We start from the raw sequence: 115,343 nt of genomic DNA, 5'->3' as shown, positions 1-115,343 counted from the left end.
GCCGGTTCGACCAGGGCCGGCCCTCGGGCACCGTCGCGGCGCCGGCTTCACGCGTGTGTCCTTGCGCGTGGCAAGGACACACGCCCGGTCGCGTTCAGGAAACGGTCGGCGCCGCGTTCAGCGGTTCGCGGTGGCACAGCGTGTCGAGCAGGGCCGCGAAGCGGCGCGCCTCCGGCACGTGCACCGACATGCCGGTGCGCGCGAGCAGCGCCCGGAACGGCAGCAGCAGCGCGCGCGCCTGGTCGGCGGCGCCGCCCAGGCGCAACGATTCGGCCAGGTCGAGCGCGGCGCGCAGCTCGAACAAGGGCGCGCCCTGCTCGCGCGCCAGCGCGAGCGCCTCGCGCAGATAGCGCCGGCCGGTCTCGATGCCGGTCGATACGCGGTAACGGCGTGCGTGCCCCAGCTCCATCACGCCGCGCACGCGCAGCAGTTCGGCCGCGAAAGCATGATCGCCATGCAGTTCGCCATGGCGGCTGGCCTGATCGAGCCAGCCGCGCGCCACGTCGAAGCGCGAGGCATTGGCCAGCGCCTCGGCGCAGACCGTCACCAGTGGCGCGATCATGCGCCTCAGGCCGCGCGCGGCCAGTTGCGCGAGTCCCGTCTCCAGTCGAGCCAGGCCCGATTGCGGGTGGCCGGTCTGGATCTCGAGCTGGCCGGCCAGGCATTCGCCGTAATCGCGCCAGCCGTCGAAACGATTCAGGGCCGCCTGCGAGCGCAGCAGCGCTAGATGGCGCGAGGCCGCTGCGGTCTCGCCGCAGGCCAGCGCGAGCGGCACCACCACCGCCGCCAGCAGATGACACAGCGAAGGCTCGGGCAGATCGGCCCGAACGTGGTGCAGCGCGCGTTCGGCCAGCCGCCAGGCCAGCGCGGTCTCGCCTTGCATCCAGGCGATCCGCGCCAGCGTGCCGGTGCCGAAGATGCGGGGATCGACCGCGAGGTCGGCCGACGTTCGCTCCAGCGGGCCCAGCGCGTCGAGCGCCGCCAGCGTGCGCTCGAGCCGCTCGCGCGCCTGCTGGTGCTCGCCGAAGCAATGCAGCGACGCGGCCAGCGTGGTGCTCGCGCACAAGGCCTGCCAGCGCGAGCCGCTGGCCTGCGCGCGCGACTCGAAGCGCGTGGCGAAGCGCAGCGCTGCATGGATCTCGCCGGTCGCCATCGCGGCATTCCACATCCCCCACAACGCACGCGTGGCGAAACCCTCGTCGGCGCAAGCCTCGGCACGCACCAGCACACGGCGCCACAGGGCGGCGGCCTGCCTGGACTCGCCGCCCGTCAGCAGGAGCGTGGCCGCGTAGGCCGAGCACACGCGCATCTCGCAGGCCGGATCGACACTGCCCTCGGGCAGCGCGTCGAGGCTGGCGAGGGCGCGGCCGGCGCGTTCGCGGCACTCGGCGACCAGCGAGGCATCGCAGAGCGTGCCCACCAGCGAGCCGGTCAGCAACACGCCCAGCGCCGGATCGCCTTCGGCGGAAAAGGCCCATTCCCAGACGCTGCGCGCTGCCTCGAGCGGCGCCGCCGGCCGGGCGGCGTGCAGGCACGGCGCCAGCGCATCGCGTTCGTCGATATGGCGTTGCAGGTAGCGCAGATGCCGACGCGCGACGCGTTGCACCTCGCCTTCGTCGCGCAGTTTTTCCATCGCGTAGGCGCGCGTCGATTCGGATAACCGATAGAACGCGATCGCGCCGTGGAAATCGACCGAGAGCAGCGACTTGGTGCTCAACTCCGCCAGCGAGTCGATCGCGCTGGCCACCGGCACGCCCGGCTCGGCCGCTACCGCGCACACCGCGTCGAAGCTGAAATGGCCCACGAAGAAGGCCAGGCTGCGGAACAAGGCGCGCGCGGCGGGATCGAGCAGCGCGTAGCTCCAGTCGAAGGTCGCGCGCAGCGTCTGGTGGCGCGGCAGCGCGAGCCGCAGACCGCCGCCGAGCAGGTCGAGACGATCGTCGAGACGCAGGGCCACGCCCGCCACGCCGAGTGTGGCGACGCGCGCGGCCGCCAGCTCGATGGCCAGCGGCAGCCCGTCCAGCCGGCGGCAGATCTCGGCCACCTGGCGCAGGCTGGGCTCGTCGCCCGCGCAGTCGGGCGCGATGCGCCGCGCGCGCTCCAGGAACAGCGACACCGCGCCATAGGTGCTCAAGGCCTGGTGGCTCGCCTCGGGCGGCGGCACCGCGAGTGGCTCGACGCGATGCACGGCTTCGGCGCGGATCGCCAGCGGTTCGCGGCTGGTCACCAGGATTCGCAACGTGGCCGAGACCGCCAGCAGCATCTCGACCAGCCGCGCCACCACGTCGACCACCTGCTCGGCATTGTCGAGCACCAGCAGGCCGCCATCGGCGGGCAGGCCCGCGAGCAGTTGCAGGGGATCGTGCATCACCGGCTCGGGCGCGAGCCGCAGCGCCACCGCGAGCGTGGCGAGCACGGCGTCGCGCGAATCGGCCGAGGCGAGTTCGACGAACACCACCTGCCGCGCCTCGCGCTCGCGCAGGTGTCGCGCGATGCCGAGCGCCAGTGCGGTCTTGCCGATGCCGCCCGCTCCCACCAGGGTGACCGCGGCCGATTCGCCCAGCCGCGCCAGCACCTCGGTCAGGTCCCGGTCGCGCCCGATCAGGGGAACGGCCGCCTGCGAGGCGTCGCCGGGCGCGATGGCCCTGCCCGCCTGCCGCGCGTCGTCCCGGCCATCGACGGCCGACGCGTCCATCGCCAGCAGGTAGCCGCGGCCGGTAATGGTGCGGATTCGTTCGCGATCCGCGCCGAGCAGCTTGCGCAAGGCGGCCACGTGCACCTGCAGGCGATTTTCCTCGACGATCTGCCTGGGCCAGACCGCATCGAGGATCGCGTCCTTCGAGACGATCGCCCCGTTGGCGCGCCACAGCACCTCGAGCACGTCGAAGGCACGTGCGCTCACGCGCAGCGAGGCGCCGTGCCGCCGGAGCTCACGCCGTTCGAAATCGACCTGCAGCGCGCCGATGCATATCATGACCGCCTCCGGGTGGCGCCTGGCAAGGCGCGGGATGAAGCCGCGAGGCAGGCGGCGCGCCGCCCACGCTCACGGGGGAAAGCGCGGATGGTAAGCGAATCGTAACGATCGGGTCTTGAAGAAAAATGCGCCGTCGCACGGGCGGCAATTCGCTGCCACCGCGTTTTTTGAACAAAAGAGTTCAATTTTTCATCCGGCAAATCCGGGCGCTGGAAAAATTCGAATGAAGATTCGAATTCACACCACTCGCCAGTGTCATTCCGCATTCATATCTGAATCGACAAGACGCGCGATTCCATGCGTGTTCCGCCAATCACGGCGCGATTCGCGCATTGCGTGACATTTTCATTTCGGCCGGCGGCCAATGCGTTTTTGCCATGCTTGAAGCGTGATTTGCCCGATGGTATAAACCCGGTCCATGGCCATTGCGATTCGCCGTGGCTCGCCGAGCCCGCTCGAATGGCGCTTTCAATATCTTGTCGATTCGCGTCACACACCCCGGGCGGCGCGCATGGCGTGTTTTTCGTGCGAGGAATCACCCGATGTCACTTGCCCCCGATGCGATATCCGCCGACGGCGCCGCCTCCGCGCCACGTGATACGCTCGGCTGCCTGTCGAGCAAGCTGCGCAAGAACCGGCAATGGCTCGGCGAGGCCATCGAGATCCATCACAAATGCATGGACGAAACGCAACTCCACCGAGTCGCGATGCCGGCTTGCGAGCGTGGTTTCCTGTTGGGCATTTCGTTGAAACCGGGCCATCGGCGCAGGATTTTTCGCGGTGCTCGAGTGGAGGATCGGCACTTCGAACAGCACTCGATTTATCTACGCGATTTTTCGGACGATTATCTGGCCGATCTTCATGGCCAATTCGATTTTCTGCTGGTCGAGGTATCGCCGCGCTACCTCGCCTGCCTGGCCGAGGAGCACGAGGCACCGGCCATCGACGGCCTGAGCTGCGCCGCCGGGCAGCAGGACCCGGTGCTCAGCCATCTCGGCGCCGCCTTCGCGGCCAGCCTGGACACGCCGAACGGCCCCGACGCGCTGTTCGCCGAGCAGTTGAGCCTGGCGATCGGCATGCATCTGGCGCGCCAGTACGGCAGCCTGCGCAAGCGCGGCGAACCCGCCAAGGGGCGGCTCAGCGCCCGCCAGGAAACGCTGGCCAAGGAACTGCTCCTGCTGCGCACGCACGCGGGCTCGTCGATCGCCGATATCGCGCGCGAATGCAATCTGTCGCGCAGCTATTTCATCCGCGCGTTCGCCCGCACCACCGGCCGCACGCCGCATCAATGGCTGCTCGAACAGCGCACCGCGCAGGCGCGCGGCATGATCGAGGGCACCCGCATGACGCTGGCCGAGATCGCGCTGGCGTGCGGCTTCGCCGACCAGAGCCACCTGAGCCGCGTGTTCGCAAAGACGCTCGGCATGACGCCCGGCGCATGGCGGCGCGGCGCCGACAACTGAGCCCGCTGCGCTGTCAGCCGGCCATCCCGGCGGGGCTCGGCAGCCGCGCTTTCATCCAGGCCTGCAGCCCCGTCACCGCGATGCCCTGCTCCGCGTTGAAGGTTTGCCGCTTGTCCCAGGCCACGCCGCGCCCCTGCGCGAATACCACGCGATACTTGCGCAGCGCGTCGCCGGGCGCCTCGGCCAGTTGCCGCTGCAGCTCGGGCACGCTCCAGGTCTCGCGCCTGACGCGCCGGCCGCTCCAGCGTTCAAGCGCATCGGCCAGCTCGCGATAGGTGACGGTGTCGCCCGCCACGTGGACCACCTGGTCGGCGATGCGCGGCTCGGCGAACAGCACCTCGGCCGTCAGCGCGCCGATGTCGTCGGCCGTGGTGAGGGTCACTGCGGTGTCCTCGCTGCCCAGCGCATGCACGGTGTGCGTCGCCAGGTCGACCACGCCGAACGCGGGCTCGAACAGGAAGCTCGTGAACATCCCCGTCGAGACGATCACCCATTCGGTGGCTCGTTGCGCGCGCAACATCTCGCGCACGTCCAGTTGTTCGTCGAACAGGTCCTGGGCGCTGCCGCGGCCGATCACGTCGTAGTCGACGCCGAACTGCCAGGGGAAATAGCGCTGCACGCCGGCATCGAGCGCGGCGCCGGCCAGCTTGCGCTGCACGCCCGGCCCGCCGACGAAGCCGGTGCAGGAGACCACCGTGTGGTAAGGCCGGAACAGCACCGCGAGCTGCTCGCGCGACTGGCTGGCCAGGTCGCCGGTCACGATCGCGATGCCGAGCGCGCGCAGTTCGGCCAGGTCGTGCTGTTTGGCGGGATCGGTCGAGGCCAGGGTGGCCGCCCGCAGCAGCACGCTCAGGCGCGTACCACCGCCGCTCGCCGCTGCCCGCCGCGCCAGCGCGCGCAGCATGGCCATGCCGAGTTCGCCCGCGCCCAGGACCAGGATCGTTTCGTCATGCTGGATATTGCCGGTATTCGCCATCTTCGTTCTCCATTCGCAAAGCCCGTGTCGGGACAGGAGCGAAGCTTAGCGGCGGGCGGGCCGGCCATTGTTCGGCCGGCTTGAACACAGAACGCGTGGGCGAGCAACCGCGGGGCGGCGCGATTCGCGTGGCGGCCATCTTCGGCTAGAGTGGCGGAACCTCCCCGTCTGCCCGGCTCCCATGGACAAACTTCACGCGATGACGACCTTCGTGCGCGTCGTCGAGGCGCGCAGCTTCAGCAAGGCCGCCGAAACGCTGTCGCTGCCGCGCTCCTCGGTCACCACCACGGTCAAGCAGCTCGAGGCCTACCTCGGCACGCCGCTGCTCAGGCGCAGCACCCGCAGCCTGAGCCTGACCGAGGCCGGCGAACGTTACCTGGCCTCGTGCCGTGCGATCCTCGGCGAGATCGCCAGCGCCGAGCGCGCCCTGCTGAGCGAGGCGCACGCGCCGCGCGGGCGCGTGCGCGTCGACCTGCCCGGCGTGATCGGCCGTGCCTGCGTGCTGCCGCGGCTGGCGGCGTTCGAGGCGCGCTACCCCGGGATCGAACTGGTGCTGGGCCTGAGCGACCGGCCGGCCGACCTGATCCACGAGGGCATCGATTGCGTGATCCGTACCGGCGAACTGGCCGATTCCTCGCTGGTGGCGCGCCGGCTCGGCGAGCTGGCGTGGATCACCTGCGCCTCGCCGCGTTACCTGGAGCGCGAAGGCGAGCCGGCTTCGATCGATGCGCTGGGCGAGCACCGCATCGTCAACTACCTGTCGAACGCGACCGGGCGGCCGCTCGACTGGCGTTTCCGGGTGGACGGCGAGGCGCGCGCGATAACGCTGTCGAGCCGCTATGCCGTCAACGAAACCGAAGCGTATCTGCAATGCGCGCTGGAGGGATTGGGCCTGATCCAGATCTCGGCCTTCGCGGCCGCTGCCTACCTGCGCAGCGGGCGGCTCAGGGAAGTGCTGGCCGAGCTGCGCTGCGCGAGCGTGCCGGTCTCGATCGTCTATCCGCAGGCGCGCGTGAACGCGGCGGTGCGCACCTTCATCGACTGGGTGTCGTCAGCCGTGACGGCCGACCTGGCGGCCTAGCCGCCGGCGCGTTCCTCCTGGCCGCCACCGGGCCTGCCGAGACGCGCGGCTCAGGCGCGCGTGGGGTCGAGATAGCGCTCGACCAGCCGCGACCAGTACGCGGCGCCCACCACCAGGTTGTCGTCGTTGAAATCGTAGGTCGGGCTGTGCAGCACACGGCCGCCCGTCGCGGGGCCGTTGCCGATGCGCAGGAAGCAGCCGGGCCGGGCCTGCAACAGGTAGGCGAAATCCTCGCTGCCCATCAGCGGCTCCATGTTGGCCTCGACATTCCCCTCGCCCACCACCTCCCTCGCCACCTCGATCGCGAAGGCGGTCTCTGCCGCGTGGTTGTGGACCACCGGGTAGCCCTCGACATAGTCGATCTTCGCCTCCACATCGAAGCTGGCCGCCTGCATCGAAACCAGGGTCTCGATGCGTCGGCGCAGCAGCGCGCGCGTGTCGGCATCGAAGGAGCGCACGCTCAGGCTCATCTGCACGCGATGCGGGATCACGTTCGGCGCGTGGCCGCCATTGAGCATGCCCACCGTGACCACCGCCGCGCGCGAGGGATCGACGTTGCGCGCCACCACCGTCTGCAAGGCGGTGACGATGGCGGCGGCGGCCACCACCGGATCGTGCGTCTGGTGCGGGCGCGCGGCGTGGCCGCCCTCGCCCTCGATGGTGATGAAGACGCGATCGCCGGCCGCCATGAAGTCGCCGGCGCGGAACATCAGCCGGCCTTGCGGCTGGCCCGGGTGATTGTGCATGCCGAACACCGCATCGCAAGGGAAGCGCTCGAACAGCCCCGCCTCGACCATGCGCTTCGCGCCGCTGTCGTAGCCGCGTTCCTCGGCCGGCTGGAAGATCAGGTTCAGCGTGCCGTCGAAGCGGCGCGTTCGCGCCAGATGCCGGGCCGCGCCCATCAGCATCGCGGTATGGCCGTCGTGGCCGCAGGCGTGCATGCGCCCCGGCACGCAGCTCGCGTGCGCGAAGCCGTTTTCCTCGGTGATCGGCAAGGCATCGAGGTCGGCGCGCAGGCCGATCGAGCGCGTGCCCCCGCCTGCGCGCAATACCCCCACCACGCCGGTGCCGGCGATTCCGGTATGCACCTCGTAGCCGTAGTCACGCAGGCGCGCGGCCACCTCGCGCGCCGTTTCCTGCTCGGCGAAGGCCAGCTCGGGCTGGCGGTGCAGCGCGTGGCGCAGGTAGCGCATGTCCTCGTCGAGCGGTTCGAGTTCGGTCAGGCTGGAGAACAGTCGGTTCATGAGCGGCCTCTTGCGGGCGGAAAATGATGGCCTTGTCGGCGGTACGCGCCGCGATTATGCGCGCGGCCTCGCCTTGAAGGCGGTGCCGTCACATGCGAATATGTTGCTTTTCCTGCAACAGACGGAACCGCCTTGCTCGACGACGATCCGCTCATCAGCGAACGCACCCTCGCCTATCTCGAGGCCGTCGCCACCCACGGCAGCATGCGCGGCGCGGCCGACTCGCTCGACGTCAACGTCTCCACGGTCAGCCGCCAGATCGCGCTGCTGCAGCGCCAACTGCGCCTGCCGCTGGTATCGCGCAAGGGCCGCTCGGTGGCGCTGACCGAGGTCGGCCTGGCGATGGTCGACTACCATCGCGAGCGCGAACGCAATGCGCGGCGCTTCCGGCAACAGTTGCAGGACTATCGCGCGCTGCGGCGCGGGCGCTTGACGATCGGCATCGCCGAGGGCTTCGTGGCCGAATTCGTCGGCGGCGTGCTCAAGCCCTTCAGCCAGCGCTTCCCCGACATCACGCTGGAATTGCGCAGCGCGCCACTCTCGGAGTTGATCCGCCTGGTGCGCGAGGACCAGGTCGACATCTGCCTCGCGGTCGGCCTGCAGCGCGATCCGGCCTTGCAGATGCGGCGCATCCAGAGCGATCCGCTGTGCGCGATCGTGCCGCGCGGGCATCGCCTGGCGCGGCGCAACACGATCTCGATCGGCGATCTGGCGGACCAGGACCTGGTGTTCCTGGAGCCGCAGTTCGCGGTGCAACAGCATCTCGACGCGATGCTCGATGCCGAGCGGCTGGTGCTGACGCCCAGGTTCCGCTGCGATCGTTTCTCCACCACCCTGCTGCTGGCCGCCGAGGGGCTCGGCATCGCCTTCATGACGCGGCGCGCCGCCAGCCGCGAAATCGCGCGCGGCGAAGTGCGCGCGATTGCCCTCAACCACCCGATCGCGCGTGGCTTCGACCGCTACGTGATCACACGAGCGGGCCGGCGGCTGCCGCCCGCCGGCAATCATCTGTGGAAGGAGATCGTGCGCGTGCTGTCGGCGGCCTGAGCGGCACGCGGCGATCGTCATCGTTTCGCTATATGATGGAACGATCGATCCATCTAGCGGATGCGCCAAGCGGCGCCTTCCCCATCACGAAAAAGAAGCTCATGAGCGGCAAGCCCCAATACGACGAGGCGGTGGTCATCGACGCGGCGATCCAGGTGTTCTGGCGCCATGGTTACGCGGCGGCCTCGATCAGCGACCTGACCGAGGCGACGGGCCTGTCGCGCTCGAGTCTCTACCAGCGCTTTCGCGACAAGGACGGCCTGTTCCAGGTCGCGCTGGCCACCTACACCGAGCGCGTGCTGCGCCGCATGAATTCGGCCGAGGGAAGCACGGCGCGCGAGAAGCTGCAGACGCTGCTGCGCGGCATGCTGCCGGTGGCATCCCCGCAGCGCCCGCCGGGCTGCCTGCTGACGCGCAGCTGCGCCGAGCGCGTGGACCTGCCGCCGGCCGGGCAGGAAGCCGCGCTCGACGGCGCGCGGCGGCAGCGCGAGGTGCTGGTGGCTTTGCTGAACGAGGCGGTGGCCGGCGGCGAACTGCCGGCCGATGCCGACGTGGAGGCGCTGGCCTGGCACTTCCTCGGCGTGTTCCAGGCGGTACTGGGCTTGCCCCAGGCGGGGGCCGGGCGCGAGGTGCTGGAGCGGATGATCGAGGTGGCGATGGGGGTCTGGCCGGTGGCGGCCCGGCATGGCGGCCACGCCTGAGATGCCCCGCAATGATCGAATTATCAAAGGCTCGATAATAAATTAATGAATTGATGTCGATTTTTACGAAGAATTACATTCACGATATCCCGTGATAGATTGCGCTCGCCAATCCCATTGGCGAAGTCTTCGCAATTATCAATTCGGAGAATTTATTGTGAATATTTCCAGGCTCACACTGGCAACCCTGGGTTTTCTCTCGCTTTCCCAGGCGCAGGCAATTGTCATCAGCGACGACGTATTTACCGCGAACGGCGGCAACCTGAAGGATATTCCGGGCACCATCGCCACGGCGCTGGAACCCCAGCGCGTACAGAGCTATGCGCCGCAGTTCCTTTCCGCCGGGCACCTGGACACGCCCGGGGGCGCCTGCACGGCCACCTGGCTCGGCGATTCCGCGGACGGCAAGTCGGTATTCCTGCTCACGGCCGCGCATTGCACCGAGGGGACCCAGCAAACGGGCAAGGGCAATTTCAAGTTCACCGACTGGAAAGAGCGAACCATCGCTTCGGGTCAAGGCTCATATACCACCGGGCCATATCGTTTTTCCAATACGCCGGGTTTCGGCGGCGCTTCCACCGACATTGCATTGATTCAATTGCCCAAGATCGCGGATATTCTCGATCAAAACGGCAGCAAGGTGGCACGCCCGGTTCTTTACGACCTGTCGGATAACGAAGGCGAATTGAACAAGGAAGTCTGGTTTGCCGGTTATGGCTCCTGGGGAACCGGCACCGGCGGCTCGAACGGCGGTTATTTCCCGAAGTCGGGCCCGCGCCGCGCCGCCGGGGCGGCGACGATTTCGTCGATCTTCGAAAACGATCACGGGATCGGCGCAGCGTTCAAGACATCGGTCGGCCGGGATCCGTCCAAGGGCATCGACGCCTGGACCCGGACCGCGTCGGGCGACAGCGGATCGGCGTGGTGGCAATTGCATAGCGGTATCTGGACCATCATCGCCGACACCAACGGCGGCAGCGATAGCCTGTCCACCGGCGCGCGGACCTCGCAGTATGTCGACTTCATCAAGTCGGTTTACCCGCAAGCGCTGTTTCTCTCGCAAGTCCTGAGCGAACGCCGTTCGACCGCCGCGTCGAGCCTGGTCTCGCCGTTCTCTCGGCCGTCCGCGGCCGGCAGGTAACGGCGGCAGCGATCGGGCCTGCGCCGGGAAGCATGGCGCAGGCCAATCGCAAGCCTAGCGCGCAACCAGCCGCAAGGCCTGCCCCGCCTGCGGCCAGACCGGGATCGATGCGCCGGCGGCGGCATCCCAGCTGCGGATCGGCACCGTGGTCACGCCGGCCAGGTCCGATGTCAGCGCCGTGCCCGACACGTTCAGCGCCAGGCCGCTGTAGCGATTGACGATGCGATAGCCGCCCGAGCCGCCGCTGCCGATCTTCTGGAAGTACCACTGCTGCTGCACGCCGCCCGCCGAGGACGACCAGACCGGTGCCGCGCCCCAGGCTCTTCCCGCATTGCCGCTCCCCACCCCGAGATAGCGGCCGCCCAGTTGCAGTGTGAAGAAACCGTCGCCGAGCGCGCCCAAGGTCCAGGCGCCCGAGGCTGCGGCGGGCAGATTGGTGCCGCCGTTGCCGGGATGCACGATGTAGGCCTGCACCGGGGCCGACTTGACGGCGAGGTGCATGCCGCCCGCATCGGCGTAAGCGAGCGACGCCGCATCGCGGCTCGCATCAGGCGTGATCGTCACGTCGGCATATTCCGCGCCGTAGGTCTGGCATTTTCCGTACACGCAATACGTGCGGAAGCGATTGCCCAGCGTGTCGGAGGCGGTCTTCGAGACGCTGTCGGTGAACCAGCGATACCAGGAGGCGGTCTGGTACGGCACGCTGCCGGCGAAGCGCCACTGCTGCGTCGCCAGGTCGTCGGAGACGTAGAACTTCAGGGTCGATGCGGGGCCGTTGTAGTCGAAATCGCGCGTGCCGGGCTTCGTGATCGCGCGATCCTCGGCCACGGCGACGTACTTCTGCAGATACAGGTTCCATGCCACGTTCATGACGCGCATCGTGCCGTTCGTGTAGCCGGCGGACAGCAGGTCGCCCGCCCCTTGCGCCGGCGGCACGAAGCGCTCGCTGCCGGTCCCGTCGGCGGCCGGCCCACCTTGCGCGCCGAGATCGCTGGTCGGTCCCGCGATGTTGGATTCGAGCGAACTGGACACCGGCGCCGTCGTGCAGGGCGTGGCGGCGGCCGTGGCGGCATCGCAGGTCCAGTTCGTGCCGGGCACCTGCTGCCACTTTCCGGCGTAGAACTTCTGCCACGACGCGGGCTTCATCTTGTCCTTGATCGGCGCGCGCGCCGCGTGTGCCCACATGTAGTTGTCGAAGCCGCCCGGATTGCCGTTCTGCCCCTGGATGCGACTCGTGTAGAAGATGTAGAAATAGCCGCCCACGTTGTCCACGTAGAGGCGCGGGTCGCCGTCGCCGTAGTAGTAATACGGCGTCTTTGGGTCGCCGCGCCCGTAGGGTGAGGTCAGGATCGGATCCTGGAGCGTCCAGTTCGCGCCCTGGTCGGTGGAAATCGCGTACGAGATGGCGTCGACGCGGGGATCGTTGCCGAACAGTTCGTTATGGACCACGCCGTACCAATTGCCCGAATCGGGATCCACCCACACGCCGACCAGGTCGCAATAGTCGGCCTGCGTATACCCGGTGCGCGATGTCACGGGCTGCCCGAACAGCGCGATCGCGACCGGGTTCCGGTCGTTGCAGAGCACGCGCGTGTCGTACTGCGAATGGGCCCTGGCCTCGCTCAGATTGTCGACATCGGCGCCGCTGTAGAACTTCCAGTAATGGTTGTCGGGATTGTCGTCGTATTGCGAGAGCGCGTTCTGCGCATAGAAGCTGCCGTCGCGATCGATGAACAGCGAGTTCGGACTATCCGACACCGGACTCGCGGCCACCGACGGGCCTACGCTGAAACTCGCCGTCTGGGCGCTCGCGGCCATGCACAACAGGCTGGTGCCGGCGATCGTCGCGAGCCGGCCTTGCATCGATTTCATGATTGATTTCCCTCCCGGGTGGAAACGGATCGAACCAGCGCCGGCCGCAGCCGGCAGCCGGGTGCTCAGGCCAGCGTGGCGGCAAACGCGATCGGCTGGCTGTCGGTCTGGTGCAGGTCGAACACCAGCACCTCGTTGCTGCCCTGGCGCAGCCAGGGCGCCGGGCAATAGAGCCGGTGCTGCGGCCCGATCGCCCAGTAGCGCCCCAGATGGCGGCCGTTGACCCAGACATGGCCCTTGGTCCAGCGGCTCATGTCGAGATAGGTATCGGCGCTCGCGTCGAGCTGGAACGTCGTCCTGAAGAACAGGCCGCCGCGGCGCGGGTCGCTGACGACGGGCCGCAAGCCGGCCAGGAACCCGGCGTCGAGCGGCAGCAGGCGAACCTCCCAGCCCAGCAGTTCCTGGCTGCCGCCGCCGGATTGCAGCGAGACCGACTCGAGGATGCCCTTGCGATCGACCATCGCATGGCCGTAGTTCACCCGGCCCATGCCCTCGACCAGCAGGTCGAGGACCGGCGCCGGCGAGTTCGCCGGGCCGGCCGGCAGGCTCAGCGGCTGGTGATGCGTGAGATTGAAGCTGCGCGCGTAGTCGGCCGGCAGCGCCGCGCGGGAGATGCCGCCGGCATACTGCCCGCCGATGAAGACCGTCGCGTAGTCGTGCACCTCGCTGACCGTCAGCACGCCGCCGGCGTAGGCCGGCAAGGTCTTGCGGTAGAGCGCCAGGCCGAATGCCTGGCCGTACATCTCGAAGGGCTGGGGCCGCTCGGTGGAGGCCGCCGGCAAGGCGGCCGGCAGGTTGTCCCACAAGGAGGCGAACGGCGCAGGCGTGATCGTGTCGGTGCGCGCCAGGGTCGGCACCGGATCGGGCACGGCGGGCAGCGGCGCGCGAAGATAGCCGCCGATCAGCTTGCGGTAGCGCGTGTAGTGCTCGGTGGCCACGCCCTGCTCGCTGATCGGCGCGGCGTAGTCGTAGCTGGTGATGTCCGGCTGATACTCGCCGCTGCCCGTATCGGTGTTCGCCCCGGAGAAGAAACCGAAGCTGGTGCCGCCGTGGATCACGTACAGGTTGAAGGACAGCTTCCGGCTCATCAGGGCGTCCAGTGTGGCCGAGATGTCGGTGGCGGTGCCCTGCAGCACCGGATCGCCCCAGTGCGTGAGCCAGCCGGGGTACACCTCGCCCGCCATCGCCGGCACGTCGGGATAACGCGCGCGGGCCGCGGCGATGCCGTCGGCGGTGCCGTCGCTGAGCGCGATCGCGCCGCCCTTCACGTTGGACTGGTTCTGCTCGAGTTGCGTCAGGCCATCCTCGGTATAGAACGGCCCGTTGATCCCGCCTTGCACCCAGAGCTGGCGAACCTCCTCCATGTAGGCCGGATCGCTCGCGTAGGAGCCGAACTCGTTCTCGATCTGGATCATCAGGATCGGGCCGCCGCTGGACACCAGCAGCGGCGCGATCATCGGCACGAGGCGCGCGATGTAGCGCGAGACGGCCGCCATGTAGCGCGCGTCGGTGGCCGAATCGACCCGCAGCTGGATATCGGCATGGCGCAGCAGGTAGGACGGCAGGCCGCCGAGGTCCCACTCGCCGCAGACATAGGGCCCCGGGCGCAGCAGCACCCACATGTCCTCGTCCTGGCAGAGCCGGATGAAGGCGACGATATCGCGGTTGTCGGTCTGGAAGTCGAATACTCCGGGTTCCGACTCGTGGTAATTCCACATGATGTAGAGCGCGATGGTGTTCATCCCCATCGCCTTGGCCATGCGGATGCGATGACGCCAGTATTCGACCGGGATGCGCGCGGGATGCATCTCGCCGCTGCGGATCTGGAATGCCTGCTTGTCCAGCAGGAATTGCGCGCCGTCGCTGCTGAACGAGAAGGTGTGCCGTGCGCGCACGCTCGGCCGCGGCTCGATCGCGGCGGCCGATGACGACGCGCTTCCCGTCGATCCGGCCGATAGCGGCGTCGCGCCGCCGTCGTTTCCATCATCGCCGCCACCGCATGCGGCCAGCACCGGCATCAAGCTCGTCAATGCCAGGAAGTTCCTTCGACTCGTAGCCATACCTGCCCTCGTGATATCGGCGGCGATGTGGTTGCCGCCAGTCTTGTTATTCAAGGCCGTGACGCGATCGGCCCGGGATCCAGCCCATCCGATTCGTTATTTTTTATTAGCAAAACTAAGTGAAAAGGCGAAAAAATCTACCCGGACGACACGAACGCGAAACCCGCCGGCCTGCCGATCGTGACCTTGCCGGGTTCGGGATCGAGCCGCCCCGATTCCTGGTCGCGGCGAAAGACGCGCAACGCGTCGCTTCCCTGGTTGCCGACGATCAGCCAGCCGCCGCCCGGATCGATCGCGAACTCCCGGGGCGTCCTGCCGAGGCAGGATTGGCGCCCTGCCTCCTTCAGCATTCCGCTGGCACGATCGACCGCGTAGACGAGGATCTGGTCGGCATCGCCGCGGTTGCTGGCATACAGGAAGCGCCGGTCCGGCGAGAAGTGCAGCGCCGAGCCGGCCACGCCGCCGCCGAAGCCGGGCTCCGTCATCGGCACATGCTGGGCCAGGCTCAGCAGGCCGTCGTGATGGCGATAGACATCGATGCTCGCGTCCAGCTCGTTCATCACGTACGCAAAACGCCCCTCCGGGCCGAAGCGCAGATGCCGCGGCCCGGAACCGGGCCGGACCTGCAGCCAGACGGGATCGACCAGCTGCGCGGGCTTGTCCGGCGCCTCGCCCTGGAAGCGCCAGCGCAGGATCCGGTCGGCGCCGAGATCGAGCGCGAACAGATGACGGCCGTCCGGCGCGAACACCACCGAATGCGCGTGCGCGCTGTCCTGGCGCCCGCTTACGGGGCCGCTGCCCTTGAGGCGCACGCTCGCCGCGCCGGCACCGAACCGGCCGTCGGCGGCGATCGGCAGGACCGTCACGCTGCCGCCCGGATCGGCGGCGACCGAGTAATTGGCGAGCGCCAGGTGGCGACCGTCCGGCGACAGGCTCAGGTGGCACGGATCCTGGCCGTGCGAGGACACGCGATCGAGCAGCGTGAGCGTGCCGCTCGTTGCGTCGAACGCGTAGGCGCTGACCATCCCCGTCACGGTGGCGATGCCGGGCGAGGCGCCGCCGCCCGGCAGTTCGTTGACCGCATAGACATGGCGGCCGTCGCGGCTCGCAACCAGGTAGGACGAATTCGCCGCGGGGATCGCGAAGACGCGCTCGAGCGCGCCCGATGCCGTATCGAACCGGTAGACGTGGATCCCGTCGTCGCCACCCTCGGCATAGCTGCCGACCAGCAGCATCGGCCTGGCGCCGGGCTTCGGGGCGCGCCGGCGGCTTTCCGCCGGGCCCGTCATTTCACGGCCCCCATCGCCAGGCCCTTGACCATGAAGCGCTGCAGCCAGGCGAACACGATCGACACCGGCAGCGTGGCGCACAACGTCGCCGCCATCACCAGTTGCCACTCGACCACGTACTTGCCGGCCACCATGTCGGTCACCTGCACGGTCAGCGTCTTGTTCTCAGGCGAGCGGATCAGCGTGTAGACCACGGCGAACTCGTTCCAGGCATTGATGAAGGTGAAGATCGCGGCCACCACCATCGCCGGCACGGTCAGGGGAAGGAACACCTTGAGCACCGCCGCGCCGCGCCCGCAACCCTCCAACCAGGCCGATTCCTCGAGATCGCGCGGCACCGTCTCGAAGTACGAGGACAGCATCCAGACCGCGAAGGCGATGTTGAACGCCGCGTACGAGACGATCACGCCGATCTTCGAATCGACCAGGTTGCCGTCGCCGTAGGGAATCATCGCGGCGAGCCGGAACAGCCCGACCACCAGCAGGATCGGCGAGAGCATCTGGGTGAGCAGCAGGAACTGCCGATAGGCGCCGCGTCCGCGAAACGGCAGGCGCGCCAGCGCGTAGGCGGCGGGCAGGCTGACCGCGAGCGCCAGCGCGGTGGACAGGAAGCTGATCACCAGGCTGTTGCGCAGCGCCACGCCGAAGTTGGCGGCCTGCCACATGTCGACGAAGTTCTGCCAGCGCCAGTGGTTCGGCAGCCAGCGCGCCGGGTAGACGAACACCTCGTCGGCCGGCTTGAGCGCGGTAAACAGCATCACCGCGAACGGGAACAGGATCACGATCACCAGCGGCGACAGGACCAGCCAGCACCACAGCGTGCGCTTGCCCTTGGCGTTCATGCGGCCTCCTCGTGCTTCGGCTGGATGCACAGGTAGATCATCGAGAACAGCAACAGGATCGCCAGCATGATCAGCGACACCGCCGCCGCCTGCCCCGGGTGGCCGAGGCGGAAGCCCAACTCGTAGAGGTAGGTGACCAGGATATGGGTGCTCTCGTCGGGGCCGCCCTGCGTCATCACCCAGATGATCGGGAAGGAATTGAACACGTAGATCACGTTCAGCAGGATCGCCATGTTGATGAACGGCCGCAGCAGCGGCAGCGTCAGGCGCCGGAAACGCTGCCAGGCGCCGGCGCCGTCGATCTGCGCGGCCTCGTAGATGTCGGCCGGGATGGAGGACAGCCCGCCGAGCAGGATCGTCACCGTAAACGGGATCGAGACCAGGATGCCGACCAGGATTTCCGCGGTGAAGGCCAGCCCGGGCGTGGCGAGCCAGTGCAGCGGCGCGCCGATCAGGTGCAGGCGCTGCAGCGTGACGTTGACCATGCCGTAGTCGTCGTTGAAGGCCCAGCGCCAAACCACCGCGGTCATGGTCAGCGAGACCGACCACGGCAGCATCACGATGGTGCGCGCCAGGCCGCGCCCGTGGAAATCCTGGTTCAGCACCAGCGCCACCGGCACCGAGATCAGCACGGTCCCGCCGACCACGCAGGCGGTCCAGTACACGGTGCGCCACAGCGAGCCGATGAAGACCGGATCGGCGAACACGGCGCGGAAATTGTCGAGCCCGCTGAAGCCGCGAACCGTGCCGAAGCGCGAGACCTCATGCAGCGACTGGTAGATGATGTTGAAGACCGGATAGGAGATGATCAGCAGCGCCAGCAACAGACTCGGCACGATCAGCAGCCAGGGCAGCGTGGAGCGCGGCATGGCCCTGCCGCCTCGGCGCCTCACCGGCGCGCGGCGCGTGAGCACCGCCTCGCCCGAAGCCAGCCCCGCGGCGCGCGCATCAGTGTCCGAGCGCATGGTTCGCCTCGCTGGCCGCGGCGTTCAGCGCGGCGGCCGGTTGCGCGCGTCCCAGGTAGATCGCCTGCACCGCGTTCGTGACCGCCCGGGCGGTGTCTTCCCAGCCGGAAATGGTGGGCGCGAAATGCGCGCTCGGCAGCAGCGCGACGAAGGCCCGGGTATCCGCATCGCCCAGCGCGGGGTCGGCCGCCTCGGCCTTGGTGGTGGGCAGGAAACCCTCGGTGCGCGTGAACTCCACGCGCGGGCCCTTGGTGAACAGGTAGTCGAGGAACTTCCACGCGCTCTTCTTCACCTTCGAATTGCGGAACATCACGATCGAGTCCGTCACTGCATAGGTCGCGTGCACGGTGCCGACGGGGATCCCGGTGATGCCGTATTTCAGGTTCGGCACCTCCTTGTTCAGTTGCCTGGCGAGAAAAGGCGCCGAGATCACCATCGCGACGCGCCCCTGCTTGAACAGATTCTGCACGTCCTCGCGGTTGTAGCCGGTCACGCCCGGCTCGGTCAGGCCGGCATCGATCATCGAGCGGTAGAGCTGGGCGGCCTTGATGCCGGCGGGGCCGTTGAAGGCCGCCTTGCCGTCCTTGCCGACTACCTCGCCGCCGTACGACCAGAGCGCGTAATAGAAATACACGTCGGTCTCGATCTCCTTGCCCTGCAGGCCGAAGCCCGAGATGCCCTGGGCCTTCAGCTTCCTCGCGGCGGCCACCACGTCGTCCCAGCTGGCCGGTCCGTTCGGATAACCGACTTTCGCGAGCAGGGTCTTGTTGTAGTACAGCGCGCGCGCCGATCCCGCGATCGGCAGCCCGTACAGCTTGCCACCCACTTCGCCGGGCGCGAGCAGCGAGCCGATGAAGCGGTCGCGGAACGCCGCGTTCATGTAGCCGTCGAGCGGCTCGGTCAGCTCGTCGCGCACGAAGTCCGGCAGCCAGCGCGTGCCGACGATCGCCAGGTCGGCATTGGCGCCGCCGGAAATATCGGTCTGCAGCTTCTGCTGCAGGGTGTCCCAGTTGACGTCCTCGATCTTGATGGTGGTGCCCGGGTTGGCCTGCTCGAAGCCGCGCGCCATCTTCTCGAAGTACGGCGCGGTGGCGTCGCTGTAGTGCGCGACCGTGACTCGCACGGTGTCGGCCCGCACCGCCTGGCTCGCCAGGCAGACGGCCAGCGCGCCGGCGGCGAACCCGCAGAGTCTCGTGATGGTCGACCGGGAAAATCGCATGGGGCACCCCTCGTCATGATGTGATGGACGGCTCTCGATGTCCGTCCTTGTAAAAATCCTACAGAGCAAAAATAAAAATGTCACGAGCCCGTTGAGATTTTTTTCCCAGCGTTTTCCGCTTATATTCTGCTCATCCAGGCAAACCTGGGGCAATCCATAAGCAACGGCGCCGATGCTCGTGTATATAATTTTCACGAACTGCGAAGCATCGGGACGAGATCGGGGCGCAGCGCCCATGCATTCCAAACCTCGGAGAAACAATCCCATGAATCATGTCGTTCTGGTCACCGGCGCCTGCGGCGGAATCGGTCGCGTGCTGTGTCGCCGCTTCGTCGAGCAAGGCGATACCGTGCTCGCGCTCGATCGCGATGGCGCCGCGCTGGCCGCCCTCCCCGGCGTGCGCCCGGTGGTCGCCGATCTCACCGACGGCGAAGCCGTGCGTGCCGCCGTCGACGCGGCGGTGCGCGAGGCGGGCCCGGTCGGGATCCTGGTCGCCAACGCGGGAGCGGCCGTCGCCGGCTCGCTCGCCAGCACGCGCGATGCCGACTGGCGCCGCGATATCGATCTCAACCTGAACGGCACCTACTACTCGGTGGAAGCCGTGCGCGCCTCGATGATCGAGCGCCGGCGCGGCAACATCGTGGTGATCGGCTCCGTGAACGGCGCCACCAGCCTCGGGCACCCCGCCTACAGCGCGGCGAAGGCCGGGCTCGTCAGCTATACCCGGGCGCTCGCGACCGAGTTCGGCCAGTTCGGCATCCGCGCCAATATCGTCTGCCCGGGCACCGTCAAGACGCAGGCCTGGGAGGCGCGCATCGCCAAGGATCCGGCCGTGCTCGAGAAGCTGCGCAAGTGGTATCCGCTGGGCGACTTCCCGAACCCGGACGATATCGCCGATGCCGTGCTGTTCCTCGCCTCGGAGCAGGCGAGGATGATCACCGGCGTGATGCTGCCGGTCGACGGCGGCCTGCTCGCCGGCAACCGGCTGATGGCGGCCGAACTCACGCTTGAATCGTTCTGACACCCCACCCGGGCCAGGGCTCGAAAGGAAAAGACATGGCGGAAGTCCAGTTGCAAGGCCTCTCCAAGCGCTACGGCGCGGCGCAGGTGGTGCACGGCATCGACCTGCATATCGACGATGGCGAATTCGTGGTCCTGGTCGGGCCGTCCGGCTGCGGCAAGAGCACCCTGATGCGGATGATCGCCGGCCTCGAGGACATCAGCGACGGCGAGCTGCGGATCGGCGGCACGCGTGCCAACGAGTTGTCGCCCCAGCGGCGCAACGTGTCGATGGTGTTCCAGAGCTACGCGCTGTATCCCCACCTGAGCGTGCACGAGAACATCGCGTTCGGCCCGAGGATCCGCAAGGAGGCCCGGCAGGACTACGAACCGAGGATCCGAGCGGCGGCCAGGATGCTGAACCTGTCCGACTATCTCGATCGCCTGCCGCGCGCGCTGTCGGGCGGGCAACGGCAGCGCGTGGCGATGGGGCGCGCGATCGTGCGCGAACCCGCGCTGTTCCTGTTCGACGAGCCGCTGTCGAATCTCGACGCCAAGCTGCGCGTGCAGATGCGCACCGAGATCAAGGCGCTGCACCAGCGGCTGCGCAACACGGTGGTCTATGTCACGCACGACCAGGTCGAGGCGATGACCATGGCCGACCGCATCGTGGTGATGAATGCCGGACGCATCGAGCAGATCGGCGCGCCGCTGGCACTCTACGATCGCCCCGCCAACCGCTTCGTCGCCGGCTTCCTCGGTTCGCCGGCGATGAATTTCGTGGACGGCACGGTCGAGGCTTCGCGGGATCTCCCCACGCTGCGGCTCGCCGACGGCACGCGCGTGCCGCTGCCCGCCGATCTGCCGGGCGCGCTCGCGGGCAGGCGCGTCACGCTCGGCGTGCGCCCGGAGGAGATCGCCTGGTCGAACGGCGAGCGCGCGCTGCGCCTGTCGGTCGACGTGGTGGAGCCGACCGGGGCGGAAACCCATGTGTACGGCAAGCTGGCCGATGCGACCTGGTGCCTGACCACCCGCGACCGGACGATCGACAGGCCCGGCATCGAGCTGGGCCTCGAATTGCCGCCCGAGCACATGCACCTGTTCGACGCGGACAGCGGGCAGCGCCTCAATTGACAGGTTCGGGCCGCCGATTCCCAGGCGGCGGCCCGACCCGGAGCACGGATCCCGCTTCGGCATCGATTGATTAGGAATCCACATCCATCCCGGGGGAAGCCGCAATTCGGCAACAGCTTGCCCCTTCGTTCCGCTGTGCAACCGGAGCGCGTCACGGCCAAATCTGGCGCCGGCCTCGCTCCGTTCCCGAGGAGAATCGCATGCGTACCCGCTTACCGCGCCTCGCATCGAGCGCGCTGCTCGCCCTGCCGCTCTGCCTGAACCTGCCGGCCCATGCCGATACCGTGGCTGCCAATACCAGCACGCCGCTGGCGGCGACCCCGCCGATGGGCTTCAACAACTGGGCCCGCTTCCAGTGCACGGCCCAGGCGCCCACCGACGGCAGCGCGCGCGCCAATTATTCGTTCCAGCATTTCATGCTCGACCAGGCCGAGGCGATGCGCGCGACGGGGCTGGTCGCGTCGGGCTATACCCTGCTGTGGGTCGACGATTGCTGGATGTCGCGCATCGGCAGCGGGCAGATCCAGGGCGCCGCGCGCTGGGGCGGCTCCCAGCAGCCCGGCTTCGATCCCGACCTGGGGGCCTACGTGAGCGCGGTCCATGCCAAGGGCATGCTCGCCGCCCTGTACAACACCTCCGGCGCGAAGACCTGCCAGGGCGTGGCGGCCGGCGAACAGGGCCATCAGCTGCAGGACGCGCAGACCTACGTGGCCTGGGGCGTGGATGCCCTGAAGCTCGACAATTGCGGCGCGATCGACAATGCCACGCCGCAGCAGCTCTTCAAGCAGATGGCCGATGCGCTGGGCCAGGCCAGCGCCGGTTCGGCGCGCAAGATCCTGTTCAACGAATCCGCGCCGGCCGGCTACGGGCCCACCGGGTCCGCCAAGTACGCCACGCTGGACTGGGTGCGGCCGCTCGGCCAGATGTGGCGCACCGGCCCGGACATCCGGACCACCTCGATGACCGCGGGCGGCCAGGCGGCCAGCGATCCATGGGACTACTACAACGCCAATGCCTACCAGGAAGGCGTCTATCAGAGCTACAACGAGACGATCGCGCTGTCGCGCTACGTGTCGCCGGGCAACTGGAACGATCCCGACCAGCTCCTGATCGGCGACAACGGGCTCACGCCGGCCGAGGAGCGCAGCCAGATGGCGCTCTGGTCGGCGATGGCCGCGCCGCTCATCCTCAGCACCGACGTTCGCAAGTTCGCGGCCAATCCGGCCGATCCCCGCTGGCAGCAGTCGCTCGCCACGCTGAACAACGCCGAGGTCGTCGCGGTCGACCAGGACCGGCTCGGCATCGGCGGCTACCGCGTCTCGCGCGACGATCCCTCGAGCAGCGCCGGCATCGAGGTGGTGGCGAAACCGCTCGCCGACCATGCGCTGGCCGTGGTGGTGCTGAACAAGGGCGCCGCGTCGGCCAGCCCGACGCTGTCGTTCGCGAACCTGGGCTACCGCAACGGCGCGGACGGCACGCCCTGCACGCTGGCGGTGCGCGATCTGTGGGCGCATTCGGGCTCGCAGCTCGCCGCGCAGGTGCCCCTGACGATCGGCGCCCATGACAACGCGATGCTGAAACTGAGCGGCACATGCGGCGGCTGGGCGCCGACCGGCGAGATCGAGACGGTCGGCGACTGGGGCGCGACGCCGTTGTGCATCGCCGCCGGCAGCGCGGCGCCCGGCGCGGCGCTTGCCCTCGCCAACTGCGACGCGGGACCGAAGCAGCGCTGGAGCCGCAAGGCCGATCGCACCGTGGAGCTGGCGGGCACCGGTCTGTGCCTGAGTTCGACGGCGCCCGGCGCCACGCTCGGCGGCGCCGCCGGCCAGTGGGCCACGCTCGCCAGCTGCAATGCGCAGGACACGAAGCAGCAATTCAGCTACCGGCGCAATGGCCAGCTCGCGGCGGCCGCCGACGGGACCTGCCTCGACATCTATCGCGGCGTGGTGGACGGCACGCTCGGCAAACCCGGCACGCCGCTCGACCTGTATGCCTGCACGGCCAACCAGGTCAACCAGATCTGGGCCGCGCCGCATGCCGATGTCCTGAACGACTAGCCCGGCAGCCCAGCCATGGTTTCGACCCGCTACCGGCCCGGCGGCCTGCCCGCCGCCGCCCGGTGGAGCAGGCGGCGGGCCGGGACTTGAACTGGGTTTAGAATTGCCGCTTCAGCCCATCCATCGGTTCGATGCGCAAGGCGGCGGGCCGCTCGATCCTCACCTCGGGCCCGCCGCTTCCCGCCGTTCCGTAACGAACCGCGCCCAGCGAACACCGTGTCACAACTCAACCTGATTCCGCACATCCGCAAACTGCTCGGCGAGCTGCGCCCGGCCGAGCAAAAGGTCGCCGAGCTGGTGCTGGACGATGTCGATTTCGCGCTGCATGCCAGCATCACCGAATTGGCCCAGCGCGCCAACGTATCGGAGCCGTCGGTCACGCGCTTCTGCCGCGCGGTCGGCACCGACGGGCTGCGCGATTTCAAGGTGAAGCTGGCGCAGAGCCTGTCGGGCGGCCTGTCCTATTCGCAGGCCTCGATCGAGCGCGACGACACCACCGCCACCCTGGTCGAGAAGATCTTCCACACCACCATCTCGGGCATCCAGCAGGCCTGCGACACGATCCAGACCGTCGAGCTGGAGGCCGCGATCCGGGCCATCTCCAGCGCGCGGCGGCTGATCTTCCTCGGCGTGGGCTCGGGTTCCGGGCTGGCGATCCAGGACGCCATGCTGCGCTTCCTGCGCCTGGACATCCCGACCAGCGCCTTCGCCGACGGCCATCTGCAGCGCCTGCACGCGGGGCTGGCCGAGCCGGGCGACGTGGTGTTCGCGATCTCGCATGCGGGGCGCAGCCCCGAAGTCAACGACAGCATCAAGATCGCCCGCAAGCGCGGCGCCACCACCATCGCCCTCACCAATGCGGGCGCCCCGCTGGTCGCGCTGGTCGACATCCCGGTGATCCTGCACATGCCCGGCACGGTCGACCCGAACACGCCGGGCGTGTCGCGGATCGTGCAGCTGTGCGTGATCGACGCCATCTCGATCGGCGTGTCGCTGCGCCAGGACTCGGTGATGCTGGAGAAGCTCCGGCGCGCCAAGGCCGCGCTGCACGCGAGCCCCTCGCCGAAGGAAGCCTGAGGCGGCGCGATCGCGGCGCACGGGAAACCGTCGCGCCCGCCCTGCGCGTGCCGCGTCGTGATCCCAGCCTGCCCCATCCATGAACTTCGACCTCTCCGACCTTCGCGCCTTCGTCGCCTCCGCCGATTTCGGCAGCTTCCGCGCCGCGGCCGATTCGCTGCACCTCTCGCCTTCCGCCCTGTCGCGGCGCGTCGAGAAGCTCGAATCGGCGCTCGGCGTGAAGCTGTTGGAGCGCACCACGCGCCGGATGGAGCTGACCGTGGCGGGGCGCGCCTTCATCGACAAGGCGCGCAACGTGCTGACCGAGCTCGAGAGCTCGCTGTTCGGCATGGAGGACCTGGGGCGGCGCCTGACGGGCCTGGTCACCATCGCCTGCGTGCCGTCCGCGGTCAGCTTCTTCCTGCCCGACACGGTCAAGCGCTATCACCACGCCTACCCCGGCATCCGCGTGCGGCTGATCGACGAGAACTCCTCGGTGGTGTTTCTCTCGGTGGCGCGCGGCGAGGCCGATTTCGGGCTCACCTACATCGGCACCCAGGAGCCCGATATCGAGTTCACGCCGATCCTGCAGGACCCGTTCGTGCTGGCCTGCCAGCGCGATCATCCGCTGGCGCGCAAGCGCTCGGTGAGCTGGGCCGAGCTGGCCGAGCAGCCGGACTACATGCTGCTCGCGCAAGGCAGCGGCAACCGCACCCTGATCGACCACGCCCTGGCCAGCTCGGTGCGCCAGCCCAACTGGTTCTGCGAGGTGCAGCACGTGCCGGCGCTGGTGAGCATGATCGAGGCGGGGCTCGGCATCGGCATCGTGCCCAGGCTGGCGCTGCCGGGCGACCGTCATCGCGCGCTGGTCAGCGTGCCGGTGACCGAGCCGGCCGTGGTTCGCACGCTCGGCGTGATCCGCCGCAAGAACCGGCCGCTGGGGGTGGCCGCGCAGCACTTCTTCGACATGCTGGTGCATCCGCGCGAAGCGCCGCGTCGCCGCGCCGAACCCCGCCCGGCAGCCTGAAACGAGCGCCGCGCGGGCCGGCGCGGCGGGCTTCGATTCGCGCGTTTCTCGCATCAATCGAACGAAAAAATGCGTTTGTCACGGTAATCGCCTCGGCCACATCATGAACGGAACAGGAGCGGCCCATCGCGGCGCCGCCCGACATTCCGATTCGCGATCCAGGAGACGACGCATTCCATGACCCAAGCCACCACTTCCAGCGGCATCCTCGGCAAGGCCGAACTGACCGACCTGACGATCGAGGCGCTGTGCGCGCTCGGCCTGGCGCGCGACGATGCCGCCGAGGCCGCCACCATCCTGGTGCTGGCCGACCTGTTCGGGCTGCGCACCCACGGCACCGGCCGCATCGAATCCTATGGCGCGCGCCTGCGCATCGGCGGCATCAAGGCCCGGCCCGAGATTCGCGCCGAGCAGCTCGGCCCGGCGCTGCACCGGCTCGACGGCGACAACGGCGTGGGCCCGCTGGTCGGCTATCGCGCGCTGCAGCTCGGCATGAAGGCGGCGCGCGAACAGGGCATCGCCTGCGTGCTGGTGCGCGGCAGCAATCATTTCGGCCCGGTCTCGCCCTACAGCTACCTGGCCGCCGAGCAGGGTTTCGCCAGCATCATCGGCAGCAATGCCACCACCACCATCGCCCCCTGGGGCGGCACCGACGCCCGGCTCGGCAACAGCCCGGTGGGCTTCGGCGTGCCCAATCCGGGCGGCCGCCCCTTCATGCTGGACATGGCGATCAGCGTCGCGGCGCGCGCCAAGATCCGCAACGCGCTCAAGCGCGGCGAGTCGATCCCCGGCGACTGGGCCACCGACGCGCAAGGCCGCCCGACCACCGACCCGAAGGCGGCGCTCGACGGCTTCCTGCTGCCGATCGGCGGCCACAAGGGCTACGGCCTGGCGCTGGTGGTCGACCTGCTCGCCGGGCTGTTGTCGGGCGCGGCCTACCTCACGCACGTGAAGTCCTGGGAGGACGAGCCCGACCAGCCGCAGGACCTCGGCCACTTCTTCATCCTGATCGACACGCGCAGGCTGGGCAGCGGTGCCTGGCTGGCGCAGCGCATGGGCGACCACGCCGCGATCCTGCACGGCTCGGCGGCGGCCGACCCGGCCGCGCCGGTGGTGGTGCCGGGCGAGATCGAGCTGGCGCGCCTCGAGCGGCAGATGCGCGACGGCATCGATATCGGCGAGGCGCAGCGCGCGATGCTGGAAGCCGCCGCCGGCATCCGCCGCGAGGCCTGAGCCGGCCGCGGCACCTCGAGGGGAGACAGGCGGCGCAGCCGGCATCGAGCCCGGCCCGCGCCTCCATGACAAGCTAAGGAGCGGCATGTGACCAAGATCCGATGGCGTATCGTTTTGCTGCTGTTCATCGCGGGCTTCATCAACTACCTGGACCGCTCGGCGCTGTCCGTCGCGGCGCCCGCCGTCGCGCAGGAGCTGCATATCTCGCCGGCGCATCTCGGGCTGGTGTTCTCGACCTTCTTCATCGGCTACGCGGCCTTCAACTTCATCGGCGGCTGGGCGGCCGACCGCTGGGGGGGCAAGAACGTGTTCTCGGGTGCGATCCTGCTGTGGTCGCTGCTGTGCGGCGCCACCGGCCTGGCAAGCGGATTCGGCTCGCTGCTGGCGGTGCGCACCCTGTTCGGCATGGCCGAGGGGCCGCTGGCCACCACCATCAACAAGATCGTCAACAACTGGTTTCCGCACAGGGAATCGGCCACCGCCTTCGGCTTCGCCAACTGCGGGCTGCCGCTGGGCGGCGCGGTGGCGGGGCCGGTGGTCGGGCTGATGACCGCCGCCTATGGATGGCGCGTCGCGTTCGCCGGCATCGCCTGCTTCGGGCTGGTCTGGCTGCTGTTCTGGCATCGGCTGGCGACCGACCGGCCGCGGCAGCATCCGCGCGTCTCGATGCAGGAGCGCGAGCTGATCGAATCGGATCGCAGCGTGCCGGAGACGCCGGCCGACGTGCAGCGGCTCGGCACCTACCTGCGGCAGCCGGCGATCCTCGCGGCGATGATCTCCTACTTCGGCTACAGCTACATCCTGTTCTTCTTCCTCACCTGGTTCCCGAGCTTCCTGACCATGGACCGGCACCTGAGCCTGAAGAGCATGAGCCTGGCCACGGTGCTGCCCTGGCTGCTCGGCTTCATCGGCTACGGCCTGAGCGGGCTGCTGTCGGACTGGATCTTCCGGCGCACCGGCAATGCGCTGCGCGCGCGCAAGTGGGTGCTGATCGTCTGCCTCGGCACGGCCGGCATCTGCGTGGCGCTGGCCGGCGCGGTGACCACCACGCTCGGCGCGCTGCTGCTGATGGCGCTCGGCGTGTTCGCGCTGTATCTGAGCGGCAGCACCTACTGGGCGCTGATCCAGGACACCATTCCCGGCCCGAAGCTCGGCAGCGTCGGCGGCTGCGTGCATTCGATCGCGAATTGCGCGGGTATCGTCGGCCCGGCCGTGACGGGTTTGCTGGTGCAGGAAAGCCATACCTTCTTCAGCGCCTTCGTGCTGGCGGGAGCGATCGCCCTGGCCAGCGTGCTCGCGGTGGCCGTCCTGCTGCGCCCGGGCGCAGCGGCCGGGATCGAGGCGAATGCGGCGCGCGCGGCAGGCTGAGCTTCGATGATGCGATCATCCATGTCACTGCCGCCGATGCCCGGCGAAGGCTTCGCGCCGGATTTCGTCGCCGCGCTGCCGGCACGGCGGCTGGCCGCCGGGGGGGCACTGTACGTGGCCGATGCGGGCGACGTGGGCGAGCCGCGCCTGTTGTTCGTGCATGGCGCATTCCACGGCGCCTGGTGCTTCGGGGCATGGATGCAATGCCTGGACGAGATCGGCATCGCCTCGGCGGCCCTCGACCTGGCCGGGCATGGTTTCCTCGCGAACGAGGCCCTGCCGCTAACCACGACCCTCGACGATTACGCGGAAGCGATCGTCGAAGCCGCCTCGCTGCCGCGCCGTGGCCTCACCGTGGTCGGCCATAGCCTGGGCGCGCTGGCGGTGGCGCGGGCGGCGGCACGCATCGAGTTCGCCGGCATCGTGCTGCTCGCGCCCTCGCCGCCCGGCAACCTGCCCGGCGCGGCTCGCGTGGCCGGCGTGGCGCCGGGTGAACCGGTGGCGCCGCCTGCGTACGAGCTCGCGCTGCAACGCTATCTCGGCGGCCAGGCCCGGGCATGGAGCGAGCACTGGTATCGCCTGCTGGGCCGGGAAAGCCCCGCCGCGCTGAACGATCGCTACACGCTTGGCCTGGCCGTCGATCCGGCGCCGCTCGCGCGCAAGACGCACGTCGTGTCGGCCGGCCTCGACGATCCGGCGCGCCACCCCGAAGGCCAGGACGCCGCGATCGCGCGCTTCTACGGCGCCTCGTATCGCCTGCTCGCCGACGCGCCGCATTGCCTGATGCTCGGCCCGCATTCGGCGCTCGCGCTCGCCGAGGTGCTGGACTGGCATCGGCGTCCCGGCGGCGGCGTCACGCCTCGATAGACGACATCCCCCTTCCACTCTCGACTTGATTCCATCGCCATGACACTCGATCCGTCCTTGCTTCAGGCCTTCGCCCCCGAAGGCAGGCTGCGTGCCTCCATCAACCTCGGCAACCCGATCCTCGCCGGCAAGGACGCCGCGGGCGAGCCGGCCGGCGTGTCGGTCGACCTCGCGCGCGCCCTCGCCGAGCGCCTCGGCGTCGAACTGGAACTGGTGGTGTTCGATGCGGCGGGCAAGTCGGTGCAGGCCGTCGGCGAGGAGCGCGCCGATTTCGGTTTCTTCGCCATCGATCCGCTGCGCGGCGAAACCATCGCCTTCACCGAGCCCTATGTCCTGATCGAAGGTTATTACCTGGTGCGCGATGCCTCGCCGATACGCGGCAACCAGGACGTGGATGCCGCCGGGCATCGCGTGGTGGTCGGCCAGGGCAGCGCCTACGACCTGTTCCTGACGCGCAGCCTGAAGCATGCGCGAATCGTGCGCGCGCCCACCTCGCCGACGGTCGTCGAGACCTTCCTCGAACAGGGGCTGGAGGTGGCGGCGGGTGTCAGGCAGCAACTGCAAGCCGATGCCAGCACCACGCCCGGCCTGCGCCTGCTCGACGAGCGCTTCATGGTGATCCGGCAGGCGATGGGCTTGCCCAAGCGCCGCGGCCCCGCCGCGGCGCGGGCCCTGCATGACTTCGTCGAGGCGATGAAGGCCTCGGGCTTCGTCGCCGAGGCGCTGGCGCGGCACGGCATCGTCGGCGCGTCGGTGGCGCCGGCGGCGTGAAGCTTGGCGCGAGGCGGGGTCACGATCGTGCAATTCCGCAGCTATGCGCAGTTCGACGATTTTTGCGCTCGTATCGGGGCACAAGTCCAGCGGCTGGTGTTGCACCGCCTGCTCCCTTTCAATGAAGTCGCTCAAACCTCCGGGCTGTGGCACACCATCTCGATGTTGTGCCCGTCCGGGCCGATCACGAAGGCCGCGTAGTAGTTCGCGTGGTAATGCGCTCGCAGCCCGGGCGCGCCGTTGTCCTTGCCGCCGGCCGCCAGCGCCGCGCGATGGAAGGCATCGACCTGCTCGCGATGATCCGCCGTGAAGGCCAGGTGCAGGTGCGCGGGCCTCTCGTCGGTCTGGTACAGGCACAGGGAGGCCTTGCCCTTGGGACTCATTTCGATGCCGTAGGTCGGCACGCCCTCGCCGAGCACCGCGACGCCGATCGGCTCGAGTGCCTTGAGGAAGAAATGTCTACTTGCCGCGTAATCGCTGACGCCGAATTTGACATGGTCGAACATGAATGGCTCCTGGCAAGGGGATGCGAGACGATGACACAAGCGCGCGATGTCTTCAATCCTCGTTTCGAGCAGGATGCGCCTGCCCGCCATCGTATCGACGGACTCGCCCGAATAGCTCGATATCCTCACCATCGACCACGATGCCCGCGCCGTCGGGGCAAGCATGCAGGTTCGGCAGGGTCGACGACAGGCTGCGCTGCCAGGCCATCAGGTTCGCCGGATCGAAATGCGGCCAGAAGCGGAAGTCGACCAAGGCGAGCCCGGCATCGTCGGTCGATTCCGGATCCCGGATGTCCCCGCACAACAGCGCCGATTCGATGCTCGGCGTCATCAGGATCGCGCCCGCGCTGACGCCGATCAGCACGCCGCCCTCGGCCGCGTAGCGGGCCAGGCGTGAAAGCCCATCGCCGCGCCGCAGCCAGGACAGGAAGGAAAAAGTGTTGCCGCCCGACAGGTGGATCGCATCGCACGACAGCACCGCCGACCATGCCGCCTCGGACGCGGGATCGCGCGGATCCACCCGCGCGTCCAGTTCCGCGCCGATCGAGCGATAGTAATCGGCCTGACGATGGAAATAGAGAAGCCGTGGGTCGGGCTCGGCGGGAACATGGCCGATCCGTGGGCGCTCGCGACCGATCAGCTGCAGCAGGCGCGCGTTCATGGCCTCGTTGCCTGGCGCTTCCTGATCGCTGTACAAGGCCAGTCTTCGGTGAATCGGCATGATGCCTCCGGTCGGTTTCGCGTTGGCGGGATTGTCCCGTGACTGGCGCCGGCGCTCAAGCCAGCGTCGCCTGCTCCCGGAGCATGCCGTACAGCGCCTGCGCCGCGGGCAGCCGATCGACGTGGTCAATCCCGAGGTGCTGGCACGCGCGCGAACGCCGGGCGACGACGCCGTCGAAGCCCTGATTCTCGACCTGCTGGAATGGATCGGCTCTGGCGCGGGGCCTACAGCGAGGTGATGGAGGCCTGGCGCGCCTCGTGCCCGCGCCTGCCGGTCTGGGAGAAAGCCGGCGCGCGCGGTTACCTGGAGCGCAGTCACGCGCCGGTTGGCGTCGCCGAGGTGAGCGGCAGCGAGGCCGGCGCGGCTTGTCCGAGGGCGCGCCGCAAGACGCCAGGGTGAGATCCGCTGGATTCACGGCGGCTCGCCAGCGTGACGAGCCGAATACGTCGATGCCCCTGCCTTCCTCGTTCAGGCCCCGCTGCTGGCCTGCTGAGCGGCGGCGTTGCCACCACGACGCGACGCCAGTCCGGCGCCGCCGTAGCGTTCGGCAGCCGGCTGCGGCCTGATCTGCGGCGCGGTGGCTGCCGGGCGCGCACGCGCCGGCTGCACCGCCTTGCGTTCCTCGCGCAGGGCCGGCAGGTCGACCAGCGAGCGGTACAACTCGAGATAGCGCTTGGTTGGCCCGGCCCAGCTCGAATCGCGCTGCATCGCATTGCGTTGCAGGACCCGCCACGCCTGCGGCTGGCCGAACAGATCGAAGGCGCGCTCGAGCGCCTGCACGATGTCCTCCGCGCGCTCGCCGTCGAACAGGAAGCCGGTGGCGCCCTGCTCCGGCGTGGCGCGCTCGTGCTCGTGCGGTGCCGCGTCGGCCGCGCGGTGATCGACGATCGTATCGGCCAGCCCGCCCACGCGCGAGGCGACCGGGATCGTGCCGTAGCGCATCGCGTAGAGCTGGGTGAGCCCGCAGGGCTCGAAGCGGCTCGCGTGCAGCAGGATGTCGGCGCCGGCATGCAGCCGGTGCGCACGCGGCTCGTCGTAGCCGATATGCACGCCGAGCCGCCCCGGCCAGCGCGCCGCGAGCTGGCGCAGCTCGTATTCGATGCTGGCCTCGCCCTGCCCCAGCACGGCGAACTGCGCGCGCGGCCAGCGCGCCAGCGCGGCCGGAATCGCCTCGCACAGCCGGTCGGCCAGCTTCTGCGTGGTCAGGCGGCTGCCGATCGCCACCAGCGGCGCGAACGGATCGGTCGGCAGTCCGTAGCTCTGCTGCAGCGCACGCTTGCAGGCATGCTTGCCGACCAGGTCGTCGACGCCGTAGCCCTGCGCGATCAGGCTGTCGTGGCGCGGGTCCCAGAGCGTGTCGTCGATGCCGTTGACGATCCCCGAGAGCTTGTCGCGATGCGCTTCCAGCACGCCTTCCATGCGATTGCCGAAGCGCGGCGTGAGGATCTCGCGCGCATAACGCTCGCTGACGGCCGACAGGCGGTCGGCATAGACGATCGCCGCCTTCATGCAGCTCAGCGCGCCGTAGAACTCGATGCTGTGCGGCTCGTGCGGCGCGGCGGCCAGCAGCTCGGACGGAATCCCCGCGTAGGGCGCGAGGCCCGGCGGATAGTTGCCCTGGAAGGCCAGGTTGTGGATCGTGAACACGCTGCGCGCCGGCGCGCCCGCCAGCTTCATCAGGAGCGGCGTGAGGCCGGTGTGCCAGTCGTGCGCGTGGACGATGTGCGGGCGCTTCACGCCGCGCACGCCCGAGGCGATCCGCGCGGCGGCCGCCGACAGCGAGGCGAAGCGCACGAAGTTGTCGAGGTAGTCGCGGCCGCCCTCGTCCTGGTAGAGGCCGCTGCCGCGATGGCCATACAGGTGATTCATTTCCAGCAGCAGCACCGGCACGCCGGTGTCGGGCATCGCGGCGCGCCACAATCGCGCGTCGCCGCCGGGCAAATCGCGCAGGTAGCCGAGCGGCGTGGGCGCGAGCGCCTGGTCGAAGGCACTTTCATAGCCGGGCAGCAGGATCGACACGTCGATTCCGCGTTGACGCAGCGCGCTCGCGCAGGCGCTGACCATATCGCCGAGACCGCCGCTCTTGGCAAGCGGCGCCGCTTCGGCGGCGACCATCAGGACATTTGGCGCCAAGGTAACTCCCAGTTCGGACAGGTGATGGACGGGCTTTCGTTGGCATGTCGTGGCATGCCGCCCCCTGGCTTTAGCAAGCTCCAAGCCAGGTCTGTCGAATGGTGGAAAAAAACGCGCGGGGCCGCGTCGCGTCATGCGGCGGTGCGGCATGGATTCGCCGGCGCTCGGGAGCCGGCTTGCCTGGCCCTTGTAGTTTTGACATCGCCGCGACAGCGACTTGTACTTTTGGCCGCCGGGCTTGCGTGGCACGGCATACCGGCGGGAATCCGGATACTCGCGAGCGGCTTTCCGGCGCTCGCCCGGCCCGCCGCCAGGCAAGCCGGCGCTACCAGCGCAGCACGCGCGGCCCGAGCAGCCCGCCCGCCAGCGCCGGCACCCCCATCCCCACCAGGTACCAGAGCGCCCAGAACGGCACGGCCGTCTCGGGGCAGCGCAGGCAATACACCAGGGTGCCGATCGCGCCGGCCAGCAGCCCGGCCACGCGGCCGGCCGCGACGGGCCGGGTGGCGGCCAGGCCGCGCATCGCGTGCAGCAGCACCGCCAGGGCCGGCATCGACAGCCCCGCGATATAGAGCGAGCAGGTGCGCCAGGTATGACCCAGCAGCAGGCCCGCGCGCGCGCCGGGCGGCGCGGTGGCCAGCACCAGCGCCGCCGCGACCGCCACCAGCGCCACCGGCAGGCCGAGCGCGAGCCACGCCCGCCCGACCTTCACGCCGGGCTGCGAGAGCCGCGCGGCGGTCCACAAGGCCGCCAGCGTCATCGAGGCCGGCAGCATCACCTTGGCCCAGAACATCGGCCGCAGGATCGCCGCCTCGATGCGGCCGGTATTGCCCCAGATCAGCGGCAGCAACAGCAGCGCCGCCGCCAGGCCGGCCGCCACGGCCCAGCCGAGCCGCCGGGCCACGGCCGCGCGTCCCGGCGCGCGCGGCGCCTCCACCAGGTTCGCGATCAGTTCCTCGGTGTTCATGGTTCGTTCCCCGCGCTTTCCGCGTTTTTCGCGTTTTCCGTCCCCTTGCCCCGGATTCGCGCGGCCAGCGCCTTCAGCCCGCGATGCACGCCCACCTTCACGGCCGATTCCGAAAGCCCCGTGGCCGAGGCCGTTTCCGCCACCGACATGCCGAGCAGGCGCGTGTGCTCGATCGGCACGCGCTGGCCCTTCGGCAGCGTCGCCAGCAGTTGCCGCAAGTCGCGCCGGGCGTCGACGGCCTCGTCGGCCGCCTCGACGAACAGCTCGCCATCGTCGTCGAGCGGCGTGTGCAGCGCGTCCCAGCGATAGCGCGCGCGATGGTGGTCGGCCACCTTGTAGCGCACGATCGCGCTGATCCAGGCCGTCAGCGGCACCTCGGGCCGGAAGGTGGAGAGCCCGTGATGGACCGCGATCAGCACCTCCTGCAGCAGGTCCTCGAGATCCTCGTCGCTGCGGCGCAGCTTGGCGCGCAGGCGCACGCGCAGCAACCGCGTCAGCTCGACCAGGAAGTCGCGATAGGCGGCCTTGTCGCCCTCGATCGAGCGCAGCAGCAGCGCGGTCAGCCGCTGCTCGGCGTCGCCCGGCTGGGGTGCCGCGCGCCCCCCGGCGGCGCGGGCCGGCGCGGCATCGGGCGACCGATCCGGCTCGCCTGCCAGGCTCAGGAACGGGCTTGCCATCGGCGAAAGCACGAGGATGGCCCGCTCAAGCCGTCACGCGCCGCGCCGCGCCGGCGAGCCGCGCGTACCAGGGCGCGAGCCGGCGATCGAGGGCGAACGGCCCCGAGCCGCCGAAGGCCAGCGTCAGCAGGCCGGCGACATAGAGCAGATCGGTCTCGACGCCGGGCGGCCCGAATGTCGGCACGCCGTCGACCACGTCCATCAGCTTGATCGAGGTGAAGCCGTAGGGCAGGTGCACGCCCAGCATCGCCACCAGCAGCACCGCCAGCATCGGCCAGGCCACCAGCGGCACGAAGGCGCCGGCCAGCACCGCCAGGCCGCCGCCGAGCTCGATCGCGATGGTCGCCCAGGCCATCAGGTGCGGCGCCGGTACGCCGATCCCGTGCAGGATCGCCGCGAAATGTTCGGGCTGCTTGAGGATCTTGGCGTAGCCGTGCGCGAGAAAGCCGTAGCCGACGATCGCGCGCACCGGCAGCGGCGCGTAGGCCTGCAGCCGCGCGGCCAGCCAGGCGGGGTCGAACAGCCGGAGCAGCGTGCGGGGCGAGGAGGAGCTTGGCGTCATGTCGGGATCCTGTGGTGAACCGGCGCCCGGCGGGCGCCGGGCCGTCGTGCCGCGCTGCGGGAGTGCAGGCGCGGCGTCTGTCTTCACCAGATCGCTCGACAGGCGCGTTCGGTTACAGCACGCGCGGAATTTCCCGGGCGGGGCCGCCCCGCCCTCGCCGAACCTCGCTTGACGAATGACTTTGCAAGGCAGCGCGCGGGCCGCCCCCGGCTTCGAGGCAGGGGCGAATCGAGAGCATCAGCCGGCGCGCGGCGTCTCCAGCTCGAACAAGGGCGGCAAGTCGTCGAAGTCGGGATCGCGCCGGGTTTGCCAGGCCTGCACCGCCGCGAGCAGGTCGGCCGGATCGAAGATCGCGCTCTGCAGCACCGCCATCTGGCGCAGCGATTCGTCGGTGCCGTGGTCGCGCGCGAAGTTCATCGCGAGCTTGGTGCCGGCCACCGCCAGCGGCGATTTCGCGGCGATCTCGCGCGCGAGCTCCATGGCCCGCTGCAGCAGCGCCCCGGCATCGGGCAGCACCGCATTGACGAGGCCCAGCGCCAAGGCGCGCTCCGCGCCCACGCGCTCGCTGGTATAGGCCATTTGCCGAGCGGCGCCCGCGGGGATCAGCCGGCCCAGGCGCTGCAGCACGCCCAGGTCCGCCGTCATGCCGATCTGGGTTTCCTGCAGGCAGAAGAAGGCGTCGGTCGAGCACAGGCGGATATCGCAGGCGGCGGCCAGGTCGAGCCCGCCGCCGATGCAGCCGCCCTGCACCGCGCAGATCACCGGGAAGCGCGCCTTGTCGAGCACGTCGAAACAGTTCATCAGGCCCGCCAGCGCGTGCTGGAAACCGAGCCGCCGGCGCGGGCTGCCGGTATCGAAGTCGCCCATCATCCTGGCGAACTCCTGGAAATCCATGCCGGCGGAAAAATGCTTGCCGGTCGAGCTGATCACCAGCGCGCGGACCTCGCCGCCCTGGTCCAGCGCGCGCACGTGATCGCGCAGGCCGGTGAAGAAGGCGCGATCCATGACGTTGAATTGATCCGGGCGGCTCAGTTGCAGATGCGCGACGCCCTTGTCGATATCGAGCTGGAAATGATCGCTGCTCATCGGAACACTCTCTGCTCTGGAAGGTGGATGAGGTCAGACACCGGCCTTGAAGCCGGGCAGTACGGCGCCGAGACGGGCGCCCATTTCCGCGCCCAGCAACTGCAGCGCGTTGAGCGGGCGGATCATCACCTCGAACTCGACGATCCGCCCCTGGTCGTCGAAGCGGATCATGTCGATGCCCTTGAGCTGCCTGCCCTGCACCGTGGCGCTGAACTCGAGCACGACGTCGAGCCCGCCGGCGCCGGCGAACTCGCGGTGGTAGCTGAAGTCCTCGAGGATCGTGATCACCGTGCGCAGCGCCATCAGCAGGGCCGGCGCGGGGCCATAGGGATGGAAGGCCATCGGCGAGCGAAAGCGCGCTTCGGGATGGACGAGGGCGTCCAGGCCGTCGAGATCGCGGCGGGCCACCATCTCGTGCCAGCTCGCCAGCGAGCGCGCCACGGCGGGGTTCAGGTTCAGGCTTGCGTGGTCCATGGCGGCTCCGCTTGCTGGGTTCGGTGAAGGAGAAAGGGCGCGGGCTCAGAGCCTCGCGGCGAGCGTGGTGCCCTGGTGGATCGCGCGCTTGGCGTCGAGCTCGCCGGCCTCGGCCGCGCCGCCGATCACATGCACGCGCACGCCCGCCGCCTCGAGCTGGTCGGCCAGCTCGCGCAAGGGCTCCTGCCCCGCGCAGATCACCACGTTGTCCACCGGCAGCACCTGCGGCTCGCCATCGATGCTCAGGTGCAGGCCCTCGTCGTCGATGCGCCGGTATTCCACCGCCGGCACCATCTTCACGCCGCGCGCCTTGAGCGCCGCGCGATGGATCCAGCCGGTGGTCTTGCCGAGCCCGTCGCCGACCTTCGACGCCTTGCGCTGCAGCAGGTAGACCTGGCGCGCGGCCCGGGCCGGCTGCGGCAGGCGCAGGCCGCCGCGCTCGGCATAGGCGGTGTCCACGCCCCATTCGGCGAAGAACTTCGCGGCGTCCAGGCTGGCCGATTCGCCTTCGTGCACCAGGTACTCGGCCACGTCGAAGCCGATCCCGCCCGCGCCGACGATGGCCACCTTGCGACCCACCGGCTTGTCGTCGCGCAGCACGTCGAGATAGGCGAGCGCCTTGGGATGGTCCAGGCCCTCGATCGGCGGCCGGCGCGGCACGATGCCGGTGGCCACCACCACCTCGTCGAACTGCTCCCGCAACAGTGCCTCACCGCTGGCGCGCTCGCCCAGGCGCAGCGTCACGCCGGTCGATTCGATGCGGCGGCGGAAGTAGCGCAGCGTCTCGTGGAATTCCTCCTTGCCCGGCACCTTCTTGGCGAGATTGAACTGGCCGCCGATCTCGGCGGCCGCCTCGATCAGCGTGACCTCGTGGCCGCGCTCGGCCGCCGTGACCGCGCATGCCAGCCCCGCCGGCCCCGCGCCGACCACGGCGATGCGCTTGCGTTGCCCGGCCGGCGCGATCACGATCTCGGTCTCGTGGCAGGCGCGCGGATTGACCAGGCAGGAGGTGACCTTGCCGGCGAAGGTGTGATCGAGGCAGGCCTGGTTGCAGCCGATGCAGGTGTTGATCTCGTCGCCGCGTCCTTCGCGGGCCTTGCGCACGAAATCCGCATCGGCCAGGAACGGGCGCGCCATCGACACCATGTCGCAAGCGCCATCGGCCAGCAGGCTTTCCGCCGTCTCGGGCGTGTTGATGCGGTTGGTGGCCACCAATGGCACGCTCACCTGCCCCATCAGCGCCTGGGTCACCCAGGCATAGGCCGCGCGCGGCACCTTGGTGGCGATGGTGGGCACCCGCGCCTCGTGCCAGCCGATGCCGGTGTTGATGATGGTGGCGCCGGCCTGCTCGATCGCGCGGGCCAGCTGGATCACCTCGTCGAGCGTCGAGCCGCCTTCCACCAGGTCGAGCATCGACAGGCGGTAGATCAGGATGAAACGGGGCCCGACGCGCTCGCGCACGCGGCGCACGATCTCGACCGGGAAGCGGATGCGCTGCGTGTAGTCCCCGCCCCAGCGATCTTTGCGGTGATTGGTGCGCGCCGCGATGAATTCGTTGATGAGGTAGCCCTCGGAACCCATGATCTCCACGCCGTCGTAGCCGGCATGCTGGGCCAGTGCCGCGCAGCGCACGAAGTCGTCGATGGTCTGCTCGACTTCCTCGTCGCCGAGTTCGTGCGGTACGAAGGAATTGATCGGCGCCTGGATCGCGCTCGGCGCCACCAGGTTCGGTTGATAGGAATAGCGCCCGAAATGCAGGATCTGCATCGCGATCTTGCCGCCTTCGGCATGCACCGCATCGGTCACGCGGCGATGCGGTTCCGCCTCGGCCTCGTTGCTCAGCATCGCGCCGCCGCGCATCGGCCGCCCGCGTTCGTTCGGTGCGATGCCGCCCGTCACGATCAGCCCCACCTCGCCGCGCGCGCGCTCGGCGTAGAAGGCGGCCATGCGCTCGAAGCCGTTGGGCGCCTCTTCGAGGCCGATATGCATCGAGCCCATCAGGACGCGATTTCTCAGGGTGGTGAAGCCAAGGTCGAGCGGGCGCAGCAGGTTCGGATAGGGGATCATGGTTTTTATGCAACCAGTTGCATTCGGGTTTCGGGCATACTGCAACCAGTTGCATTAACAGTCAAGCGCGGGCGCTGGATGCTTTCCACTAGGCGCCCCCGCCCTCTTTCCGGTTCGAGATCCGATGTCCCTGCCTCATGCCCTGCTCACCGCGCTGGTCGAACGATCCTGCTCCGGATCGGAGCTGGCCGCGCGTTTCGATCGATCGATCGGCCATTTCTGGCATGCCACCCACCAGCAGATCTATCGCGAGCTGGCGCGCCTGGAGGAAGCCGGCTTCATCGAGGCGCTGCCCGAAACCTCCACGCGCGGCCGCAAGCGCGGCTACCGCATCCTGGCGGCGGGACGCGGCGAGTTGCGGCGCTGGATCACCGAGGAGGAGGAGCCGCCCGCGCTGCGCGACGAGTTCATGGTGCGCCTGCGTGCCGAGGCGGCGGTCGGGCCCACCGGACTGGAAAAGGAGATCGCGCGCCGCATGGCGCGGCACCGCGAGAAGCTCGCGCTGTATCGCGAGATCGAGAAGAAGGACTTCCCCGACGAGCCGCGGGATCGCGGCACGGCCTTGCAACGGCTGGTGCTGCAGGTCGGCATCCGTTACGAGGAAAACTGGCTGGTGGTGCTGGAGGAGGCGCTTGCCGCCTTGCAAAAACCGGCACTGGATGGCGATTCTATGCCGGCCACGGCGCGCCGCGGCGCCTCCCCATCCCGGGTCCGCAAACGCGTTATCGGAAAATCCTGAAAACCCGCCGACGCGGATTCGCAAATATTAACGACTTCGTTTAGTGCCATTCCTCGCTGGCCGGCGGCAAGCGAGATTCTCGCGTGCAATGCGCGAGATCGATCAGAAAAGCGAAATAAAATCACCTGCGCCCAGGCCTCCCGGTCACGCCGGAATGGCCTGGATCGTGCCGCCGCCCCATATCAAAAACATCTTGATCAATAATCTGATTTCGCGATTCATTTATCGATCCAATTATTGAATATCCAATAATAAAATTATCTCCAGATTCCAAAGCGTGACGCGAGCCATTACCATCCAATGGCGCTTCGGGTGACTTATTAAAAAGACGTTTCGTAACGGCAACCAAAACCCATTCATTCCGAGAGGATGTTCCATGAACAAGAATCCCAGCCGGTCACGCGTCCTGCCCTATCCACTCTGGCGTCTGCTGTCCGCCTGCCTGCTGCTGACGGCCTTCGCGCCGGCCGCGCATGCCGACGAGGCCGCCGCCGCCGCGCCGCGCCAGTTGACCACGGTTGCCTCGCTGGACCGGGCCGCGCGCCCGGCCAACGTGCCGCTCGACTACGTGGTGACGCCCAACGGTTATTTCTCACCCGCTTGCGTGCAGGTCATCCACCAGAACGAAACCCTGCGCACCGACGGCAGCATCCTGCAGAAGAACGGCGCGGTGCGCTCGGCGGCCAAGTGCGATCGTCCGCACTTCGACCGCGCCGGGCATAGCATCGCGGCCACGGCCAACGGCCCGGTGCAGGCGCAATCCGCATCCGGCACGGTGGAGCCGACCTATACCGGCTGGATCGAAAGCGCCAACTACAACAACGGCAGCAACGTGGGCCGCCTGCGCGCCACCTGGAAGGTACCTTCGGTGCCGGGCGATGCGCAGAACCAGACGGTGTTCTTCTTCCCCGGCCTGGAGCAACTGCCGACGGTGCAATCGATCCTGCAACCGGTGCTGGGCTGGAACGGTTTCGGCGACCATACCTGGACCATCGCGAGCTGGAACTGCTGCACGGCGGGCACCACCACCCACACCGATCCCGTGAACGTCGCGCCCGGCGACGAGATCGTCGGCGATACCTATTCGTTGTGCGGCGTGGGCGTCTACAACTGCGGCTCCTGGGCGATCGTCACGCAGGACACCACCAGCGGCCGCAGCGTCACGCTCAACACCTCGCCGCAAGGCAACCTGCAATGGGTGTTCGGCGGCGTGCTCGAGGTGTATGGCATCAGCAACTGCAACCAGTTGCCGCCACAGGCGATGACGCAGTTCTACGGCGTGACCGTGTGGGATACCAATGGCAACGTGCTGTCGCCGCCGTGGCAGGCCGGCCGTGCCGGTTCGTCCATCTCGCCGCAATGCAACTACAACGTGGCGACCAGCCCGGGGAATGTGTATCTGTATTACTGAGCGCCTGGGGTTCGGGATGCCGGCCAGCCCGGCATCCCGCCGCGCCGTCTCAGAAGCGGTGACGCACGCCGAGGTTGAGCAGGGTCTGCACGCTCGTGCCCGCATAACCATACGAGCCGATCGAGGCCTGCGCCTTCGGCTTGCTCCCGGCGTCGTCACCGGTTCGGCCGCGTGCATGCTGATAGGCCGCGGTGACATACAGGTCGGTGCGCTTCGAGAGCATGTAGTCCGAGCCGAGCGACAACTGTCGATAGCTCGCCGAACTGTCTCCGCCCGATTTCGTGTAGCTGTAACCCGCGCCGATCAGCCAGGCCGCGTTTGCCTGGTAGGTCAGGAAACCCTGGCCGGTGTCGAATCGCTCGTCGGCCCGGAATGACGAACTGCCGTCCCGGCCGTAGCGCGCGTGGCTATACCCCGCGCCGAAGGTGAATGCGCCCAGCACGTATCGGGCCGCCACGCGCGTGATGCCGATCGAGCGCGCGCTGGCATACGCGGTGTTGACCGGGCCGTTGAAGGTGCCGTCCGAGGTGCCGGCCCAGTCCTCGCGCCAACGCGCCTTCGCCGGCGTGTTGGCGGCCTGGAAATAGCCGCCGGCCAGGCTGAGCGGGCCCAGCTCGTAGGCCAGGCCAGCCGAATACGATTGCCCGGCGCCCACCCGGCCCGCGACGCCGCCGAACGCGTACATCGCCTCGAAGCGCAAGCCGGATAAGGCCGGCGAAGCATATTTCACCGCGTTGTTCACGCGAAAGCTGTTGTCGTAATTGTCGACATCGCCCGCCGTCGCGAATGCGCTGCCGAAATCATTGCCGGCGGTGATGCCCTGCACGAGATCGACCAGCGGATCGTACTGGCGGCCGAGCGTGAGCGTGCCATATCGCTCGCTGGCGAGGCCGACGAAGGCCTGGTTGCCGAACAGGCGGCCGCCGGCAAGCTGGCCGTTGCCGGGATCGAAGCCGTTTTCGAGCTGGAAGATCGCCTTCAGCCCGCCGCCCAGGTCCTCGCTGCCCTTCAAGCCCCAGCTGCTGCCGGTCAGGTTGCCCATGCTGCTGTTGCCGAGCAGCCAGAGATTGTCCTTGCCCCTGGCATGGCCGACATGGCTCAGCGATATGTCGATGGTGCCGTATAGCGTGATGCTCGATTGAGCATGAACGGACACCGATGTCAGCAGGGCGAGGCCGCCCAGCGCGCGGGTAGCGTGCTTGATGGTGTTCAGGGCTTGCAAGGTCCGGCACATGAGACTGTCTCCGCGTGAAATCCCGATTCGATGGCAAGAAAGCATGGCAAGCGTGACTTGCCATGCCGATTCCAATCTTCGATTGGGTATTGCGGGAGCGTCGATTTCCGGGCCATGTCCTCGGCAAGCGGTTCGGCTGCACGACATGGCCTGGGTGAGATATCGGATCCATCATGGCCGGCCGACCGGCCCCTTGCTGCGTGGGCCGGCGTGATCCATGGGCGGGTCGATGGACGACCCCTTTGCGTCCGATCTTCCATCGATCCGCCGGCTCGATCTATCGGACGTTTCCGACTCGATCCGCCAGTTCCCCCCGCCGCTCCACCACGCGTGCCACCAGCCCATATCGCAGCGCCTCCTGCGCCGGCATCCACCGATCGCGCTCGATATCCTCCAGCACGCGCGCCAGCGGCTGCCCGCATTCGCGGGCGATCACCGCGGCGATGCGCTCGCGCGCCTTGACGATCTCCTGCGCCTGGATCGCGATATCGCTGGCCTGGCCGCTGGCGCCGCCGCTCGGCTGGTGGATCAGGAAGCGCGTCTGCGGCAGGCAGAAGCGCCGCTCGCGCGCGGCGCCCAGGTACAGGTGGGTGGCGGCGCTGCCCACCCAGCCGGTGCCGATCATGTTGACCGGCGCGTCGATGAAGCGGACCACGTCGTGGATCGCGTCGCCCGACTCGAGATGGCCGCCCGGCGAGGACACGATCATGTCGATCGGCGCGGCGGATTCGGCATCGAGCGCCAGCAGCCGACGCACGGTTTCCGAGGCGAGCGCGTCGGTGATGGTGCCGAACACCAGCACGGCGCGCGCGCGAAAGGCCTTCTCCTCCAGGAAGGCGCCGGGCTGTCCCGGCGCGGGCTGGGCCGCGCCGTCCTGTTCCTTGTCGTTGGCAAGCATGGTTGAAAACTCCTGGTCGTGTTAGTTTCAACGCGGTATACGAACGAGCCGCCATGAACGTGACATCCCCCCACGCATCCCATCCCCTGGCCGAGGACCGCGCCCTGCGCCGGCGCTTGCTGGCCCTGGCGCGCCGCTGGCTGGCCGACGGCAGCGAAGCCGAGGACCTGGTCCAGGACACCTACCTGCGAACCGCCACGGGCGACCTGCCGCCCACCGCGGCCGGCCACGAGGCCTGGCTCGTCACCGTGCTGCGCCATCTGTGCATCGACGTGCTGCGTCGCCGCGAACGTTACCGGGGCATCCTGGCGCGCGAGGCCGAGACCGGCAGCCCCGGGCTCGACGCGGCGCATCCCGAGCAACTGGTCGAGCAGGCACGGCGCCTGGAAGCCGCCTTGCAGCATCTCGCGCATGCGCTGCCCGCCGTGGACGGCGCCGTGGTGCTGCTGCACGAGGTATTCGGCTTCGATCACGCGGAACTGGGGCCGCTGACGGGGCGCAGCGAGGCGGCCTCGCGCCAGCACCTGCGCCGCCTGCTGGGCCGCCTGCGCGAGCGCCCCGTGGCGCCCGGCGAATCCGTCCCGCAGGATGACGAGCGTGCCGACTGGCTCGCCCTGTGCCGTCTTGCGGTCGGCCAGCGCGATCCGGCCGGGCTGGTCGCCGCGCTGCGGGCCGCCCGCCCGCAAAGCCTGGCCGCGGGTGCCGCCCGCGTCGCGTCGCGAGCCGCCCTGCCCGGCGCCGTCCAGGCCGGCAGCAGCCTGCTGCAGATCCACGGTCAACTGGGGCTGGCCTTCCATGTGAACGGCATCCAGGTCGCCTGGCTGCCGTTGACGTCCGCCGTCGAGGAAGCCTGATGACGCGCCTGTCGAACATGCCCGGCTCGTCGCCCGGAATCCGCTTGCCGATCCATCACCCGCGCCACGGAGCCCTCGCATGAGCCAGGCTGCCTATCCGATCGAAGTCGAGTTCCCCGATATCGGCGTGCATGCCGAGGGCAACACCGGCATCGCCCATGTCCACAGCTTCGATTCCGGCGCGCCGGGGCCGCACGTGATGGTGAACGCGCTCACGCATGGCAACGAGGTCTGCGGCGCGATCGTGGTGGACGCGCTGCTGCGCGCCGGCCTGCGCCCGCGCCGAGGACGCCTGACGCTGGCCTTCGCCAACGTCGCGGCCTACGCGCGCTTCGATCCCGCGCAGCCCGACCGCGCGCGCTTCGTCGACCAGGACTTCAACCGCGTCTGGACGGCGGCCCTGCTCGACGACCTCACGCGCCGCTCGTCCGAGCTCGATCGCGCCCGCGCGATGCGCCCCGTGATCGACACGGTCGACCTGCTGCTGGACCTGCATTCGATGCACGAGAAAAGCGCGCCGCTGATCGTGGCCGGACCGCTCGACAAGGGCATCGAACTGGCCGTCCAGCTCGGCGCGCCGGCCACGGTGATCGGCGACGAAGGCCATCCCGAAGGCCGTCGCATGCGCGACTACGCGGGGTTCGGCGATCCGGCCAGCGCGCGCAACGCGTTGCTGATCGAATGCGGCCAGCACTGGGAGGCGAGCGCCGTCGAGGTCGCGCGAGACAGCACCGCTCGTTTCCTACTCGGCGCCGGCGTGATCGAGCCGGCCGATTTGCCGGCCGGCTGGCTGCGACCCTTGCCGGCGCGGATGACGGTGGTTCGGGTGACCGAGCCGGTGGTGGCGAGCAGCATGGATTTCCGTTTCGCCGGGCCCTACACGGGGCTGGAGCGCTTCGAGACGGCCGGCACCACGATCGGCTGGTCGAATGGCGAAGCGGTTCGCACGCCTTACGACGACTGCATGCTGGTGATGCCCTCGCTGCGCCAGTTGCGCCCCGGCGTGACCGTGGTGCGCCTCGGCCGCATCGAACGGCGTTTCGATCATGCGAACCGGCAATACGAATATCTGCGCTAGGCGCTTCACGCGGAATTGTCCCGGGCCTTGAAATTCCGCGTCGCCGATAAATATCGACGCTCGTCGACTCTCGATTAACGCATTGTTTAAATCGACGATCGGGATTCGAATGCGGCCTATGAACCGTCGAATCCCGCTTTCTCCTGCCCTTCATCTCTCCCCGAAACGGTTCGCTTTTCCGACGTAATGCATGGCGCACCGGCGAGGCCGGCAGGGCCATGCGCCGCCGCCAGCCTGGCCACTGGTTTACCCTTTGGCGGCGACACGCCTCGGCGCAAATCGACTCATTGTTTCATCATCACCATTACATTGCTTTCGATTGATGCGAATTCGCATTCATTCGGCAATACTTCGCGCCATCTTGAACCAATCGAGCGCCTGTCAATTACGACAGTTATGTTTATATTAAATTCTGGTTAATTTATGACGCGAAGAGATAAGCGATGCATGGCGAATGACTCGAGGCATTCTCGCCCGGCATCCATTCTTCGTGGTTGGCAATAATCAATAAAACCAAGCAGTCCCCATCTACCCAGTCGAACTTCATTTCCTGACGTGGAGTATGGGCGCCATGCAATTCCGGCGTCGGTACACCCATGTCAAATCGCGATTCTATGAATGGAGTGGTGATTTCATGAAAGCATTTGATTCCGTGCTCGACGCCGTCGGCCATACTCCGCTGGTCAGAATCAGGCGAGTCGTCGAGGCCGGGCAGACCGCCCGGCTGTTCGCCAAGCTGGAGTTCATGAACCCCGGCGGCAGCATCAAGGACCGCCTGGTGCGGCACCTGATCCGCCATATGGAGGCCAGCGGCGAACTGAGCGCTCGCTCGGTGCTGGTGGAGAATTCCTCCGGCAATACCGGCGCGGCGCTCAGCATGGCGGCCGCGGCCCACGGCCTGCGCTGCATCGTGACGATTCCTGACAAGATGAGCCGCGAGAAGATCTCGCGCATGCGCGCCTACGGCACCGAGGTGGTGGTCGCGCCCACCGCCGTCGCCGCCGAGGATCCGCGCAGCTATTACAGCGTCGCGCGGCAGTTGGCCGACACGACCCCCGATGCGATCTACCCGGACCAATACAACAATCCGCTGAACGCCGAGGCGCACTATGCCAGCACCGGCCCCGAGATCTGGGAGCAGACCGAGGGCGAGATCGACGTGCTGGTGGCCGGCATCGGCACCGGCGGCACGATCAGCGGCATCGGGCGCTACCTGAAGGAGCGCAAGCCCGAGGTGCAGGTGATCGGCGTCGATCCGATCGGCAGCATCTTCCACGACTATTTCCACCACCGCCGCATGAGCACGCCGCACACCTACCAGGTGGAGGGGATCGGCGAGGACTACCTGGTCAAGGCGGTCGATTTCGACGTGATCGACGACATCGTCCAGGTCGACGATCGGGAATCCTTCCTGATGGCGCGCCGGCTGGTGCGCGAGGAAGGCATTCTGTGCGGCGGTTCGAGCGGCAGCGCGATGTCGGTCGCGAGCCGGATCAGCGCGCGTTTCCCGGGCCGCAACATCGTCGTGATCCTGCCCGATTCCGGCAACATGTACCTGAGCAAGTTCCTCGACGACGACTGGATGCGCGCCAACGGCTACCCGGTCGAGGCATTGCGCCACGCGAGCGACGAGGTGCCGGCATGAGCGCGGCGCCCGGCATCGCCGCGCAGGTCCTGCCCGATCGCTGCTACCGCTTTCGCCCCGACATCGACCTGATGGACGAATCGCTGCGCGAGGGCGCGGAACGCGCGACCGTGCCGCCCACGCTCGAGGCGAAATGCGACCTGGCCGAGGCGATCGCCGCCTGCGGCGTGCGCTCGATCGTGGTCGGCATGTTCCCGGACGTGCCGCACAACATCGCGCTGCTCGCCGAGCTGGTGCGGCGTCAGCAGGCCGGCCGGATTCCCGCCGAGGTCCGCTTCATGGTGATCTCGCACGTGGGCATCACCATGGAGCAGTCGTTCGCCGCCCTCGACGAACTGGCGCGCCAGGGCACGCCGCTCGGCTCGGTCTGGCTGATCGCGATCCACTCCGTCTCGGACCAGCAGATCCAGCATCTGTTTCCGGTGATCCTGCGCAAGGACAAGCAGGTCGATTTCGATCCGGCCCGCTGGGACGCGGACAGCGTGGACGGCCGTCGCGCGGCGAACCTCGAATGGTTCGACGCCTTCCTGCCGACCCTCGAGCGCTACCGCGGCGGCGGCGTGATGGTGGGCCTGCTCGACGCGTTCCGCGCCGACCACGGCCACCTGCGCGACGCGGTCGACCTGGTGGCGCGCCACGGCATCGCCCAGGTGCGCCTGGTCGACACGGCCGGCACCTGCCTGCCCCACCAGCTCGAGCAGACCGTCGGTGAACTGGTGACGCGCCATCCGACGCTGCGCTTCTACGGGCACTTCCACGACGACTTCGGGATGGCCACCAGCAATGCGGTGGTGGGCCTCTCGCTGGGCCTGCAGGGGGTCGACGTGTCGGTCGGCGGCTTCGCCAACCGCGCCGGCCACCCGGCGCTCGCCGAGGTCGCAATGGCGCTGCGCAAGCTGTACGGCGTCGAGCTGCGCGACTTCGACTACCACGGCCTGTATGCGCTGAGCCGGCTCGGCGAGCGCCTGTACGGCCTGTTGGAGAACCCCGCGCAGGCCGTCACCGGCGTGATCACGCACGGCATCCAGAGCGGGATCCGCACCGAGCTGCTGAACCGCGCGCCGACCATCTTCGACATCCTCGATCCGCGCGAGATCGGTTCGAGCCTGGTGCGCATGTTCGGCGTGCGCAGCGGGCGCGACGGCCTGCTGCGCTTCCTGCGCGAGACGCGCCTGCTCGACGCGCACGGCCTGGAGCCGAGCGAGGCGCTCGCCGACCGGCTGTATCCGCTGCTCGAGACCGAATGGCGACGGCGCAGCGCGGGCGCGCACGACGAGCTGCGGCGCTGCATCGGCGACTATCACCGCGCGCTGAACCAGTCGCTGTTCACGGAAGACGAAGTGGCCACCTGGCTGCATACCCAACTGACGCAAGACACCACGAGCCCCACCCTCTCATCATGACAACAATGAACCTTTCCACCCAGTCGAATTCCGCCCACGGCCTGTGGCCCCTGTTCCTGGCGATCGAGGCGAACGCCGGCGACGCGGCCTGGCAACACCTGCTCAACGAGGCCGGCACGGCCGCGGCGGCGGCCTTCGGCGCCGCCGGCGGCGAGCAGGCGCAGGCCGAGCTGGCGCTGCACCGCGTGCTGTACGCCCTTTACGCGGGGCGCATCGCCACTCCCTGGACACCCGGCTGGCGCGATCTCGACCACCATCGTTTCGACCAGTTGCGCCAGGTCCTCGAGCAGGCCTGGAGCGACAGCGAGACGGCGCGCCACGGCGAGCTGTTCGGCACACCGCCGACGCCGGAGCAGTTCGAGCAATGGGCCAGCGCGCATTGCCGCTCGCATCGCTCCAACGTCGGCCATCCGCTGTTCGCCTTCCTGCGCGACGCCGCGAGCCATGAGCAACTGCGCGAGTTCCTGGTCCAGGAAACGCCGTTCGACATCCACTTCGGCGACATCCTCGCGAAGATGCTGCCCGGCGTCTATGGCGCGGCCAAGGCGGAGTTCTCGAAGAACTTCTGGGACGAGATGGGCCGCGGCGAGACCGCGCTGATGCACCGCCAACTGCGTCTGGACATGACGAATGCGCTGGGCGAGGCCGACGACGTCTACCTGAACGACATCGAGCGTTTCTGCGTGGAGGAACTGCGCCTGGCCAACATGTATTTCCATGCGGTGTTCAATCGCGCCCTGCTGCCCCAGGCGATCGGCATGATGCTGGCCACCGAGCTGATGGTGCCGGGCCGGCTCGACCAGCAGATCATGGGCTGGCGGCGCGTGGGCTGGCCCGAGGAGCGGATGCGCTACCTGCTGGAGCACACCGTGGTCGACGTCGAGCATGCGCATGGCTGGATGCACGAGGTGGTGATGCCGATGATCCAGGCGCGTCCCGACCTGATGGCGCCGATCGCGTTCGGCATGGCGCGTCGCCTGGAGCACGCCGCCGCCGTGTGCGACCGGATGATGGAGCTGCTGCCCAGCGTGGCGGCGACGCCGGTTGCCGCCTGACGGCCCTTGCGCCCGCGCCGGCCTGCCCGGCGCGGGCGCTTTCCAGCGAATCCCATGACGCACGATCCAGAGCTCGACCTGTTACTGGTGGGATGCGGCCTGCGCGGCACCGGGCTGCTGAGCGCCAATCCCGACCTGCTCGCCTATCGCATCGGCGTGATCGATGCCGGCGAGCAACTGGGGCCCGGCAACTTCCCGTTCTATCGGATCGATTCGAATTCCTACGGATCGGATTTCTTCGGCTGGGTCGATCCGCAGCGCGTCTACGGCGCCGCCTTGCGCGATGCCGACGTGATCGCGCTGCGCGAATCGGTCGGCAGCTTCCCGCTGGCGCGCCTGGCGCAAGCGCTGCGCCCGTTCGGCGCGATCATCCGGCGCGAACTGGGCGCCGGGCGCGTCTGGCTGCGCCGCCGCGCGGCGCGCATCGACGTCGCCGAAGACGGCGTGACGGTGCAGCTCGACGACGGCAGCCGCGTGCGCAGCCGGCTGGTCGTGCTCGCCACCGGCATCCGCGAGCGGGTCCATGCCGAGCTGCTGCCGTGGCGGCACAAGCTGCTGCTGTCCCGGCAGATCATCGAGCACGGGCCGCCGGCCGCGTGGCGCGACGCGCCGGTGCGGGTGCACCTGCTGGGCGGCTCGCACAGCGCCTATGCGATCGCCAGGCTGCTGGCCGAGCCCGGCACGCTGGCACCGGGCAGCAGCGTCACACTCCAGCACCGCGGGCTCGTCAAGCTGTTCTACGCCAGCCACGAGGAATACGCGGCGGCCGAGCACGCCGCGCTCGAGGCGGTACCCGATCTCGAGCGCGATCGTTGTCCCGAGACCGGCAACGTGTTCCGCTATTCCGGCTTGCGCCACGCGGCGCGGCACACCTTCCGCGAGATCGCCGCGAACCGGCTGGCGGGCTTCGCCCAGATACGGGCCGCCCGGCTCGGCGACGCCGCGCCGAGGCTCGACGAGGCCGACTGCATCGTGCAGGCGCTCGGCTACGAGAGCAACACCCTGCCGCTCGAGGTCGATGGACGGCCGGTGCCGATGTGCGCGCCCGGCGGCATCGTGTTGCCCGGCGCGGACGGCCGGCTCGCGCTGCCCGGTATCGCCCCCTCCCCGCTGTTCGTGATGGGCATGAACCCCTATCCTTACGACGACAACAGCCTGACGCCGACCGGGCAATACGCGCTGCGCGGCGCGCAGGTGCTGCGGGCGCTGCGCGAGCATGCGACGCCGGCGGCGGCCGCCGCGTTGTCCGATTCTCCAACCCATTCCGCTCAATAGACTTCCATCATGGCTCACCTGGTCTTCGTCGAAACCACCCGCCCCGGCATCCAGGCCCTCGAGGCGGCCAAGCAGGCCGGACACACGGTCTCGCTGATCACCTCCGGCAAGTTCGACTGGCTGCTCGACGATGCCGGCAGGCAGGCGCGCGCGCGCCTGGTCGATCACACCTGGCCCGCCGAGGACACGCAGGATCCGGACGCCGTGCACGCCGCGTTGCGCGCCTGCCTCGCCGCGCATCGCGTCGACGCCGTGCTCAGCACGCTGCACATGTGCGCGCTGCCGGCCGCGATGGCCGCCGAGCGCGAGGGGCTGCGCGGCACCAGCGTGGCCGGCATCCAGAATGCCCGCAACAAGGCGCGCTGCCGCGACCTGCTGGTGGCCGCCGGCGTGCCCTCGGTGCGCCATGCGCTGGTCGGCTCGATCGAGGCCGCGCGCGCCGCGCTGCGCGAGATCGGCTATCCGGTGATCGTCAAGCCGGCCACCGGGATGGGCAAGGTGCTGACCTCGATCGTCCATGACGATGCGGCGCTGGCTGCTCACTTCGCCCAGGCCGCCGCGCAGATCGGCGGCCTGGAGGAAGGCGTGCGCGATGAGATCTCGCTGGAATTCGTCATCGAGGAAATCGCGGTGGGGCCCTTGTACTCGATCGAGGTCGCGGCCAGCGCGCATGGCGAATGGGCGCCGCTGGCGATCGTGCGGCGCAAGACCGGCCGCCACAACCCGGTGCTGGAAATGGGTTCGAGCATCCCCTCGGGCCTGAGCGACGACGAATACCAGACGGCCGCCGACTACGCGATCCGCGTGGTCAAGACGCTCGGGCTCGATCTCGGCTTCTTCCACGTCGAATTCATCTACACGCGCGAGGGCCCGCAACTGGTCGAGGTCAACCCGCGCATCGCCGGCGGCGCGATCCCGGACCTGATCCGCGCCGCCAGCGGCGTGAACCTGTTCGAGCTGCTGGTGCGCGTCTACCTCGGCGAGCGCCTCGGCCTGGGCCGGCTGCCGACCCATCTCGCCGCCAGCCATTCCTTCCTGGGTGCCGACCAGGACTGCGTGGTGCGCGAGGACCTGCCGCCCGACTGGTTCGAGCCTTTTCTCGCGCGGCTGCACTCGGGTAGCGCCGACATCCGGCCCGGCATGATGCTGCGCAGGATGGACACCAACTACGGCGTGGCGGGCGTGGTGCGCATGACCGCCGACAGCTACGCCGAGGTGGTCCGGCAGGTGGCCGGGATCCGCGCCGAGGTCGAACAGGTGCTGGGCATCAAGCTGGTCGAAATCAACGACTGAGGACATCTCATGCAAGATTGGCTGCTTCTGGCGCGCAACCGGCATTTCCTGTTGCTGTGGCTGGCGATGCTGGTCAGCGCCACCGGTACCTTCTTCCTGCTCCTGGCGGTATCGGCCAACCTGATCCGGGTGCATGGCTCCGGCGTGGGGGCCGCCTCGGTGTTCGCGTTCCAGTGGATCCTGCCGGTGCTGCTGGTCTCCACCATCCGCCGGATCTGCGAAACGGTCGGGCTGCGACGCGCGATCGTCACCAGCGACCTCGGCGGCGCCGTGCTGTCGCTGAGCATCGGGCTGCTGCTGATGCACGGCTGGGTGGTGCCGGTGCTCGGCTGTTTCCTGCTGCGCGGCTTCGTCGAGGCCATCACCAAGACCAGCCGCGTGGTGCTGGTCAAGTATCTGTTCGAGGGGCGCCAGCTCGAGCTGGCCTCGTCCACCTTCAATCTCTCCTACTACCTGGGCGGGGTGCTGGGCGGCGTGCTCGGCAGCATGCTGGTGAGCCGCGTCTCGCTGCTCGGCGTCGCCGCGATCAGCGCCGCGACCTTCGCGTTTTCCGCCAGTTGCTACGCCCTGCTGCCCGACGTGCGCCCGCAGCGCCGCGCCGTGCCGGTGCGCCGCGGCGTGATCGCCTCCGCGGTGGGCGCGGCGGCCCGGCATCGCGCGCTGTTCCGCGCCTTCGGCTATCTGTGCATCGCCACCGGCGTGTTCCAGGGCTTCCACAACGCGGCGCGGACCATCCTGCCGATTCGCGCGATGTCCTTGTCCGATACCGCCGTGATGCAGTTGCAGATCGTCAGCGGCATCGCGATCGTGCTCGGCGCGCTGGCGGTCTCGCTGATTCCGCGGCTGGTCAGGCTCGGCGGCTTCGGTTTCTGCGTCAACCTGCTGGCATCGGCCAGCGTCTACGCGGCCACGCTCGCGCACACGCGCGCGCAGATGCTCGGCCTCTACTTCGGCTTCATCTTCCTGTTCGAGCTGGCCTTCACGGCCGCGCAGTCGCGCTTGATCCAGGCCAGCGAACCGGAGGACATCGTCACGCTGACCGCGGGCAGCAACGCGATCGGCACCGGCTTGCTGATCGCCTTCGCGCTGCTGTCGGGCTGGCTGGCCGACCTGATGCCGTTCCAGCGGGTCGGCCTGCTGGTGGCCGGCTGCGGGGTGGTGCTGGGCCTCGCGCTCGAACTCGCCGGCCATCTGCTGTACGCGGACGCCGCGCGCCGGGCCTCGGTGCCGGGTCCGGCGGACGGCATCGGCGGACGCTGAGTGGATCCGGGCGCCGCCCCGTCATGAAGAATCGGCGCGCGACGATACCGTCGCGCGCCGATCTCGATCCGGCCTGGGCCGGCCTTGCGCCGTCCTTCCCGCTCAGGCGGGCAGCCCGGCGCTCACCGATCCAGCCTCACCAGCTCGCGCAGGTACTGCGGCCGCCGCTGATCGGCGTAGAACTCGATATTGCCGCGCAAGCGCGTGAGTTCCGCCTCCGAGAGCTCCCGCACCACCTTGGCCGGGGCGCCCAGCACCAGCGAGCGATCCGGCACCACGGTGCCGGCCGTGACGATCGCGCCCGCGCCCACCAGGCACTGGCGGCCGATCACCGCGCCGTCGAGCACCACTGCCTGGATGCCGATCAGGCTGTAGTCGCCGATCGTGCAGCCGTGCAGCACCACCTGGTGGCCGATCGTGACGTGGGCCGCCACCCGCAGCGGACGATCGCGCTCGGTATGCAGCACCGCGCCGTCCTGCACGTTGGTGCCCTCGCCGATCACGATGGGTTCGGTATCGCCGCGCAGCACGGCGCCGAACCAGACGCTGGTATCGGCGGCGAGCCGCACGTCGCCGATCACGGCCGCGGTATCGGCCACGAAGGCGCTGTCGTCGATCGACGGCACGCGCTCGCCAAGTCGGTAAATCGCCATGGCCCGCTCAGCCCGCCGCGGCCTGGCGCTCGCGCTGCACGGCCGGCTTGTGGCCAAGGCCGAACATGTCGCGCACCTGGGCCGCCGTGAGGATCTTCGCGCCCTTGCCGAGCAGTTCCTCGCGCAGCAGGCTGACCTGCTCCCAGGTGCCGCGCGCCTTGCGCACGCCGCCGGGCACGCGCGCGTCGTTGACGGTCAGGCCGTCCTCGAGGCCGACGCGGATGCCGTCGAGCTTGAGCGCCAGCGCCACGTCGACCAGCAGGTTCTGCATCGGCCCCGGCAGCAGGATCGAGACCTTCGAGACCGGGAAGCTGGCCCGCAGCCGCTCGACCACCGGGCGCAACTGCTCGACCGCCAGCTCGACCGCACGCTGGTGCGACTGCGCATTCTCGGCGGCCAGCAGGCCGGCGATCTCCTCGCGCACCGCCGAGGCGATCAGCGAATCGTCCTCCACCTCGCCGCTGATCGGATCGCGCCGGTACTGATCGACGCCGGCCACCAGCATGAACAGTACCGGCTTGCCGGTGCGCAGCAGCCGATCGCGGTACAGCGAGGTGGCGTTGTCGACGATCGCGTGGTTGAACACCTCCACCTCGGGACGCGTGCCGACTTCCTCGAAATGGGCGAACTGGGCGTCGAGGAAATCCGGTGCGTTGTCGTAGCCGCCGCCGCCCTGGAACACCACCGCGGCCGGGCTCAGCGAGGCCACCTCGGGGATCGATCCCGCGTCGTCGTAGAACTTCAGGTGGGCGCGGCGCAGCGTGCTGCGGGCGCCGTGACGATCGCCGCGCACGCTGGTCGACAGGTTCAGGATCGCGCCCGGCTCGCGCTTCTTCACCATCGGCACGATCTCGTCGTAATCGTCGAGCACGATCTGGTTGCGCTGCGAGCCGACCGTCACCGCGCCCAGCCCCGGAATCTCGATGCGCCGGCGGTCGCTCAGGTCCCGCGTATGCAGATGCACCACCGCCGCGCCTTCCTGCATCGAGCGAATGGTTTCCTCGGTAATCGCATCGGGCGTGATCGGCAGATAAGGCGAGCGCGCCTTGCCGGCCTGCCAATAACCGACCGGACATAGGGTCCAACCGGCATTTTCCAGATGCGTCAATAATGCCGGCGATTCCTTTTGAATCATTTCGATTAATGAAGGCGGCAGGTAATTGTGCTGGCTCGCGTGTTCCCAGATCAAATCGCCCTGATTGGAAACGATCCAGCCATAGGTGGTCAATTGCAATACGATGCGCCGCGCCAGTTTATTGGAAACATCGACCAGCCATTGCTTGGGGAATCGCGCGGCATTTTGATGCGAAGCCTGCGACGGATGCCAGGCGCCATCGCGCGGCGACCAGTGCGCCTGGCTCAGCGCCTGGCGCAGCGAGTCGCCCTGGGCGCCGCCTGGCAGCAGGCTTTCGGCGATCGGAAAGGCATGCCCGGACTGCAGCAGAAGGCCGCCCGCCGGCACCACTTCCCAGCCGTCCGCCTTCAGGTCGGCCAGGATCCTGGTGCGCTGGCCGGCATCGAAAAATCCTTCCAGCAGGAAAGCGGGAATAAAGGTCGCTTCAAGTGGATCGAGAAACTTGGGAACAGCGCCTATCGGCGCCGCCGTGATGTACAGCGTGGTCATGATCGGCCCTCTCTCTCAACGAATATCTATGTTTACAAATACCTGACTGCCGCTCAATCCTATTACAGGACGTATTGTTTTTGAAAGGCATTTGTTTGGTTTTTGCGCATATGATCGCGCAGCGAAATAGTGAGTGGGCAATCAGCGAATCAGATTCCGTGATTGACGCAATTGACGGAAAACAAACGCGGCGAGTATGGAGAATCGAACCAGACCGTTTCGATGCGAACAGCAGCGGGAGGAATTGTTTGGAATGAGCCGACTGAAATAATTTTTCCGGCGATGTCGATCCAGCCCGATCCCGAACGTCGATCGGATATGCGCGACCGACAACCAGGCAGACGCCACCATGAGCCCCGCCCAGCTTCCCACCGTCACGGTGTTCGAACGCTCGCCCGATCGCGGCCAGGGGCTCGCGCGCGACATGCGGGTTCACTGGGCGCTGGAGGAAGCGGGCCAGGCCTACACGGTGCGGCTGCTGTCGTTCGCCGCGATGAAGCAGGCCGAGCACCGCGCGCGCCATCCCTTCGGGCAGATGCCGAGCTAGGTGTCAGGGCGCGATGCCCGCCGCGCGCAGCGCTTCCCGCATGTCGGCCTCGATCCCGGTCAGGCGCGCGGTGATCTGCGTGGCCGTGGTGCGGCCTTCGCCGAACCATTCCCCGTTCATCAGGAGGGTCGGCACCACCTCGATGCCGAGCGCGCGGGCTTCCTCCGGGAACAGGCCGATATCGATCACGCGATGGCGGATGCCGGGGTTCAGCGCCGCGATGCCGTTGAGCGCCTGCACCACTTCCTGGCAATAGGGGCAGGTCAGAGAAACGAAGGTGTCGAAGGCGTAGTCGCCGCCCAGGGCCGCGATGCCCGCGAGCAGCGCCTCGTCGAATTTCGGGCGGTGGCCACCCACCTGCAGGATCGCCAGCACCACCGAGGTGAACTCGCTGCCGGTGGGCACGCCGCAGAAGCGGATGCGCGGCGCCTCGCCGGGCGCGCCGATCGAGAACGAAGGTGCCGCCATGTCGTCCCCGGTCGACTCGACCAGCGTCAGCCGTGCCGACACGGAAACGATTTCATCCAGCAGTTCGCGAAGTTTCGCCGACTCGGCGCCTGGGTCGAACGCGGCGGCAATCTCGACCGCCTGCGTCTGGTAGCGAAGCAGCTTGTCTTTCAGCTGCTCCTTGATGCGGGCATCCAGCATGGCGCGTGTCTCCTGATTCTGGCGCCTCTGTCAGTGCCTCGATGGGGGTCGGCCGAGGATGCCGGGCGCTGGCTGAATCATCTGGTTTGCCGCCCCGAGCGTCAAATGGGGATTACCTAAGGCGCCAATTGGAGCGCCCTATCAGGGCGACGTGGTTCAACCGAGGTTCAAGGCGCGGCAGCCGGGCAGCGCGCCGCCCGCGCCGGCTCGGCTTCGTAGATCCGCACCCGGCCGACCTGCAGCACCGAGGGATTCGGCGTGTCCTTGATCGAGAAGCCCGAGCCGAGCGCCAGGTTCAGCAGCGGAAACAGCGGCAGGCGGTGCTCGGGCGGCGTCGGCGTGCGCCATACCGGGCGGCGGTCGAGGTAGAACGTGATGGCCTCGGGCGTCACGCGCGCGCCGTAGCTGTGGAAGCCCGTCACCAGCGAGCCCGGCTCCACCGGCACGTATTGCGAACGATGCCGCGACAGCGGCTTGTCCTTGCCCTCGTACCAGACGTGGACGGCCGAGCGATTGAGCCAGGCATGCAGCAGGTCGAAGCCGGTGACGGCGCGCAGGCCGAGGCGCAGCAGCTTGCCCGCAGCCGAGAAGCGCACCTGGCACTGCATGGTCTCGGCGCGTCCGTAGCCATATGGCGTCACGTCGTTCAGGCCGACCACCACCGCCACGCTGTTCGCGATCGACACCGCCAACAACCGGGTGGTGGCCACGCCGGTCCGCGCCAACAGCACCACGGGCGCTTCGCCTTGCCGGTCGGCTCCGGCAAGCTCTATACCGACGGCAACCAGACGCACCAGCCGCCCGTGCCTGGCACCGGCGGCATCTACAAGAGCGATGCGGTGGTCAACGTGCTCGATGCCGGCACGCTGCAGTCGCTCAAGTAGATCGTGATCGAGGCGCAAACCGACACGCTGCCCGCGACCATCGACACCTCGAGCGTCAACAACGGCTATCCGGCGAGCCTGTCGATCTCGCCCGATGGCCAGCAGTTGTACGTGGCCAACGGCCAGGCCGACTTTTCCTCCCACCAGAACGGCCTGTTCGTGGTCGACGTGGCGACGCTGGCCGTGACCCAGTCGCTGGCCGCGCCCGACGACGTGTTCTCCTTCACCAACAGCGGCGTCGCGCAGGACGGCTACAGGGTCCTGTTCAATCCCAGCTATACCTCCGAGGGGCAGTCCGGCCTGCTCTCCCTGGATCCGGCCGAGAACCGCATCAGCGCGCGCGTGCTGCTGCTGGCCGGTGCCAACTGGTCGAGCGGCCTGGCCGTGGTGCCCGGCAACCGCGCCTGCGCGACGGTGCGATGAGCGCCACCCGGTGCCGAAGCATCGCATGGCGGCTCAGGCACCGGGATTGCGCTCGCCGGCTTGCTGCCGTCCCGCCGCCCGCTCAACTGAAGCGATGGCTGAACTCCAGCCACAGCGTGCGCCCGTAAGGCAGGTAGTAGCCGACCGTGTAATACGGCCAGCCGGCCGAATCGTCGTGCTTGATGGTGTTGAACACGTTGTTCATCACGAAGGTCAGCGAGGTATCGCGCGTGAACTGGTAGGACAGGCTCAGGTTGGCCAGCGTGGTGGGCGTGAGGTAGGCGGTCTGCGCGGCGTTGGGCACCTTGCCGTAGCGCTCCACCTGCACCGTCGAGGTCCACTTCGGGATCGACCAGGTCAGGCTCAGCATCAGCTTGTCCGGCCATTCCGGGTTGCCGGTCGGGTTGTTCAGCGAATGCAACAGGTCCTGCACGGGGCTGTTGGCATACTGCTGGTAGCGCAGGCTCAGCACCTTGGTGTAGTTCGCCGCCAGCAGGAAATTGCCGATGCCGTGCAGGCGGAAGCGCCACTTGCCGCTCAGGTCGAAGCCGGTGGTCTTCTCCATCGCCGCGTTGATCGGGTTGATCAGGATGGTGTTGATCGCGCCGGGATCGAGCACGGCCGTGAGCGGATTGCGAACCACGCGCGCCAGCGCATCCACACAATCGGGCGAGGCCGCGCTCAGGCGTCCTTCGCGGCAGGCCGCCTCGGTGCGCAGCAGGTTGTCGGGATCGATGTTGGTGACCAGGTTGTCGATGCGGATGTTGTAGTAGTCGGCCGACAGGTCGATATCGGGCGTGGGCGCGAGCACGAACCCCGCGCCCCAGGACTTGCCGTTTTCCGGCTTCAGTTGCGCATTGCCGGTCTGCACGAAGTTCGAGCCAGGCGCCACGTTCGCGTATTCGCAGTTGGCCAGCGACTGGCCGGACTGGTTGCAGCGGAAATAGTCGGTGGTCGACTCGAAGTAGCCCTTGGTCGGGCTCTGGAAGATGTAGTTCATGTCCGGCGCGCGAAAGCTGGTGCCGTAGTTGCCGCGCAGCAGCAGCTCGCGCAGCGGCCGGTATTCGAGGCCGAGGTTGTAGGTGAACTTGTGGTTGCGCGTGCCGGCGAAGGAATAGTCGTCGTAGCGCGTCGCGACATCGGCGTTCAACTGGCGGAAGATCGGCACGCGCAGCTCGAGCGCGGCCGCGTAGCGCTTGCGGTTGCCGCTCGCGCCGTAGATGCCGGCCGAGTTGTAGTAGCTGCCCTGCGCCAGCGCCGGGTCGACCGAATTGCTGAAGCCCTGCGTGCCGTATTCGATCACGCCGGCGGCACGCACCGGCCCGGCCGGCAGGCGGAACAGGTCACCGTTGGCGGCCAGGCTGAAGGTCTGCGTCCAGGTGTTGTTCTGGCTTGCGGATTCGCCATAGAGCGAGCCGAATTGCGCGGGCGTGAGCGGCGTCGAGAAGCGCGTCGGGTCGGGCGCGTAGATCGGCGCGCCGTCGGCCGCGGTGCCCAGTTGCGGGCCGAGAAAGTAACTGTCGATGCCGGCACGCAGGCGCGGCACCGTCGCGCGGCTCCGGTAGCCCGAGGCGCTGTAGGTCAGCTCGTAGTTCCAGCTGCTGTCGGGCAGCTTGCCGCGCAGGCCGGTGATCATGTTGGCGGCGAAATCGTCCCAGCGCTTGTTCCAGACCGAGGCGCCGCCGATCTCCTGCGGCGAGAAACGCCGCGTCCAGGTTTCGTTGGCCTGGGTGAGATCGTTGAAGAAGTAGCCGGTGCCGCCCAGCGCCGAGGTCCAGCTCGGGCCGCGCGTATTGTTCTCGGTCTGGTTCCAGGCGGTCGATACCGAGCCGAACAGCGTGACCAGCTCGCTGAGCCGGTACTCGACGCCACCGTAGAGGTTCTCGCTGAGGTTGTCGGTCTGGGTGGTCCAGAACGCCGGCTTGGCACCGCCGCTGCCGCAATACGCGCCCTTGGCGGTATTGACGGTCGAGACGCCGCCGAACGCGCCGATGCCGCCCAGCGCGCCGCAAGCGCCGGCGCCACCGAGGTAGGCGCCCGTGTCGAGGTTCTGGCGCGACCAGATGGTGGTGGGCGTCTCGCCTTCGAGCGAGGCCGAGGACATGAAATCGCGCTGGCCCGACCAGATCGGATTGGTCTTGCTGATCTCCAGGCCGAACACCGTGCTCAGCGCGCCGAATTCCTTGCCGCCCGATACCTGCAGGCGGCCGTTGCCGCCGCCGCCGTCCCAGGTGCGCCCGCCCTTCACGTTCACCTCGATGCCGTCGATGTGCTTCTTCATGATGATGTTGACCACGCCCGCGATCGCATCCGAGCCGTAGACGGCCGAGGCCGCGCCGTTCAGGATCTCGATGCGGTCGATCATCTCCGAGGGGATGTTGGCGAGGTTCACGAAGTTGACGTTGCCGTCGTAGGCGATCGGGTAATCGGCCACGCGGCGGCCATCGACCAGCACCAGCGTGTGATTGGCGCCGAGCCCGCGCAGGTTGATGGCATTGGCGGCCGGCGTGAAGGTGTTGCCGTAGTCGGCGCCCTGCGAGAAGCCGGTGTTCTGCGTCTGCGATTGCAGCGCGTCGTAGACGTTGCGATAGCCCTTGGCTTCGAGATCCTTGCCGGTGATGACGGTGACCGGTGTGGCACCCTCCTTCTCCGTGCGCGGGATGCGCGAGCCGGTCACCACGAAGGTCTTCAGCGAGGTGGATTTCGGCGCGGCGGCCGTGGATGGCGATGCCGCCGCGCCGGCTGGCGTTGCGACGGCGGCGGCAGCGGCAGCGGCGCTGGCCGCGGCCGGCGCATCGGCGACGGCCGGCGCGGACGCGACCACGGTTTGCCGGGCCAGCGCCGGCACGGCGCTGGCGAGCGAGATCGACAGGCAGAGCGCAGCCGCGCCCCACCCGGTCACGCGGGATATCTTGTCATGCGAGTTCATGTTGATCTCGTCTATCGGCCGAACGACCCTCGGCTGACCGGCCCGGCGCCGCTCGTGACGACACCGGGCCCGCCCGCCCCCTCTGATTCGCGTCTTCGCCGCGCGTCCGGATCACGAGACGCCGGGCGAAAGCCATCGTGCAATGGCACGCGAGATTTTTCTAAGACATCCTGAATACCGGCGGCACGCCGGCAAGGACCGGGGGAGACTTTATCGACGCGCCCGGCCCGGCACAAACGATATTTCCGCATATTGATGTGAGGAATTCGGGCGTATTTCCGAGCACGGAATTTCGCCGCTTTCAACAATCCAGGCGATTGCACACGCGACCATCCAGCAAGCCGACACGGAATATCGATATGCGCGTCGAAACGAAATGCAAAGCGGCTTTTCGGACTTGTGCGCGCGACGATTCTGCTTCAGTGTCTCGATACTTCAGACCAATATCGACGCCGGGCCGCACTCGCCGCGCCGCAACCAGTCGGATCTCCTCATGAAAACCTCGATGAAGAAGGCCTCGATGGGCCTGCTGCTCGCTGCCGCGAGCGCCTGTTTTTCCTCCTCGTTCGCCGCCACCCAGCCGGCGAGCCCGGCGGTCCACCTGCCGCCCGGCATCGCCTGGCAGCAGGGCGACATCGATGTCGCGTTCGCCCGGGCCAAGCGCAGCAACAAGCCGCTGCTGCTGTACTGGGGCGCCGTGTGGTGCCCGTCCTGCAACCAGGTGAAGGCGACCGTGTTCAGCCAGCAGGTGTTCAAGGACCGCTCGTCCTTCTTCGTGCCGGTTTATCTCGACGGCGACGCGGAAAACGCGCAGAAGCTCGGCGAGCGCTTCAAGGTACGCGGCTACCCGACCATGATCCTGTTCCGTCCCGACGGCACCGAAGTCACGCGCCTGCCGGGCGAGGCCGACCTGGACCGCTACATGCAGGCGCTCTCGCTCGGCATGAACGCCACCCATCCCTTCAAGCAGACGCTGGCCGCCGCGCTGCGCGACGGCGCCGCGCTCAAGCCGGACGAGTGGCGCATGCTGGCCGATTACTCCTGGGATACCGATGGCGGGCTGCCGGTGCCGGGCGAACGTGTCGCGCAGACTCTGCAGACACTGGCCGCGCATGCGCGTGCCGATCACGCGCCGAAGGAGGCGCTGCGCTTCGCGCTGAAGGCGGCCGTCACGGCCGCCGATGGCGAGCCGGCCCAGCAGGGCGAACTCGACAAGGCCGCAGGCCTGGCGGCCCTGCAGGCGACGCTGAACGATCCGCGCCTGAGCCGCGAGCAATCCGACGTGCTGGTTGCCGCGCCGGCGGACCTGGTGCGCTGGCTCGCCAAGGACGCGACCGAACGCGCGCGCCTGAGCCAGGCCTACGACGCGGCGCTCACGCGCCTGTCGACCGATGCCTCGCTGTCGGCGATCGATCGCACCATCGCCCTGCACGGGCGCGTGTCGCTGGCGCGGCTCGCCGCGCCGAAGGGCACGCCGCTGCCGGCGCCCCTGCTCGATACGGTGCGCAAGCAGGTGAGCGCGACCACGCAGGCGGCCACCAATCCCTACGAGCATGCGGCCGTGGTCAGCGAAGGCGCGGACACGCTCACGGACGCCGGTCTCTACGACGATTCGGATGCGCTGCTGGAGGCCGAGCTGCCGCGCTCGTCGACGCCCTACTACTTCATGTCCGGCCTCGCGGCGAACGCGAAGGCGCGCGGCGACAAGGCGGCCGCGCTCGAGTGGTATCGCAAGGCCTACGAAGCAACCAGCGGCTCGGCCACGCGGCTGCGCTGGGGCGCCACCTACCTGGCCAACGCGGTGACGCTCGCGCCCGATGACAGCACGCGCATCGAAGGCATCGCCAGCGGCGTGCTGAACCAGGTCGGGCAAACGCGCAATGCGTTCTACGGCGCGAATCGACGCGCCCTGAGCAAGGTGGTGACGCAGCTCGTGCAATGGAACAAGGACGGCCGCCACGAGGGCGCGGTGAAGTCGGTGGTGAAGCAGTTCGAGGGCGTGTGCGGGAAGCTGCCGGCCGGCGATCCGCAAACGTCCACCTGCCATGACCTGATCCAGCCGGCGAAAGCCTGAGCCCGGCCATCTTCCCCATGCGGGACCTGCCGCCCGGCGATGCCTCGCCGCAAGCGAGCAGGTCCTGAATCAAACACGGTCGCGCCCGCCCGTCGCCTGGGCGAACACGGCGCGATACGTCGCCCCCTCCCCTGCCTCGATATTTTCCCTGTCGCGATGTCGCGTGCGTGTTTCGCGATCCCGATCGATTCGATCGCGCCGCCCGTCCAATCTTCCATCGCAAACTGGCACCGTCAAAACTGTTCCATTAACAAGCCAGTTATCGAGCCGGTTCCCGAATGTACCGGGCTGGACAATTAATACGTGGCAATGACAAGCCGCTTCCCCCTTATTTCCAAATATTTTCAGGACACCGGCCGAACCCTTTTCTTTTTGATATCGAAAATATTCGTCGGATCATTGAAAGGCGCTTGACAAGGTTTTTCTCTTGAATAAACATTCATGCATATACATGCAAACAAAGCAGCCGAGGGCCGTAACGATTGAGCGGTACGTTCCACTACCCGTTCCGAGCGGGAAGCGGAGCATGCGAGGCGATGGCGTCATGCCTTCGCGCGTGCCCCGTTTCCCCGTCCATGCGAGGAATGCGGCCTGATACCGGTTATAGCGCCCAGCGGCTTGAGCGCGGCCCGTAGTACGTGTCTCATCTGATGTTGCAGCTCGAAGTCAAACAACACGCTGTGCTCTGGACCTGACGATCCCCCGATCGCCAGCGTCCCGTATCGCCGCGCCGTCCCCACACGTGTCGGCCGGAACGGATGAGTTTTGCCCGCGGAATGAAAAAATGCGTTTAACCAGTTTATGAAGCCATTTCAAAGGCCGGATAACTTTATTAAGTGCAAGCGTAGTTTGTATTTCCGTCTACGTAATCCTACGTAAATCGGAAAATGCCTGCGTATTTTGTTCCGGTTGGATTCGGGAATTCGATTTTCAGTGGAACGGACCGATACGCGCGATGCCGTGGCATTTGGCGTGGCGCATGTCGATGCAACGCTTTACGTGGAAAGGATGCCGACATGACACATCTCGAAGTCGCAAGCCCGGCGCTCGATGCGCTCGACGCGAGCCATTCGCGCCATCGCGCCGCCGCGACGCTGGCCGAGCACGCCCTCGACACGCTGGCCGACGTGCTGCGCCTGCGCGCCGCGACGCTGCCCGGGCAGACCGCCTTCATCCACCTGGTGGACGGCGAAGGCGAGACCCGCACCGTGAGCTATGCCGAGCTGCAACTGCAGGCCGGCGCGATCGCGCGCCACCTCGCCGCGCGCGGCGTGGCCGGCAAGCGCGTGCTGATGCTGTTCGAGGCCGGCATCGACTACATCGCCGCGCTGTTCGGCGTCTGGATGGCCGGCGCGGTGGCGGTGCCCTCGTTCCCGCCGGTGGGCACGCGGGCGCTGGGGCGGCTCGGCGCGATCGCGCGCGACTCGCAGCCCGAGCTGATCCTGACCGATTCGCGCTTCACCCGGCTGCGCGAGCGCGTGCTGGCGCTGCTGCCGGACGGCTTCCCGGAGGACGCCTGGACCGAGGCCGATGCGCTTTTTCGCGCCGATACTCATGCATATGCATACAACACGGCCGATGCCGGACCGGCCTTGCCGGTGCTCGATTGCGAGGCGCTCGCCCTGCTCCAGTACACGTCGGGCTCGACCTCCGATCCGAAGGGCGTGATGCTGACCCACGGCAACCTGCTCAGCAACTGCCACGGCGCGAGCCGCTGGATGGGCGGCTCGCGCGAGCGCGTCGGTTGCACCTGGTTGCCGCCCTATCACGACATGGGCCTGATGGGCGGCATCCTGCAGCCGATCTACGAGGGGTTCCCGACGGTGATCCTCTCGCCCGGCCACTTCGTCCAGCAGCCGCTGCGCTGGCTGGCGGCGCTCTCGCAGTATCGTGTCACCACCACCATCGCGCCGAACTTCGCCTTCGACCTCTGTTGCAACGCGATCGGCGACGAGGTATTGCCGCTGCTCGACCTGTCCACGGTCGAGGCGATCTACTGCGGCGCCGAGCCGGTCCGGCGCCGCACCTTCGAGCGTTTCGCCGAGCGCTTCGCGCGCTGCGGCTTCCGTGCCGAGGCCTTCGGCCCCTGCTACGGACTGGCCGAGGCCACCGTGTTCGTGTCGGGCAAGGTGGATGGCGCCGCGCCCGCCTTCGTCGAGCTCGACCAGGACGGCCTGGCGCGCGGCGAGGTGCGCGAGATCGCGGCCGATCATGCGCGCGCCCAGGCGCTGGCCTCCTGCGGCGCGCCGGCGCCGGGCCACGACGTGCGGATCGTCGCCCCGGACGGCCGCGCGCTGCCCGACGGCGCGATCGGCGAAATCTGGGTAGGCGGCCCGAACATCGGCATCGGCTACTGGAACCAGCCCGAGCGCAGCGAGGAGACCTTCCACGCGCGCCTGGAAGGCTCGGCACAACGCTACATGCGCACCGGCGACCTCGGTTTCCTGCGCGCCGGCGAGCTGTACGTCACCGGCCGCATCAAGGATCTGATCATCCACGCGGGCCGCAATCTCTATCCTCAGGATATCGAACTGCTGGTGGAGGAGCTCGACGCGCGGATCCGGCCGAACGGCGTGGCGGCCTTCTCGATCGACGACGGCCAGGGCGAGCGGATCGCCGTGGTGGCCGAACTCCGGCGCGGCGAGAAGGTGGCCGAGGGCGAACTGCAGACGCTGCGCGAGGCGATCGTCGAGCGCGTCACGCAGCAGCTCGGCGCCGCGCCGCACCTGATCCATTTCGCGCCGATGGGCGCGATCCCCTTGACCACGAGCGGCAAGATCCAGCGCTACGCCACCCGCCACGCGCTGCTGACGCAATCGCTGGCGAGCTATCCCCATGCACGCGCCTGAGCCCGCGAAGGACATCATGGACATCCAGACCCAAACCTCCCCCTCGCGGCCCGCGCCGCTCGCCGATCGCACCGGCGCCACCGAACGGCGCCTGGCCTGGCTCACGGTCGGGATCCCGGCCGTCGGCGCGCTCGCGGCCGTGGCGCTGGCGATTGTGCACGGCATCGGCCGGCTCGAGATCGGCCTGCTCGCGGTGATGTACCTGGTCACCGCGCTTGGCGTCGAGGCGGGGCTGCATCGCTTCTTCTCTCACCAGGCCTTCAAGGCCGGCCCGGTGGTGACGGCGCTGTTCGCGATCGCCGGCTCGATGGCCGCGCAGGGGCCGATCCTGTTCTGGGCCGCCACGCACCGCATGCACCACGCCTTCACCGACCAGGAAGGCGACCCGCATTCGCCGCGCCTGCACGGCGAGCATCTCGGCGGGCGCCTGCGCGGCATCTGGCACGCGCACGTCGGCTGGCTGTTCACGCTGCGCCGGCAGAACTGGAGCCAGTTCACCCCCGACCTGCTGCGCGACCGCTGGGTGGTGCGCCTGAACCGCCTCTACTTCCTGTGGATCGCGCTCGGCCTGGCGCTGCCGACGCTGGCCGGCTGGCTGATCGGCGGCACCGGCTACGCGGCGCTGACGGGTTTCCTGTGGGGCGGCCTGCTGCGCATCTTCCTGGTCGACCAGGCCACCTGGGCGATCAACTCCTTCGCGCACAGCTTCGGCCCGCGCCCGAACCGCACCCGCGACCAGAGCCGCAACGTGTTCTGGCTGGCCCTGCCGGCGGTGGGCGGCGGCTGGCACAACAACCATCACGCCTTCCCGGCTCTCGCACGCACCAGCCAGCGCTTCTGGCAGCTCGACCTGTCGGGCGGCCTGATCGAGCTGCTGGCGGTGTTCGGCCTGGTGTGGGACGTGCGCCGCCCGGCCCCCGAGCGCAGCCGCGCCACCCAGCCCTGAGCGCCCGCCTTCCGGAGATTCCTTCATGACCCAGCTCGATCTCACCCCCGCACCGACCCTCCCCGACGACCAGCCGGTGCGCGGCGTCAGCGTGCTCGACGCGCGCGGCGCCCGCATCAAGGCGATGACCGCCTTCGGCGTGATGACGATTCCGTTGGCCGGTACGCTGGCGGCGGCCTGGCTGGCCTGGGCCGGCTACGCCACGCGCGTCGACGCCTGGCTGTTCGCCGCGATGTACGTGCTGCACATGGCCGGCGTCTCGATCGGCTACCACCGCTTCCTGGCCCATCGCGCCTTCAGGACCTCGCCGCTGTTCCGCGCGCTGATCCTGATCTGCGGTTCGATGGCCGCGCAGGGCCCGATCCTGTTCTGGGTCACCACGCACCGGCGCCATCACGCCTACAGCGACCGCCCGGGCGACCCGCATTCGCCCAACCTGCTGGGCGAGAGCCGCGCCGAGCGCCTGCGCGGGCTGTGGCACGCCCACATGCCCTGGATGATGTCGCCCGAGATGTCGAGCTGGAGCTATTTCGCGCAGGACATCCTGAAGGACCGCAGCCTGCTGTTCTTCAATCGCACCTACTTCTACTGGGTCCTGCTCGGCCTCGCGATCCCGGCCGTGGCCGGCGGGCTGATCACCGCGAGCTGGATGGGCGCGCTGTGCGGCCTGATGTTCGGCGGCTTCGCGCGCATGTTCATCGCCAACCAGTTCGCCTGGTGCGTCGGCTCGATCTGCCATCGCTACGGCAGCCGCCCGTTCGACACGCGCGACCACAGCACCAACAACTGGATCGTGGCCTTCCTGACCTTCGGCGAGGGCCTGCAGAACAACCACCACGCCTTCCCGGCCTGGTACCGGCACGGCGTGCACTGGTGGGAGCCGGACCTGTCGGGCTGGATGCTGGCGCTGTTCGGACGGCTCGGCATCGTCGAGGAACTGCGCTCGCCCAGCCGCGACGTGATCGAGCGCGTGCGCAAGCGCGAGCCCGGCGGCGCCTGAGCGCGCCGCATCCCGATCGTTTCGTTTTGCCTTGCCTTCTTCAACCCTGAGGAGTACGCATCATGGCGTTCATGTCGAGCCTGTTCAGCAAGATCGGCTTCATCGAGGAAAAACGTTCCTCGACCCCGCTCACCGAGGCGGGCATCCATCAATGGCTGGTCGAGCGGCTGGCCAGGCAACTCAACGTGCCGATCGCGCAGATCGATCCGGCGCGCAGCTTCGAGTCCTACGGGCTCGACTCGCTGGTCGCGCTGCAGGTCGCGGGCGATCTCGAGAAGCTGCTCGAGCAGCGCCTGTCGCCGGCGCTGCTGTTCGAACACCAGAACATCGACGACCTGGCGAGCTATCTCGCCGCCGAACTCGCCACCGGCGAGATCAAGGCCTGAGGCCCACCAAGGAGCGAACCGATGGCAACCATCCAACTACCGCAGCAGCAGACCCCGGGCTTTCGGGACTTCGTGCAGTCGATCAAGTCGCTCGACGGCGAGCGCCTGGCCGACGCGATTCCGCGCGAACTCTACGAACCGCGCCTGGCGCGCGGCCTGCTGGGCTTCTTCGCCAGCACCGCGCTCTACGTGGGCGCCGTGATCGGCGTGCACTACGCGCCGCACTGGTCGCTCTGGATCCCGCTCTGGCTGCTGGCCGGCCTGGGCGGCTGGGGCCTGTTCTGCATCGCCCACGATTGCGGGCACAACTCCTTCTCGAAGAGCCGCCGCTTCAACTTCGCGCTCGGCCAGATCGCGCTGTTCCCGCTGCTCTACCCGTTCCACGGCTGGCGCCACATGCACAACCTGCATCACGCCAACACCAACAGCCTGGAGATGGACACCGACTGGCGCCCGGTGCTCCCGGAGCAATACCGCCGCATGGGCGCCTGGGAGAAATTCGTGTACCGCAGCACGCGCAGCTGGCTGTTCTGGCTGGGCACGGTCAACTACCAGCGCCACTCGGGCTTCAAGCCCAGCATGTTCCCCAAGCGCGAGGCCCGCAACGACGTGCGCCGCTCGGTGGTGGTCACGGTGCTGTTCGCCGCCGTCTACCTGCCCACCCTGGTCTGGTTCACGGGCTGGCAGGGTTTCCTGCTGTACTTCCTCGGCCCCTGGCTCGGCATCCACGCCTGGTTCAGCACCACCACGATGATGCATCACATCTCGGACGAACTGCCGTTCCTGACGCGCGAGCACTGGAGCCTGAACGGCAGCCGGCTGATGATGACCACCGACTACGAGTACCCGAAGTGGCTGCACTTCTTCACCCACAACATCTCGGTGCATGCCGCCCACCACGTGGTGCCGGTGATCCCCTTCTACAACCTGCCCAAGGCGCGCGAGGCACTCAAGCGCGCCTATCCCGGCTCGATCCGGCAGAAGCCGTTCACGCTCGGCGAGGTCTGGAAGGTGATCCGCGCCTGCCATCTCTATGACCCGGTGCACGGCTACTACCGCTCGTTCGAGGCGCTCGCCACGCCGCCCGCGGCCACCCCGCCGCGCGCCGATTCGGCGATCTGAGCCCACCACCCGAGCCCACTATCTGAGCCCACTACCCGGCTTCATCAGGCCACTCTGGCAGGAGAAGGACGATGTCCAATACTTCCGAGTCATCCCTCCCGCACGGCGCGGCGGCCGCCGCCGCGCCGGCGCCTTCGCCGGCACGCGCGGCGAGCCCCGCGATGTCGTTCGGCAAGCGCGTGCTCAAGGGCTACGTCGGCGCGCTCGGCGCGGTCTCGCCGGCGGCCGCCGCGCGGCGCGCCACCGACCTGTTCGGCTATACGCGCACCTTCCGCAAGACGCCGCCCAAGGACATGTCGCCGCTCGGCGCGCGCCGCTTCGAGATCCGCGGCGTGGACGGCGTCACCCACGGCCATCTGTGGGGCAAGGGCGAGCGCACCGTGCTGCTGGTGCACGGCTGGGGCGCCGACAGTGCCACCATGTTCTCCTTCGTGCCCAAGCTGCAGAAGGCGGGTTTTCGCGTGGCCGCCTTCGACGCGCCGGCGCATGGCGTCTCGCCCGGCACGGTCACCACCATGACGGCCTTCAAGAACGCCGTGAAGGGCGCGATCGAATCGCTCGGCGGCGTGCACGGCATCGTCTCGCACTCGCTGGGCAGCATCGCCTCGACCGGCGCGATGGCCGAGCTCGGGCCCGACAGCGTGGACGGCATCGTGATGCTGGCGCCGCCCTGCACGCTGCCGGCGGTGATCGACCGCTGGTCGGGCGACTTCCTGCGCCTTGCGCCCAGCGTGATGGACGCGATGTATGCCGAGCTGCATCGCCGCAACGGCGTGCCGCCCCAGCACTGGGACATCGGCGCGCTGGGCCGGGGCCTGCGCACGCGGATCTTCGTGATGCATGGCCCGAACGACAAGATCGTGCCGATCTGCGAATCGGAGAACATCGCCGCGGCCTTGCCGCACGTGCGCTTCGAGCGCGTCGAGAAGGTCGGCCACGTGCGGATCCTGTCGGACGCGCGTGTGATCGAGCGCGCCACCCAGTTCCTCGCGATCGGCGGCGAGCCGGCGGCGAACGCGCCGTCGCTCGCGCCGGCCGTGGGCTGAGCCGAGGGGACCACCATGCTCTATCCCGAACTGTACCGAAGCCTGGAACGCGCGCGCTGGGACATGCAGCACGACGTCGACTGGGACCGCTTCGACGCCTCGCTGCTGTCCGACGAGCAGGCGCTGTCGATCAAGATGAACGCGATCACGGAATGGGCGGCGCTGCCGGCCACCGAGATGTTCCTGCGTGACAACGTCGACGACAGCGATTTCTCGGCCTTCATGTCGATCTGGTTCTACGAGGAGCAGAAGCATTCGCTGGTGCTGATCGAGTACCTGCGGCGCTTCCGTCCCGAGCTCGCGCCCACCGAGGACGAGCTGCACGCGGTGCGCTTCCCGTTCGACCCGGCCCCGGCGCTGGAGACGCTGACCCTGCACTTCGGCGGCGAGATCCGCCTCAACCACTGGTATCGCTGCGCCGCGCACTGGCACACCGAGCCGGTGATCCGGCAGATCTACGAGCTGATCTCGCGCGACGAGGCGCGCCACGCGGCCGCCTACCTGAAGTACATGCGCCGAGCGCTGGACCGGCACGGCGACGAGGCGCGCCTGGCCTTCGCCAAGATCGGCACGCTGATGGCCAGCGCCAACCGCGCGGCCAAGGCGATCCACCCGACCAACCTGCACGTGAATCGCACGCTGTTCCCCAACGACACGGTGCAGAGCCGCCTGCCCGATCCGGAATGGCTGGGCCGCTGGCTCGACACGCAGATCCGCTTCGACCGCGACTGGGAGAACCGCGTGGCCGACCGCATCCTGCACAACCTGTCGATCCTGCTGGAGCGTCCGCTGCTCAACGTCAAGGACCTCCACAAGCTGCGCAAGCAGCTGCACCAGAACCTGGAAGGCGCGGGCGCAGCCGCCGCCGAGCCTGCTCTGCAGCACTGATCCGGAGAACGCTCACGATGTCCGAACTCACCGTCGAATACCGCACCTGGATGTGCCTGATCTGCGGTTACCTCTATGACGAACGAAGCGGCGACCCGAACGCCGGGATCGCCGCCGGCACGCGCTGGGAGGACATTCCCGACGACTGGCGCTGCCCCGAATGCGACGTGCCCAAGCTCGACTTCGAGATGGTCTCGATCTGAGGCGCGGCCACCCGAGCGCCATTTCCCAAGACACCAAGGACTCCCCACCATGCAATACAGCGACCTGGCGACACCCGATTTCCTGAAGAACCCCTACCCCGTGTTCGACGCGATGCGCGCCGAGGGCCAACTGGTCAAGCTCGCGCCCAAGCTCTACGCGACCTCGCACTACGGCTTCGGCGAGAAGCTGCTGCTCGACCGCCGCTTCGGCAAGGGCATCGTCGAGGCGGTCAAGGCGCGCTACGGCGAGGGCGTGATCGACCAGCCGCCGTTCCGCACCTTCCGCTCGATGCTGCCGGGCCTGAACCCGCCCAAGCACACCAACCTGCGCGCGCTGCTGATGAAGTCCTTCAACGCGCGCCAGGTCGAGAAGTTCCGCGAGGCCTCCTACACCATCTCGAACCAGTTGATCGACCGGCTGGTGAAGGAGCCGCAGGGCGACCTGGTGACCGGCTTCGCCTTCCTGCTGCCGATGCAGACCATGTGCACCATCCTCGGCGTGCCGCTGTCGGACGGCGCGATGTTCAAGCGCGCCGCCGATCGCGCGGCCGGCGCGCTCAACGTCACGCCGCTCAACGCCGAGCAGCTCGAGGAATCGCGCAAGTCGGCGATCGAACTCGAAACCTACTTCGCCAAGGTGCTGGCCGAGCGCCGCAAGGAGCCGGGCGACGACCTGATCTCGCAGATGATCCTGGCCGAGGAAGACGGCCAGCGCCTGACCGACGACGAGATCGTCGCCAACCTCTGCTTCCTGTTCGTGGCCGGCCACGAGACCACCGAGAACATGATCGGCAACACGCTGATCGCGCTGCAGCGCCACCCGGAGCAGCGCGAGCGCGTCAAGGCCGACCTCTCGATCATGCCCAGGGTGGTGACCGAGGCGCTGCGCTACGACAGCTCGGTGCAGATCGCCCAGCGCGTGGCGCTCGAGGAAGTCGAGCTGGAAGGCCAGACGATCCAGCGCGGCGACCTGATCTGCGTGTTCCTCGGCGGCGGCAATCGCGATCCGGAGAAGTTCGAGAACCCGGACCGGCTCGACATCGACCGTGAGAACGTGCGCCCGCTCTCGTTCGGCGGCGGCCTGCACTACTGCCTGGGCGCGCGGCTCGCGCTGCTGGAGATCGCGGCCGCGCTGGAGGTGGTCTACACGCGCCTGCCGAACCTGCACCTGACCAATCTCGACGCGCTGCCCTATCGCCGCAACAACGCGCTGCGCGGCGTCGATTCGCTGCTCGGCACCTGGTAGGACACGCGGCGCGCCGCGTGAGCGAGGCGCCGTGATTGCTGCACGCAAGGCAGGGCCGCGCGGGCCATCGCGCCGCGCCAGGCTCCGGCATGCCCGGCGTTCGGGCATGCCGGAATTCGGCCTCTTCATATGACGATGACCATCTGAAACCGGCATGAATCGCCACGATCGTTGCGCATGCAAAGCATGATCCCGGCGAGGACTGCCAAGCAAGCCAGGCGAAGGAGAACCTCAACTTGAGCGAGAACCAAACGGGCGCGACGGCACTGCCGGGCGCCGCCGACGGAAAACCGAAACGCAAGCGCAAGCTGGTGCTGCCGGTGCTGATCGTGCTGCTGGTGCTGCTCGCCGGCTACGCGATCTACTGGTGGCTGCACGGGCGCTTCTACGAGACCACCGACGACGCCTACGTGGGCGGCAACATCACGGTGATCTCGCCGCACGTGGCGGGCTACGTATCGGAGCTGCTGGTGGAGGACAACCAGCGCGTGCGTGCCGGCCAGCCGCTGCTGCGCCTGCAGCCCGGCGATTTCGCCGCCGCGCTGGATGCCGCCAAGGCCAACGAGGCGGCCATGCGCGCCTCGCGCGCGCAACTGCTGGCGCGCCGCACGCTGCAGCAGACCCTGATCGACCAGGCCGGCGCCGAAGTCGCGGAGAAATCGGCCGCGCTGTCCTTCGCCCGGACCGACGCGGCGCGCTACCGCAACCTGCTCAGCACCGCGGCGGGCACGCGCCAGAGCGAGGAACGCTCGAGTGCTGCGCTCAAGCAGGCCCAGGCGCAGCTCGATTCGGCCTCGGCGAAGCTGCGCGAGGCGCGCCAGCAGGTGGGCGTGCTCGACAGCCAGATCGCCGGCGCCGATGCCGCGATCCTGCAGGCCGGCGCGGCCCAGCGCACCGCCGAACTGAACGTCGGCTACACCGAGCTGCGCGCGCCGATCGACGGCTACGTGGGCAATCGCGCGATCCACGTGGGCAGCTACGTGACGCCCGGCACCCAGCTGATGTCGGTGGTGGCCGCCAAGGGCCTGTGGGTCGACGCGAACTACAAGGAGGACCAGCTCCGCCACATGCAGGCCGGCCAGCGCGCCAGGATCTGCGCCGACGTGCAGTCCTCGCGCTGCTTCGAGGGTCGCGTGCACCTGCTGGCGCCGGCCACCGGCGCGGTGTTCAGCGTGATCCCGCCGCAGAACGCCACCGGCAACTTCACGCGCATCGTGCAGCGCGTGCCGGTGCGGATCAGCTTCGAGGCGGCCGACGGCGTGCTGGGCGTGCTGCGCCCGGGCCTGTCCACCACCGTGACGGTCGACACCCACGGAGCCTCCTGATGAGCGAGCTCGCCAAGCGCCCTGCCGGCGCGCCGGCCGAGGGCACGCCCGGCGCAGCCGGGGCCGGCGCTGCTTCCGGCCCGCCGCCGGAAGCAGCGCATCCGCCCGCCTGGCCGTTCGCGGTGATGTGCGTGGGCATGTTCATCGCGCTGCTCGACATCCAGATCGTGGCCTCCTCGCTGCAGGAGATCGGCGGCGGCCTGAGCGCGGCACAGGACCAGATCGGCTGGGTGCAGACCGCCTACCTGATCGCCGAGATCACCGTGATCCCGATGTCGGGCTGGCTCACGCGCGTGTTCTCCACGCGCCGCCTGTTCGCCGGCTCCGCGCTCGGCTTCACGGCCGCCAGCCTGCTGTGCGGCTTCGCCTGGAACATCGAGAGCATGATCGTGTTCCGCGCGATCCAGGGCGTGCTGGGCGCCTCGATGATCCCCACCGTGTTCACCTCCTCGTTCCACTACTTCGACGGCAAGCGGCGCGTGATCGCGGCCGCCGTGATCGGCACCATCGCGTCGCTCGCGCCGGCGCTCGGGCCGATCGTCGGCGGCTTCATCACCGATACCGCCAACTGGCGCTGGCTGTTCTACGTGAACCTGGTGCCGGGGCTGCTGGTGGCGCTGGGTGTCTCGCTGGCGGCCGACATCGACCGACCCGATCATTCACTGCTCAAGGGCGCCGATTACGTGGGCATCGCGCTGATGGCGGTGTTCCTCGGCACACTCGAATACGTGCTGGAGGAAGGCGCGCGCTGGAACTGGCTCGACGATCCCGTCATCCGCCGCTGCGCGGTGATCTCGGCCTGCGCGGGCAGCGTGTTCGTGGCGCGCTGCCTGAGCATCGACAACCCGATCGTCGACCTGCGCGCCTTCGGCAACCGCAACTTCACGATCGGCTGCATCCTGTCCTTCCTGACCGGCGTGGGCGCCTTCTCGTCGATCTACCTGACGCCGCTGTTCCTCGGCTACGTGCGCGGCTACGACGCCTGGCAGACCGGCGTGGCGATGATGCCGACCGGCATCGCCGCGCTGGTGGGCGTGCCGGTCTACGTGATGTTCGCGCGCAAGACCGACCTGCGCTGGCTGATGATGTTCGGCATGGCGATGTTCGGCCTGTCAATGTGGGACTTCCGCTTCATCACCCACGACTGGGGCAACCAGCAACTGCTCTGGCCGCAGCTGATCCGCGGCTTCCCGCAGGTGTTCGCGATCGCGCCGGCGGTCACGCTCGGCCTGGGCAGCCTGCCGCCCGAGCGGCTCAAGTACGCCAGCGGCCTGTTCAACATGATGCGCAACCTGGGCGGCGCGGTGGGCATCGCGATCGTCGGTGCGATCCTCAACAATCGCACCAACCTGCATTTCACCGATATCGCCTCGCGCCTGACGGCCGCCAACCAGCCGATGCAGAAAATGCTCGGCACGCTGGAGGCCCAGCTCGGCCCGGCGCTCGGCTCCGCCCAGGCCGGCGCGGCCGCCTCGCTGCGCGAGCTGCACGACATCGCATTGCGCGAGGCGCAGACCATGGCCTATGGCGACGCGCTCACCACCATCATGATCGGCTTCATGTTCGCCACCCTGATCGTGCCGCTGATGCGCAAGGTGGTGCCGCCGCCGCCCCCCGATTCGTCGAAGAACGCTCACTGAGGCGCCTCCCCATGTCACGAACTCCTGATCATTCGTTTGCGTGGCCGTGCCGGCCGCACCGCCCGGCCCTCGCGCGGCCGGCGGCCATGGCCGCCGCTGCGCTGGCCGCGTCGCTGCTGGGCGGCTGCACGGTCGGCCCCGACTACCGGCCGGCCGATTCGCCGCTCGCGCCGAACTATGCCAGCCAGGACGCGCTGCGCACGCTGCAGGCGCGGCCCGCGGCCGAACCGGTCGCGCTCGATGCCTGGTGGCTCGGCTTCCACGATCCGGTGCTCACGCGACTGATCGAGCGCGCGCTGGCGCAGAACCTCGACCTGGCCGCCGCCGAGGCGCGCGTGGCGCAAGCGCGCGCGGCGGCCGCCGATGCCGGCGCGCAGCGGCTGCCCAGGCTCGATGTCGAGGGCACGGCCGCGCGCCAGCGGCAGTCGCTGGAATCGCCGCTGGGCCGGATCGGCTCGGCCCTGCCCGGCTACGATCGCAACCAGAGCTATACCCAGCTCGGCCTGGGCGCGAGCTGGGAGCTCGATCTGGCCGGCGGCCTGCGTCGCCAGGCACAGGCGGCCAGCGCCGAGGCCGAGGCGGCCGAGGCCCTGCATGCCGGCTCTCGCGTCTCGGTGGCGGCCGACGCGGCCGATGCCTATTTCCGGCTGCGCGGCCTGCAGGCGCGCATCGCCATCGTCGAGCAGCAGATCGAGGCCGATCGCCACCTGGTCTCGCTGGTTCGCGATCGCGTCGGCAACGGCGTGGCCACCCGGCGCGAACAGGCCGAGGCCGAGGCACGGCTCGCTCAGACGCGCTCGCAGCGCCCGCCCTTGCTGGCCGAGCGAGCGCGCCAGGCCAACCGGCTGGATATCCTGATGGGCTCGGCACCCGGCACCTACACGGCGCAACTGGGCGCGCCGGTCGCGGACCCGGTGGTACCGGGCCTGCCGGCCGGGATCGGCCCGGACGCGCTGCTGCGCCGCCGCCCCGACGTGGTGGCGGCCGAGCGGCGGCTGGCGGCAAGCAACGCGGGCGTCGGCGCGGCGCTGGCCGAGTACTACCCGAAGCTGTCGCTGTCGGGCATTCTCGGCTTCGAGGCGCTCGATGGACCGCTGTTCAAGTCGGCTGCGTTCCAGCCCGGCGCGCTGGCCGGGCTGCGCTGGCGCCTGTTCGACTTCGGCCGCGTCGATGCCGAGGTGGCGCAGGCCAGGGGGCGCCATGCCGAGGCGCTCGCCGTCTACCGCCAGGCCGTGCTGCGCGCGGCCGAGGATGTGGAGAACGCGGTGACCGACTGGGCGCAGATCGGCGCGCAGCGCGACGAGCTCGCGCGCCAGGTGGAAGCCGAGGCGCTGGCCCAGCGCGCGGCGCGCGATGCCTATGCGCAGGGCGACGCGAGCCTGGTCGAGGTGCTGGTGGAGGACCAGCAATGGCTCTCGGCGCGCGGCGAGCAGGCGCGCCTGAACGCCGACTACGCGCGCGCGGCGGTGGCCACCTTCCGCTCGCTGGGCGGCGGCTGGACGCTGCCGGAACCCGCCCCGGCGGCACTCGCGGCCAGCTCGCGCCAGGATCCCCCGGCCCCATGAAAGAGCACGCGCAGCCTGTCAAAACCACGATGGTGGCGATTTTTCCTTGTCATAGAATACGGGCAACGTGTTCCGCATTTCCCCATCCGACGAGGAGAGCAAGTCATGAGCCAGGGTCCGCTGAAATTGCCGTGTCATTGCGGCACCTTGCGACAGGCCGCGCGCGCGGTCACGGCGATGTACGACGCCCGGCTCGCGCCGCACGGAATCCGCATCACGCAATTCACCATCCTGATGGCCCTGTATGGCGCCGAGGCGGCCTCGATGCGCGGCCTGTCGACCGCCCTGCTGCTCGACCAGACCACCCTCAGCCGCACCCTGGCCACGCTGCGCTCGCGCAAGCTGGTGCGCTCGCTGCCCGATCGGGACGACAGGCGCGTGCATCTGTGGTGCCTCACGCGCACCGGCGAAAAGCTCTACGAAACCTGCCTGCCCGACTGGGAAGCGGCCCAGCGCGAGCTGGCGCGCCATGGCGGCAAGGGCGACCTGCAGGCATTCAGCAACGAGGTCTATCAATTGACGGAGGCACTGGCCGGCTGAGCGGCGCACGCGCGCCAGATCGCGCGGCCGGCCCGTCTCCGGGGAGACGGTGAGGCGATGCGATACGATCCGGAGCACAAGGCCAGGACGCGCGCGCGCATCGAGGCGGTGGCCTCGGCGCGGTTTCGCCGGGAAGGCATCGACGCGGTCGGCGTGGCCAGCCTGATGGAGACGGCGGGCCTCACGCACGGCGGCTTCTACGCGCATTTCAAGTCGAAGGACGCCCTGATCGCCGCGGCGATCGCGATCGGCTTCGGCCAGACCACCGAGCGGCTGCGCGAGCGCATGGCGCGCCATCCCGCATTGCCGCGCGCGGTCGCCTTCATGGGCGCCTACCTCAACGAGCGGCACCGCGATCATCCCGAAACCGGCTGCGCCGCGGCCACCCTGGCCGTCGAGATCGGCCGGGGCAGCGATGCCGTTCGGCGCGTGTTTACCGAACACCTCGAATCGCTGGTCGATTGCGCGCGGGCGCCGGCGGACGACGCCGGCGAGGGTGGCCACGACGCCCTCGCCCTGGCCGACTCGCAAGCGCAGCGGCAGGAAGCCGGGCTGGCGGCCGTGGCGCTGGCCATCGGCTCGCTGATCCTGTCGCGCGCGGTGGACGACCCCGGCCTCTCGCGGCGCCTGCTGGAAGCCGGCGTGAAGGCCTCATGGCGCTTGTCCGACTAGCTTTCCGTTTCCATAGCGGTTAAGTATGCATATGCATACATCATCGAGCTTTCCTTTTCATTTCAATGGAGCCTGCGATGTCTGGTGATCCGATCGTGATTCTCTCCGCCGCGCGCACGCCGGTGGGCCGTTACCTCGGCAATCTCTCGCCGAAAAGCGCCATCGAGCTCGGCTCGACCGCGATCCGCGCGGCGGTCGAGCGTGCCGGCATCGAACCGTCGAGCGTCGACGAAGCCTACATCGGCTGCGTGCTGCCGGCCGGGCTCGGCCAGGCGCCGGCTCGCCAGGCCGCGCTCGGCGCGGGGCTGCCGCGTTCGGTGGCCTCGGTGACGGTCAACAAGGTCTGCGGCTCCGGCATGCAGGCGATCCGTTACGCCTTCGACGCGCTGTCCAACGACAGCGCCTCGCTGGTGGTGGCGGGCGGCATGGAGAGCATGAGCAATGCACCCTACCTGGCCCTGAAGGCGCGCGGCGGCTATCGCTCGGGCCATGGCAGCTTCTACGACCACGTCGCGCTCGACGGGCTGGAGGACGCCTACGAGCGCGGCCGGCCGATGGGCGAGTTCGGCGAGCAATGCGCCTCGCATTACGCCTTCACGCGCGAGCTGCAGGACGCGTTCGCGACGGAATCGCTGCTGCGTGCGCAGCGCTCGCAGGCCGAGGGCCGCTTCGACTGGGAGATCGCGCCGGTCGAGCTGAGCACCAGACAGGGCAGCGTGTCGATCGCGGCCGACGAGCAGCCGCAAAGCGTCGATCCGGCCAAGATCCCCAAGCTCAAGCCCTCGTTCAGCCCGACCGGCACCATCACGCCGGCCAGCTCCAGCCCGCTGTCGGACGGTGCCGCCGCGCTGGTGCTGACGCGCGAATCGGTGGCGCGGCGGCTGGGCCGGCAGCCGATCGCGCGCATCCACGCGCATTGCGCCCATGCGCAGGACCCCGAATGGTTCACCACGGCGCCGATCGGCGCGTTGAGGAAGCTGTTCGCGCGCACCGGCTGGCAGCCGCGCGAGGTCGATTACTACGAGGTCAACGAGGCCTTCGCGGTAGTGCCGATGGCGGTGATGCACGACTTCGACATTCCTCGCGAACGCATGAACGCCCATGGCGGCGCCTGCGCGATCGGCCATCCGATCGGCGCCTCGGGCGCGCGCATCGTCGTCACGCTGCTGGGCGTGCTGCGCGCCCAGGGTGCCAGGCGCGGCGTGGCGAGCCTGTGCATCGGCGGCGGCGAAGCCACGGCGGTGGCGGTGGAATTGCTGTAGGCAGCGGGCGCGAGCCGGGTATCGGGAGGCCTGGCGTCCGTGCCGGGCACCTGGAGCCGATTGGCCGCGCCGCCGGCCGCCGCTGACGCGCGCAAGCGGCCTGCTCGCGCCGCATTCTTGACTGCCGCTCAAGACAATCTGACTCGCGCACGGGTTGTTGCCGAGCCCGCGCGCCCTCACACTCGATGCGCCTTCCCTTTGACAGCGGGCGGGGCGACATCGACACGAGGTCGCCCGGCGCCCCCACACGACAGCACATCATGCGAATCGAGATTCCCGACCAGATCGGTTTCGGTACCGCGCCGCTTGGCAACATGTACCGCGACATCCCCCATGACGAAGCGCTGGCGACCGTCGCGGCCGCCTGGGACAGCGGCATCCGCTATTTCGACACCGCCCCGCTCTACGGCGCGGGCCTGGCCGAGCTGCGCCTGGGCGAAGCGCTGGCGGCCTACCCGCGCGAGGCCTACCGGCTCGGCACCAAGGTCGGCCGGCTGATCCTCGACGAGCACGAAAGCGCCGCCGAGCGCGACCTCGGCGAGAAAGGCGGACTGTTCGAGCACGGCCTGCCGAACCGGATCGTCTACGACTACAGCGAGGCGGGCACGCTGCGCGCGATCGAGGACAGCCTGAAGCGCCTGCGCACCGACCGGCTCGACACGGTGTGGATCCACGATCCGGCCGTCGACTTCCACGGCGCGGCCTGGCGCGAGGTGTTCGACACCGCGATGTCGGGCGCCGCGGTGGCGCTCACCCGGCTGCGCGAGCAAGGCGTGATCGGCAGCTGGGGCCTGGGCGTGAACCGCGTCGAGCCCTGCGTGCTCGCGCTCGATCGCGCCGATCCGGACGGTTTCCTGCTGGCCGGCCGCTACACCCTGCTCGACCACGCCGACGCGCTCGCCACGCTGATGCCCAAGGCACAGCAGCGCGGGCTCGGCATCGTGGTGGGCGGCCCCTACAACTCGGGGCTGCTGGCCGGCGGCACGCATTACGAATACCAGCCCGCCACGCCCGAGATGATCGCGCGCGTCGAGCGCATCAAGGCGATCTGCGCGCGTCACGGCGCCGACATTCGCGCCGTTGCGCTACAGTTCTCGCTCGCGCACCCGGCGGTGGCGGGGGTGATTCCCGGCGCCAGCCGGCCCGGGCGGATCGCCGAGAACCGGCGCCTCGCCGACGCGCGGATCGCGCCGGCACTGTGGAGCGAGCTGAAGGCCGAAGGCCTGATCGCCGCCCAGGCGCCGGTCCCGCAGCACTGAACCCCAACAACAGAGGCAGCAAGCATGTCGAATGTCAGCATTTCCGTCGAGATCGCCGCGCCGGCCGATCGCGTCTGGGCCATCGTCGGCGGATTCAACGGCCTGCCGGCCTGGCTCGCCCCGGTGCGCACCTCGCGCCTGTCCGACGACGGCAAGACGCGTCATCTCGAGGTCGGCACCGATACGCGCATCGTCGAGCAGTTGCTCGAACACAGCGACGCCGATCGCCGCTACAGCTATTCGATCCTCGAAGGCCCGGATCCGGTGGTCGACTACGTCGCGACCATCGCGGTCGAGCGCAGCGGCGAAAACGGCACCAAGGCGACCTGGAGCAGCCGCTTCACGCCGAACGCCGGCGCCGACGAGGCCAAGCTCATCGCGCAGTATTCGGGGCTCTACGAAATGGGCCTGAAGCAGGCCAAGGCGCTGGCCGAGGGCGCCGCCCAGGCCTGAACCCGGCAAACCCGGCCTCGCCGGGCAGGCCACACGGGGCGATCGTCGGCGACATGCCGGGCGGTCGCCCCGTTTTTCTTGCCCCGGCGGCTTCGCCATGTCCAAGTATGGAAGACGGATCGGTCTCGGCGGCAGGCGATCCGCAGCGCCGCCCGGCGAGCCGAAGCCAGCCCTCGCGCCCAGCCTGCCCTCGACTGTGAAACGAAGCACCAGGTCGTATCATGTCGGGTCCCGTATCGCGCGCCTGATCCGCCGCCCGGCCGTTCCGGGCGAGCACCGATCCGCCGCTTTTGCCCCTGCTTTCGACATCCCGTTTCCGATTCCCGCCCGCCCCAGCCGAACATCCCACCATGAAACCCGCCCTCGCCGACACCTTCGGGCAGCATTGGCATGCCGACGACCCCGCCACCCTGGCGCGCTGGAACCGCGCGATCCGCGACTACTTCACGTTCCGCGGCAACCCCGTGGGCGACGCGCTGGCGCTGTCGAACGACGCCACCTTCGTGATGGGCGACGTGTTCGCACTGAGCATGCTGCTGTTCGACGGCGAGCCGAAGACCTCGCCGCGCATCGCGCCGCGCCTGCAGCGCCTGGCCGAGCGCTTCGCCGACGCCACCGAGCAGGAGCAAGGCCATATCCGCGCCGTGCAGGCCTGCGCCGAGGGCGAGATCACGCGCGCCACGGAGCATTGGCAGGCGGTGCTCGAACGCGAGCCCGGCGACCTGCTGGCGATGAAGCTCGCGCACGAGGCGCACTTCCTGGTCGGCGACGCCGCGCGCATGCTCGATTCGATGCGGCGCGCGATGCGCGACTGGCGCCCCGACCAGCCCGGCTACGGCTTCGTGCTCGGCCAGTACGCCTTCGCGCTGGAGGAGAACGGCCATTACGCGGCGGCCGAGGGCCCGGCCCTGCTGGCGCTGGAACGCGAGCGCGACGATTGCTGGGCGCTGCACGCGCTGATCCACGTCCACGAGATGCAGAACCGCCACGACGCCTGCCTGGCGCTGCTCGACGCGCTCAAGCCGCGCTGGAGCGAGCAGCCGCTGCTGCTGGCGCATATCTGGTGGCACCTGGCCCTGCGCTACGTGGCGGCGCGCCGCTACGACGAGGCGCTGGCGATCCACGACGCGCACCTGGCCAGCGTCGACGCGGCCAGCGCGTTCCGGCTGACCGACGGCACCTCGCTGTTGTGGCGGCTGGAACTGGCCGGGCAGGAGGTGGGCGAGCGCTGGCAGTTGCTGGCCGACAAGTGGCTGGGCCATGCCGAGCGGCACGGCAACGGCTTCCTCGACGTGCATATCGCGATGGCCTTCGCCGGCGCGCGCCGGACTGACGAGCTGCGGCGCTTCCTGGCCGGTTTCGACCAGCCCGCGCTGGCGGGCGGCGCCAGCGAGCTGGACCAGATCCGCCGGCAGGTCACGGCGCCCGTGTGCGCGGCGCTGGCCGCCTATGGCGACGGCGAGCACGCGGCCGCCTGCGAGATGCTGGGCGCCGCGCTGCCGGCCCTGCACCGGATCGGCGGCAGCAACGCGCAGCGCGACCTGTTCAAGCGCACCCTGGCGGCCAGCCAGTTGCGCGCGGGCAAGCTCGCCGAGTGCCGGCGCTTCCTGCTCAAGTGCCTCGACGAGGCGCCCAATACCACCTGGGTGCTCGACGAGCTGGCGCGCGTCGAGGAACGTGCCGAGGATCCGGCCATGGCCGCGCATTACCGCGCCTGGGCACGCCTCACGATCGAACCGCTGCGGACCGAGTAAGGCGGCGGACCGAATAAGACGGTGGGCGCGCCGTGACCGGCGGCGGCGCGCGACATCAGACCAGGATCACGCGGCCCGTCGCGCGCGCCTGCTCGGCGAGTTGCCGCCGCACCGGCTGGCTGATGCCCGAATTGCCGCGCAGGTCGAGATGGAGCAGCCGCGGGTTCGCGGCCAGCGCGAGCGCGCCGCGATCGCCGATGTCGTTGTCGGGCAGGCGCAGCCGTTGCAGGCCCGTCATGCCCGCCAGCGCCTCGGCGCCGCGATTGCCGATCGCGCAGTTGTCGAGCGTCAGCTCGCGCAGCCGGCCGTTGCCGGCCAGCACTTGCGCCCCCTCGTGGCCGACGCCGGGGCTGTTGCCCAGCGCCAGAGATTCGAGGCCGGGATGCGCCGCCAGCGCGCGCACGCCGGCGATCGTCAGGCGCATGTCCCCGTAGCCGAGCTTGCGCAGTTGCGGCAGGTTCGCTAGGTACTGCGCGCCGGCGTCGCCCGCCCCGGTGCCCGCGGCGTTCAGTTCGCGCAATTGCGCGCCGTCGCCGATCAACTGGATCAAACCCTGGCTGCCGAGGTTGCCGTTCTCCTGGAGATCGAGCTTCTCCAGCTTGCCGAGTGCCGGCAGCGGCGCCTCGCCGAACGGCGCGGCCAGCGAGCGGCGCGAACTCGGCGCGCGCAGCTCGAGGCCGCTGGCATCGAGATGCGAGAGCTTCGGATATCGTCCCTGGTCGATCGCCTGGGCTACCTTGCGCAGAAGCATGCTGCTGGTGAGGCGGCGCTGCGTGGTCTGGTCCTCGGCGATCGCGTGGAATTGCCGGCTGACCGGGCGCATCGCGCGACGCGTCTCGGCGCCGCCCGAGGCGGCGATCTGGTGCAGCAGCTCGGCCGGCACGCGCGCGCGCTGTCCGGTATTGCCGGTGGCGTCGGCCGTTGCGGGCTTGGCGCCCGAGCCGCCGGCGAAGGCGCGGCGCAAGACGCCAAGGCCGGACAGCAGGCCCGGGTTCGCGTTCGTCGAAGGCGCGCCGTGATCGGGTTCGGGTTGCGTCGCGTGGCTGTCGGCGACGGGGATGCCGGCATCGTGCGATGCCGACACGCCGGTGAGGCTGCTTTTCATGATGAGGGCTCCGGTCGCGCCGGCCGCTTGCCGGCGCCTCGTGGGAGCGCATTCTGGACGATCGTTTTTCGCGGCGCGGCCGTGGCGGGCGAACCGCGCGGGCCGCATGCGAAGCCGGCCGATCGCCGGCGTGGCGCGCTTCGCGCCGGCCGACGACAGATCGGATCATCGTCCGCCGACGCACCCGCGCGGTGCCTGCCTCAACCCGCCACCAGCACGCCGTCGCGCGCGACGATCGCGCCCGAGGCCACCACCAGCCGCCGCGGCGGGCGCGCGACCACCGCCTCGGCCGCGCCGGCCGCCTCCACCAGCACCAGGTCGGCGCGCGCGCCCGGCGCCAGGCCGTAGTCGCCGAAACCGCAGCCGCGCGCGGCCGAATCCGTCACGCAGTCGAGCGCGACGGCCAGCTCGTCGTCGCGGCGGAAGTTGTTGCGCATGCCGATCAGCATCGCGCGTTCGAGCATGTCGGGGCGGCCATAGGGCGTCCAGGTATCGCGGATCCCGTCGTTGCCGCCCACCACGGTCACGCCCGCCGCGCGGCAGGCCGCCACCGACGGCACCTCGATGTCGGGCGGCGCGCTGGTGACGATCGGCACGTCCAGCGCGGCCATGCGCGCCAGCAGCGCGTCGCGCACGCGCGGCTCCACCCCGCCCAGGCAAAAGCCATGGCTGATCGCCACCCGGCCGCGCATGCCGAGCGCGGCGGTGCGATCGAGGACCAGCCCCAGCGAGGCCGCGCCCATCTCGCCGCGCTCGTGCAGGTGCAGGTCGATGCCGCTGCCGTGCCGCTCGGCGAGCCGGAACATCAGGTCGACGGCCGCCACCGGGTCGCCCTCGATCGCGCAGGGATCGAGCCCGCCGACCAGGTCCGCGCCGGCGCCCAGCGCCGCGTCGAGCAGCGCCTCGGTGCCGGGCCGCGCCAGCACGCCCGATTGCGGGAAGGCGACGATCTGGATTTCCTGCCGGCCGCGCATCGCCTCGCGCGTGGCGAGCACGCCTTCCAGGTGCTTCAGGCCCGCCTCGGTATCGATGTCGACATGGGTGCGCAGCCGCGTGGTGCCGGCCGCCAGGAAGGCGCGCGCCAGGGCCAGCGACTGCCGGCCCGCGTGGTGCCCCTGCTCGGCGCGCCAGCGTCGCTCGAACTCGATGCGATCGACCAGGCGCGGGCCGACCTCGTTGCGGAACCAGGGCAGGCCCCAGTGCGTCTTGTCGAGATGCGTGTGGCCCTCGACCAGGCCCGGCAGCGCCAGCCGGAGCGCGCCGTCCTCGATCGCGCAGCCGGGCGGCGGCGCCAGCGCGGGGCCGATCGCGGCGATCCGCGAACCGGTGACGAGGATGTCGGCGCGCGCGCCGTCCAGGGTGCGGATGTCACGAATCAGCAGGGAGGTCGTCGTCATTGGAGAAGCGGGAAAAGGTCGGTGTCGGGCAGGTCGTTGCATGCGCAACGGGATGGTGCGCGCGGTTCATGTCGCCGGCTCACATCGCGGTGACAGGCAGGTCGGGTTCGAGCTTGCGCCAGACGAAGCCGATATGCTCGACCATCAGGCGCCGCGCCTCCTCGGGCTGGCGCGCGCGGATCGCCTCCCACAGCCGCAGGTGCTGGGCGAGGATGTGCTCGCCGGCCTGCTCGCGCAGCTCGAACAGGTTGGTGTTGTTGAGCGAGATATGGGTGTGCAGCATCTTGGCCAGGCTGCCTTGCAGGTGGCGCAGCATCGCGTTGTGCGAGGCGCCGGCCAGCGCCGCGTGGAAATCGCCGTCGAGCCGCGATTCGCGCGCGTGGTCGCCCTCGCGATGCGCCTCGACCATCGCCGCCATCACGTTGCCGATCCGCGTCAGGTCCTCGTCGGTGGCGCGCATCGCCGCCAGGTAGGCCGTGGTGGCCTCCAGCATCAGGCGGAATTCCAGCATGTCGGGGCGCAGCTCGGGATGGTCGCCGACCAGTTGCCGCCACGGCGAGATCAGGCCCGTCTGCAGGCGGTCGGAAACGTAGAAGCCCGACATCGGGCGGCTCGTCAGCAGCCCGCGCGCCACCAGCCGCTGCAGCGCCGTGCGCACCGTCGAGCGCGCCGCGCCCATCGACTCGGCCAGCTTGCGCTCGCCCGGGATCCGTTCGCCGGGCGCCCACACGCCCTCGATCAGTTGCGTCTCGATCTCGCGCAGGATGCGCTCGGTCTGGCTGGGGGTTTTCATCGGGAGGCTGGGCTGGCGTGGATGGGTGGATCGAATCGAAGGATGGCGGAAGATCGGGGAGATCGGGAAAGCGCGGCCCGGCCGACAAACCGTAAACTGGTCGTACCAGTTTGCCGGAAGCCGGGCGGGCTGTCGATCATGGCGACCACCGATGCCAGGCCAGCCCCGCCCGGCGATCGGACCAGACAGGCGCCGCCCCGAGGCGGCGCCACATCCCCCAGCAGGAGAATTCCATGAAGGTGGCCCTGTTCGTGCCTTGTTTCATCGATGCGCTCTACCCCGAGGTCGGCATCGCGACGCTGGAGCTGCTCGACAAGCTCGGCCTCGACGTCGACTATCCGCGCCGCCAGACCTGCTGCGGCCAGCCGCTCGCCAACAACGGCTGCGAGGCCGACGCGGCCGGCGCCGAAGCGCTGTTCGTCGACAACTTCGCCGGCTACGACTACGTGGTGGCGCCCTCCTCGAGCTGCGTCCACCATGTGCGCCAGCACCTGACGGCGGCCGGCGAATCGCCGCGGATCGCGGCGGTGCGCGCCAATACCTACGAATTGACCGAGTTCCTGCACGACGTGCTCGGCGTGCGTGCGTTCCCCTGGGCACGCTTCGAGCACACGGTCGGGCTGCACAACAGTTGCAGCGCGATCCGCCACCTGCACGCGGCCTCGATGAGCGAGATCCAGGGCGAGCCCTGGTCGAAGGCGCGCACGCTCCTGGAGGGCGTGGCCGGGGTCCGCTTCGCCGCGCCCGCCCGGCCAGACGAATGCTGCGGCTTCGGCGGCACCTTCTCGGTATCGGAGGCGGCCGTCTCGGTGCGCATGGGCCAGGACAAGGTGCGCGACCACCGGCAGGCCGGCGCCGAGTTCATGGTCTCGGCCGACATGTCCTGCCTGATGCACCAGCAGGGCTGCGCCGCGCGCGAACGGATCCCGATGCGCTTCCTGCACATCGCCCAGGTGCTCAACGGCGTCGATACGGCCGCGCCGGCCAGCCCCGGCCGCGTGGAGGTGCAGGCATGAGCCGCGCCAAACCCGTCGATCACGCCGGCGCCGCCGAGGCCTTCCTTGCCAAGACCGAGCACGTGGCCTTCCACGACCGCCGTCTGTGGGACCTGCGCAAGAAGCGCGACGCCCAGGCCGCCTCGATCGAGGAATGGGAAACGCTGCGCACGCTCGCCTCGCAGATCAAGGAACACACGCTGTCGCGCCTGGCCGACTACCTGGAGCAGTTCGCCTCGAACGCCGAGGCCAATGGCGTGAAGGTGCACTGGGCGCTCGACGCGGCCGCACACAACGAAACCGTCTACCGCATCCTCGAATCGCATGGCGTGAAGACGCTGGTCAAGAGCAAGTCGATGCTGACCGACGAATGCGAGCTGCGCGAATACCTCGGGCCGCGCGGCATCGAGGTGATGGAGACCGATCTGGGCGAGCGGATCCAGCAGCTCGACCAGCAGCCGCCCTCGCACGTGGTGGTGCCGGCCGTGCACAAGCTGCGCGGCGACGTGGCCGAATTGTTCGGCCGCACGCTCGGCACCGATCCCGCCAACGACGACATCCACTACCTGGCCGAGAGCCAGCGCGTGACCACCCGCCCGGCCTTCCTGGAAGCCGGCGCCGGCATGACGGGCTGCAACTTCGCGGTGGCCGAGACCGGCACCGTGGTGGTCTGCACCAACGAGGGCAATGCCGACCTGTCGGCCAACGTGCCGCCGGTGCATATCGTCTCGATCGGCATCGAGAAGCTGATCCCGCGCATCGCCGACCTCGGCGTGTTCGTGCGGCTGCTCTCGCGCAGCGCGCTCGGCTCGCCGATCACGCAGTACACCTCGCACTTCCGCAAGCCGCGCCCCGGCACCGAGATGCATTTCGTGATCGTCGACAACGGCCGCTCGGCCCGCCTGGCGATGGACGATTTCTGGTACTCGCTGAAGTGCATCCGCTGCGGCGCCTGCATGAACACCTGCCCGGTCTATCGACGCAGCAGCGGGCTGTCGTATGGCAGCACCTATGCCGGGCCGATCGGCGCGATCCTCAACCCGGCCTACGATCTCAAGCGCTTCAGCACCCTGCCCTTCGCCTCGACCATGAACGGCAGTTGCAGCAATGTCTGCCCGGTCAAGATCAATATCCACGAGCAGTTGTATCGCTGGCGCCAGATCGTCGCCGAGGAAGGCGAGCTGCCGCGCGTCAAGCGCGGGCTGATCAAGGTGGCGGGCAAGCTGCTGGCCAATCCCTCGCTGTATCGCGCCTCGGTGCGTTCGATGCAGACCGCCCTGCATCGGCTGCCGAACCTGGTGCTCTACAACCCGCTCAATACCTGGGGCAAGGGGCGCGCGTTGCCCGAGGCGCCGAGGCAGACGTTCCGCGATTGGTACGAGGCGAATCGGGGGAAGGACGGCGCCCAGGCGGGCCCGGATAAGGACAAGGACGAGGAGTCGACATCATGAGCGTGTCTCGCGAGGAATTCCTGATGCGCGTGCGCGCGGCGCAGCGTGTGGCCGTGCGCGAGGATGGCGGTAACGGCAGCTTCGCGGCGATCGGCGGCGACGATCCGCATCCGTTGCCGGTGCTGCCGGTGTTCGAGACGCCCGCGGGCGATCGGCTCGAACGTTTCCGCGCGAGCCTGGCGACGATGGGTGGCAAGTGCGTCACGCCGGCCTCGCGTGCGGAACTACCGGGATGGTTCGCCGAGCGGTTTCCGGGGCATGTGCCGCTGTCGGCCACGGACGAGGTGCCGGGCGTCGAGTTGCTCGATGCGGCACGGGTGCCGGCTTCGCTGCACGAGGTGGAGGTGGGCGTGGTGCGGGCGCGCCATGGCGTGGCCGAAACCGGATCGGTCTGGCTTTCCGAGGCGGAGTATCGCGTCAATGCGCTGGGTTACCTGGTCCAGCATCTGGTGGTGCTGCTCGATCCGGCCGATATCGTCGACGGCTTGCAGGACCTGTATCGGATTGCCGATTTTCGTGAGGCGAGCTACGCGGCGCTGGTGACGGGGCCCTCGGCCACGGCCGATATCGAGGGCGTGCTGATCCAGGGGGCGCAGGGGGTGAGGTCGTTGACGGTGGTGTTGCTGGGGCGTGGGACACGAAGAAACGCCGTCAGTTCCGAGTCCTCCCTCGGCGCGGCCGGGCTGGCGCGATCTTGAACGATGGGAGCGCTCGCCGTCAGATCAGAACTGCGCCGTCGCCTGGAAACCGACCGTGATCCGCGCGGTCGGGAAGCCGGACGGCTTGTAGACCGGCGTGCCAGCGAACAGGTCGTAGCCGTAGGCGACGAAGCGTGTCGCGACGCTGCCCTTGACGCCGATCACCGCGCCCGCGAGCTGCGTGCCCACCAGCACGATCGGCTGCGGCCCCACACGCGACCGTAGTCGAGGCCCACGTAGATCGCCTGTCCGCTCTGCCCGATCGGCGCCTGCAGTTCGTTGCGCCAATAGAAGCCGCGCGACGCCGCCAGCATCGTTTCGCCGTCGAATCCTCGCACCGTGTAGCGGCTGCCGATCGTCAGGACAAGCGAAACTGCGCGCCGAATACATCGTTCTGACTGCGTGACAGCACACGGTTCAGCTTGAAATCGATCGTCTTCGAATTGCCGCTCGCGATGAAGGTCTGGTTTACGCCGGCGATCTGCTGATAGTAGGTGTTCGTGTAAGCGGATAGCGTCGCGGTCCAGTAGCCCCACGGGATCGAATAGAAACCGTTCCAGCCGTGCGAGCCCAGGCGCTTGTCGCCAAACTCCAGATCCTGGCTCACGCCGATGTTGAAGATGTCGTTCAGGCCCAGGGGATTGTCGATGCCGAGCGACAGGTTGCCCTGCAGGCGGCCGGTCGCTCGCGTACCCGAGTTGTCGATCGAGGCGACGACTGTCCACGGCTTGCCGCGCTTCACGTCGAGTACGACGTCGCTCTCGCCCGGCACGTCGGCGGGAACGATCTGCATCGATACGTCCTGGCTCGTCACGCGCTTCATCTGCTCGAGGCCCTGTTCGAGGTCGCGCAGGTTCAATAGTTCGCCGTCGCCGGTTGGGAAGGCGGTCTTCCAGGTGGCGCGGAGCTTTTCATCGGCGAAGCGCACATGGCGGATGACACCGGGGATCAGCGAGAGCTTCAGCGTGCCGGTGGAGAGATCCTGTTCGGGTAGCAGCACGCGCGTCGTGACGTAGCCGCGTGCCAGGATGGCTTGCGACAGGCCCTTGATCAGCATGTCGAGACCTTGCTTGCCGACGCACTGCCCGGCGTAGTGGGCGAGCCACTCACGCGTGAAGGCGAAGCGGTCCATCGGCAATGCCGATGCGCCTTGCGATTTCAGGGAAGCGGGCAGCGCATCGGGGACGTCGAGTGCAAAACGATCAACGCGAAAGCACCGCGTTTCTGATGGCAGTGTTGGATATTCAGCATTCGCTACCACGTCTGATCGCACCCCGGGTGCGGTGACGGTCCGTTCGCGTTCACGTGCCTCTTCCTGCTGTCGGGACTGCTGATCGTTGCTCGGAACGGTCAGGCGCGGCGCTTCCTGCGCCGACACACTGGTCGCGATAAACAGCAGCGCTGCCGCAGCAAAATTCCCCCTGTAAATAGTTCTCATGTGTTTTTCTAGGCATCTGATCGTTGGCTACAATTCAGTCGAGCATGTTATAGGTGCATTATTCTGTGACGATTTATAAATATATATTAATGATTGTTTTGCAATAGTAATTTGATATATTATTGCCGTGGCTTTTTCGGCTCGTCGTTATTTACCTCATAGCTCTTGCGCACCTTTTTGTAGCTGTTATAGAAGGGCTTGATCTTCAGCATATGCGCTCGACTGGAAATGCCTCCAAGGGCCATCATCCCAAAGCCGAAGAGGAATACCCCAGCTCTAATCCACCGGGGAATTTGGTCAAATCCAAGTCCCCCGACGGTCAAGGCCAAGCCAACCAAAAAAAGGACAACTCTAAGCCACCCTGAAAAATTGCCGTCTTCAATGAATCTCATTTCTTCCCCTTTTCAGCACTCGGACCGAAAATCGAAGTCAACTGTTGGCCTACCCAGTTGCCGATCGTTGTTGAGAATGGCTGCTTTTTTATGACCTCGGATGTGCCATTGATGACCAGCGACGCGATAGGGATCTTATCTCCAACCACTTGCCCACCCAATGCCAAAGCACCTTCGTAGGTGTATTGACCTGCATTGGGGCTTACCAGTTGAGACACGGCGTCAGCTCCTATACCTACGACGGTCGCTCCGTAAACAATCGTTCCAAACGCTGGAGCAAAGGGTGATGGCACGGCGGCCCCAGTTGCCGCAGTCGACGAAATCCACCCGGCAGTATTCGACACCATCGAGGCCGTGTCCGCAGTCGTTCCCTTCACATAGTTCGCATCCGACTGGTCGAACTTCGTAAACGGTCCCGTCAGATTGAACCCCGCCCCACTGCCTGTAGAACGATCATAGCTAAACTGACTCGGCACCTGACTAGGCGCAGCCGAATCCGCGTTTGCCACGATATAAGACTGCAACTCAAGGTTTGCGGTAGCCGTTTTCTGCGTTAAAACCATCTTGCCATCGGCCGTAGCCGGTGCGCCGATCCATTGCGCACCCATGTCAGCTGGTGTCGTGCCAACGAGCGTCGCCGGCGTACCAGATTCGTCGATCCCATTCACGGACACACCCATAATCCGCATCTGATCTTCGATCTGCGCTTGGGTATATTTTCCTTTGCTCTTATCTGCCAGTTGCTTCGCCAGCGTCTTTTCCTCAGGGTGAAGCTGCCGATTGAACCGGTCGACGTTGTACCCCGAGAACGCCCCCGATTCACCGCCGCCGACACCACCGGCCCCCGTCGCCAGCGCGTTCGCCACGATGTTCCCCAGCGCCTGATTCATATTCGCGTTACCGGTCGGATCGCTGCCAGCGATCGCGCTGCTGAGCTCGTTCAGCTTGCCGGAGGCGATCGACGCAATCGCCGCACCGGCAGCGCCGCCGACAGCATTGCCACCCGCCAGCCCCGTCACCAGCGCCGCGCCAGCACCTTGCATCAGCGCTCGATTCGCTCCACCTTCCTTCCACGCGTCAACGCCCGCCTTGTCCCCGTTCGCCGCGGCCTCCTTCATCATCTTGTCCGCGTAGTCCCCGATACGGCGCGACACCGCTTCACCGGCGGCGCTGGCCGCCGCCATCATGTCCGCCTGATTGCTCAGCAGGTTCTGCATGTCGGGGAGCTTGGAAACTGGACCGTTCGTATTCGTCGTATCGCGGTTCAGGCTTGCCACATCCTGCTTCTGGCTCACTGAATCCCTAATCGTGACCGTCCCCGCGCTGACGCCGCTCTTCGTCGTCGCGCGATCGCTGCCACTGTCGTTCTGGCCGAGCATGGGCGCCGCACCGCCTGTATTCTTGCCTAATGCGCTGCCATGTGTGCTGGATACTGTCAGGCTATTTGGAAGTCAGAACAACCTTAACCCATCCTCATTAATTTCTTGTCATAACCCCGGGTAGCATCTTGCAGCACCAAATAAAGTAAATTATGAAAAATGGCCCGCCAAAAAAAATTAACGTTTTGTTCTCGTCTAATCCAAACAAATGTCTGATCAGCTCTGACGTGAGAAACGCCCAGAAAACACCCGTCCCAAATGATATTGAGGCAACGACCACAAAGAGACGGGCTTTAGCGCATAAATCCCTATTCATTAATTACCCACCTTTGTTTCCTTTGACACGTCGTTGTAGACGGCAATCCCTCGGGACCCCACACCAAACAGCATCAAGGGCTGATTTACCCCCGGCAATGGCATTTTTGTTGGCGGAAACAATGTGACATTATTGTATGCAGGAACTGACACGCCAAACATAGACTGTGGCCGACCAAGCCCATCAGCAAGACCAACATTAAGCGTGCGAGGTGCCCAAAGACCCCCAACGCTTACACTAAAATTTACGACATCGTATGCAGTTCCGCCCCATTGGGGGGAAATTGAAGAGAAAGTCTCCCTCAGTGGGTTGTATCCCGCGGCGCCCTTTCCCATGTAAAAATTAAACAATCCAGAGGCACCCTCGGCAAAATCGCTCGCCCCCATTGCGGCCATTGGACCACCAACAATACACGCCACACCACCAAAACCGCATACGCCAAGACCAGTGGCTGCAGTAAGGCCACCGGTAACGAGTTTAATGGCATCCTTGCCGGGAGCGATAATATTTGCTTTAACATTGTCCACGTACTGTTGACCGCCGGTGTAAACAAAGAGGCCTTGCCCCTGCTGCGATTTCACCCACCCAATTTCTGACTTCAAATTTTCTGCCTCAACAAGTGAGACGAAGCTTGCGTTGAAAGCCGCACTGTTGGGCGGGAATTCGATCCAACATTGGTCAATAAAACATGCAGCGCGAGTCAACCGATCTTCGAGTGCCCTATCTCTGTTTGCCTTTTCGCTAATCGCCTTCTTTTCTTCCGCATGCAATTGCCGGTTGAACCGATCCACGTTGTACCCCGAGAACGCCCCCGATTCACCACCCACCGCCGCACCGGCCCCCGTCGCCAACGCATTCGCCACGATATTGCCCAGTGCCTGATTCATATTGACGTCGCCAGTCGGATCGCTGTCCGCGATTGCACCGCTCAGTTCGTTCAACTTGCCCGACGCGATCGACGCAATCGCCGCGCCGGCTGCGCCGCCTACCGTGTTACCGCCCGCCAGCCCCGTCACCAGCGCCGCGCCGGCACCTTGCATCAGCGCTCGATTCGCTCCGCCCTCCTTCCACGCGTCAACGCCCGCCTTGTCCCCGTCCGCCGCGGCCTCCTTCATCATCTTGTCCGCGTAGTCCCCGATACGGCGCGACACCGCTTCACCGGCGGCGCTGGCCGCCGCCATCACGTCCGCCTGATTGCTCAACAGGTTCTGCACGTCAGGGAGCTTGGAAACTGTACCGTTCGTATTCGTCGTATCGCGGTTCAGGCTTGCCACATCCTGCTTCTGGTTCACCGAATCCCTAATCGTGATCGTCCCCGCGCTGACGCCGCTCTTCGTCGTCACGCGATCGCTGCCATGTGTGCTGTAGTTCATCCCGCCATCGCCGGTCGTCGCGCCCGCACTGAAACCGCTCGAACTCGCATCGTAGTGCGACTGATTCTGAACGTCCGAGAAGGAGAGCGACCCTGTCGTCAGCGAATTCCTCGACGCATCCGCGTCGCTCGCAATCAACCCACCCTTCAGGTCGGTATTGCCGGCCACGTTGACATTGAACCCGCCATCGCCCGCATGAATTCCGGCCTGCTCATTGACGCCCGCATAGCTTCCCGACGCGTCGCCCTTGCTCTGGCTGAAGTTCCCACTGGCGCCGCCCTGGCTGATGCTGAAGCCGCCGCCCGAACTCGACTGATGCGCCGCGCTCGACAACGTATCCTGCACGCTCGCGATGTTCAGATTTCCGCCCACATCGGCATTCACCTGATTGCCCTTCACGGTCGAGCCGATGAGGTTCGTATCGCCGCCCGAGATGATCGTCACGCCGTTTGTCGCGTTCACATGGCTGTTGTTCTGCGTGACCAAGTCGCTGTTGCCGTCGCCGCTGGCTTTCGACATCGCCGCCGAGACACCGAACCCGCCCGTGCCGACCGACACACCAACGCTCGCGCTCTTCGAATCGTTCGTGCTGCGCGTCGAGTCCGTATCGGTCGTGTTGACGATATTGACCTGATTCTTTGCCGCCAGGATCACATCGTTCGCGTTCACGTTCGAGCCCGCGATCATCACATTGCCGCTTCCTGGCTGGCCGTTACCCGTCGCCGCGAACGCCGCGGTTCCGCCTGCCATGACGCTGGAGCCGCGATTCGTCACGCTATCTTCCGAGAACGCGCTCTTGCTGTGACTGCTGCCGACGCTGACCTCAACCTTGAACTGGGGCGTTTCGCCTGCCCCCAGTGTATTGACCAGATCGCCCGCGGCCATGTTCGCATCCCACGCCGCGCTGGCCGCCGCCATCCCGTGCAACGCTGCGGCGCGGCCATCCTGGCTACGACTGGCCGCTCGCGATTGACCCACGGCATTCGACACCGCATCGATCACGGGCGCTTTCAGCGCCAACGTCAGGCCGCTCTTCGACACGTCCTGCGTCTCGCCCCGGTGACGGGTATCCTGCGCAGCGTCGATCGTCACGTTCGCGCCTGTTCCGCTCAGGTTCTGGGCCGCAATCAGGTCGCTTCCCGTTACGTGCAGATCGTTCCCCGCAGCGATGCTGAGGTTGCCTTTCAGCGAACCGATCGTGCTGCCGTTGTTCGACACCTCGGTCGTCTGACTGCGGGTCTTCAGCGAACTGCTGCCAACCGACACTGACAGACCGCCGCCCGACATCAGCCCCGATTCCTTCTTGTCGTAGTAGTTCGACCACTGCAAGGTATCCTGCGACGTCGTCACCCTCACGTTGTGCGCGGCAGTGAGCGTCAAGTCGTTCGTCCCGACGAGGGTGCTGCCCTGAACATTGACGTCCTTTCCACTGACTATATTCACACCGTCCGCCGACACCAGACTGCCACGATTGAGCGTCATCGTCTGGTCGATCCCGCTCGCAATCTTTACGCCGCTCACCACATTGCTGTGGCTATGCGTTTCGTATGAGTTGAGCTCATGCGTCTCCATTGCCGCACCGACGTTCACGTCGCCGGCCGCCAGCAGGTTCGCGTTGCCCTTGTTGAGGCTAATCGCGCTGCCGGAAAGCGTAATGTCCTTGCCCGACACGATATTGACCGTATCGCCCCCCTTCAGCGTCGAGCCAGTCAGTGCCTGGTCGGACGTGTGCAGCGTCTCGGCATAGCTGCCGTGACTGTCGCTGCCCGAACTGTTGCTGTTCACGGTCGAGGTCGCACTCGCCGTGCCGAGCGTCACGTTGCCCTTGGCCGCGATCGTCCCACCTTGGCCCAGGTCGATCTGCGCGCCGCGTGCGGTCAAATCGCCGCCGACGCCGATACTCGATTGTCCACCGACGCTGACCGAACTACCGGTGACCTTGTTGATATCGGTATTCGACACACCATTGGCTCGCTGCACGATCTTGTGCTCGCCCGTCTGCACGGCACCGAGATCCCAGTTGCCGCCGACATTCATGCCGAGATTACCGCCGACCGACAGGTCACCCGCGTTCTGCTGGACGTTACCGCCCGTCGTGATCGACGCGTCGCCCACGACGTCCAGTTTCGCGGTCGGCCCGAGCGTCGTCACCACGCTCGTCGCGCCGTCCCGGCTCACGCGTGTGTTCGCCTTCGTCGCCGTGTCGAGAATCAGGTCCTTGCCCGCGTCCAACTGCAGGCTGCCGGCCTTCACGTTCGCCGACGTCAGATCGATGTTGTTCTCGGTCGAGAGCGCCATCAGTCCGCCGCCTTGCAGCGCGCCGAATGCGTTGTCGATCTGCTTGCCCTGGATCGCCAGCGTATTGGCCGCCTTGATCGTGCCGCTGTTGGTGAACGACTGCGCGTTCTGCAGATCGATGTTGGTTGCGGCGATCAACGGGCCATTCATGTTCTGCTGGCTGGCCTGCGCCAGATACACGACCGGCACCAGCACCGACTGGCCGTCGACCACGCGCGTTTCCATCAGGATCACGTTGCTGGTCAGCCTGGCGACCTGGTCGGCCGACAGGCTCGCGCCGATCGGCAAATCGAGCGACTTCGACAGATCGGCACCGGCCGCCATCAGCGACTCATACATCGTCTGCAGGTCCGCGTACGGTCCGAGCACCGCCTTGCCCGTCAGCGATGTCACCTGATTGCGTACCAGTTGCTGCTCGTAGAAGCCGTCGCCCAGCCGCTTCGGGATATGCGTCAGGTCGACACCGATCTGACTGAAGAAGTAATCGCTCGAGATGAAGTTCTTCTGGTTCGTGAACGCCGGGTTCGTCTCGATCACATAGCTCGCGTTCGGCGCGGCGGTCGGCTTGAACAGGTCACCCTGCTGAATGGTGAGATTGTTCAGGACGTTCAGCGCCGTCGCGCTGGCAAGGATCGGATCGACCGGCGCGGACGGCGCGCCGTGCACCGACAACGCCCCCGATTTCGCGCCGCTCGCGTTACCGCTCAGCTTGGTCGGCGTGAGTCCTGGCACCGATTGCCCCGGCAGCAGGCCGAGCGACGGAATCGACGCGTTACCGGCCGTGTTATTGACGCTGGCGCCCGTGCCCGAGATCGTGCCGTTCGAACTCAGCGTCGAAAAATAGCCCGGCAGCGTGTAGTCCTTGAGGGAAGCCGGCGCCGCCTGTGTGTAGCCACCCGGGCGCCCCGTCACGAACGGCGCGTTGCCGAACGGCAGTTGCCAGTCGTGCTCGGTGTTGTCGTAGTTGTTGTAGTGGTATTGCCCCGAATAGGAGACCGTCACGCCCGGCAGTTTCTGGCCGGACGCCGCCCAGCCGTCGGCGTCGTAGCGGGCCGGCATCTTGATGTCGCCGACCGCCGCGATGTTGCTCCAGTAGTTTTGCAGCGTACCGCCCGACGACGCATCGATCTTGCCGCCCGACACGATCTGGGCGGCCGGGCTGAGATCCGTTACGGTCGTCGCTGTCGCGCTGTCCGCGTAGTAGGTCGTGAACTGATAAACGCTGTTCCACTGACCGCCATGAGGCGGCTCGGTGTAGACACCGCCGATGCTGTCCGGATCCTTCACGCCGATCTGTCCCGTGCGGCCGTTGATCGGAACCCCGAACTGCGCGAGCGATGCCGGCTCGATCTGGCTGGTGGACGTCTTCATCACGCGGCGCGTGTTCGTCACCTTGTTCGCGTGCAGTTCCATGTCGCCGCCGGACTGGACCAGGGCCGACACGTTATTGACGAGCGCGGCGTTCGTATAGCTGCCGCTCGCGTCCTTGCCGCCCGCCAGCACGACCTTGCCCATGCCGAAGATGGCCGTGGTCGCCGTCGAGTCGGTCGCGGTGGTGTCGTCGCGGTTCTCAATGTCGTGCGCGAGAATCTCCAGCGTGCCGTTGCTGTCCGACGCCCCGATCAGCGCGGTCGACCCGAGGTTCACGATCGTATTCATCGCGTTCAGCGAGGCGCTGGCGCCCACCAGCGCGCCGGTATTGGTCAGGTTGGTCGACTGCGTGCGCAGCAAGCCGCCGGCCGTCAAGGCGCCCGCGTTGACGATGTTGCCTGCGTCGACGCTCAGCGTGTTGACGGACTGCAGGCTCGCGTTGTTCGTGAAGGTGCCGGGCAAGGTGAACGCGAGGTCGTGACCGACATTGAACTGGGTATCGGACGCCGCCGTGTAGTCGCCTTGGAGATGCACGTTGGCGTCATGCGTCGCGCTGTAGGTGCCGCCGCCTTGCAGCGTGGCCGCGGCGATCGATAAGTCGTGCGTCGAACTGATCTGGCCACCTTGGTTCGACAGGGCACCGCCATTTGTCAACGACAGCGACGCGTCAGAACGAAGCAAACCCTGCGCATTGTTCAAGTGGCCCGAAATGGTCGCGTCGATGCACCGTTGCGCGGCGAGGATACCGCCCGCGTTGTTCCAGCCAGCCGCTTGGACACTGGCTTGCCCCTTCGTCACGATGGTGCCCGACGCGTTGTTCAGCGCGTTGGCTCCCGTGCCGGGTGCAATCGTCAACGTCCCGATCCCGCCGTGCGTAATGATGCCGCCCGCGTTGTCCAGCTCGGCCGGCGTGAGCGTCAGGTCGGTAGCGTTGGTCTGGATCACGCCGGACGCCGAGTTATCGAGCGTGCCGCTAACGTTCATCCCCATCGTCGACGATCCATACTGCGTGATCGTACCGCCGTGGTTCGACAGGTTGGCACCCGTCAATGTCATGCTGCCGCCGCTCGACACACCGCCGTGGTCGTTGATCACCGTGCCGGAAGCCTTCGCGTTGACCGTACCTTGTGCGCTGGTCGTCGCGCTCGACAGGTTCACGTCGCCGGCTGTCGCATCCAGCGACAGATTGCCGTTTGCTGTCGTCTGGCTGCCGGCGAGATTCACACTGGCACCGGTCAACGACGCATTGCCACCAGCAGCATTCTGGCCAGTTGCGCTCAACTGGCCGGAGGCCGTCAGGTTCAGATCGCCGCCCTGGCCGACCGCTCCGTCGTTGTTCACGCCCGCACCGAGCGTGCCGGTTGAATTGACGCTGCCGGCATTCACGCTCGTATCCTGCTGTGCCGCCAGTGTCCCGCTGTTCGTGAGATCGGTGCCGATGCTGGCCGACAACGACTGCTGCGCGTAAGTCGTACCGCTGTTCTGTATCCCGTTCGCGGCCGACAACGCGAGGTTGCCGCTCGCCGTCGTCTTGCCCGTGAGCATCAGGCGGCCGTTCGATTGCAGCGTCAGATCGCCTGTCTGCGCCGCGATCGTCCCTGCGTTCGCGACACCGACGCCTGCCGAGTTGCCAATCAAAAATACCCTGTTGGCATACATGCCGCCCAACTGGGCCACATCAATCGCGACAGCGGGAGCAGGACCGTCACCGGCGATCGGCATCGCGGCAAGCGTGTCGTGATTGATCTGGTTCGCGCCGGCGATCACGTTCAGATTCTTCGCGTAGATCGCCGCATTGGCCTGCACGGCGCGGGAAATGATGTCGACCTGATCGAGATTCGAGGCATTGAGGCCCGCCCCGGCAACGGTCACGAGGCCGCGGTTGACGTTGTAGCCAGCCAGCGAGCCGTCGGCTCCGTAGAACGGCAGGCCCGTGGTCAGGGCCGCGCGGCTGGTATTGATGAAGCCCGCGCCATCCAGGTAGATGCCGGACGGGTTGGCCAGGACAAGTTCGGCGCGGGCGCCTGCGATCTCCAGCGCGCCGCGGATCTGGGAGGGGTTCGGGCCGTTGACCTGGTTGACGATGATGCGCGCCACATCGTTCGGCCCGAAGTTCGGGTTGCCGTTGATCCATCCGCCAAGCTGGGTCTGGACCATGGTGGCCGAGTTGTTCAGGATCGCGCCGGCCTTCTGCACGTCGAACTGGTTGTAGGTGTTGACCGACACACCGCTGCCGCCTGGCTTGTTGATATTGACTTGTGGCAGCCCGTTCGGCGTCTGAATCACCACCGGCGCGCTCGGCCCCGCCCCAACGATTTGCGCCTGGACCGCCGTCGACAGAGCACCGGCCACCGCCGAGGTGGCCAGCAACGCGGCAGCGCGCATGCCTGACGATCGCTTGACCCGCCGCGCCTCGCCGCTTGCGGATTTGCCCTCGGCCGTGGTCGTCTCGGCGACGGCCATCACCATACCCCGAAGCCTGGAATACACCAGGCGATGCGCATTCTTGTTCATTCTCTTCGACGTGGCCTGCGTCCATTTCGTTAGTTATGGGACGCGAGCTTATCGAAGCAATGAAAGATAGCTGTCAACAACTGCCAAGTTCTTGACTCAAACGACTCAAGTTCTGAATTTCAGATGAATCTGATTGATTTGCGCCCAGGCGCTCTTGATCTGCTTCGATACTTGCGTGAGTCCCGGCGGGCAGTTGCTTCCAGCATGCTCCTTGCACGGTCGCACCCGCCTGAAGCCCACACGCCCGTTAGAATGCCGCATTAAAGCGACATCGAGAGGCCTTCATGCTGGAGGGAAAACAGATCGTCATGGTGGCCGCGATGGCGGCTAATCGCGTCATCGGTTTCGGCAAGGACATTCCCTGGACGATCCCCGGCGAGCAGAAGCGCTTCCGCGAACTGACGATGGGACAGTTGCTGGTGATGGGGAGACTGACCTTCGAGTCGATCGGCAGGCCCCTGCCTGGCCGGGACGTGGTGGTGCTCAGTTCGCGCGACGAGGCCCTGGCGGGCGCACGGCGCGCGGCATGCTTCGAAGCGCTGGTGGACATCATCCGCGACGACCCGCGCGAGCGGGTACTCATCGGCGGCGGCCAACAGATCTACGAGCGCTTCCTGCCTTTCGCCGATGTCGTCCATCTGACCGAAATCGATCTGCAGGTGCCTGGCGACACGTTCTTCCCAACGCTGCCGGCGCGCTTCACGGCCGTCGATCGGATCGAGATCGACGGTGCCGTCGCTCACGCCTTCGTCACCTATGCCAGCGCCTCGCCAGGCGGAAACCTCCGATGAAACACGCCGACAGCGCCGCCCTAGATCGACTCGAACCGCTGCTCGCGGAAATCCGCCAACTGGCCGGCACGGGCCTGAAGGAACGCGCACGCGGCGTGTTCTACCGCCAGTCGCGCGCCTTCCTGCATTTCCATACCGACCCGGCCGGCCTGTTCGCCGACCTGCGCCGCGGCGAGGCCTTCGAGCGCTTCCCGCTCGCCTGCGCCGCCGAGCGCAGCCGCTTTCTCGCCGCCGTGCGCGAAACCCTCCGAGCCTGAACCGGCCCTTCCCCACTGCGCCCTACACCGACTGCCGCGAAAAAATCCGGATCACCGAATTCAGGTGAGTCAGCATCGCGCGCCGCGCGCCCTTGGCATCGCGCGCCTCCAGCGCATCGAGGATCGCGCGGTGCTCGATCTCGGAGCGATGCGGCATGTCACGCGGCGTATACAGCTTCTGCAGCCGCTGGAACAGCGGATCGTAACGATGCGCGAGCATCTGCTTGATCATCATCGCGTAGGCGTCGTTGCCGCTGGCCTCGGCGATGCGGATATGGAACAGCCGGTCGCCCGGATGCGTGGTCGAACCGCTGCGATTGTCCTGCTGATTGCGCAGGAAGGCTTCGCGGATCGCCGCGAGCTGCGCGTCGGACGCATTGAGCGCGGCCAGCTCGGCCGCCTCGGGCTCGATCAGCTTGCGCGCCTGCAACAGGGAAAACGGCGGAATCTCGGCATTGAGGTCGAACTCGATGCCCAGCTCGGGATCGACCTCGAGCAGGTTCGAACGCGGGGCCGGCGCGGCCTCGGCGGGCGGCTGCTCGCGCTGGCGCACCGAAACGCCGTCACCGACACGCACGGAAACCAGCCCGATCACCTCCAGCGCGATCAGGGCCTCGCGCACCGAGGTGCGCGACACGCCGAACTGCACGGCCAGCTCGCGCTCGGGCGGCAGGTAGCTGCCGGGCGGGAAGCTGCCGGATTCGATCATCGCGCGCAATTGATCGGCGATTTGCTGGTAGAGACGGCGATTCTGGATAGGTTGGATCGGCATACGTTCGCTGGCGAGTCGCGTCGGGATCGTGGGCGTTCGCGGCCGCCGCCCCTCGGGCGGTACACGCGAACCAGACGGCGATTCTAATACGTATGCGTCGATCGGCCGACGCGCGCGCTTTCCGGCCTGCGCGCGCGCACGCCTGGCGGGCGCCGGCCAGCGGCCCGCGCGCAGCCGGATCATGGCTCAGGCGATGCGGCTGCCGCGCCAGCCGTACCAGGCCACCACGGCGAAACAGGCGAGCGGCAGCGCGTAGGCGATGCTCACGCCCGAGCCGTCGGCGACGCGCCCCATCGCGTAGGGCATGATCGCCCCGCCGACGATCGACATCACCTGGAACGAGGCGCCGCGCTTGGTCTGCGGGCCGAGATCCTTGACGCCGAGCGCGAAGATGGTCGGGAACATGATCGACATGAAGAAGAACACGCCGATCAGCGCGAGCACCGACAGCACCGGGATGCCGGCCAGCACGATGGCGCAGAGCGCGATGTTGGCGAGCGCGTAGAGCGTCAGCAGCCGGGCCGGCGAGACCTTGCCCATCGCGGCGGTGCTCACGAAGCGCCCGGCCATGAACAGCAGCAGCGCGATCGACAGCATGAAGGAGGCGCGCTGCGCGCTCAGCTCGGGCCAGTGCACGATCGCGTAGTTGATGAAGAAGGCGCCCACGCCCACCTGCGCGGCCACGTAGAAGAACTGCGCGACGATGCCGCCCACGAAGTGCGGACGCGACCAGATCGACTCGCCGGCGGCACGCTGCGCGGCCGAGGCCGGGCGGCGGATGTCGGGCATCGGCGTGCGCGCGATCAGCAGCGCGAGCAGCACCACCACGCCGGCGATCGCCACGTAGGTGATGCGCACCGAGCCGAGCCCCTCGGCGGCGGCCTGGCTGGTCGCGCCCGAGGGGAAGAAGAAGGCGCCGCCGATCAGCGGCCCGAGGAAGCTGCCCAGGCCGTTGAAGGATTGCGAGAGGTTCAGGCGCCGCTCGGCCGTCTCGGGCGTGCCGAGTTCGGTCACGTAGGGATTCGCGGCGGTTTCCAGGCAGCCGAGGCCGGAGGCGATCACGAACAGCGCGAACAGGAAGAACGGGAAGCTGGCCACGCCCGAGGCCGGGATGAACAGCAGCGCGCCGATCGCGTAGAGCGTGAGCCCCAGCAGGATGCCGCGCTTGTAGCCGAAGCGCTCCATCAGCAGCGCGGCCGGGATCGCCATCACGAAATACGCCCCGAAATAGGCGCCCTGCAGCAGGCCCGATTGCGCCTTGCTGACGTGCAGCACGTCCTGGAAATGCTTGTTCAGCACGTCGAGCAAGCCGTATGAGAGCCCCCACATGAAAAAGAGGCTGGTCACCAGAATGAACGCGGTGCGCCAGTCGCGCGAGCGTTGCGCCGTGCCGACCGGCGTGACGCCGGCTTCCGATACCTGTTGCATGAATCCTGTCTCCTTCCGTCCCGGTCACGGGCTCGTCTGTTTCTGTTTCCGGTTGCCGTCGCCGGCCCCGCTCACTGCCCGCCGAGATCGAAGATGCGCGCCATCGGTGCCCACTTCACCCCGGCCGGCGTCCATGGCGTGGGCTGCTGGAAGGTGCTCATCAGCGTCTCCCACTCCACCACCTTCGGATCGGCGAGACTCGCCGCCGCCATGCGCGCGGCGTCGAAGCGCGCGTCGTCCGTTTCCATCACCATCGTCAGGCGGTTGCCGATCCGCCAGATCTCCATCGAGGTCACGCCCTGCCCACGCAAGTGCGCGGCAATCTCCGGCCAGATGCGCTCGTGATGCGCCTCGTAGCGCGCGATCGATTCGGGGTCGTCTCTCAGGTCCAGCGCCAGGCATTGCCGCATCGTCGTGTCTCCGTTGTGTTCTTTCGAGGGTCGATCGGCGCGCGGGCCTCAGCCCAGCGCGCGGTCCAGGTGCGTGTAGCCGCCGTCGACGAACAGCCATTGGCCGGTCGTGTGCGAGGCGCGCTCCGACAGCAGGAACACGGCCGTCGAGGCGATCTCCTCGGGCGTGGTCATGCGCTTGCCGAAGGGGATGCGCTGCGTGATCGCGGCCAGTTTCGCCTCGGGATCGTCGAAGCTGGCGAGCCAGGATTCGTAGAGCGGCGTCATCACCTCGGCCGGGATCACGGCGTTCACGCGCACGCCGTCGCCGGCCAGCGAGGCGGCCCATTCGCGCGTGAGCGACAGCACCGCGCCCTTCGCGGCGCAATAGCCGCTGGTGCCGCCCTGCCCGGTCAGCGCCGTCTTCGACGAGACGTTGACGATCGCGCCGCGGCTGGCCTTCAGGTGCGGCTCGCAGTAATGCGCCATCGCGTAGTAGTGCAGCAGATTGCGTTCGAGCGAGGCGACGAAGGCCGCGCGGCCCGCGCCCAGGCCGACGCCGTCGTTGACGCCGGCGTTGTTGACCAGCCCGTCGATGCGGCCGAATTCGGCGATCGCGGCATCGACGGCGGCCTGGCATTGGGCGTCGTCGAGCAGGTCGGTGCGCAGGAAGCGCGTGTGGGGCTGCTGGTCGCGCAGTTGCGAGGCGAAGGCATCGTCGGGCGCGTTGCGGTCGAGCACCACCGGGATCGCGCCTTCGGCCGCCAATGCGCGCGTGATCGCGCCGCCGATGCCGGCCGCGCCGCCCGTGACCAGCACCACCTTGTCTTGCAGATCGAGGTTCATCAGGATTCTCCGTTCGCGTTCGAGCCCTGCCGCTCAGGCGGCTGCATGGGCCACGGCGACGGCGGGATCGACCGATTCGCCCGACCTGGCCGTCTCGCCGCGAAAGCGATAACGCTCCAGCGATTCCGGTTTCATCTCGATCGAGAAACCGGGCGCGCTCGGCGGCATGTAGGCCGCGTCGCGCACCACGCAGGGCTCGACGAAATGCTCGTGAAGATGGTCGACGTACTCGATCACGCGACCTTCGCGCGTGCCGGCGATGCAGACGTAATCGATCATCGACAGATGCTGCACGTATTCGCACAGGCCCACGCCGCCCGCGTGCGGGCACACCGGCAAGCCGTATTTCGCGGCCATCAGCATCACGGCCAGGATCTCGTTGACGCCGCCGAGGCGGCAGGCGTCGATCTGCACCACGTCGATCGCGCCGCGCATGATGAACTGCTTGAACAGCACGCGGTTCTGGCACATCTCGCCGGTGGCCACCTGCACCGGGCCGATCGCCTCGCGGATCTTGCGATGGCCTTCCACGTCGTCGGGGCTGGTGGGCTCCTCGATGAACCAGGGCTTGGCGAAGGCCAGCTCGCGCACCCAGTCGATCGCCTCGTCCACTTCCCAGACCTGGTTGGCGTCGATCATCAGCTTGCGATCCGGGCCGATCACCTCGCGCGCAATGCTCACGCGGCGGATGTCGTCCTCCAGGTTCGCGCCCACCTTCAGCTTCACGTGATCGAAGCCGGCGTCGATCGCCTCGCGGCAGAGCCGGCGCAGCTTGTCGTCGCTGTAGCCGAGCCAGCCGGCCGAGGTGGTGTAGCAGGGATAGCCCTCGCGTTCGAGCGTGGCGATCCGCTCGGCCTTGCCGGGCGCCTGCTCGCGCAGCAGTTCCAGCGCGTCCGACTCGCTCAGGCAGTCGCCGAGATAGCGGAAGTCGATGGTGCGCACCAATTGTTCCGGCGTCATGTCGGCCACCAGGCGCCACAAGGGCTTGCCTTCGGCCTTGGCCCACAGGTCCCAGGCGGCGTTGACCACCGCGCCGGTGGCCAGGTGGATGGCCCCCTTGTCCGGGCCGATCCAGCGCAACTGGCTGTCGGAGGTCACGTGGCGCCAGAAGCGGCCCATGTCCTCGCGGATCCAGTCCAGGTCGAGGCCCACCACCAGGTGGCGCATCGCCTCGATGGCCGCGCAGCAGATCTCGTTGCCGCGGCCGATCGTGAAGGTCAGCCCGTGCCCTTCCAGGCCGTCGCGATCGGTTTCGAGGATCACATAGGCAGCCGAGTAATCGGGATCGGGGTTCATCGCATCGGAACCGTCGAGCTTCTGCGAGGTCGGAAAACGCACGTCGAGGACGCGCATCGAACGAATGATCGTCATGGTCGTATGTCGTGAATCGTGATTCGAGTGGCGGATGAGCTTGGCGCCATTGGCTCAAAGGATCAATGGTCCAACCAATTGGTCTCAATGATACGAGCTTCGGCCAGCCTCGTCACGCCGTGACGCCTCCGGGTTTTCCCGATGACGGGCCGGCATCGTGCCGGCCCGCGCCGCCTGCCCCGGTCTTCAGTCGATGCGGTAGAAACGGCGCGCATTGCCGCCGAACACGTCGGCCAGCGCCGCGGCGCCGAACCAGCGCGTGCAGGCCCGCTCGCAGGCGGCGAACCAGTCCTCGTAGCCGCCATACGAGGCCGCCAGGCGCAGCACCGGCCAGTCGCTGCCCCACATCAGGCGGCGCGGCCCGAACAGCGTCGCCACGGCCTCGATGTAAGGCGCCACGCCGCTGTCGTCGCTGCCCTCGCCGGCCTCGGTCCACAGGCCCGAAAGCTTGCAGCTCACATTGGGCAGCGCCGCCAGGCGCGCCATCGCGCTACGCCACGGCTCCAGCCGGCCGCTGGCGATCGGCGGCTTCGCGGCGTGGTCGATCACGATCGGCAGCGTCGCGTGACGCGCGGCGAAGGCATGCAGCGCATCGAGCTGCGGCGGCAGCACCAGCGCATCGAACACGAGCGCGTGCTCGCGCAGCGCATCGACCGCGGGCGCGAGCGCCTCGTCGTCGATCCAGCGATCGTCCAGCGCCTGCAGCATCGGCCGCACGCCGCGGAATTTCGGCTCGGCCGCGAACGCGGCGATCCGCTGCGGCGCGTCGGCTGCCTTCATGTCCACCCAGCCCACCACCGCCTTCACGCTCGGCGTCGCGTTCGCGAGCGCGAGCAGGTAGCGCGTGTCGTCGAGCGTGGGCAGCGACTGCACGAGCACGGTGCCGTCGATCTCCGTCGCGCGCAGATGCGGCGCGAGATCCTCGGGGCCGAAATCGCGATGAATCGCGGCGAGGCTCGGCGGCGGCCATTCGCCCTCGCGCGCGGCCATGAGCCAGTAATGCTGGTGGGCGTCGATTCTCGAACTCATCGAGCGGTTTCCTTTGCCTGTTCAAATTTGGTTGCACTCACAACTTTCCGTGCTTGCCTGGCCCGGCGCCATCCCGAGCGTCGCGGCTGCTTGTACACACCGACGACATCGGACCAATGGTCCAGCCAATCACGCGACCTTCGACGACTTGTCTCGCCAGCGCCATCGGGGCTAACCCGCAGCCGGCCCGGCATCGCCTCATGCCGATTTTCGATCGGCATATTTTTCATTCGAGTAAATCGAAACGGCAATAAATTCACCTACAGATTTTTCAACAAACCTCTTGTTCCATTACAAAAAATTACGTTGTATATTCACTCGCGGATTGCTTGTCAGGTTCCGGTATCGAGAACGTCGGCAAACTGTCCGGATTTGTACCACCCGGGTAATCGTTCGAACCCCGGGCCATGAAAAAGGCCAACGTCGAGAATCGCGCGCAAGTCCAGTGTTTGCGCGGCGCAGCACGTGGCCAGGTTGAGCAAGCGCGTACAAACCCATGCCGCAGAGCATGGTTTGTTTCCTATTCGTTTATAAACAACAGGGCCTTCCAACATGCACGCCTTCACATAATTCCGCGCAAGCCTTTCCGGTAATTCATTCAAAACCGCCAGCCATTTCATTTCGCTGCGAAAAATCGGCGAGGGTCTACTATTGCCCACCGATTTCGACGCGCGATTAACCGTTCATTTCACCCTCGAAGGAATCGGCATGAGGATCACACCGCGTCAATTCCGGTATCTGCCGCTCGTCAGCGCCGTCGCGCTGGCACTCGCCGCCTGTGGCGGTGACGACGGCGGCTCCGGCTCGCCCGTCTCGTTCGGCGCCGCCGCGAACAACCAGACCAGCAATGCCGCGCCGGCACCGGCCGTGGATCGCGGCACCAAGCCTGTCGAAATGCCCGATACGGTGGTGCCGGTCAACTACAAGCTCTGGTTCCGCCCGAACGATGCCCTGAACCAGTTCCAGGGCCGCGCCGACGTGGAGATCAACGTGCTGAAGCCGGTCAACGCGATCGTGGTGGCCGCGCACCGCCTGCAGTTCACCAACGGCAAGATCACGCTGCAGCCGGGCAACATCCCGCTGATCGCCACGCCGCAGGGCCAGGGCGACTACGTGCAGCTGCGCCCGGCGAGCGGCACCATCGCGCGCGGCAGCTACTCGCTGCACATGGAATGGCAGGGCATCATCAACTTCGACTCGCATGGCGATCCGGCCCAGGGCACGGTCGGCAGTTGCGACAACGATCCCTATCCGGGCTGCTCGGCAGCCGAAGGCATGTTCCGCGTCGACCTGGTCGCCACCGACGGCACCACCAGCGGCGCGGTGCTCACGCAGGGCGAATCGGACCTGTCGCGCCAATGGTTCCCGGGCTGGGACGAGCCGGCGTTCCGTCCGACCTACGAGCTGTCGGCCGAGGTGCCGCAATCCTGGAAGGTGGTGTCGAACGCGGCGGAGAAGCCCGCGGCCAACATCGGCGCCGGCTACAAGCTGGTCTCCTTCGAGAAGACCCCGCCGATGCCGTCCTACCTGGTGTTCTTCGGCGGCGGCAAGTTCGACACGCTCGAGGACGACTTCACCAGCCCGCTGCCCGACGGCCGCGGCATGCACCTGCGGATCTTCACGCCGCCGGGCATGAGCGAGTGGGCCAAGCCGGCGATGCAGGAAACCAAGCAGGCGCTCGACTACTACTACCGCTACACCGGCATTCCGCTGCCGCTGACGAAGTTCGACACGGTGGCTGCCAACGACAAGTTCAAGGATCAGAAGGACCTGAACTTCGGCGGCATGGAGAACTGGGGCTCGATTCTGGAATTCGCCGACGACATCCTGCCCAAGCCCGGCACGCCGATGTCGAACTACGGCCTGACGGTGCTGACGCACGAGGCCGCGCACCAATGGTTCGGCGATCTGGTCACGCTCGACTGGTGGGATGACGTCTGGCTCAACGAGTCCTTCGCGACCTACTTCGAGACGCGTACCAAGATCCAGTTCCATCCCGAGGTCTTCAACTGGGTGCAGGACGTCAACGACAAGGCCCGCGTGATTCGCTCCGACATCGGACCGAAGGCCTTCCCGGTGCAGCCGAACTTCAATGCCTTCGGCTCGAACGACTTCGTGATCAATGCCGGCACCTTCGTCTACAACAAGGGCGGCCATGTGCTGAAGATGCTCGAGGGTTATCTCGGCGACGAGGTGATGCGCAAGGGCCTGCAGGCGTACCTGAACAAGTACGCGCTCGGCAATAGCACGCCGCAGCGGCTGTGGGATGCCTTGTCGGATGCGAGCGGCCAGAAGGTGGGCCCGATCGGCGACAGCTTCGTGCGCCAGACCGGCGTGCCGCTGCTCTCGCTCGACACGCAGTGCGACCTGACCAAGAACGAGAACATCGTGACGCTGAAACAGTCGCCGTTCCCGAACAAGAACGCCTATCCGGGCACGCAGTGGACCATCCCGGTGACGCTCGCCTACGGTGACGGCCTGATCAAGCGCACCACGTTGTCCTTCGGCGGCACGCAGACCCAGGTCCGCCTGCAAGGCTGCACCCCGGTGCTGGCGAATCCGAGCGGCTTCGACTACTACGTGACGAACTACAGCGATACCGCCTGGAGCGCGCTGCAACCGCAACTGGCACGCACCACCGATCCGGTGCTGCTGGCCAACCTGCGCAACGACACCACCCTGCTCGTCAACAACGGGCTCGCGCCGGCTTCGCGCAGCGCCTCGCTGACGGCGATCAGCCCGCCGGCCGCGATCATGTTGCGTCAGTTGCCGGCCACGGAATCGGTGGTTCGCGAGAGCCAGCCGGTGGTTCGCTTCCACGGCAAGTTCGCCGCTCGCCAGCGCACACAGTAAGCATCCCGAGCCGAGTGCGACGCGCTCAGGCGTGTCGCACCCGCGGCTCACCTGCCGACGCGCACCCGTCATTGCAGCAGGGACGGACGTGCGCCGGCATCCCTCCCTTCGTCATTCGCATTCCGAAGCGTTGTCGGTCGCGTGATGCACGCGTATCCCGATGCCGCCGGACATCACGACTGCCTCGTCGACCTCACCCTCCCCTGGTTCGCCGCCACTCGATCGCATCGAATGGGCTTGCTCGAAGCCCCAAACGCGTCCTGCCCGCCAAACTCGCTGAAGTGTCCGGCTTCCCGGCCGGGGTATGGTTATCCCCGACTGGCGCTATCTCCGTAACGAGATAGGATATCCGACAACAAAACGGCAAGCCGACAGTCAGCCGTCCGTAACGGTGCCCGGATGGACGGCGACTGGCGCATCCCGCGAGACCATCGCGGTGAAATGCCCCGTGGATAAGAAGTATCAGAATGAAGAGTCCTCGGACTCGAGGGGGAGGCGAATCGATACGCACGCCGCGCCGCGTGGCTGCATTGATTTCACTCCATGTCATCTGACGACAGATGATTTAAAGCCACAAGCCTGCTGACGTGCCCGTTTCCGCGACGGCCGCGCGCGGCGACACGCCTGTCGCCTGTGCCGCCCGCGGTGCCCGGGTGCGGCCGCGAGCAGCCGTGACCGTCCACCCGGACGTCGTCGCGCGGCCTCGCTCGCGCCGGCCGACTGGCCGATGAAAAGGAGATGCCTCGATGCACTGACGATTCGCCCCGCTTCCCGCTGCCTCGCTGTCCTGATCATTCCAATGGAGACACCATGTTTTCGATAAAACAAACACGATCCGCCCTCGCCGTCAGCACTGCCCTCGCCGCCCTCTTGCTCGCCGCCTGCGGCGGGGAAACCAGCACCCCGCCCAGTGCCGGCACGCCGGGCACGCCGGGCAATCCCGGCACGCCGTCGACGCTGGCCAGCTCCTTGCAGGGCATCGTCTACGGCACCGCCACCACGGCGGTGCCGAGCGGCGCGAACATCCCGATCACGATGATGGGCCAGATGCGCGCGTTGTTCGACAAGATCAAGGCGGCGCCCGATTTCACGCAGGTGGTGATGGACCTCGGCGACGGCAGCCCGGTGCACGTGCTCGATACCAACACCGGCGACAAGTTCCTGCCGGGCAAGCTCGCGCTGGGCCTGTCGTGGATCCTGATCGACATGAAGTCGAAGAACGATCCGCAGTACGCGGACTATCTCGCGACCTACCAGAAGGTGACGTCGGCGATGATCCAGGGCACGCACGGTACGGATTACCTGTATGCGAACACGTCGTGGGGCGAGTATTACTACCTGGTTGCACTCAACAACTTTCAGGCGCACGGCATGCTCAACGAGGTGTTCAGCGATTCGATGCTGGCCACGCTGCAGCAGCGCCTGCTGTTCTGCGACATGTTCGGGCCGGACGCGAGCGGCAAGACCAATACCTGCCCGGCGGCCGGCACGCCGATCGACATCGCCTCGCTGAACACGGCGCAGAACTACTACGCGGTGTCCTATGGCATCGCCGGCCTGCGCCAGAAGCTCGGCTGGAGCAGCCCGGGCTTCTCGTCGAAGACGGACGCGACGGTCGCCACCATGAATGCACGCGACGCCCTGCTCTACACGCTGACCAACCACATCCGCAACGACTCCTCCGGCGGCTTCTCCGACGAGGCCTCGAACACCAGCAAGACCTATTACGACCAGGCGCGTTTCGACCGCTACAGCACGCTGCTGATCGGCGAGGTGACCGAGCGCACCTTCGAGATGGGCAACGAGGCGAATCTCACGCCCGAGCTGAAGGGCTATCTGCGCAAGTCGGTGGACCTGATCCTGCCGCAGTTGAACACCGACGGCCAAGGCTTCAACTATGGCCGCTCGATCGGCCCTTACGGCGATTCGGCCTTCATGGAGGTGCTGACGGCCGCCGCCAACGCGGGCGTGCTGACCGACGACGAGAAGAAGGTCGCCTATGCCTTCATCTACCGCGCCGCGCTGCGCTTCGAGAACTTCTGGTACGACCCGACGCTGCCGACGCCCTCGGTCAACATGTGGGTCAAGGGACGCGGCACCGATACCTATCGCGGCAAGCCGCGCGTGATGGGCGAGAACTTCAGCCTGCTGCACCAGTACATGTATGTGAACGCCTGGTGGAACAAGCTCGGCTTCGGCAGCACCGCGCCGCTCACCGACACGCAGTTCCAGTCGTGGCTCGATACCACCCAGCCGCATTACAAGCTGACCTGGTACAACCAGCCGACCGACACCGCGCATCCCTATAGCGCGGCGCTGGTGACGGTGCGCGACGGCAAGCGCGTGATCAACCTGAACCTGAGCCAGGCGCCCGACTACAACTCGTTCACGCCGTATTACCCGGTGCCGTTCTCGGACAAGCTGATCTACGGCACGACCGACCTCGCCTATGCGCTGCTGATCCCGCAGGTCAGCTACAACGGCAAGACCTACCAGCCGGTGACTTACTACAAGAACCTGAACGTGCAGGAGAGCAACGGCCAGGTGGTCGTGTCCTTCGACACGGCCAAGTTCCGGGTCGCCTCGAAGAATGCGGCCGCGTCCACCGATCTCGACCTGCAGACGCATACGGTGGTGACCTTCAGCCATGGCACGATCTCGCGCACCGATACGCTGAGCTCGGGCACGCTGACCGGCAACCTGTCGGTGGAGACCGACTACACAGCGTTCAACGACTTCTCGAACAGCACGGCGAATGCCGATGGCGTGTCGGTGTCTTACACGAATGGCGCGGCGACCCACTACGCGACCACCGGCTTCGACAGTTGCGCGTTGTCGGACTTCAGCACCGCGAACGGCACCACCAACCCGCTCTCGACCACGCCGATCGGGCAGCTGCATTCGAAGTTCGCCTGCACGACGCAAGCGTTCACGCTGGGGACCGGCCAGAGCAAGACGCTCAGCTGGACGCTGAAGTATGCGGATCCGGCGTAAGTGCCGCTGAGCCAGCGGGCGGCCTGCCCCGCCTGCTGGAAACAAAAGCCCCGCGCCGGCCATGAAGTCAGGCGGGGCTTTTTCGCGTCCTTCATCTAGATCGACGAGACGGCCTCGCGATTCGCATGCACATGGAAGCGGCAGACCTCGCCGAACCCGAGCCGCCGATACACGCCGAGCCCATCGGGCGAAGCCTGCAGCGCGGCCCGGCGCACGCCGTCCCGCTCGCGCGCCAGCGTCAGCGCCGCGTGCATCGCGGCCGACGCCAGGCCACGTCGACGCTGGTCCGACGCGGTACTGACATCGAACACATGCGCCACGTCATCGTCGGTGTAGAGCGCCGCCGTGCAGACCGCGCGCCCCTCGACTTCGCCGAGATAAAGCTTCAAGGGCTCGCTGCCGTCGAGCCCGAGCGCGGCGACCTGCGCATAGAAAGTCTCGATGCAGGGATCCGGCGGCACGAACAGCGCACCGATCAAGCCGGCGAAACGCGCGATATCGTCCCTACCGCTTATCGCGCGCAACACGAAACCCTCGGGATAGGCCGGCGTCGGCAGCGTATCGAGCTCGGCCAGCATGCCGACGCTGGTCTCGTCGTAGCGGAAACCATTGGCATCGAGCATGCCGGCGATCCCCGCGCTGCCCGCGCTCTCGACGAACCACCAGGCAGCAGGCCGGCGCGCCTCGTTGAATCCGCGCGCGATGGTCTCGACCGTTTCCGCTCGCGCAAAACCCGTTGCATCGCCGATCACGAGATTGAAGGTATCGGAGCGCAGGCCGCTATCGATCACGAGCTGCCCGCCCAGGCTGCTCACACGCATCGCGCCGCCGATGCGGCACGGGAAATAGGCGTTCTTGCTGCGCATGCCGTCGATCAGCGTGGCAACCGATGCGTGATGATCGTGACGCCTGGAAGAAGCGGTGTATGTCATGGCCCTCTCGATTCGTTGTTATCGACCGCGAAACCGTTTCGACAAAACCGGCCGCGGCTTCGCTTATCATGTCGCGCCGGTGCCGGCCTGGGCCTGCCAGGAAGGCGGAAACCGGGATTTCAATATCATTCGGCCGCGTAGGATAACTGAAGGAATCATGGAAGGAAACATGAAGCGAAACTCACCCACCCGCCACGCTCCGATCCTCGCGATCGCCGCGGCGATATTGTCGAGTCTGAGCCTGGCCGCCTGCGTGGTCGAACCCGCCCAGCCGGTGGTCGTGCGCACCGCGCCGCCGCCGCCGCGCGTCGAGGTGGTGCCCGAGCCGCGCGTCGGTTATGCCTGGGAAGGCGGCCACTGGCGCTGGGTGCATGGCGCCTACGAATGGGAGCCGGGCCACTGGGAAGTGGTGCGCGTCGGCCATCATTGGGTTCGTGGCCACTGGGTCGAGCGCGGCCCGGGTTGGGTGTGGGTCGGCGGTCACTGGGACTGATCCGGCCGAGTGCGCGGGACGCTGTCGGTGCCCTCGCCTCGCCACCATGAAAAAGGCCGGCAGGACCGCGTAGGCGATCCTGCCGGCCATCGCGAAGCCGCCCACGGGCGGCTTTCGCTTGATCAGCGCCCCAGCATCGGCAGCTTGAGGCCGGCCTCGCGCGCGGTTTCCTGCGCGAGTTCGTAGCCGGCATCGGCGTGACGCATCACGCCCGTGGCCGGATCGTTGAACAGCACGCGGCCCAGGCGCTCCTTCGCCGCATCCGTGCCGTCGGCCACGATCACCACGCCCGAGTGCTGCGAGAAGCCCATGCCGACCCCGCCGCCATGGTGCAGCGACACCCACGACGCCCCGCCTGCCGTGTTCAGCAGCGCATTGAGCAGCGGCCAGTCGCTGACCGCGTCCGAGCCGTCCTTCATCGCTTCCGTCTCGCGGTTCGGGCTCGCCACCGAACCCGTGTCGAGGTGGTCGCGCCCGATCACGATCGGCGCCTTCAGCTCGCCCTTGCGAACCATCTCGTTGAAGGCCTGGCCCAGGCGATAGCGATCCTTCACGCCCACCCAGCAGATCCGCGCCGGCAGTCCCTGGAAGGCGATCCGCTCGCGCGCCATGTCGAGCCAGTTGTGCAGGTGCGCATCGTCGGGGATCAGCTCCTTCACCTTCGCATCGGTCTTGTAGATATCCTCGGGATCGCCCGACAGCGCCACCCAGCGGAACGGCCCCTTGCCCTCGCAGAACAGCGGGCGGATATAGGCCGGCACGAAACCCGGGAAGTCGAAGGCGTTGTGCACGCCCATCTCCAGCGCCATCTGGCGGATGTTGTTGCCGTAGTCGAGCGTGGCCGCGCCGCGTTCCTGCAGCGTCAGCATCGCCTGCACCTGCCTGGCCATCGACTGCTTGGCCGGCTTCACGATGCTCTGCGGATCGACCTTGCGCGCCTCGTGCCATTGCTCCACGCTCCAGCCTTGCGGCAGGTAGCCGTTCACCGGGTCGTGCGCGCTGGTCT

At 67.8% G+C, this 115,343-nt stretch carries 93 protein-coding genes and 2 pseudogenes; 55 read left to right on the top strand and 40 right to left on the bottom strand.

Going from position 1 to position 115,343, the window contains the following annotated elements:
- Positions 1 to 94: 94 nt before the first annotated feature.
- A complete protein-coding gene (locus FB600_RS10855) occupies positions 95 to 2,974 on the bottom strand; it encodes an ATP-binding protein (RefSeq protein ID WP_098154023.1) in 2,880 nt (959 codons plus the stop codon).
- A 542-nt stretch (positions 2,975 to 3,516) separates the two neighbouring features.
- On the opposite strand from FB600_RS10855, the gene FB600_RS10850 reads away from it, so the two are divergent.
- Entirely contained in the window at positions 3,517 to 4,437 is a 921-nt protein-coding gene (locus FB600_RS10850) for a helix-turn-helix domain-containing protein (protein ID WP_098154024.1), read from the top strand.
- Between the two features lie 13 nt (positions 4,438 to 4,450).
- Here the strand turns inward: FB600_RS10850 and FB600_RS10845 are convergent, their stop codons facing one another.
- Complete coding sequence (locus FB600_RS10845) at positions 4,451 to 5,413, bottom strand: aromatic alcohol reductase (RefSeq protein ID WP_096748874.1); 963 nt, start codon at positions 5,411 to 5,413, stop codon at positions 4,451 to 4,453.
- Between the two features lie 181 nt (positions 5,414 to 5,594).
- Between FB600_RS10845 and FB600_RS10840 the strand changes: the two genes are divergently transcribed.
- On the top strand, positions 5,595 to 6,494 hold the full coding sequence (locus FB600_RS10840) for a LysR family transcriptional regulator (protein WP_145756826.1): 900 nt from the start codon (positions 5,595 to 5,597) through the stop codon (positions 6,492 to 6,494).
- 50 nt (positions 6,495 to 6,544) lie between these two features.
- On the opposite strand, the gene FB600_RS10835 is transcribed toward FB600_RS10840, so the two are convergent.
- Positions 6,545 to 7,738, bottom strand: a complete 1,194-nt coding sequence (locus tag FB600_RS10835) for a M20 aminoacylase family protein (protein ID WP_145756827.1) — start codon at positions 7,736 to 7,738, stop codon at positions 6,545 to 6,547.
- A 132-nt stretch (positions 7,739 to 7,870) separates the two neighbouring features.
- Here FB600_RS10835 and FB600_RS10830 point away from each other — a divergent pair, with 132 nt between their 5' ends.
- The 3 genes from FB600_RS10830 to FB600_RS10820 all read left to right on the top strand — a co-directional run bounded on the left by FB600_RS10830 (position 7,871) and on the right by FB600_RS10820 (position 10,627).
- Positions 7,871 to 8,785, top strand: coding sequence for a LysR family transcriptional regulator (locus FB600_RS10830; RefSeq protein WP_145756828.1), 915 nt, complete (start codon positions 7,871 to 7,873; stop codon positions 8,783 to 8,785).
- Between the two features lie 101 nt (positions 8,786 to 8,886).
- Positions 8,887 to 9,486 (top strand): TetR/AcrR family transcriptional regulator, encoded by a 600-nt coding sequence (locus FB600_RS10825; protein WP_096748877.1) that lies wholly within the window; start codon positions 8,887 to 8,889, stop codon positions 9,484 to 9,486.
- A 157-nt stretch (positions 9,487 to 9,643) separates the two neighbouring features.
- Complete coding sequence (locus FB600_RS10820; RefSeq protein ID WP_145756829.1) at positions 9,644 to 10,627, top strand: hypothetical protein; 984 nt, start codon at positions 9,644 to 9,646, stop codon at positions 10,625 to 10,627.
- Positions 10,628 to 10,681: 54 nt separating this feature from the next.
- Here FB600_RS10820 and FB600_RS10815 read toward each other — a convergent pair whose 3' ends face one another.
- The 6 genes from FB600_RS10815 to FB600_RS10790 form a co-directional block, all read right to left on the bottom strand.
- Positions 10,682 to 12,499, bottom strand: coding sequence for an RICIN domain-containing protein (locus FB600_RS10815; RefSeq protein ID WP_098154027.1), 1,818 nt, complete (start codon positions 12,497 to 12,499; stop codon positions 10,682 to 10,684).
- Positions 12,500 to 12,564: 65 nt separating this feature from the next.
- Positions 12,565 to 14,559: a beta-galactosidase gene (locus FB600_RS10810; RefSeq protein WP_244099472.1), complete on the bottom strand. Its 1,995-nt coding sequence runs from the start codon at positions 14,557 to 14,559 to the stop codon at positions 12,565 to 12,567.
- Positions 14,560 to 14,696: 137 nt separating this feature from the next.
- Entirely contained in the window at positions 14,697 to 15,794 is a 1,098-nt protein-coding gene (locus FB600_RS10805; protein ID WP_261383367.1) for a lactonase family protein, read from the bottom strand.
- 50 nt (positions 15,795 to 15,844) lie between these two features.
- Complete coding sequence (locus FB600_RS10800) at positions 15,845 to 16,690, bottom strand: carbohydrate ABC transporter permease (RefSeq protein ID WP_025098402.1); 846 nt, start codon at positions 16,688 to 16,690, stop codon at positions 15,845 to 15,847.
- Entirely contained in the window at positions 16,687 to 17,559 is an 873-nt protein-coding gene (locus tag FB600_RS10795; RefSeq protein ID WP_145756855.1) for a carbohydrate ABC transporter permease, read from the bottom strand. The genes FB600_RS10800 and FB600_RS10795 overlap by 4 nt, the downstream gene beginning before the upstream one ends.
- Positions 17,560 to 17,638: 79 nt before the next feature.
- Positions 17,639 to 18,874 carry an ABC transporter substrate-binding protein gene (locus tag FB600_RS10790; protein WP_096748882.1) on the bottom strand — a complete coding sequence of 412 codons (1,236 nt, stop codon included), beginning with the start codon at positions 18,872 to 18,874 and terminating at the stop codon, positions 17,639 to 17,641.
- 265 nt (positions 18,875 to 19,139) lie between these two features.
- Here FB600_RS10790 and FB600_RS10785 point away from each other — a divergent pair, with 265 nt between their 5' ends.
- From FB600_RS10785 to FB600_RS10745, 9 genes are all read left to right on the top strand, one after another.
- Positions 19,140 to 19,895 (top strand): SDR family oxidoreductase, encoded by a 756-nt coding sequence (locus FB600_RS10785; RefSeq protein WP_098154031.1) that lies wholly within the window; start codon positions 19,140 to 19,142, stop codon positions 19,893 to 19,895.
- Positions 19,896 to 19,930: 35 nt separating this feature from the next.
- Positions 19,931 to 21,007: an ABC transporter ATP-binding protein gene (locus FB600_RS10780; RefSeq protein ID WP_145756831.1), complete on the top strand. Its 1,077-nt coding sequence runs from the start codon at positions 19,931 to 19,933 to the stop codon at positions 21,005 to 21,007.
- Positions 21,008 to 21,207: 200 nt separating this feature from the next.
- Positions 21,208 to 23,064 carry an alpha-galactosidase gene (locus FB600_RS10775; protein ID WP_145756832.1) on the top strand — a complete coding sequence of 619 codons (1,857 nt, stop codon included), beginning with the start codon at positions 21,208 to 21,210 and terminating at the stop codon, positions 23,062 to 23,064.
- Between the two features lie 216 nt (positions 23,065 to 23,280).
- Positions 23,281 to 24,141, top strand: coding sequence for a MurR/RpiR family transcriptional regulator (locus FB600_RS10770; RefSeq protein ID WP_025098396.1), 861 nt, complete (start codon positions 23,281 to 23,283; stop codon positions 24,139 to 24,141).
- Positions 24,142 to 24,220: 79 nt separating this feature from the next.
- Positions 24,221 to 25,147: a LysR family transcriptional regulator gene (locus FB600_RS10765; protein WP_145756833.1), complete on the top strand. Its 927-nt coding sequence runs from the start codon at positions 24,221 to 24,223 to the stop codon at positions 25,145 to 25,147.
- A 177-nt stretch (positions 25,148 to 25,324) separates the two neighbouring features.
- Complete coding sequence (locus FB600_RS10760; RefSeq protein ID WP_105821055.1) at positions 25,325 to 26,380, top strand: Ldh family oxidoreductase; 1,056 nt, start codon at positions 25,325 to 25,327, stop codon at positions 26,378 to 26,380.
- Between the two features lie 87 nt (positions 26,381 to 26,467).
- Positions 26,468 to 27,748, top strand: a complete 1,281-nt coding sequence (locus tag FB600_RS10755; RefSeq protein WP_145756834.1) for an MFS transporter — start codon at positions 26,468 to 26,470, stop codon at positions 27,746 to 27,748.
- 21 nt (positions 27,749 to 27,769) lie between these two features.
- A complete protein-coding gene (locus FB600_RS10750; RefSeq protein ID WP_164467537.1) occupies positions 27,770 to 28,615 on the top strand; it encodes an alpha/beta fold hydrolase in 846 nt (281 codons plus the stop codon).
- 39 nt (positions 28,616 to 28,654) lie between these two features.
- Positions 28,655 to 29,386 carry an ABC transporter substrate-binding protein gene (locus FB600_RS10745; protein ID WP_096748890.1) on the top strand — a complete coding sequence of 244 codons (732 nt, stop codon included), beginning with the start codon at positions 28,655 to 28,657 and terminating at the stop codon, positions 29,384 to 29,386.
- Between the two features lie 131 nt (positions 29,387 to 29,517).
- Here the strand turns inward: FB600_RS10745 and FB600_RS10740 are convergent, their stop codons facing one another.
- A complete protein-coding gene (locus tag FB600_RS10740) occupies positions 29,518 to 29,892 on the bottom strand; it encodes a VOC family protein (protein ID WP_096748891.1) in 375 nt (124 codons plus the stop codon).
- 52 nt (positions 29,893 to 29,944) lie between these two features.
- On the bottom strand, positions 29,945 to 30,742 hold the full coding sequence (locus FB600_RS10735; protein WP_244133347.1) for a Type 1 glutamine amidotransferase-like domain-containing protein: 798 nt from the start codon (positions 30,740 to 30,742) through the stop codon (positions 29,945 to 29,947).
- 72 nt (positions 30,743 to 30,814) lie between these two features.
- On the opposite strand from FB600_RS10735, the gene FB600_RS10730 reads away from it, so the two are divergent.
- Positions 30,815 to 31,012 carry a hypothetical protein gene (locus FB600_RS10730; RefSeq protein ID WP_052409268.1) on the top strand — a complete coding sequence of 66 codons (198 nt, stop codon included), beginning with the start codon at positions 30,815 to 30,817 and terminating at the stop codon, positions 31,010 to 31,012.
- A gap of 69 nt (positions 31,013 to 31,081) precedes the next feature.
- Here FB600_RS10730 and glgA read toward each other — a convergent pair whose 3' ends face one another.
- From glgA to FB600_RS10695, 7 genes are all read right to left on the bottom strand, one after another.
- The gene (glgA, locus tag FB600_RS10725; protein ID WP_096748899.1) at positions 31,082 to 32,746 is read right to left on the bottom strand and encodes a glycogen synthase GlgA; all 1,665 of its coding nucleotides are present in this window, start codon (positions 32,744 to 32,746) and stop codon (positions 31,082 to 31,084) included.
- A gap of 325 nt (positions 32,747 to 33,071) precedes the next feature.
- Positions 33,072 to 33,713, bottom strand: coding sequence for a DUF1109 domain-containing protein (locus FB600_RS10720; protein ID WP_096748900.1), 642 nt, complete (start codon positions 33,711 to 33,713; stop codon positions 33,072 to 33,074).
- A complete protein-coding gene (locus FB600_RS10715) occupies positions 33,710 to 34,390 on the bottom strand; it encodes a sigma-70 family RNA polymerase sigma factor (RefSeq protein WP_145756835.1) in 681 nt (226 codons plus the stop codon). The genes FB600_RS10720 and FB600_RS10715 overlap by 4 nt, the downstream gene beginning before the upstream one ends.
- A 25-nt stretch (positions 34,391 to 34,415) precedes the next feature.
- A complete protein-coding gene (locus FB600_RS10710) occupies positions 34,416 to 34,952 on the bottom strand; it encodes a DoxX family protein (protein WP_096748902.1) in 537 nt (178 codons plus the stop codon).
- A gap of 237 nt (positions 34,953 to 35,189) precedes the next feature.
- Positions 35,190 to 36,038 (bottom strand): enoyl-CoA hydratase-related protein, encoded by an 849-nt coding sequence (locus FB600_RS10705; protein ID WP_096748903.1) that lies wholly within the window; start codon positions 36,036 to 36,038, stop codon positions 35,190 to 35,192.
- Between the two features lie 33 nt (positions 36,039 to 36,071).
- On the bottom strand, positions 36,072 to 36,512 hold the full coding sequence (locus FB600_RS10700; RefSeq protein WP_096748904.1) for a nuclear transport factor 2 family protein: 441 nt from the start codon (positions 36,510 to 36,512) through the stop codon (positions 36,072 to 36,074).
- A 45-nt stretch (positions 36,513 to 36,557) separates the two neighbouring features.
- Positions 36,558 to 38,579, bottom strand: a complete 2,022-nt coding sequence (locus FB600_RS10695; RefSeq protein WP_098180836.1) for an NADPH-dependent 2,4-dienoyl-CoA reductase — start codon at positions 38,577 to 38,579, stop codon at positions 36,558 to 36,560.
- A 124-nt stretch (positions 38,580 to 38,703) separates the two neighbouring features.
- Between FB600_RS10695 and FB600_RS10690 the strand changes: the two genes are divergently transcribed.
- Both FB600_RS10690 and FB600_RS10685 read left to right on the top strand, forming a co-directional pair.
- Positions 38,704 to 39,318 (top strand): PadR family transcriptional regulator, encoded by a 615-nt coding sequence (locus FB600_RS10690; protein WP_098154040.1) that lies wholly within the window; start codon positions 38,704 to 38,706, stop codon positions 39,316 to 39,318.
- A gap of 376 nt (positions 39,319 to 39,694) precedes the next feature.
- A complete protein-coding gene (locus FB600_RS10685) occupies positions 39,695 to 40,729 on the top strand; it encodes a hypothetical protein (RefSeq protein WP_105821043.1) in 1,035 nt (344 codons plus the stop codon).
- A 49-nt stretch (positions 40,730 to 40,778) separates the two neighbouring features.
- Here FB600_RS10685 and FB600_RS10680 read toward each other — a convergent pair whose 3' ends face one another.
- Positions 40,779 to 41,963 carry a porin gene (locus tag FB600_RS10680; RefSeq protein ID WP_145756836.1) on the bottom strand — a complete coding sequence of 395 codons (1,185 nt, stop codon included), beginning with the start codon at positions 41,961 to 41,963 and terminating at the stop codon, positions 40,779 to 40,781.
- A 277-nt stretch (positions 41,964 to 42,240) separates the two neighbouring features.
- Positions 42,241 to 42,861 carry an ATP-dependent Clp protease proteolytic subunit gene (locus FB600_RS10675; RefSeq protein ID WP_098154041.1) on the bottom strand — a complete coding sequence of 207 codons (621 nt, stop codon included), beginning with the start codon at positions 42,859 to 42,861 and terminating at the stop codon, positions 42,241 to 42,243.
- Positions 42,862 to 42,914: 53 nt separating this feature from the next.
- Between FB600_RS10675 and FB600_RS10670 the strand changes: the two genes are divergently transcribed.
- From FB600_RS10670 to FB600_RS10635, 8 genes are all read left to right on the top strand, one after another.
- Positions 42,915 to 43,715 carry an RNA polymerase sigma factor gene (locus FB600_RS10670; RefSeq protein ID WP_261383366.1) on the top strand — a complete coding sequence of 267 codons (801 nt, stop codon included), beginning with the start codon at positions 42,915 to 42,917 and terminating at the stop codon, positions 43,713 to 43,715.
- A 79-nt stretch (positions 43,716 to 43,794) separates the two neighbouring features.
- Positions 43,795 to 44,793, top strand: a complete 999-nt coding sequence (locus tag FB600_RS10665; protein ID WP_098154042.1) for a M14 family metallopeptidase — start codon at positions 43,795 to 43,797, stop codon at positions 44,791 to 44,793.
- A gap of 634 nt (positions 44,794 to 45,427) precedes the next feature.
- Positions 45,428 to 46,438 (top strand): PLP-dependent cysteine synthase family protein, encoded by a 1,011-nt coding sequence (locus tag FB600_RS10660; protein WP_096748911.1) that lies wholly within the window; start codon positions 45,428 to 45,430, stop codon positions 46,436 to 46,438.
- Positions 46,435 to 47,841 carry a homocitrate synthase gene (locus FB600_RS10655; protein ID WP_096748912.1) on the top strand — a complete coding sequence of 469 codons (1,407 nt, stop codon included), beginning with the start codon at positions 46,435 to 46,437 and terminating at the stop codon, positions 47,839 to 47,841. Before FB600_RS10660 ends, FB600_RS10655 begins: the two co-directional genes overlap by 4 nt.
- A 5-nt stretch (positions 47,842 to 47,846) precedes the next feature.
- Positions 47,847 to 48,896: an iron-containing redox enzyme family protein gene (locus tag FB600_RS10650; RefSeq protein ID WP_145756837.1), complete on the top strand. Its 1,050-nt coding sequence runs from the start codon at positions 47,847 to 47,849 to the stop codon at positions 48,894 to 48,896.
- A gap of 54 nt (positions 48,897 to 48,950) precedes the next feature.
- Entirely contained in the window at positions 48,951 to 50,171 is a 1,221-nt protein-coding gene (locus tag FB600_RS10645) for a hypothetical protein (RefSeq protein WP_175427742.1), read from the top strand.
- A 9-nt stretch (positions 50,172 to 50,180) separates the two neighbouring features.
- Positions 50,181 to 51,464, top strand: a complete 1,284-nt coding sequence (locus FB600_RS10640; RefSeq protein WP_098154045.1) for an ATP-grasp domain-containing protein — start codon at positions 50,181 to 50,183, stop codon at positions 51,462 to 51,464.
- A gap of 9 nt (positions 51,465 to 51,473) precedes the next feature.
- On the top strand, positions 51,474 to 52,724 hold the full coding sequence (locus FB600_RS10635) for an MFS transporter (protein ID WP_127837600.1): 1,251 nt from the start codon (positions 51,474 to 51,476) through the stop codon (positions 52,722 to 52,724).
- A gap of 122 nt (positions 52,725 to 52,846) precedes the next feature.
- Here the strand turns inward: FB600_RS10635 and FB600_RS10630 are convergent, their stop codons facing one another.
- Positions 52,847 to 53,377 (bottom strand): gamma carbonic anhydrase family protein, encoded by a 531-nt coding sequence (locus FB600_RS10630; protein WP_036051522.1) that lies wholly within the window; start codon positions 53,375 to 53,377, stop codon positions 52,847 to 52,849.
- Between the two features lie 7 nt (positions 53,378 to 53,384).
- Positions 53,385 to 55,001: a 3-keto-5-aminohexanoate cleavage protein gene (locus tag FB600_RS10625; protein ID WP_145756838.1), complete on the bottom strand. Its 1,617-nt coding sequence runs from the start codon at positions 54,999 to 55,001 to the stop codon at positions 53,385 to 53,387.
- A gap of 349 nt (positions 55,002 to 55,350) precedes the next feature.
- Here FB600_RS10625 and FB600_RS10620 point away from each other — a divergent pair.
- Positions 55,351 to 55,545: pseudogene (locus FB600_RS10620) on the top strand (glutathione S-transferase family protein); the annotation flags it as partial.
- Positions 55,546 to 55,551: 6 nt separating this feature from the next.
- On the opposite strand, the gene FB600_RS10615 reads toward FB600_RS10620, so the two are convergent.
- Together FB600_RS10615 and FB600_RS37170 are read right to left on the bottom strand one after the other, a co-directional pair.
- Positions 55,552 to 56,196, bottom strand: coding sequence for a thioredoxin family protein (locus FB600_RS10615; protein WP_096748916.1), 645 nt, complete (start codon positions 56,194 to 56,196; stop codon positions 55,552 to 55,554).
- 167 nt (positions 56,197 to 56,363) lie between these two features.
- Complete coding sequence (locus FB600_RS37170; RefSeq protein ID WP_181164144.1) at positions 56,364 to 56,930, bottom strand: hypothetical protein; 567 nt, start codon at positions 56,928 to 56,930, stop codon at positions 56,364 to 56,366.
- Between the two features lie 12 nt (positions 56,931 to 56,942).
- Here FB600_RS37170 and FB600_RS37165 point away from each other — a divergent pair, with 12 nt between their 5' ends.
- Both FB600_RS37165 and FB600_RS10605 read left to right on the top strand, forming a co-directional pair.
- Entirely contained in the window at positions 56,943 to 57,080 is a 138-nt protein-coding gene (locus FB600_RS37165) for a hypothetical protein (protein WP_164467536.1), read from the top strand.
- Positions 57,081 to 57,083: 3 nt separating this feature from the next.
- On the top strand, positions 57,084 to 57,503 hold the full coding sequence (locus FB600_RS10605) for a hypothetical protein (protein ID WP_145756839.1): 420 nt from the start codon (positions 57,084 to 57,086) through the stop codon (positions 57,501 to 57,503).
- An 82-nt stretch (positions 57,504 to 57,585) separates the two neighbouring features.
- On the opposite strand, the gene FB600_RS10600 is transcribed toward FB600_RS10605, so the two are convergent.
- Positions 57,586 to 60,432, bottom strand: a complete 2,847-nt coding sequence (locus tag FB600_RS10600) for a TonB-dependent receptor domain-containing protein (RefSeq protein ID WP_145756840.1) — start codon at positions 60,430 to 60,432, stop codon at positions 57,586 to 57,588.
- 493 nt (positions 60,433 to 60,925) lie between these two features.
- On the opposite strand from FB600_RS10600, the gene FB600_RS10595 reads away from it, so the two are divergent.
- The 19 genes from FB600_RS10595 (at position 60,926) to FB600_RS10505 (ending at position 82,662) form a co-directional block, all read left to right on the top strand.
- Positions 60,926 to 62,506 (top strand): thioredoxin family protein, encoded by a 1,581-nt coding sequence (locus FB600_RS10595; protein ID WP_145756841.1) that lies wholly within the window; start codon positions 60,926 to 60,928, stop codon positions 62,504 to 62,506.
- A gap of 1,016 nt (positions 62,507 to 63,522) precedes the next feature.
- Positions 63,523 to 65,355, top strand: coding sequence for a fatty acyl-AMP ligase (locus FB600_RS10590; RefSeq protein WP_145756842.1), 1,833 nt, complete (start codon positions 63,523 to 63,525; stop codon positions 65,353 to 65,355).
- 16 nt (positions 65,356 to 65,371) lie between these two features.
- Positions 65,372 to 66,301 carry an acyl-CoA desaturase gene (locus FB600_RS10585; RefSeq protein ID WP_036053463.1) on the top strand — a complete coding sequence of 310 codons (930 nt, stop codon included), beginning with the start codon at positions 65,372 to 65,374 and terminating at the stop codon, positions 66,299 to 66,301.
- 25 nt (positions 66,302 to 66,326) lie between these two features.
- Entirely contained in the window at positions 66,327 to 67,301 is a 975-nt protein-coding gene (locus FB600_RS10580; protein WP_013697993.1) for an acyl-CoA desaturase, read from the top strand.
- A 62-nt stretch (positions 67,302 to 67,363) separates the two neighbouring features.
- The gene (locus FB600_RS10575; RefSeq protein WP_013697992.1) at positions 67,364 to 67,687 is read left to right on the top strand and encodes an acyl carrier protein; all 324 of its coding nucleotides are present in this window, start codon (positions 67,364 to 67,366) and stop codon (positions 67,685 to 67,687) included.
- Positions 67,688 to 67,708: 21 nt separating this feature from the next.
- On the top strand, positions 67,709 to 68,809 hold the full coding sequence (locus tag FB600_RS10570) for a fatty acid desaturase (RefSeq protein ID WP_096748921.1): 1,101 nt from the start codon (positions 67,709 to 67,711) through the stop codon (positions 68,807 to 68,809).
- Between the two features lie 71 nt (positions 68,810 to 68,880).
- Positions 68,881 to 69,855 carry an alpha/beta fold hydrolase gene (locus tag FB600_RS10565; RefSeq protein WP_096748922.1) on the top strand — a complete coding sequence of 325 codons (975 nt, stop codon included), beginning with the start codon at positions 68,881 to 68,883 and terminating at the stop codon, positions 69,853 to 69,855.
- Positions 69,856 to 69,870: 15 nt separating this feature from the next.
- Positions 69,871 to 70,743: an acyl-ACP desaturase gene (locus FB600_RS10560; protein WP_036040873.1), complete on the top strand. Its 873-nt coding sequence runs from the start codon at positions 69,871 to 69,873 to the stop codon at positions 70,741 to 70,743.
- 17 nt (positions 70,744 to 70,760) lie between these two features.
- Entirely contained in the window at positions 70,761 to 70,946 is a 186-nt protein-coding gene (locus FB600_RS10555; RefSeq protein ID WP_013697988.1) for a rubredoxin, read from the top strand.
- Between the two features lie 49 nt (positions 70,947 to 70,995).
- Positions 70,996 to 72,192 carry a cytochrome P450 gene (locus FB600_RS10550; protein WP_025100202.1) on the top strand — a complete coding sequence of 399 codons (1,197 nt, stop codon included), beginning with the start codon at positions 70,996 to 70,998 and terminating at the stop codon, positions 72,190 to 72,192.
- A 236-nt stretch (positions 72,193 to 72,428) separates the two neighbouring features.
- The gene (locus tag FB600_RS10545) at positions 72,429 to 73,517 is read left to right on the top strand and encodes an HlyD family secretion protein (protein WP_096748924.1); all 1,089 of its coding nucleotides are present in this window, start codon (positions 72,429 to 72,431) and stop codon (positions 73,515 to 73,517) included.
- Positions 73,517 to 75,157, top strand: a complete 1,641-nt coding sequence (locus FB600_RS10540; protein WP_208449487.1) for a DHA2 family efflux MFS transporter permease subunit — start codon at positions 73,517 to 73,519, stop codon at positions 75,155 to 75,157. The genes FB600_RS10545 and FB600_RS10540 overlap by 1 nt, the downstream gene beginning before the upstream one ends.
- An 11-nt stretch (positions 75,158 to 75,168) precedes the next feature.
- Complete coding sequence (locus FB600_RS10535; protein WP_096748925.1) at positions 75,169 to 76,722, top strand: efflux transporter outer membrane subunit; 1,554 nt, start codon at positions 75,169 to 75,171, stop codon at positions 76,720 to 76,722.
- A gap of 120 nt (positions 76,723 to 76,842) precedes the next feature.
- A complete protein-coding gene (locus FB600_RS10530; protein WP_164467582.1) occupies positions 76,843 to 77,262 on the top strand; it encodes a MarR family winged helix-turn-helix transcriptional regulator in 420 nt (139 codons plus the stop codon).
- A 57-nt stretch (positions 77,263 to 77,319) separates the two neighbouring features.
- On the top strand, positions 77,320 to 77,934 hold the full coding sequence (locus tag FB600_RS10525; protein ID WP_096748927.1) for a TetR/AcrR family transcriptional regulator: 615 nt from the start codon (positions 77,320 to 77,322) through the stop codon (positions 77,932 to 77,934).
- 77 nt (positions 77,935 to 78,011) lie between these two features.
- The gene (locus FB600_RS10520) at positions 78,012 to 79,196 is read left to right on the top strand and encodes an acetyl-CoA C-acyltransferase (protein ID WP_098154051.1); all 1,185 of its coding nucleotides are present in this window, start codon (positions 78,012 to 78,014) and stop codon (positions 79,194 to 79,196) included.
- Positions 79,197 to 79,456: 260 nt separating this feature from the next.
- Positions 79,457 to 80,455, top strand: coding sequence for an aldo/keto reductase (locus FB600_RS10515; RefSeq protein ID WP_096748929.1), 999 nt, complete (start codon positions 79,457 to 79,459; stop codon positions 80,453 to 80,455).
- Between the two features lie 24 nt (positions 80,456 to 80,479).
- A complete protein-coding gene (locus FB600_RS10510; RefSeq protein WP_096748930.1) occupies positions 80,480 to 80,908 on the top strand; it encodes an SRPBCC family protein in 429 nt (142 codons plus the stop codon).
- Between the two features lie 350 nt (positions 80,909 to 81,258).
- On the top strand, positions 81,259 to 82,662 hold the full coding sequence (locus FB600_RS10505) for a tetratricopeptide repeat protein (protein WP_096748931.1): 1,404 nt from the start codon (positions 81,259 to 81,261) through the stop codon (positions 82,660 to 82,662).
- A gap of 55 nt (positions 82,663 to 82,717) precedes the next feature.
- Here FB600_RS10505 and FB600_RS10500 read toward each other — a convergent pair whose 3' ends face one another.
- The 3 genes from FB600_RS10500 to FB600_RS10490 all read right to left on the bottom strand — a co-directional run bounded on the left by FB600_RS10500 (position 82,718) and on the right by FB600_RS10490 (position 85,957).
- Positions 82,718 to 83,767 (bottom strand): hypothetical protein, encoded by a 1,050-nt coding sequence (locus FB600_RS10500; RefSeq protein WP_186196667.1) that lies wholly within the window; start codon positions 83,765 to 83,767, stop codon positions 82,718 to 82,720.
- A 200-nt stretch (positions 83,768 to 83,967) separates the two neighbouring features.
- Entirely contained in the window at positions 83,968 to 85,164 is a 1,197-nt protein-coding gene (locus tag FB600_RS10495) for an amidohydrolase family protein (protein WP_098154054.1), read from the bottom strand.
- 79 nt (positions 85,165 to 85,243) lie between these two features.
- The gene (locus FB600_RS10490) at positions 85,244 to 85,957 is read right to left on the bottom strand and encodes a FadR/GntR family transcriptional regulator (protein ID WP_047837511.1); all 714 of its coding nucleotides are present in this window, start codon (positions 85,955 to 85,957) and stop codon (positions 85,244 to 85,246) included.
- A 233-nt stretch (positions 85,958 to 86,190) separates the two neighbouring features.
- Here FB600_RS10490 and FB600_RS10485 point away from each other — a divergent pair, with 233 nt between their 5' ends.
- Genes FB600_RS10485 through FB600_RS10475 form a run of 3 tightly spaced genes read left to right on the top strand, consistent with a single transcriptional unit; the run spans position 86,191 to position 89,101 of the window.
- Positions 86,191 to 86,973: a (Fe-S)-binding protein gene (locus tag FB600_RS10485; RefSeq protein WP_145756844.1), complete on the top strand. Its 783-nt coding sequence runs from the start codon at positions 86,191 to 86,193 to the stop codon at positions 86,971 to 86,973.
- Positions 86,970 to 88,403 carry a lactate utilization protein B gene (locus tag FB600_RS10480; protein ID WP_036051582.1) on the top strand — a complete coding sequence of 478 codons (1,434 nt, stop codon included), beginning with the start codon at positions 86,970 to 86,972 and terminating at the stop codon, positions 88,401 to 88,403. The genes FB600_RS10485 and FB600_RS10480 overlap by 4 nt, the downstream gene beginning before the upstream one ends.
- Positions 88,400 to 89,101 carry a lactate utilization protein C gene (locus tag FB600_RS10475; protein ID WP_096748936.1) on the top strand — a complete coding sequence of 234 codons (702 nt, stop codon included), beginning with the start codon at positions 88,400 to 88,402 and terminating at the stop codon, positions 89,099 to 89,101. Before FB600_RS10480 ends, FB600_RS10475 begins: the two co-directional genes overlap by 4 nt.
- Positions 89,102 to 89,125: 24 nt before the next feature.
- Here FB600_RS10475 and FB600_RS10470 read toward each other — a convergent pair.
- From FB600_RS10470 to FB600_RS10455, 4 genes and pseudogenes are all read right to left on the bottom strand, one after another.
- Positions 89,126 to 90,539: pseudogene (locus FB600_RS10470) on the bottom strand (ShlB/FhaC/HecB family hemolysin secretion/activation protein).
- 119 nt (positions 90,540 to 90,658) lie between these two features.
- The gene (locus tag FB600_RS10465) at positions 90,659 to 90,931 is read right to left on the bottom strand and encodes a hypothetical protein (RefSeq protein WP_145756845.1); all 273 of its coding nucleotides are present in this window, start codon (positions 90,929 to 90,931) and stop codon (positions 90,659 to 90,661) included.
- Positions 90,928 to 92,310: a hemolysin gene (locus tag FB600_RS10460; protein WP_105821036.1), complete on the bottom strand. Its 1,383-nt coding sequence runs from the start codon at positions 92,308 to 92,310 to the stop codon at positions 90,928 to 90,930. Before FB600_RS10460 ends, FB600_RS10465 begins: the two co-directional genes overlap by 4 nt.
- 315 nt (positions 92,311 to 92,625) lie before the next feature.
- Positions 92,626 to 100,182 carry a hemagglutinin repeat-containing protein gene (locus tag FB600_RS10455; RefSeq protein WP_145756846.1) on the bottom strand — a complete coding sequence of 2,519 codons (7,557 nt, stop codon included), beginning with the start codon at positions 100,180 to 100,182 and terminating at the stop codon, positions 92,626 to 92,628.
- 284 nt (positions 100,183 to 100,466) lie between these two features.
- On the opposite strand from FB600_RS10455, the gene FB600_RS10450 reads away from it, so the two are divergent.
- Positions 100,467 to 100,973 carry a dihydrofolate reductase gene (locus FB600_RS10450; RefSeq protein ID WP_098154058.1) on the top strand — a complete coding sequence of 169 codons (507 nt, stop codon included), beginning with the start codon at positions 100,467 to 100,469 and terminating at the stop codon, positions 100,971 to 100,973.
- The gene (locus tag FB600_RS10445; RefSeq protein ID WP_145756847.1) at positions 100,970 to 101,230 is read left to right on the top strand and encodes a hypothetical protein; all 261 of its coding nucleotides are present in this window, start codon (positions 100,970 to 100,972) and stop codon (positions 101,228 to 101,230) included. The genes FB600_RS10450 and FB600_RS10445 overlap by 4 nt, the downstream gene beginning before the upstream one ends.
- 22 nt (positions 101,231 to 101,252) lie before the next feature.
- On the opposite strand, the gene FB600_RS10440 is transcribed toward FB600_RS10445, so the two are convergent.
- The 6 genes from FB600_RS10440 to FB600_RS10415 all read right to left on the bottom strand — a co-directional run bounded on the left by FB600_RS10440 (position 101,253) and on the right by FB600_RS10415 (position 107,065).
- Entirely contained in the window at positions 101,253 to 102,002 is a 750-nt protein-coding gene (locus FB600_RS10440; protein ID WP_145756857.1) for a FadR/GntR family transcriptional regulator, read from the bottom strand.
- A 186-nt stretch (positions 102,003 to 102,188) separates the two neighbouring features.
- A complete protein-coding gene (fucP, locus tag FB600_RS10435; protein ID WP_145756848.1) occupies positions 102,189 to 103,430 on the bottom strand; it encodes an L-fucose:H+ symporter permease in 1,242 nt (413 codons plus the stop codon).
- A gap of 71 nt (positions 103,431 to 103,501) precedes the next feature.
- A complete protein-coding gene (locus FB600_RS10430) occupies positions 103,502 to 103,840 on the bottom strand; it encodes an L-rhamnose mutarotase (RefSeq protein ID WP_096748942.1) in 339 nt (112 codons plus the stop codon).
- Positions 103,841 to 103,888: 48 nt separating this feature from the next.
- Positions 103,889 to 104,665, bottom strand: a complete 777-nt coding sequence (locus FB600_RS10425; protein WP_105820825.1) for an SDR family oxidoreductase — start codon at positions 104,663 to 104,665, stop codon at positions 103,889 to 103,891.
- A 33-nt stretch (positions 104,666 to 104,698) separates the two neighbouring features.
- The gene (locus FB600_RS10420) at positions 104,699 to 106,036 is read right to left on the bottom strand and encodes an L-fuconate dehydratase (protein WP_098154062.1); all 1,338 of its coding nucleotides are present in this window, start codon (positions 106,034 to 106,036) and stop codon (positions 104,699 to 104,701) included.
- A gap of 186 nt (positions 106,037 to 106,222) precedes the next feature.
- Positions 106,223 to 107,065: an amidohydrolase family protein gene (locus FB600_RS10415; RefSeq protein WP_098180854.1), complete on the bottom strand. Its 843-nt coding sequence runs from the start codon at positions 107,063 to 107,065 to the stop codon at positions 106,223 to 106,225.
- Between the two features lie 708 nt (positions 107,066 to 107,773).
- Between FB600_RS10415 and FB600_RS10410 the strand changes: the two genes are divergently transcribed.
- Together FB600_RS10410 and FB600_RS10405 are read left to right on the top strand one after the other, a co-directional pair.
- A complete protein-coding gene (locus tag FB600_RS10410; protein WP_098180855.1) occupies positions 107,774 to 109,918 on the top strand; it encodes a M1 family metallopeptidase in 2,145 nt (714 codons plus the stop codon).
- Between the two features lie 810 nt (positions 109,919 to 110,728).
- The gene (locus FB600_RS10405) at positions 110,729 to 112,912 is read left to right on the top strand and encodes a hypothetical protein (protein WP_096748947.1); all 2,184 of its coding nucleotides are present in this window, start codon (positions 110,729 to 110,731) and stop codon (positions 112,910 to 112,912) included.
- 95 nt (positions 112,913 to 113,007) lie between these two features.
- Here the strand turns inward: FB600_RS10405 and FB600_RS10400 are convergent, their stop codons facing one another.
- Complete coding sequence (locus FB600_RS10400; RefSeq protein WP_096748948.1) at positions 113,008 to 113,844, bottom strand: GNAT family N-acetyltransferase; 837 nt, start codon at positions 113,842 to 113,844, stop codon at positions 113,008 to 113,010.
- Positions 113,845 to 114,013: 169 nt separating this feature from the next.
- Here FB600_RS10400 and FB600_RS10395 point away from each other — a divergent pair, with 169 nt between their 5' ends.
- Positions 114,014 to 114,337, top strand: a complete 324-nt coding sequence (locus FB600_RS10395) for a YXWGXW repeat-containing protein (protein ID WP_013697958.1) — start codon at positions 114,014 to 114,016, stop codon at positions 114,335 to 114,337.
- Between the two features lie 122 nt (positions 114,338 to 114,459).
- Here the strand turns inward: FB600_RS10395 and hutU are convergent.
- On the bottom strand, positions 114,460 to 115,343 hold an 884-nt coding region (gene hutU / locus FB600_RS10390), incomplete at its 5' end, for a urocanate hydratase (RefSeq protein ID WP_145756849.1).

Source organism: Burkholderia sp. SJZ089, from assembly GCF_007828315.1.
Taxonomy (GTDB): Bacteria; Pseudomonadota; Gammaproteobacteria; order Burkholderiales; family Burkholderiaceae; genus Burkholderia; species Burkholderia gladioli.
The sequence above is the reverse complement of the archived record's forward strand: the minus strand, read 5'-3'. Positions and strand labels throughout refer to the sequence as shown.

Bases quoted from the DNA above. Each gene is read 5' to 3' on its own strand.
- FB600_RS10825 (WP_096748877.1), top strand. From the start codon at position 8,887: ATGAGCGGCAAGCCCCAATACGACGAGGCGGTGGTCATCGACGCGGCG.
- FB600_RS10550 (WP_025100202.1), top strand. From the start codon at position 70,996: ATGCAATACAGCGACCTGGCGACACCCGATTTCCTGAAGAACCCCTAC.
- FB600_RS10460 (WP_105821036.1), bottom strand. From the start codon at position 92,310: ATGCTCGGCCAGAACGACAGTGGCAGCGATCGCGCGACGACGAAGAGC.
- FB600_RS10590 (WP_145756842.1), top strand. From the start codon at position 63,523: ATGACACATCTCGAAGTCGCAAGCCCGGCGCTCGATGCGCTCGACGCG.
- FB600_RS10455 (WP_145756846.1), bottom strand. From the start codon at position 100,182: ATGAACAAGAATGCGCATCGCCTGGTGTATTCCAGGCTTCGGGGTATG.
- FB600_RS10775 (WP_145756832.1), top strand. From the start codon at position 21,208: ATGCGTACCCGCTTACCGCGCCTCGCATCGAGCGCGCTGCTCGCCCTG.
- FB600_RS10685 (WP_105821043.1), top strand. From the start codon at position 39,695: ATGAACAAGAATCCCAGCCGGTCACGCGTCCTGCCCTATCCACTCTGG.
- FB600_RS10740 (WP_096748891.1), bottom strand. From the start codon at position 29,892: ATGTTCGACCATGTCAAATTCGGCGTCAGCGATTACGCGGCAAGTAGA.
- FB600_RS10705 (WP_096748903.1), bottom strand. From the start codon at position 36,038: ATGAGCAGCGATCATTTCCAGCTCGATATCGACAAGGGCGTCGCGCAT.
- FB600_RS10475 (WP_096748936.1), top strand. From the start codon at position 88,400: ATGAGCGTGTCTCGCGAGGAATTCCTGATGCGCGTGCGCGCGGCGCAG.
- FB600_RS10695 (WP_098180836.1), bottom strand. From the start codon at position 38,579: ATGATCCCCTATCCGAACCTGCTGCGCCCGCTCGACCTTGGCTTCACC.
- FB600_RS10555 (WP_013697988.1), top strand. From the start codon at position 70,761: ATGTCCGAACTCACCGTCGAATACCGCACCTGGATGTGCCTGATCTGC.
- FB600_RS10420 (WP_098154062.1), bottom strand. From the start codon at position 106,036: ATGACGATCATTCGTTCGATGCGCGTCCTCGACGTGCGTTTTCCGACC.
- FB600_RS10670 (WP_261383366.1), top strand. From the start codon at position 42,915: ATGAACGTGACATCCCCCCACGCATCCCATCCCCTGGCCGAGGACCGC.
- FB600_RS10795 (WP_145756855.1), bottom strand. From the start codon at position 17,559: ATGCCGCGCTCCACGCTGCCCTGGCTGCTGATCGTGCCGAGTCTGTTG.
- FB600_RS10625 (WP_145756838.1), bottom strand. From the start codon at position 55,001: ATGACCACGCTGTACATCACGGCGGCGCCGATAGGCGCTGTTCCCAAG.
- FB600_RS10655 (WP_096748912.1), top strand. From the start codon at position 46,435: ATGAGCGCGGCGCCCGGCATCGCCGCGCAGGTCCTGCCCGATCGCTGC.
- FB600_RS10505 (WP_096748931.1), top strand. From the start codon at position 81,259: ATGAAACCCGCCCTCGCCGACACCTTCGGGCAGCATTGGCATGCCGAC.
- FB600_RS10730 (WP_052409268.1), top strand. From the start codon at position 30,815: ATGGATCGGCTCTGGCGCGGGGCCTACAGCGAGGTGATGGAGGCCTGG.
- FB600_RS10700 (WP_096748904.1), bottom strand. From the start codon at position 36,512: ATGGACCACGCAAGCCTGAACCTGAACCCCGCCGTGGCGCGCTCGCTG.
- FB600_RS10665 (WP_098154042.1), top strand. From the start codon at position 43,795: ATGAGCCAGGCTGCCTATCCGATCGAAGTCGAGTTCCCCGATATCGGC.
- FB600_RS10745 (WP_096748890.1), top strand. From the start codon at position 28,655: ATGACACTCGATCCGTCCTTGCTTCAGGCCTTCGCCCCCGAAGGCAGG.
- FB600_RS10780 (WP_145756831.1), top strand. From the start codon at position 19,931: ATGGCGGAAGTCCAGTTGCAAGGCCTCTCCAAGCGCTACGGCGCGGCG.
- FB600_RS10640 (WP_098154045.1), top strand. From the start codon at position 50,181: ATGGCTCACCTGGTCTTCGTCGAAACCACCCGCCCCGGCATCCAGGCC.
- FB600_RS10690 (WP_098154040.1), top strand. From the start codon at position 38,704: ATGTCCCTGCCTCATGCCCTGCTCACCGCGCTGGTCGAACGATCCTGC.
- FB600_RS10430 (WP_096748942.1), bottom strand. From the start codon at position 103,840: ATGCGGCAATGCCTGGCGCTGGACCTGAGAGACGACCCCGAATCGATC.
- FB600_RS10790 (WP_096748882.1), bottom strand. From the start codon at position 18,874: ATGCGATTTTCCCGGTCGACCATCACGAGACTCTGCGGGTTCGCCGCC.
- FB600_RS10515 (WP_096748929.1), top strand. From the start codon at position 79,457: ATGCGAATCGAGATTCCCGACCAGATCGGTTTCGGTACCGCGCCGCTT.
- FB600_RS10445 (WP_145756847.1), top strand. From the start codon at position 100,970: ATGAAACACGCCGACAGCGCCGCCCTAGATCGACTCGAACCGCTGCTC.
- FB600_RS10850 (WP_098154024.1), top strand. From the start codon at position 3,517: ATGTCACTTGCCCCCGATGCGATATCCGCCGACGGCGCCGCCTCCGCG.
- FB600_RS10635 (WP_127837600.1), top strand. From the start codon at position 51,474: ATGCAAGATTGGCTGCTTCTGGCGCGCAACCGGCATTTCCTGTTGCTG.
- FB600_RS10785 (WP_098154031.1), top strand. From the start codon at position 19,140: ATGAATCATGTCGTTCTGGTCACCGGCGCCTGCGGCGGAATCGGTCGC.
- fucP (WP_145756848.1), bottom strand. From the start codon at position 103,430: ATGCAACAGGTATCGGAAGCCGGCGTCACGCCGGTCGGCACGGCGCAA.
- FB600_RS10525 (WP_096748927.1), top strand. From the start codon at position 77,320: ATGCGATACGATCCGGAGCACAAGGCCAGGACGCGCGCGCGCATCGAG.
- FB600_RS10660 (WP_096748911.1), top strand. From the start codon at position 45,428: ATGAAAGCATTTGATTCCGTGCTCGACGCCGTCGGCCATACTCCGCTG.
- FB600_RS10675 (WP_098154041.1), bottom strand. From the start codon at position 42,861: ATGCTTGCCAACGACAAGGAACAGGACGGCGCGGCCCAGCCCGCGCCG.
- FB600_RS10490 (WP_047837511.1), bottom strand. From the start codon at position 85,957: ATGAAAACCCCCAGCCAGACCGAGCGCATCCTGCGCGAGATCGAGACG.
- FB600_RS10485 (WP_145756844.1), top strand. From the start codon at position 86,191: ATGAAGGTGGCCCTGTTCGTGCCTTGTTTCATCGATGCGCTCTACCCC.
- FB600_RS10845 (WP_096748874.1), bottom strand. From the start codon at position 5,413: ATGGCGAATACCGGCAATATCCAGCATGACGAAACGATCCTGGTCCTG.
- FB600_RS10395 (WP_013697958.1), top strand. From the start codon at position 114,014: ATGAAGCGAAACTCACCCACCCGCCACGCTCCGATCCTCGCGATCGCC.
- FB600_RS10715 (WP_145756835.1), bottom strand. From the start codon at position 34,390: ATGGCAAGCCCGTTCCTGAGCCTGGCAGGCGAGCCGGATCGGTCGCCC.
- FB600_RS10810 (WP_244099472.1), bottom strand. From the start codon at position 14,559: ATGGCTACGAGTCGAAGGAACTTCCTGGCATTGACGAGCTTGATGCCG.
- FB600_RS10840 (WP_145756826.1), top strand. From the start codon at position 5,595: ATGGACAAACTTCACGCGATGACGACCTTCGTGCGCGTCGTCGAGGCG.
- FB600_RS10450 (WP_098154058.1), top strand. From the start codon at position 100,467: ATGCTGGAGGGAAAACAGATCGTCATGGTGGCCGCGATGGCGGCTAAT.
- FB600_RS10540 (WP_208449487.1), top strand. From the start codon at position 73,517: ATGAGCGAGCTCGCCAAGCGCCCTGCCGGCGCGCCGGCCGAGGGCACG.
- FB600_RS10615 (WP_096748916.1), bottom strand. From the start codon at position 56,196: ATGCTGGATGCCCGCATCAAGGAGCAGCTGAAAGACAAGCTGCTTCGC.
- FB600_RS10630 (WP_036051522.1), bottom strand. From the start codon at position 53,377: ATGGCGATTTACCGACTTGGCGAGCGCGTGCCGTCGATCGACGACAGC.
- FB600_RS10565 (WP_096748922.1), top strand. From the start codon at position 68,881: ATGTCCAATACTTCCGAGTCATCCCTCCCGCACGGCGCGGCGGCCGCC.
- FB600_RS10835 (WP_145756827.1), bottom strand. From the start codon at position 7,738: ATGAACCGACTGTTCTCCAGCCTGACCGAACTCGAACCGCTCGACGAG.
- FB600_RS10500 (WP_186196667.1), bottom strand. From the start codon at position 83,767: ATGAAAAGCAGCCTCACCGGCGTGTCGGCATCGCACGATGCCGGCATC.
- FB600_RS10760 (WP_105821055.1), top strand. From the start codon at position 25,325: ATGACCCAAGCCACCACTTCCAGCGGCATCCTCGGCAAGGCCGAACTG.
- FB600_RS10415 (WP_098180854.1), bottom strand. From the start codon at position 107,065: ATGAGTTCGAGAATCGACGCCCACCAGCATTACTGGCTCATGGCCGCG.
- FB600_RS10560 (WP_036040873.1), top strand. From the start codon at position 69,871: ATGCTCTATCCCGAACTGTACCGAAGCCTGGAACGCGCGCGCTGGGAC.
- FB600_RS10750 (WP_164467537.1), top strand. From the start codon at position 27,770: ATGTCACTGCCGCCGATGCCCGGCGAAGGCTTCGCGCCGGATTTCGTC.
- FB600_RS10710 (WP_096748902.1), bottom strand. From the start codon at position 34,952: ATGACGCCAAGCTCCTCCTCGCCCCGCACGCTGCTCCGGCTGTTCGAC.
- FB600_RS10585 (WP_036053463.1), top strand. From the start codon at position 65,372: ATGGACATCCAGACCCAAACCTCCCCCTCGCGGCCCGCGCCGCTCGCC.
- FB600_RS10400 (WP_096748948.1), bottom strand. From the start codon at position 113,844: ATGACATACACCGCTTCTTCCAGGCGTCACGATCATCACGCATCGGTT.
- FB600_RS10480 (WP_036051582.1), top strand. From the start codon at position 86,970: ATGAGCCGCGCCAAACCCGTCGATCACGCCGGCGCCGCCGAGGCCTTC.
- FB600_RS10570 (WP_096748921.1), top strand. From the start codon at position 67,709: ATGGCAACCATCCAACTACCGCAGCAGCAGACCCCGGGCTTTCGGGAC.
- FB600_RS10815 (WP_098154027.1), bottom strand. From the start codon at position 12,499: ATGAAATCGATGCAAGGCCGGCTCGCGACGATCGCCGGCACCAGCCTG.
- FB600_RS10645 (WP_175427742.1), top strand. From the start codon at position 48,951: ATGACGCACGATCCAGAGCTCGACCTGTTACTGGTGGGATGCGGCCTG.
- FB600_RS10680 (WP_145756836.1), bottom strand. From the start codon at position 41,963: ATGTGCCGGACCTTGCAAGCCCTGAACACCATCAAGCACGCTACCCGC.
- FB600_RS10765 (WP_145756833.1), top strand. From the start codon at position 24,221: ATGAACTTCGACCTCTCCGACCTTCGCGCCTTCGTCGCCTCCGCCGAT.
- FB600_RS10440 (WP_145756857.1), bottom strand. From the start codon at position 102,002: ATGCCGATCCAACCTATCCAGAATCGCCGTCTCTACCAGCAAATCGCC.
- FB600_RS10800 (WP_025098402.1), bottom strand. From the start codon at position 16,690: ATGAACGCCAAGGGCAAGCGCACGCTGTGGTGCTGGCTGGTCCTGTCG.
- FB600_RS10465 (WP_145756845.1), bottom strand. From the start codon at position 90,931: ATGAGATTCATTGAAGACGGCAATTTTTCAGGGTGGCTTAGAGTTGTC.
- FB600_RS10580 (WP_013697993.1), top strand. From the start codon at position 66,327: ATGACCCAGCTCGATCTCACCCCCGCACCGACCCTCCCCGACGACCAG.
- FB600_RS10425 (WP_105820825.1), bottom strand. From the start codon at position 104,665: ATGAACCTCGATCTGCAAGACAAGGTGGTGCTGGTCACGGGCGGCGCG.
- FB600_RS10650 (WP_145756837.1), top strand. From the start codon at position 47,847: ATGAACCTTTCCACCCAGTCGAATTCCGCCCACGGCCTGTGGCCCCTG.
- FB600_RS10595 (WP_145756841.1), top strand. From the start codon at position 60,926: ATGAAAACCTCGATGAAGAAGGCCTCGATGGGCCTGCTGCTCGCTGCC.
- FB600_RS10495 (WP_098154054.1), bottom strand. From the start codon at position 85,164: ATGACGACGACCTCCCTGCTGATTCGTGACATCCGCACCCTGGACGGC.
- FB600_RS10855 (WP_098154023.1), bottom strand. From the start codon at position 2,974: ATGATATGCATCGGCGCGCTGCAGGTCGATTTCGAACGGCGTGAGCTC.
- FB600_RS10405 (WP_096748947.1), top strand. From the start codon at position 110,729: ATGTTTTCGATAAAACAAACACGATCCGCCCTCGCCGTCAGCACTGCC.
- FB600_RS10510 (WP_096748930.1), top strand. From the start codon at position 80,480: ATGTCGAATGTCAGCATTTCCGTCGAGATCGCCGCGCCGGCCGATCGC.
- FB600_RS10600 (WP_145756840.1), bottom strand. From the start codon at position 60,432: ATGAACTCGCATGACAAGATATCCCGCGTGACCGGGTGGGGCGCGGCT.
- FB600_RS10575 (WP_013697992.1), top strand. From the start codon at position 67,364: ATGGCGTTCATGTCGAGCCTGTTCAGCAAGATCGGCTTCATCGAGGAA.
- FB600_RS10805 (WP_261383367.1), bottom strand. From the start codon at position 15,794: ATGCTGCTGGTCGGCAGCTATGCCGAGGGTGGCGACGACGGGATCCAC.
- FB600_RS10535 (WP_096748925.1), top strand. From the start codon at position 75,169: ATGTCACGAACTCCTGATCATTCGTTTGCGTGGCCGTGCCGGCCGCAC.
- FB600_RS10720 (WP_096748900.1), bottom strand. From the start codon at position 33,713: ATGAACACCGAGGAACTGATCGCGAACCTGGTGGAGGCGCCGCGCGCG.
- FB600_RS10410 (WP_098180855.1), top strand. From the start codon at position 107,774: ATGAGGATCACACCGCGTCAATTCCGGTATCTGCCGCTCGTCAGCGCC.
- FB600_RS10520 (WP_098154051.1), top strand. From the start codon at position 78,012: ATGTCTGGTGATCCGATCGTGATTCTCTCCGCCGCGCGCACGCCGGTG.